Source organism: Streptomyces sp., assembly GCF_036524955.1.
Classification (GTDB): Bacteria; Actinomycetota; Actinomycetes; order Streptomycetales; family Streptomycetaceae; genus Actinacidiphila.
On the sequence record NZ_DATDBG010000084.1, the window covers coordinates 1 to 98,766 of the forward strand.

A 98,766-nucleotide genomic window follows, 5' to 3' on the forward strand; every position below is an offset into this window, starting at 1 on the left:
GGGCCCCGGGGTCAGGAGAGGCAGCCGACGTGTGCGAGGGCCTGCTTGAGCAGGACGCCCTGCCCGCCCGGCATCTCCTGCTGCACCTGCGGCGACGAGGCCTCCTGAGGGGTGAACCAGACCAGGTCGAGAGCGTCCTGCCGGGGACGGCAGTCGCCCGCCACCGGGACGACGTAGGCAAGGGACACCGCGTGCTGCCGGGGGTCGTGGTACGGCGTGATCCCCTGCGTGGGGAAGTACTCGGCGACCGTGAAGGGCTGCAGCGAGGCCGGGATTCGGGGCAGCGCCACCGGGCCGAGGTCCTTCTCCAGATGCCGCAGGAGCGCGTCACGGACGCGCTCGTGGTGCAGCACCCGCCCGGAGACGAGGGCGCGGCTGACCGTCCCGTCCGGCCCGATGCGCAGCAGGAGTCCGATGTGTGTGACTTCGCCGCTGTCGTCGATCCGCACCGGGACGGCGTCGACGTACAGGATCGGCATGCGGGCGCGCGTCAGCTCCAGCTCGTCGGGAGCGAGCCACCCGGGTGTGGTTTCGGTCATGTCAGCCATTGGCTGATCGTACGTTGAGCGCCTTCGACACGGGGATCGTGTCCAGGTTCAGGGGGTGGCCGGAGTGGAACCGGCCGAGCGGCCCGCCCGGACCAGCCCGCGAACCGCGGCCCGATCACCCGTGCGAGTCCGGGTGAGTGCGGTCGTCCCCCTGCGCTGACGTCGTGTCAGGTTCCTTTGCCCCACACCGGACCGGCGCCGGACGACCACGCGAGCGGCCGGTCGGCGGGGCCGGCGGCGGCCCGGCCGCCAGCGGTCGTGGGGCGGCGGCAAGGTACCATCAGCGCATGCCGCCCGGAACGCCGAAACCTCCCCTGATCTGGGGAAACGGCATGTCCGGCAGCTCGCGCGGCCCGCGTGCGAACCGGTGGGCGACGGGATGAGGAAGGTCCTGCTCGCCGCGCGGTCGGCGGTCGCGCTGCACCGGCTGCTGGACGTGCTGCCGGTGTTCGCCGGTGACGACCGCGTGACGCGGCTGATCACACTGGTGCCCGGTTCCGAGTTCGGCGTGGACGCCCTGGCCGCCGTCGAGGCGGCCCGGGCCAGGACCGTCCCCTGGGACGAGGCGGCGGCCGGGTCGTACGATCTCGTGCTCGCCGCCAGCCCCAAGGGCGCACTGCGGCTGCTGCGCGGCAGCCGGGTGCTGCTGCCGCACGGCGCCGGCTTCGGCAAGACGGTCCGCGCGGAGGGCTCGGCCGATTCCGCCTCCGGGCTCGATCCGGCCTACCTGCTGCCGGACGACGACACGCTGGTGTCGCTGCACGCGCTGGCCCACCCCGGCCAGGTCGCCCGGCTGGCCGCCGTCAGCCCCCGGGCGGCGGCCCACGCCACCGTCGTCGGCGATCCCACCCTGGACCGGATCCTGGCCTCCGCCGCGCTACGGGACCGCTACCGCGCGGCGCTCGGCACGGGGATGCGGAAACTGGTCGTCCTGACCTCGACCTGGGGCCCGGAGTCCCTGCTGCGGCGCCGCCCGGAGCTGCCCGCCGAACTGGCGGCCGGTCTGCCGCACGACACCCACCAGCTCGCGTTGATCGTGCACCCCAACGAGCACAGCAGGCTCGGCGCGTTCGACCTGGCCGAGCGGCTGGCGCCCGCGCTCGACGCGGGCATGGTGCCGGCGGGCCCCTACGAGGAGTGGGCCGCGGTCCTGGTCGCCGCCGACGCGCTGATCACCGATCACGGATCGACCGCGCTGTACTACGCCGCCGCCCGGGACCGCCCGGTGGTGTCCGCGTACGACGGGGGCGAGGAGCTGATCCCGGGCAGTCCGATGGCCCGGCTGCTCGTCCGCTGCCCGCGGTTGGAGCGGGCCGACGACCTGGCGGACGCCCTGGACGCGTACCGTCCCGGCACCGGCCGGGCCGTCGCGCGGTCCGCCTTCGCCCTCGCCGAGCGGGGGCGTGCGCTGGACCGGTTGCGGGAGGAGCTGTACGCGCTGCTCGGACTCGACCCGCCGGCCGCCCCCGCCCTCCCCCGGCCGCTGCCGCTCCCGGCGCCGGCTCCCCGTACGCCCGCGGCCTTCGCCGTCCGCGTCGGGATCACGGGGGAACAGGTCCGGATCGACCGGCTGCCCGCGCCGATGGGGGCGCCCTCACACCACCTCGCGGTGGAACACGGCGTCGCGAGCGAACCGCTGGCGCGCAGCGCCGGACTGCTCTACCGCCGCGCCCTCCCGCCGTCGCCCACGCCGCACGGCGCGGCCTGGACGGCGGGCGGCTGGGCGGCCCGCGCCCTGGCGGACTACCCGGCCTGCGGCACGGCCGCGGCGGTGCTCTCCCCCGAGCTGTGCGCGGTTCGACTGCGCGGCCACGGCCCGTTGCTGGCCGTCCGTATCGCCCCCGGGCAGGAGGACGGGCTGGTGGTGCACGCCGACCCGGCCGCCGTGCTCTCGGCCGTGCACGCCTGGTGCTCACGGCACCCCGGGCCGCCGCTCGCCCTGACCTGCCTGCTGGGCGACCGCGCCTTCCGGGTGACCCTCTCCCCCGCCACCGCCGCGGAAGCCGCGCACCTCCTCTAGCCAGGGCCTGTCCGGCACATCCCGCCTGCCCCGCGGCGCCGGGCAGGCACGCGCGCCGCGTTGTCGGGACCGTCGGAGCGGGCCCACCCCGTCCACTGCGAGGAGTCCCCCACGAGGACAACCCTCCGCCTTGCGATCGCACGCACCGGACACCGCGAGCCGGCCTTCTGCCGGCGGACGGCGCCACGGGTCGGACAGGCCCCGAGGCAGGCATGCACCCCCTCCGGGGCAGGCATCAAGATTCGGCCACGGGCACGGGGCTGTCAATGGTTTCGGCTCCGCCGAGACCGTTCAATCCCCACGTCAACGTCCGGCGGGCACCCGGACGCCTGGTGCCGGGGGTGGCGGGAACCGGTTCTGCCTGGATCTCTTGACATCACCGACACGCCGTGCGTAACTTGCGGGCAACATCGCACTAACGCGCGTTACTAAAGCGCGTAACCAACGGAGAGAGCGGTCCGCATGCGTGCTCGCAATGTGACGATGACTGAGGTCGCCCGCCGGGCGGGCGTGTCTCGTACGACCGTCTCCTTCGTGCTCAACAACCGGGCGGACGCCAACATCTCGGCCGAGACCCGGCAGCGGATCCTGGCGGCGATCGAGGACCTCGGGTACCGGCCGAACGCCGGGGCGCGGGCCCTCGCCGCCAAGCGGAGCGACTGGATCGGGCTGATCACCGAGATCGTCACCGCGCCCTTCGCCGTCAACGTGATCAAGGGCGCGCAGGACCGCGCCTGGCAGGACCACAAGTTCGTGCTGATCGCGTCCAGCGAGGGTGACGAGGAGATGGAGAGCGCGGCACTCGACAAGCTGCTGGAGCAGCGGGTCGAAGGGCTGCTCTACGCCACCACCTGGCACCGCCCGGTACGGTTGCCGCCCGCCGTCCGCGAGGTGCCGACGGTACTGGTCAACTGCGTGGACGCGGACGGCCAGCTCCCGTCGGTCATCCCCGACGAGGTCACCGGCGGTCACCGGGCGGCCCGGCGGCTCACCGACGCCGGGCACCACCGGATCGGCTTCATCACCCTGGACCCGGAGATCCCCGCGTCGGTCGGGCGGCGCGAGGGGTACGAGGCGGCACTGCTGGAGGCGGGCGTCAGTCCCGACCCCCGTCTGGTGGTGCCGGGGTACGCCACCGCGGACGGCGGGTACCTCGCCGCCGCGGAACTGCTGGACACCGACGACCGGCCCACCGCGCTGTTCTGCGGCAACGACCGGATGGCGATGGGCGCCTACGACGCCATCAAGGAACGCGGACTGCGGATCCCCGAGGACATCGCCGTGGTCGGCTTCGACAACCAGGAGCTGATCGCCGCCTACCTGCGGCCCAAGCTCACCACGATCGCCCTCCCCTTCGAAGCCATGGGCAGCGAAGGGGTCAACCTGCTCGACGCCCTCACAGCGGGCAGACCGGTCGGCACCGACCCGGTGACCGTCGACTGCCCGCTGATCGAACGCTCGTCGGTCTGACCGCGAATCATTCCGCCGAGAAATCCCTCACCACGTCTTCGTCTTCAATGTTGAAGAGAGGAAAGAGACACCATCATGGCACAGACCAGAAGTGTGCGACGGTCCCTCTGGGCTCCCGCAGCGCTCGCCGCTGCGAGCGCGCTGCTGCTCAGCGCGTGCAGCGGAGGTACGTCCAAAGGCGCCGGGGACACCTCGGGCAACCAGCTCCTCACCATCCCGCGTGAGGACGTGAGCACCTTCACCAAGAACTTCAACCCGTTCGCGCCGACCCCCACGCCGCTGACGCAGCAGGCGATCTACGAGTCGATGCTGGTCTACAACCCCGTCGACGGCAAGACCACGCCGTGGCTGGCGACCAAGTGGGAGGTGGCCAAGGACGGCCGCAGCATCACGTACACGCTGCGGGACAAGGTGACGTGGTCCGACGGGCAGCCGCTGACGGCGAGCGACGTGGCGTACACCTTCGAGCTCAAGAAGAAGCTGCGCGGCGGCACGGAGTACCTGGACAAGGTGGAGACCCCCGACCCGCACACCGCGGTCTTCACCTTCAACAAGCCCTTCTCTCCAGGTCTCTACGACCTGGGGCAGCAGGTCATCGTGCCCAAGCACATCTGGTCCAAGATCTCCGACCAGGCCAAGTTCACCAACCCCGACCCGGTGGGCACCGGCCCGTACACCGAGGTCGCCAAGTTCCAGACCCAGTCCTTCGAGCTGGACAAGAACCCGCGCTACTGGCAGCCCGAGAAGCAGCACATCGCCGGCATCCGGGTGCTGGCCTTCGCGGGCAACGACGCGGCGAACCTGGCCACCATCTCCGGTGACACCGACTGGGGCAGCCAGTACATACCCAATATCGAGAAGTCGTTCATCGCCAAGAACCCCAAGAACCACCACTACTTCTACCCGACCACCGGCGCCATGATCGACTGGCAGATGAACACCACCAAGGCGCCGTTCGACAAGGTCGAGGTGCGCAAGGCGCTGAGCATGGCCATCGACCGGGAGACCATCACCAAGGTCGGCATGAGCGGCTACACCAAGCCCGCCGACTGCACCGGCCTGGCCGGCGGTTACGACACCTGGCGGGACGCCTCGCTGGTGGCCTCCTGCGACTGGACCAAGTTCGACGCCGACGCGGCGGGCAAGGCCCTGGACGCGGCCGGCTACCCGAAGGGCTCGGACGGCAAGCGCAAGCTGAACTTCAGCATCTCGGTCGGCTCTGAGTCCTCCGACTGGCTGTCGGTCGCCAACGTCATCTCCCAGAACCTCAAGAAGGTCGGCGTGACCGCCACCGTCAAGTCCCCGGCCTGGTCGGCGGTGGTCGCCAGCTACGAGGACGGCAGCTTCGACACCGGCATCGTGTGGAGCAACAACGACCCGACGCCGTACCAGTTCTACCGCGGCATGATGTCCAAGGCGATGCTGAAGCCGGTCGGTACCCAGGCCACGGACAACTACCACCGGTTCTCCGACCCCAAGGCCGACCAGCTGCTGGACGAGTTCGCCGCCGCGCCGGACGAGTCCTCGCAGAAGGCCGCGTTGAACAAGCTCCAGGCGCTGTACTCCGAGCTCGCCCCGGTGGTGCCGCTCTTCCCCGGCCCGGTGTGGGGCGAGTACAACGACTCCCGGTTCAGCGGCTGGCCGACGCAGAGCAACCCGTACGCGCCGCTGACCGACCGCGGGGCGACCACCGTCCTGGTGCTCACCACCCTCCAGCCCGTCAAGAAGTGACCCCGGCGGCGGCCCGGCGTGCCTCCACGCCGCCGGGCCGCGCCGCGGCCAGGGCTTCCGGCTCGGACCTCCCCCTTCACCCCCTTCACCGCCGTCACCACCGGAACGGAGCAGGACCTTGCGGTACCTCCTGCGCAATCTGGGCTTCTACGCGATTGCCTTCTGGGCGTCTGTCACCCTCAATTTCCTGCTGCCCCGGATGATGCCGGGCGACCCGGTCTCCCGCATGCTCGCCCAGGCCCAGGGCAAGCTCCAGCCCGATCAGGTCGAGCAGTTGCGTCACTTGTTCGGCCTCGACGACCGTCCGCTGTGGCGGCAGTACCTGTCGTATCTGCATTCGGTGTTCACCGGCGATTTCGGCATCTCCATCTCCCGCTTCCCCACTCCGGTGTCCGATGTGATCGGCTCGCAGATCGGCTGGACGCTGCTGCTCGGCGGTGTCGCGCTGATCATCGCCGTGGTGGCGGGCAACCTGCTGGGCGTGCTCGCGGCCTGGCGCCGCGGTGGCCTGGTCGACTCGGTCTTCCCGCCGCTGCTGCTGTTCGTCGGCTCGTTCCCGTACTTCTGGCTGGCGATGGGCGCGCTCTACCTGTTCGGGGTGATGCTCGGCTGGTTCCCGACCCGGCACGCCTTCGAGGACGGGCTCACGCCGGCCTGGACCGGCGAGTTCATCAGCAGCGCCGGGACCCACCTGGTCCTGCCCGCCGTCACCATCGTGCTGGTCACGGTCGGCACCTGGATGCTCGGCATGCGCAACACCATGATCGCCACCGTCGCCGAGGACTACATCACCATGGCGGAGGCGAAGGGCCTGCGGCCCAGCCGGATCATGTTCCGGTACGCCGCCCGCAACGCGCTGCTGCCGTCGGTCACCAACTTCGGCATGGCGATCGGCTTCGTCGTCGGCGGCGCACTGCTCACCGAGGTGGTCTTCGCCTACCCGGGGCTCGGCTACCAGTTGCTGACCGCCGTACAGGGCCTGGACTACCCGCTGATGCAAGGGATCTTCCTGACCATCACGGCCGCGGTGCTCGCCGCGAACTTCCTGGTCGACCTCGTCTACGTCCGCCTCGACCCGCGCGTCCGGGTCCGCTGAAAGGGGGGTACCGCCATGACCGCCACCGTGGATGCCACACCGCAGATCCGGCCCCCTGTGGTGCGACAGCCGCGCCGCAGCCTGCTGCGCCGGCTGCTCGCCAGCCGCAAGGCGCTGTTCGGGCTGGCCGTGCTGGCCGTGTTCGCCCTGCTCGCGCTGCTCGCACCGGTGCTCAAGTCCGGCGATCCGTCGGGGATCACCCCGGCGGTCTCGGAGGCGCCGTCGGGCGCGCATCTGCTCGGGACCACCGCCAAGGGGCAGGACGTCGTCGCGCTCACCTTGTGGGGCGCCCGCAGTTCGCTGCTGGTCGGCTTCACCGTGGGCATCGCGGCGACCCTCATCGGCGTGGTGTTCGGAATGGTCTCGGCCTACTTCGGCAAGATCGTCGACGATGTCCTGTCGCTGATCACCAACGTCTTCCTGCTCATCCCCGGCCTGCCGCTGCTGGTGATCCTGGCCGCGTTCCTGCCGGCGGGCACGTCGACCGTGATCGTGGTGCTGATCATCACCGGCTGGGCGGGCTCGGCCCGTGTGCTGCGCGCGCAGGCCAAGTCGATCCGCGGCAAGGACTTCGTCGCCGCGGCCGTCGTCAACGGCGAGAACGCCTTCCGCATCATGTTCCGCGAGATCCTGCCCAACATGGCCTCGGTGGTGATGACCACCTTCCTGGGCTGCGTCATCTTCGGCATCGGCGCCCAGGCGGGCCTGGAGTTCCTGGGCCTGGGCGACTCCAGCACGGTCAGCTGGGGCACCAACCTGTACTGGGCGAGCAATGACGGCGCGCTGCTGACCGGCTCGTGGTGGGCGTTCGTACCGTCCGGCGTGTGCATCGCCCTGGTCGCCTTCGCGCTGGCGATGGTCAATTACGCGGTGGACGAGATCACCAACCCGCGGCTGCGGTCCCGCCGCGCCAAGCGCCGCGCGGTGAGCGCGACGAAGGAGGGCTGACCCATGGAGACCGTCAAGGCGGCAGCCGAACCCGTACTGGACGTGAAGAACCTGCGCGTCACGTACCACGGCGACAGCCGCGACGTGCAGGCCGTCCGTGACGTCAGCTTCCGGATCGGCGCCGGCGAGGTCTTCGGCCTGGCGGGCGAGTCCGGCTGCGGCAAGTCCACCGTCGCCAACGCCGTCATGCGGCTGCTGAAGCCGCCGACCGAGATCCAGGCCGAGGCACTGCGCTTCCAGGGCCGCGACCTGCTCGCCCTGAACGGCCGCGAGCTGCGGGAGTTCCGCTGGCGGGAGATCGCGATGGTCTTCCAGAGCGCGATGAACTCGCTCAACCCGGTGATGACCATCGGCGACCAGATCGTCGACATCTTCACCACGCACGAGCGGATGAAGAAGCGGGCCGCCCTGGAGCGGGCCGCGGAACTGCTGAGTCTGGTCAGCCTGCCCGCGGACCGGCTGAAGGCGTATCCGCACCAGTTGTCCGGCGGCATGCGGCAGCGCGTCGTCATCGCGATGGCGGTGGCGCTGCGGCCCGGGCTGCTGATCATGGACGAGCCGACGACCGCGCTGGACGTCGTCGTCCAGCAGGAGATCATGGCGCAGATCAAGGACCTGCAGCGGGAGTTCGGCTTCTCGGTGCTGTTCATCACCCACGACATGTCGCTGATGGTGGAGCTCTCCGACCGGATCGGCGTGATGTACGCCGGACGGCTGGTGGAGGTCGCGAACGCCAAGGAGCTGTTCGCCGGCCCGCTGCACCCGTACTCCGAGGCGCTGATGAACGCCTTCCCGCCGCTCAGCGGCCCGCGTACCGAGCTGACCGCGTTGGACGACGAGGCGCGCGCCGTGTGGGCGGCGGACATCCCCGATCTGCGCGAGGCCGCGCCAGGACGCTGGGTCGCCGCCACGGAAGGAGCGAGCCGGTGAGCGAGAGGCTGATGAAGGACAAGCCGGTGAAGGACACCGCGCTGAGCGAGGAACCGGTGGGCGGGGAACCGCTGCTGCGGGTTCGCGGCCTGACCAAGGACTTCCGGACCGGTGGCCCGTTCTCCGGCCGGCGCCTGCGGGCGCTGAACGCGGTCGACCTGGACATCCCGCGCGGCCGGATCGTGGCCCTGGTCGGCGAGTCGGGCAGCGGCAAGAGCACCCTGGCCCGCTGCCTGATCCGGCTGGAGCAGCCCACCTCCGGCAGCATCGTGCTGGACGGCGAGAACGTGCTGCGCACCGAGAAGCGGCGTGCCTCACGATCGTTCCGCGGCCGGGTCCAGATGGTCTTCCAGGACCCGTTCGGTTCGCTGAACCCCGTGCACACCGTCGAGTACGTGCTCGCCCGCGCCCTGCGGGTGCACGGCCGGGCGGTCGGCGGCGAGCAGTTGCGCGGCTCGCTCCGGGAGCTGATGGCCACCGTCGACCTGGACGAGAGCATGCTCGACTCCTACCCGCACGAGCTGTCCGGCGGACAGCGCCAGCGCATCGCCATCGCCCGCGCGCTTGCCGTCGACCCCCGGCTGATCCTCGCCGACGAACCGACGTCGATGCTGGACGTCTCGGTGCGGATCGGCATCCTCAACCTGATGCGCCGGCTGCGCGACGAGCGCGGCATCTCGCTGCTCTACATCACGCACGACCTGGCCTCGGCCCGCTACGTCGCCGACACCACCCTGGTGATGTACGCGGGCGAGCTGGTCGAGGGCGGCGACGCGCTGCAGGTGATGGCCGCGCCCGCGCACCCGTACACCAAGCTGCTGCTGTCCGCCGTGCCGGACCCGGCCCGGTCGGACGGCTACGACCCGGTGGAGCGCGCCCGGTTGCGCGCCGCCGTACTGGACCCGAGCCAGTGCCCGTACGAGGGCGACCCCGACCAGCCGTGCAGCGGCACCGAGCCGGTACGGCACCGGTTGGACGACACCGGCCACTGGGTGCGCTGTCTGCGCTACTCCCCCACCGCGCCCACCGCGGCGACCGCTCTCACCGCGGACCCCATCCTCCCCGACGACCTTCTCGACGCGACGGAAGACAAGACCGCCTGATGACTCTGGACCAGTCCCTGTCCGGTACGGACCTCGCCGCGCTCGCCGAACGCGACCCGCAGCGGCCCCGATTCCACTTCACCTCGCCCGGCGGCTGGCTCAACGACCCCAACGGGATGAGCCACTGGAACGGGCGCCACCACCTCTTCTACCAGTACAACCCGTACGCTCCGGTGCACCACCGCATCCACTGGGGGCATGCCACCAGCACCGACCTGGTCCACTGGACCGACGAGCCGGTGGCGCTGACCCCCGGCGACGAGGGGCCGGACGCGGACGGCTGCTGGTCCGGCGTCCTGGTGGACGACGGCGGGGTGCCCACTCTTGTCTACTCCGGCCGGCACGGCGAGCGCGAACTGCCCTGCGTGGCCACCGGATCGCCCGACCTGAACACCTGGGCCAAGGACCCCGCCAACCCGGTCATCGCCGCGCCCCCCGCCGGCCTGGACGTCACCGCCTTCCGCGACCACTGCGTCTGGCGCGAGGGCGACCGCTGGCGCCAGCTCATCGGCTCCGGGGTACGCGGCCAGGGCGGCGTGGCGCTGCTGTACGAGTCGGCCGACCTGCGCGAGTGGTCCTACGTGGGACCGCTGCTCAGCGGTGACGCGTCCGACGGCCGCCCCGGGGACGTCTTGTGGACCGGCACGATGTGGGAGTGCGTGGACCTCTTCCGCGTCGAGGGCACCGACGCGCTCGTGTTCTCCGCGTGGGACGACGGGGTCACGCACCACCCGCTGTACTGGACCGGGCGCTACGAGGGCGACGCCTTCACGCCCACCGCGCTGCACCGGCTCGACTACGGGCAGCGGTACTTCTACGCGCCGCAGTCCACCCGGGACGCGGCCGGCCGCCGCATCATGTTCGGCTGGCTCCAGGAGGGCCGCCCGGAGCAGGCGTGCGTGGCGGCCGGCTGGTCGGGCGTGATGTCGCTGCCGCGGCTGGTGACGCTCGGCGCCGACGGCGGCCTGCACCAGCAGCCGGTGCCGGAGGTGGCCGCGCTGCGCCGCGACCACCAGCGGCCGGACGTGACCCCCGCACCCGGCGGCACCTGGACCCCGGTACCCGGTGCCGGCGGCGACCAGTTCGACCTGGAGCTGACGGTACGGCTGGAGCCCGGCGCGAGCCTGCTGCTCTCGGTGCGCGAGACACCGGACCGCTCCGAGCGCACGGTCCTCGAACTGACCCGCGCCGAGGACCCGTCGGCGCCCGCGACGATGCTGCTGCACCGCGAGCGCAGCAGCCTCGACCCGACGGCGGACACCGAACCGCGCTACGGCGAGGTCCCGTTGCAGCCCGACGGCCGGATCGACCTGCGGGTACTGGCCGACCACTCGGCCCTGGAGACCTTCGCCAACGGCCGCCCGCTGACCAGCCGTATCTATCCGACCAGGAGCGACGCTCTCGGCATCGCCGTCGCGGCCGGCGCGGGCGCGCACATCGACGCGTTCGACGCGTGGCGGATGGCGGACATCTGGTCGGCGCCGCGCCCGCTCTGGCCCTGACCCGCAAAGGCCTCGGCCGTAGCACCGGCCCTGGCCCTCACCCACACCGGCCCTGAGCCGCTGCGGCCCCAACCCGCACCGGCCCCGAGCCTCACCAGCCCCGGCCGCACCGGCCCCAACCCGCGGCCGGCCCCAACCCGTACCGGTGCGGGGGTGCCGTCCACGACTGCGCCCCCGCACCTCACCTCACCTCACCGCGCGCGGATACCGGCCCACGGCCCGGCCCGCGCCACGGCGCCATCCCCCCACGCCCTTACACCCCCACACCCCCCACCGCACGCACATGGACAAAGGAGTCCCCATGCCTCCCAAGCCCTCATTCCCCCCCATGTCCGGTATGTCCCGTCGCGCTTTCGTCGGCGCCGCCGGCGCACTGACGCTCGCCGCCACCGTCGGCTCCGCGGTCGTCGCCACGCCCGCACTGGCCGCCGACCCCGCCTCGGGTACGATCCCCGACCCCATCGCGCTGACCGGCGCCTGGACCCGTACCGCGAGCGGCGGGCAGCGGGTCGTCACCGGCGCCGACAGCAACGCCCTCACCCTGTCCGAGCAGCTCATCGAGTCCTTCGCGCGCTACCGCGCCACCGTCACCATCGATCCCGCGTCGCCCTTCGGGGTCGGCGCGCTCGTCGTCCGCGCGGCGGCGGACGGTTCGTCCGGTTACGTGGCGGCGATCGACCCGAACCTGGACCGGGTGCGGCTGTTCGACCTCGCCACCGGTCAGGACGTGGTGACCCCGGCGGCCTTCACCAGCCAGCCCGGGACGACGTACCTGCTGGAAATCTCCCTCGACGGTCCCGCGCTGACCGTCAGCGTGAACGGCACCGCCGTGCTCTCCGCGCAGGACCGCCGCTACCAGTACGGCCACGCCGGCCTGCACGCGTACAACGGCACGGTCACGTTCGGGCTGCCCACGCTGGACGCGATCACCACCAACCTGTCCGGCTGGGGCACCGACGGCGGCACCTGGAACCCCACCATCCTCGGCTGGCACGCCACCGCGCCGGCCAACGTCAACTGCCGCGCGCTGGCTGCCACCACCGCGCACGACCTGACCCTCGGGGTCGATCTGCGGTTCCACGACCAGTACGCGGTCGCCGCCCTGCTGCTGCGCACCGACGCCACCGGCCAGTCGGGGTACGCCCTGCAGGCCGACCCCAATCTGGACCGGCTGCGGCTGTACCGCATCGACGGCAACGTCACCCTGGGCACCTACAGCACGCCGGTCAACGTCGGTTCGGTGTACCGGTTGCGCGTCGAGGCCGAGGGTGGCGAGCTGCGCGTGTACTGGCAGACCGACTACATCCAGCCGAACGGCTACGCCCCCGTGATCACCGCCCAGGACAGCACCCACGCCTCCGGCAGGCTCGGCCTCCAGATCTACAACGGCTCGGCGTCGTTCGAGAACGTCTCCGTCAGCGACGTAACGACCGACCTGCAGGGCTGGACGGACGTGTCCGGTACCTGGACGCCCGATCTTCGGGGCATCCGCGCCCAGTCGAGCGGCACGGCCACGCGGACCGCGCCCTTCCCGGGCGGCGATGTGATGCTCAGCCTCGACGTGACGTTCGGCCAGTCCCAGCCCTCCGCCGCGGGGGTGCTGCTGCGCACCGACACCGCGGGCGCAGGCGGTTACGAGGTACGGGTCGACCCGGTCGCGGACCAGGTGACGTTGCGCAGGCGCAGCGACGGAGCCGTGCTGGCCACCGCCGCGGCCCCGGTCCGGCCGATCGGCCCGGGCAGCGCGTACCGGCTGGAGGTGCAGGCGGTCGGCACCGTGCTCGACGTCTACCTCGACGGTGTCCGCGTGGTGCACGCCACCGTCGTCACGGCCGGGGCGGGACGGGTCGGGCTGACCGCGACGGGCGGGGTCGCGTACTTCCAGAACATCCGGGTCCGGTCACCGCACGACTGGTACACCGAGCCCTTCCGTCCCGGCTACCACTTCAGCCAGCTGGCCGAGTACGCCAGCGACCCCAACGGGCTGGTGTACTACGCGGGCGAGTACCACTTGTTCCACCAGGACAAGGGCCGCTGGGCGCACGCGGTCAGCACCGACCTGCTGACCTGGCGTCCGCTGCCGATCGCGCTGCCCTTCTCGCCGTGGGGCCAGGCGTGGTCGGGCTGCGCGGTCGCCGACACCTCCAATGTGACCGGGCTGTTCCCCGGCGGCTCGGGTCTGGTGGCCTTCTACACGAGCTACCACCCGGACAAGTCCGGCGGGAACCAGTGCGTGCGCGCCGCGTACAGCACCGACAAGGGCCGCTCGTGGCAGTGGTACGGGACCGCGCCGGTGGTGCAGAACCCCGGTGGTCTGAACGGCAACTGGGACTTCCGCGACCCGAAGGTGATCTGGGACCAGGACCACGGAAAGTGGCTGATGGTGGTGTCGGGCGCCGACCATGTGCGCTTCTTCACCTCCACCAACCTGCTGGACTGGACCTATGTCAGCTCGTTCGGTTACGGCGCCTGGGTCACGGCAGGCATCTGGGAGTGCCCGGACTTCTTCCCGCTGCTGGTGGACGGCAACCCGGCCAACAAGCGCTGGGTGCTGTTCATCAGCACCACGCCGAGCACCCTGACCGCCGGGTCCAGTTCGGTGTACTTCACAGGCACCTGGAACGGCACCACGTTCACCAGCGACACCCCGGCCGGCACCGACCTGCGTGCCGACAGCGGCCGGGACCACTACGCCGCCGTGACGTACTCCCAGACACCGGACGGCCGCCGGATCCTGCACGGCTGGATGAGCAACTGGAACTACGCGTTCGACGAGCCGACCGGCGCCTGGCGCGGCACGCTGGGGATACCGCGCGAGCTGGCGCTGACCGACGTACCGGGGCAGGGGATACGGCTCACCCAGACCCCGGTGGCCGAACTGGCCTCGCTGCAGGGGGCAACCACCACGGTCGGCCCGCTCACCGTCACCCCCAACGGGCCCGACCCGCTGGCCGGGCAGACCGGCCTGACGTACGAGATCGAGGCGGTGGTGTCGCTGCCGAACACCGGCGCGGCCACCGAGTTCGGGCTCCGGGTGCGGCAGAGCGGCTCGCAGCGGACGGTGATCGGCTACGACGTGGCCGGCAGCGTGCTGTTCGCCGACCGCACCCTGTCCGGCCGCACCGACTTCACCGAGACCTTCGCCTCGCGCAGCAACGCCGCGCTGGTCCCGGCCGTCGTGTCCGGCGAGCGGCGGATCACCCTGCGGGTACTGGTCGACTCCTGCTCGGTGGAGGCGTTCGGCGGCAACGGGCAGGCGCCCGGCTACCTGGCCGCGCTCACCAGCCTGGTCTTCCCCGACCTGAGTTCACGCGACATGTCGTTCTACGCGGTGGGAGGCTCGGTCGTCGTGCAGTCACTGGCGCTGCGGCAGCTCAACTCCACCACCCGGGTGTCGGACCCGGTGCTGCCGTTCACGCCACCGGCCGGCGGTGAGGCGCGCGGCAACCTGGCCCCGTACACGATCACCCCCGGCGGCAGCTGGGTGGTGAGCGGCGCGGGCCAGACCGGCAGCTTCGACAAGGACTCGCACGCGATATCCGGGCAGACCCTCGCCGACCTCGACCTCACCACGGACATCCGGACGGGCGGCCCGGACGGTACGGCGGGCGCCGCCGCCCTGGTGCTGCGGGCCTCGGCGGACGGCCGCAACGGCTACTTCGTCAACTTCGACCCCGACCTGCGGGCGGTACGCCTGTTCGCCAAGACCAACGGCGGTTTCGGCGACGCCGACGTGCTGGCCAACGTGCCCATTCTGATCCGGCACGGCGCCACGTACCCGGTGCGTGCCGTCACGACCGGCAGCCGGATCCAGGTGTTCCTGGCCGGCGACCTCATCATCGACGTGACGGACACCCGGTACGGTGCCGGTCGCGTCGGCCTCAACGTCTTCGGAGGCCGTGCGGCCTTCCAGGACGCCGCCCTCCACTGACGACTCTGCGGGAGCTTGACGGTATGACCGACTTCCTGGTGATCGGCGAGTGCGTCGCCGACATCGTCCGCACGCCCGGGCTGCCCGACGTGGTGCACCCGGGCGGCAGTCCCGCCAACGTGGCGTACGGCCTGGCCCGGCTGGGCCGCCCGGTGACGCTGCTCACCCAGCTCGGGGCGGACCCGGAGGGTGATCTGATCGCCGCCCATCTGCGATCGGCGGGCGTGGAGTTGCTGGGCGACGGGCAGCAGGGCATACCGACCCCCACCGCCGCGGTGACGGTGGACCCGCAGGGCCATCCGGCGTACGACCTCGATGTCCGCTGGACGCTGCGACCGGTCACGCCGCCGGAAGGTGTCCGGCATGTGCACCTGGGGTCGATCGGCGCGGTCGCCGAGCCGGGCGCCGCCGCGGCGCTCACCGTGACCGCCGGGCTGTGGCCGGATGTCACGGTCAGTTACGACCCGAACGTCCGGGCCGCGCTGCTCGGCGAGCGCGGCCAGGCGGTGGCCCGGGTGGAGCGCTGCGTGGCCCTTGCCGATCTGGTGAAAGCCAGCGACGAGGACCTGGCCTGGCTCTATCCGGGCGAGCCGGTCCGGGCGGTGGCCGAACGGTGGCTGACGCTCGGCCCGGCGGCGGTGCTCGTGACACTCGGCGGCGACGGTTCGCTGGCGTACACCGGCGAGCTGGAGGTCAAGGGCGCGGCGGTGCCGACCGCCGTGGCCGACACCGTGGGCGCGGGCGACGCGTTCATGTCGGCGACCCTGGACGCGCTGGACGAGCTCGGTCTGCTCGGTGCCGAGGGCCGCCCGGCGCTGGCCGGCGGCCGCCTGGGCGATGCGGTGCTGGCCGACGTGCTGCGGCACGCCGCCACCGCGGCGTCGCTGACCGTCTCACGGCCGGGCGCGAACCCGCCGGACACCGCGGAGTTGCGGGCGGCGCTCGCCTGACGGCGCGTCGGCGGACGCCCGCGGCCCCGGACGGCACATCAGCCGGGGTCGCGGGCGCTCCGTCGTCCGCGTGACCGGCGGACGCCGGGTGACGGGGGGAACCACCGCGATACGGGGGGTGGGCGCTCCGTCCTCGGCATGACCCGCGGACGCGCCGGGTGACGGGGGGAACCACCACAACACCAAGGGCAGGCGCTCCGTCGCACGCATGACCCGCGGACGCCGGGTGACGGGAGCCGCCGAGGCACCCGGGAACAAGCCATGCCCGCTGTCCCGCAACACGCCCTGAACGACGGCCTGTCGCTCGGGATCCTGCTCACTCTCCCCCAACCTTCGGCCGGGGATGCCCCCAGCGGACGGCCTCGTTCCTCGGCCGCCCACCGCGCGAGCTCGTGCGTCAGCCCTCGATCACCGCGCGCACCGGCGGCGGGGGCCGACCCGGACCGGCACAGGGAGTGCTGACGCGGCTACACACGTGCGACCTGCACATGCCCCCTTCCACCGTGACGCCCGCCTCTTCTAGCCTCCCCTTGGTGTGATCGATCACTCCACCAAGGGGGAACCGTGGACGCGTCCGCGTACCGCATGGTCGTATGGACCGAGCAGGACTACGTCACCGTCGCCGCGATAGCGGACCGGCTGGTGACGGAGTGGTTGGCCGAATCGCAGCAGTATCCCGTGGTGCACCTGCGGGACGGGCGCAACGAGATCGCGCCGTACGCGACCGTGGACCGCGACTCCGATTCCGGGCGGCACGGCGCCCACACCCGTTGGCGCTTACGGGAGAACCCGCCGCCGTCCCTGGCCACCTGGCAGTCCACCCTGATCATCCGGACCGACCTGGCCGATCCAGGACGGACCTGGGTCCAGCTCGACGTCGAGCACCGGCCGGACTCACCCGACGTGCCGCAGATCAGGGCCTCCAAACCGCGGCTGGCCGACGCCCTGCTGGACGCCCTGGAGGCGCGCAGCGGACTGGCCGAGATACGGGCCCGCGCCAGTTTCATCCACGCCGGCGACGTACCGGAGGTGATCGAGGAACTGCGGGACCGGGAGCGGCGGCTGCCGATCGTGGTGGCGAGCGTGCCGTACGGCATCGACGCCGACCAGTGGCTGGAGCGGGTGGTGGACCGGGCGTTCACCCAACTGGTCGGACGCGCGGTGCTGTACGTGCTGACCCGGGAGGCGCAGCCGGCCTTCAACAAGGCGCTGGAGCACCACCCGGTGTTCGGCGGCGGCATCAGGACGTACATGCCCCGGGTCGATCCGGCCTGGCCGGCCGACGGGCAGCGGCACCCGATCATGTCGCGGGCCGTGGTGGAGGCCGACCCGGTGAAGGCGGCCAGCGTGCTGACCGCGCTGCCGCGCAACCAGGCCGCCCGCACCCCGCTGCCGCAGCCGCTGGCCCGCCTGCACGCGCAGCGCCCGCTGCCGCGCACCCTCACCCCGGACGGCGACGAGATCGCCCGGCTCAAGGCCGACCACGGCAGCCTCCTGCAACTGCTGGACGAGGCCGCGGAGGCGGAGGCGGCCCGCTACAAGCAGGTCCGCGAGTTGCAGCACGACCTGGCCGACGCGAACTGGCTCGCCGAGGAGTTCTACGCCGAGCGCCGCGCCGCCCAGGCCCAGGTGCGGGCGCTGCAACTGCGGCTCCAGCGGCTGGGCGGGTACGAGGAGGCGTATGCGCCGGTCGAGGAGGACGAGGACCTGCCGGGCAGCTTCACCGAGGTGCACGCGCGGCTCGGCCAGTTCCCGACGCTGGTCTTCACCGGCGACCCCAAGGTCATGACGGGCCTGGACGACCGCTCCAAACCCAACTGGGTCAACGTGTGCTGGGAGGCGCTGCACGCCCTGGAGGACTTCGCCGCGGCCTCGGTCGTCGGCCGCGCCAAGGGCGACTTCCGGGCCTGGTGCCAGGATCTGCCACCGGGCTGCCACCCGTTCCCCGCGGGCAAGGTCACCATGAAGGAGTCCGACACGGTGTGGCGGAACCTGGCCTGGCGCAAGGAGCGCATGCTGCCCGTCCCCGTCGAGGTCGATCCATCCGGCACCGTCTTCATGCAGGCCCACCTGCGCATCGGCGGCGGCAGCACGATCTCGCCGCGCCTGCACTTCTACGACGACACAGCCGGGACGGGACGGGTGTACATCGGCCACATCGGTCCGCACCTGACGAACACCCGCACGTCGTAGGGCGTGCGGCCGTGCCCGGCGGCTACTGGAGCGCGGCCGGGTCCATGAGGAAGATCTCCCAGTGGTGGCCGTCCAGGTCGTAGAAGCTGCGGGTGTACATCGGGCTGCCCTCGGTCTCCTTCGCGGGCCGCGCCCCGGCGGCGTACGCGGCGTCCGCGAGCCGGTCGACATCGGCCCTGCTGTCCTGCGACAGCGCGATGATCGCCTCGGTCGAACGGGTGGTGTCCGCGATGGACTTCCCGGTGAAGGACCTGAAGAAGGGCTCGGTGAGCAGCATCACGAGGATGTCGTCGGCGATGACGAGGCAGCCCGCCTTGTCGTCGGTGAACTTCTCGTCGAAGCGGTACCCCATGGCGGTGAAGAACTCGATGGACTTCGCGAGGTCCTTCACGGGGAGGTTGACGAAGATCTTGGTGGACATGTGCGCCTGCCTCTGCTCGGCTCGATGATGTGCGGTTCGCCGGGTTGGACCGGTGCGCGCCGCGAAACTCATCGGTACCCGGTGCGGCTTTCCCGGTCCCACCCGTCACCCGGCCGCCGAGCGGAGCCCGACCCGGTCGAGCAGCGCGGCCGGGTCGGGCTCCGCCTGGAGCGCGGCGAGCAGCAGCAACCAGAGCCCGCGCAGCCGCTCTTCGATCCGCTCGCGCCCGTCCAGGGCGTCGGAGACGGTGTGCAGGCCGAAGAAGGCGTAGACGATGCCGTCGGCGGCCGCCTCGGGGACCACTCCGGCGGCGAGCGAGCCGTCCTCGCGTGCTTCCTCCAGCAGCCCGGTGACCGTCTCGATCCAGCCGACGAAGGGTGTGGGCAGGGGCGCGTCGATCGCCTTGCGCTCCATCCACAGGCGGGAGCCGGCCCGGACGACGACGTCGTCGCGGAAGGCCCTGGCGACGGTGAGGCTCAGCGCGACCAGCCGTTCGAGAGCCGGTACGCCGGCGGCCCGGTGGCGGCCGACCAGCTCCGGCCAGGTCGCGAAATGCTCCTCGACGACGGCCAGGGCCAGCTTTTCCTTGCTGGTGTAGTGGAAATAGATGGCCCCGCTGGTACGGCCGGACAGAGCGCTGATGTCACTGATGCTGGTACCGGCGTAACCCCGCTCATCGAACAATTGTGCCGCGGCCTCCAGAAGAAACCGCCGCGTCGTCTTCGCCCGTCCCTGCACATTCACCCCGGATGCCCGCACCACCACCGACGATGCGCCGAGATAATACGGCTTCCCGGCGCGCGCGTCGAATGACGTGCGCTTGCCCGCGGTGCGAGTTCTTCTTATTACATGAGTTATTACCCGAGCACATCCGCCGGCGATGTCCCCGCGCGGAACACCCCGCTGAGCTGGTCCCGCACGGTCGCCCGGGAAATGGTGCACCGCACCTCCGCGGCGGAAGTGCTCCTCACCGACGTACGGTCGCTCGGCGGCGGGGGATTCGAGGCGGCGGCGTGCTGGCCCAGATCCCACCCGACCTTCCCGTGCGACGGCGGGAGCCGGCACAACCCGCTGGTCCTCGTCGAGACCCTGCGCCAGCTCGGCATCTACCTCCCGCTGCGGTACTTCCGGGTCCCCCGTTCGGCGCACCTGATCCTCACGGATCTGTTCTTCGAGATCTCCCCCGACCACGAGCCGGAGGCGGGCTACGGCGCCACCGACATCACCTGCCGGATCGACGTGCCCGGTGTCCGCAGCGGCGCGGACGGCGCCGCCACCGGACTGCGGCTGAACGTGGTCTTCCTGACGGGCGGCACGGTCTTCGCCCAGGGCGGGGGTGGTGTGCGATTCCTGAGCGAACAGCGGTACGCGGCGCTGCGCGGACCCGGGCACGCGCGTCGGCCGCCGGCGCCGGTGCCGGGACTCGCCCGTCCGGCGGCCTCGGCCCTGGCGGTGGCCGGCGCCCGCGACGTGCTGATAGGGCGTCAGGGAGGCGCCACCGTCGTGGGACCGGCCGATCCCCGGCATCCCTTCTTCTTCGACCATGTCACCGATCACGTGCCCGGCATGGTGCTCCTCGAAGCCGTCCGGCAGGCCGCCGTGGTGGCCAGCCGCGGCGCGCTGCTGCGGCCCAGGGCCGCCCGGCTGATCGCCACCCACTTCACCGAATTCGCTCCACCCGCCCGCCTGGTGTGCGTGCCCCACCACCGGACCTGCGTCTTCGGCGTCCTGCAAGGCGGAACGCGGACCACTTTCGGCGTCCTGAAATACCGGTGACGCCCGGCACTCCGGGATACCGCCGGCCTTCCCCGGATACCGGTGACGCTGCGCCAACCGAATGCATTTGCTTGACCGCTCTGTGCGACAACGCATAACGTATCGATCGTTACGTTTTCGGCGGTCGCCCCGAGAGCTGCGTGATTGAGCTGCGCCCCGCCGGAGAACCTTCGCGCCCGCCCGGCACTGAAATAGCCGTCGGTCCATGCCCCGAGTTATGGCGGTGACCGGTGCTGACGCACTCAGGAATTCCCGAAGGGAATAATGCGAATGTCATCTCATCGCATCCTCGCCTGGACTCCCGCGGCCATCATCTTCGACTGCGACGGCACCCTGCTGGACACCGAACGCCATTGGCAGACCGCCCGCGACCGCACGATGGACGACTTCGGGCTCCGGCCCGCTACCGGATTCGCCGAACGCAGCAAGGGCCTGCACTACACCGAGTGCGGCGCACTGATGGCCGGCGAGGCCGGGCGTCCGGAACTCGGCGAGCAGTTGACCGAACGGCTGCTCCACCACTTCCGTGCCCTGGCCGCCGAGACCCCGCGCACCATGCCCGGCGCCCGGGAACTGGTCGCCGGCGCCGCGAAGTTCGCGCCGCTGGCCGTCGCCAGCAACTGCCCGCGGGAGGTGGTCGAGGAGTGTCTGGGCACCGCTGAACTGCGCGCCTTCTTCGACCACATCGTGGTGCCCGACGACGGCATCCGCCCCAAGCCGCACCCGGACGTCTACCTCGCCGCGGCTCGCTACTGCGGTGCCGCGGCGGCCGACTGCCTGGCCGTCGAGGACTCGCACTGCGGCGTGCGGGCCGCGACCGGGGCGGGCCTGCGCGTCCTGGGCGTAGGCCCCTGGCCGGGAGAGGAGACCGCGGCCATGGTCGATCTGTGGGTCCCCTCGCTCGACGAGCCGCGGGTCTTCGAGTGGGCACGCGAACGCGTGTCCCGGCGGATGTCCTCGTGACCTCGCCGCCGGCCGCACCGGAGGCCCGCCCGGTGTGCGCCGCTCACCACGCGGCGGGGGCGTAGTCCTTGAGGAAGCAGCCGTACAGGTCCTCGCCGTGCTCGCCGCGCACGATCGGATCGTAGACGCGGGCCGCGCCGTCCACGAGGTCGAGAGGGGCGTGGAACCCCTCCGCGGCGAGGCGCACCTTGTCCGGATGGGGGCGCTCGTCGGTGATCCAGCCGGTGTCGACCGCGGTCATCAGGATGCCGTCGGTCTCCAGCATCTCCTTCGCGCTGGTGCGCGTCAGCATGTTGAGGGCGGCCTTGGCCATATTGGTGTGCGGGTGGCCGGGCCCCTTGTAGCCGCGGCTGAACTGCCCCTCCATGGCGGAGACGTTCACGACGTACTTGCGGCGGGCCGGGGACGCGGCCATGGCCGGGCGCAGACGGCTGACCAGGACGAAGGGCGCGGTGACGTTGCAGAGTTGGACTTCGAGGAGTTCGACGGGGTCTACCTCGCCGACGGTCTGGACCCAGGTGTTGCTGGGGTCGAGGTCGGGTACCAGCCCGCCCGCGTCGATCGCGGTGCCCGCTTCGATGCGGGCGAGCGAGGCCGAGCCGCTGACCAGGGCGAGGTCGGTGACGTCCTGCGCGGTCAGCGCCTCCCTGCGGGGGGACGGCAGAGCGGCGGGGACCTGCGCGCCCGAGCCGAAGGCACCGAAGACCTCGGAGGCGGGCAGTTCGCCCGCGGGCAGGGGCGCGGACTCGGCGGCGACCAGTTCGCTGTAGGCGCGCGGGGAGCGGCGTACCGTCTGGGCCGCGTTGTTGATCAGGATGTCCAGCGTGCCCTGCGCGGCCACCGAGTCGGCAAGGGCGACGACCTGCGCGGGATCCCGCAGGTCTATGCCGACGATCTTGAGCCGGTGGATCCAGTCGGCGCTGTCCGGCATCGCCTTGAAGCGGCGGATCGCGTCGTTGGGGAAGCGTGTGGTGACCGTGGTGTGCGCGCCGTCCCGGAGCAGCCGCAGCGCGATGTACATGCCGATCTTGGCGCGCCCGCCGGTGAGCAGGGCGCGGCGGCCGGTGAGGTCGGTACGGGCGTCGCGCCGGGCCCGGTTCTCGCTGGCGCACCGCGGGCAGAGCTGGTGGTAGAAGGCGTCGACCTCGACGTAACGGGTCTTGCAGACGTAGCAGGACCGCGGGCGCTGGAGGATGCCGGCGATCTCCGTGCTGACGGAGGGCTTGAGATGGATGCCGAGGGTCTCGTCGTCGATCCGGTCGGCGGCGCCGGTGGCGGTGGCCTCGGTGACGGCCTTGTCGTTGGCGGTCTTGGCGGCTCGGCGCTCGTGCCTGCGGCGCTGCTTCACGGTGCGGTAGATGCCGGCGGTGGCCCGCCGTACCGCGATCGCGTCGGGGTGGTCGACCGGCAGCGAGTCGAGCTCGGCGAGTACGGCGAGGCAGATCTCCATCCGGGCCGGTTCGATCCCGGGCCCCTCGGCGCCGGCCGGGGCATCGGCCGTCGGAACACCACCGGTCAGGGCCTCATCCGCGGGACCGCCACCGGTCAGGGCCTCATCCGCCGGACCACCACCGGTCAGAGCCCCGACCAACGGACCACCACCGGCCGGAGCCCCGACCACCGGACCACCACCGGTCAGAGCCCCGACCACCGGACCACCACCGGCCGGAGCCGCGCCCACCGGACCACCACCGGTCAGAGCCGCGCCCACCGGACCACCACCGGCCGGAGTCGCGTCCAACGGACCACCACCGGCCGCGAGAACGTCACCGGTCGGGTCCTCGCTGTCGGGCACGCCTCCGGAGCGACCGGCACCGAGGGTGGAGCCGGGCCGGCCGTCGCCGGGCGGGTCGCCGCGGTGGTGCTCCGGCCCGAGGTCGTCGAGGTCCCGCACTGTCGCCGTCATCCGCTCTTCCTGTTTCCCCTGGTCCCCCAGGGTTCGCCCGGGCCGTGAGCCGAACTTTACGTTTCTCCGCGACGCAGCTCCAAACCCGGGCGCCGGGCGCCCCCGGCGATACCCTCGGGGCGTTTCCGTGATCCCTGGAGGTCCCGTTGAGCGCCGTGAGCCCGCTCGCCGTCCCGCCGGACGCCCTGTTCGGGGTGGGCAACCTGCCGTACGGGGTGTTCAGTACCGCCGCCGACCCCCGTCGGCGACTGGGTGTCGCGTACGGGGACCACGTACTGGACGCGGGGGCCGCCGCCCGGGCGACCGGCGCCCCCGGCGGCCTGGCCGGGCTGCTCGGCGCACCCTCGCTGAACCCCCTGCTGGCAGCCGGGCGGCCCACCTGGCGGCGGGCGCGGGCCGCGCTCACCGAGTGGCTGACCGCCGAGCAGCACCGCGCGGCCGTCGAGCCCTGCCTGGTCCCGCTCGCCGACACGACCTCGCACCTGCCCTTCGAGGTCGCCGACTACGTCGACTTCTACGCCTCCGAGCACCATGCCGCCAACCTCGGCCGGATCTTCCGGCCCGGTGCCGAGCCGCTGACCCCGAACTGGAAGCATCTGCCGATCGGCTACCACGGCCGCGCGGGCACGATCGTGGTCTCCGGCACCCCGGTGGTCCGCCCCTGCGGGCAGCGCAAGGCCCCGGGGGACCCGGCCCCGGTCCACGGCCCGTCCGGCCGGCTCGACATCGAGGCCGAGGTCGGCTTCGTGGTCGGCACCCCCTCCCCGCTGGGCAGCCGGGTCGCGCTGACCGACGCGGACGACCACGTCTTCGGGGTGTGCCTGGTCAACGACTGGTCGGCGCGGGACCTGCAGGCGTGGGAGTACGTACCGCTCGGCCCGTTCCTCGGCAAGTCCTTCGCCACCTCGGTCTCGCCGTGGGTGGTCCCGCTGGACGCGCTGGCGTACGCCCGTACCCAACCGCCGGCCCGGGACACCGCGCCGCTGCCGTATCTCGACGACCGCGCGGCGCGGCCGCCGTACGGGCTGGACATCACCCTGGAGGTGCGGCTCGACGGTCACCTGATCGCCCGCCCGCCGTTCGCCGCGATGTACTGGACGTACGCCCAGATGCTCGCGCACCTGACGGTGAACGGCGCCAGTCTGCGGACCGGCGACCTCTACGCCTCCGGCACGGTCAGCGGCCCCGCCCCGGACAGCCGGGGCGCCCTCATCGAGCTCACCTGGAACGGCGAGCAGCCGCTCGCCCTCCCCGACGGCACCCGGCGGACCTTCCTGGAGGACGGCGACGAGGTGGTGATCAGCGCGACCGCCCCCGGCCCGGACGGCACCCGGATCGGCCTCGGCGCGGTCGCGGGCCGCATCGAACCCGCGCGCTGATCCGTACCGCCGGTCCGCCTTCCGCGGCCCGGACGGGCGGACCGGGCTGGTGCTCATGCCGCGGCGCTGCGCCCCGGGAAGCGAGCTGGCGGCGGCCAGGTCCCGCAGGAGGGCCGGCGTCCCGTCGGTGATCAGGTGCTTGGAGTAGTCGATGTGCAGGTCGCCGACGTGCACCGTGTAGCGCCCGGCACGGCCGGGGTCGGCTGGGAACAGGTCGCGCAGGTGCACGCGGTGCATCGGCCCGGCGCGGTGATCGCGCAGCTCCGCCCACTCGGGTCGCCGCGTGGGAGCCGCCCGGAAGAGGGACGTATCGGCGGTGACGCCCACGACGCGCTGCTGGTCGACGAGTTCGGCCGGGTCGCCCTGCCTGATCCGCCGGCGCGACCGGTCGTCCAGCCGGATCACCACGCCCTCGCCCGAAAGGCGCCTTGGTGCCTCTGTCATGGCAATTGCGTCTCCCACGTGCACTTATGACGGATGAGCAGCATACTCAGCGATCAACGGCCCCAGGAGATTCCCGAGCCGCGCGGGCCGGGCCACGTCGGCTCGGCCGACGCGGGCCGCGGGCGGCGTCGTCCACCGCGCTCGTGACGGCCACCTTCACGCCGTGGGCGAAAGGCACCCGTCACGGGCGTGGTGCGGGACTCATGCCAGGCTTCGAGCGAGCGCGCGGCCGGCCGCGCGGCCGGAGAAGACGCAGCCGCCGAGGAATGTACCCTCCAGCGCCCGGTAGCCGTGCATCCCTCCGCCGCCGAACCCGGCGACCTCACCGGCCGCGTACAGCCCGTCGAACGCCTGTCCGTCCGGGCGGACCACCTGCGAGTCCAGCGTGGTCTCCAGCCCGCCGAGCGTCTTGCGGGTGAGCAGGCGCAGCCGCACCGCGATCAGCGGGCCGTGGGCCGGATCGAGCAGCCGGTGCGGCTTCGCCACCCGGGTGACCCTGTCGGGCCAGTAGGCGCGGGCGTTCCTGACCGCCATCAACTGGAGATCCTTGCCGTAGCCGTTGGCCAGCTCCCGGTCACGCGCCTCGACCTCCCGCGCCACCTCCCCGTACTCCAGCGCCGGACCCGGCGCCACGGCGTTCATCCCCGCCACCAGCTCCCGCAGTGTCGGACGCACCACGAAGTCCGCGCCGTGGTCGAGGAACGCCCGCACCGGTCCCGGGGCGCCCTTGCGCGCCCGGGAGAGCACCAGCTTGAGGTCCTTGCCCGTCAGGTCGGGGTTCTGCTCGGACCCCGACAGCGCGAACTCCTTCGCCACGATCGAGCCGGTCAGCACGAACCAGGTGTGGTCGTATCCGGTGCCCACGATGTGCCGCAGCGTGCCGAGCGTGTCATGGCCCGGGAAGAGTGGCGCGGGCAGCCGGCGGCCCGTGGCGTCCAGCCAGAGCGAGGACGGCCCCGGGATGATCCGTATGCCGTGACCGGGCCAGACCGGGTCCCAGTTCGCGATGCCCTCGGTGTAGTGCCACATCCGGTCGCGGTTGACGACCGAGCCGCCGGCCTGCTCGGTGATCCCCAGCATCCGACCGTCCACGTAGGCCGGGACCCCGGTGAGCATCGAGGCGGGCGTGGGCCCGAGACGGTCGGCCGGCCAGTTCCTCCGGACCAGTTCGTGGTTGCCGCCGATACCGCCGGAGGTGACGATCACGGCCTGGGCCCGCAGTTCGAACTCGCCCGCCGCCTCCCGGCTGGAGGCCGCTCCGCGCGGCTCGCCGGCGGGGACCAGGACGGTGCCGCGCACGCCCACCGCCGCGCCGCCCTCGACGATCACCTCGTCCACCTGATGCCGGTACCGGAAGGTGACCAGCCCGCGCGCGGCGGCGGCCAGTACCGGCTCGCGGAAGACCCGCACCACCTCCGGCCCGGTGCCCCAGGTGACATGGAACCGCGGTACCGAATTCCCGTGCCCCGTCGCGGTACCCGAGCCCCGCTCGGCCCAGCCGACCAGGGGCGTGACGCGCAGGCCCAGCCCGTGCAGATAGGCCCGCTTCTCCCCCGCCGCGAAGTCCACGTAGGCCCGCGCCCACTGCCGGGGCCAGGTGTCCTCGCGCTCCCGGTCGAAGCCCGCCGAGCCGAGCCAGTCGGCCAGCGCCAGATCGCCGGAGTCCTTGATCCCCATCCGTCGCTGCTCCGGACTGTTCACCAGGAACAGGCCGCCCAGCGACCAGTACGCCTGGCCGCCCAGGTTGGCCTCGTTCTCCTGGTCCAGCACCATCACCCGCCGGCCCGCCCGGACCAACTCGTACGTGGCGACCAGCCCCGCCAGCCCGCCCCCCACCACGATCACGTCGGCCTGCTCACGCACCGCGCCGCCTCCTGCCTCCTCCGCCTGCCCGAGCGCCGACCTCAGCTCGCCGTCTTCCGGAGCGGTTTCGATGCGCGAACGTATCCGATACGTCCGAGAAGCGACAAGGCCCCGGCCGGGACCCGATCAGCGGGTGCGCCCCGGGGTGCGACGCCCGGAGCGGACGCGTCGCCCCTGCGGATCCCGGGGCTGGGCCGTCGTGCCGCCGAGGCGGTCGCGTCGGCGTGTGCCGAGGCGGGTGGCCGGTCCGGCTCGGCGCCGGGGGGAACGGCCCTGCGAACGGGCTGGTGAAGAGAGGCGGTGGAACGAGTGGCGCGCGGGGCGGGGACCCGGGGGAGTGGGTCCCCGCCCCGCCCCGTGCGGTGGGTGTCAGGCCGCGGCGGGTGTGTAGTGCGGGGCCTCGTCGCCTTCGATGACGTAGCTGCCGGTGCCGTCGACGCCGACCGGGGTGTCGCCGGCGACGGTGACGCGGTGCAGCAGGCGCGGGAGGTCGCCGTAGTCGTCGGGGGCGTAGTGCTGGGTGCTGCGGTTGTCGAACAGGACGAGGTCGCCGGGGGTCCAGGCGACACGGACGATGTTCTCCGGGCGGGTGACGTAGGACTGGAGGATGCGCAGCAGGTCACGGGAGTCGGCGGGGTTGAGGCCGACGATGCTCTGGGCGAAGCCGCCGATGAACAGGCCGCGCTCACCGGTCTCGGGGTGGACGCGCACCACCGGGTGCGCCGTGCGGTACGCGCGCGAGACGAACTGCTTGCGGTGCTCGGCCGCTTTCTCGTTGCGGGGTGCGGCGTAGTCGTAGTCGTTGGTGTGCACCGCCCACAGCTTGTCGGCCAGCTCGCGCAGCGGCTCGGGAAGATCCCGGTACGCGGCCGCCGAGTTGGCGATGAGGGTGTTGCCGCCGTAGGGCGGGATCACGATGCCGCGCAGCGTGGACGCCTTCGGGGGCGTACGGACGAAGGTGACGTCGGTGTGCCAGTGGTTGGCGCGGATGCCCTCCTCGCCGTCCACGGGGAGGATATTGGGCTGGCCGTCGACCGAGGGGACGGTCGGGTGGGCCGTGGTGAGTTCTCCGAACAGGGAGGCGAAGCGGATCTGGCCCGCTTCGTCGAGCTGCTGGCCGCGGAAGACGAGCGCCTTGTGCTCCAGGAGGGCGGAGTTGATCTCGGTGACGATCGCGGGGTCGAGTGGCGCGGACAGGTCGACGCCGAGTATCTCGGCGCCGATGCGGCCGCCGATCCTGCGGATGTCGAAGCCGGTGCTGGTGGTCATGTGCGGGTGTCCTTTCGGGTGCGTTCACGAGATGGTGCGTCGGTGCGGGGGGATGTCGGGGGTGATGAGGTGGAAAGCGGTCAGACCTGTGGTGGTGGCGCGGTCGGGCGGTGGGGCGGCCGGTCGTGGGGCCGGGCCGTCAGGCCGTCTGCCGATGGGCGGCCTCGGTCGCCAGCCGGTTGGCGGGCCGCGGCAGGCCGTAGTGGTCGCGCAGAGTGCTGCCGGTGTACTCGGTGCGGAACAGGCCGCGTTCCTGGAGGATCGGGACCACCTGGTCGACGAAGTCCTCCAGGCCGCCGGGCAGGTGGGGCGGCATGATGTTGAAGCCGTCGGCCGCTCCGTGCGTGAACCACTCCTGGAGCTGGTCGGCGATCTGCTCCGGGGTGCCCGCGAAGACCCGGTGTCCCCGGCCGCCGCCGAGGCGGGCGATCAGCTCGCGCAGGGTGAGTCCGTCGCGGCGGGCGAGTTCGGCCACCAGCGTGAACCGGCTCTTGTTGCCGTTGATGTCCCGTTCCTCGGGCAGTTCGGGCAGTGGCCCGTCCAGCGGCAGCCCGGTCAGGTCGGTGCCGAGCATGCCGGAGAGCTGGGCGAGCCCGTACTCGGGGACCTGGAGATCCGTCAGCTCCGCTTCGAGCGCGCGGGCCTCGGCCTCGGTCCCGCCGATCACCGGGCAGATGCCGGGCAGGATCTTCAGGTCCTCCCCGGTACGGCCGTAGCCGGACAGGCGGGCCTTGAGGTCCTTGTAGAAGGCCTGGCCGTCGGCGAGGGTCTGCTGGGCGGTGAAGACGGCCTCGGCGTACTGGGCGGCGAACTCCTTGCCGTCCTCGGAGGAGCCGGCCTGCACCAGCAGCGGGTAGCCCTGCGGTGAGCGGGGGACGTTCAGCGGGCCCTGGACGCCGAAGTACGCGCCCCGGTGGTCGATCCGCCGCACCTTGTCGGTGTCCGCGTAGACGCCGCCCGCCCGGTCCAGCAGCACGGCGTCGTCCTCCCAGCTGTCCCAGAGCCTGGTGGCGACCTCCAGGAACTCCCGGGCCCGCTGATAGCGCAGGCTGTGCTCCAGGTGCTCGTCCTGCCCGAAGTTGCGGGCCTCCTCCACGGAGCCCGAGGTGACGATGTTCCAGCCGGCCCTGCCGCCGCTGATGTGGTCGAGGGAGGCGAACTTGCGGGCGGTGTGGAAAGGCTCGTTGAAGGTGGTGGAGACGGTCGCGATCAGGCCCACGTGCTCGGTGACCGCGGCCAGCGCGGACAGCAGGGTGAGCGGCTCGAAGCCGCCGAGGGCGTTGTACCGGACCTTGCCCCACAGCGCGAGGCCGTCCGCGAGGAAGACCGAGTCGAGCCTGCCGCGCTCCGCGGTCCGCGCGAGGTGCTGGAAGTAGCGCAGGTCGGTGACGCGCTCGGGCTGGGTACGCGGGTGGCGCCAGGCGGCGTCGTGGTGGCCCGCGTTCATCAGGAAGGCGTTCAGATGCAGATGACGGGGGCGGGAGCCGGGGCTGGGGCTGGGGCTGGGGCTGGCTGCGGGCATGGGGACTCCACGGGAAGGGGTGACGGGGGCCGGGCGGCCGGCGGGACGCCCGGTTTGGGCAGGACGGGGCAGGACAGAACAAGCCGGGCCGGAGGGGGCGGGGTCAGCCGGCGGCGGGGACGCGCCAGGAGCTGAGCCGGCGCTCCACGGCCACCAGAAGCTGGTTGAAGGCCACGCCGATGGCCGAGATCGTGATGATGCCCGCGTACATCTGCGGGATCGCGAAGTTGTACTGCGAGGCGTTGATCAGATAGCCGAGCCCCGCCTTGGCGCCGATCATCTCGGCGGCGACCAGTACGAGGATGGAGGCCGCTCCGGCCATGCGGATGCCGGTGAAGACGGCCGGCACCGAGGAGGGCAGGACGACCTTCTGGAACAGCCGCGGGGCGGACAGGTCCATCGACTTGGCCAGCCTCAGCAGCGTGGGATCGACCGTACGGACCGCGCTGATGGTATTGAGCAGCACCGGCCAGAAGCAGGCGTACACCACGATGGAGATCTTGGAGGTCTCCCCGATCCCCAGCAGCAGCACGAACACCGGCAGCAGGGCGAGGGCGGCGGTGTTGCGGAACACCTCGAGCAGCGGGCCGAGCACGTCCGCGACCGGCCGGTACCAGCCGATCAGCAGGCCCAGCGGCACCGCCAGGACCAACGCCAGACCGAATCCGCTGAACGAACGCACCAGGCTCGCCTCGGTGTTCTCGGCGAGCCGGCCGTCGCCGACCAGCCCCCACCAGGCACCGGCGACCTCGCTGAACGGCGGCAGGAAGGTCCGGTCGACCAGCCCGAGCCGTGGCACGGTCTCCCACACGACCAGCAGGGCCACGACCGCCACCGACCTGACGGCGCCGCCGAGCAGCAGCCGGGGCAGCGGGCGCAGTGCCGACCGGAACCGGCGCCCTGTGGACCGGGCAGCGCTCCCCCGCGCACCGGTGTCCGTGGCACCGGGGACGTCGGGAACGGTGACGGTCGTCGCCGCGTCCGCAGAAGCAGTGCCCGCAGAAGCGGTACCCGTGGAAGCGGTACCCGTGGAAGCAGTGTCCGTGGAAGCAGTGTCCGTGGAAGCGACCGGAGCGGGTGACGCCACCGCGGCAGCCGGGACGCTGCCCGCGGGTGCGGGCATGGTGAGTGCGCGCTCGGTGCGCGAAGCGCTGACGGAACTCATGCGGAGACCGCCTCCTTCTCCAGTTGCTGGGCCCGGACCACCTCGTCGTGCAGCAGGGTCCAGATCTCGTGCCGGTACCGGGCGAACTGCGGGCCGGACCGCGGATCGTCGGTCGCCGTGCGGGACCCGAGGTCGATCGGGACGACCTGCTTGACGCGCCCGGGGCGCGAGGTCAGCACCGCGACCCGCTGCCCGAGGTAGACGGCCTCGTCGATGCCGTGGGTGATGAACAGGATCGTCTTGCCCGTGCGCTGCCAGATCCGCAGCAGTTCGTCCTGCAGCGACTCCCTGGTCTGGGCGTCCAGCGCGGCGAACGGCTCGTCCATCAGCAGCACATCGGGGTCGTAGGCGAGGCTGCGGGCGATGGCGACCCGCTGCCGCATGCCACCGGACAGCTCGTGCGGATGACGGTCCTCGAAGCCGGTCAGCCCGACCAGGTCCAGGTACTCCCGGGCCCGCTCGGCGCGCTCGCGCCGCGACACGGCGGTGGCCTCCAGGCCGAACTCGACGTTGCCCTGCGCCGAACGCCACGGCAGCAGCGCGTACTGCTGGAAGACGATGCCGCGGTCCAGACCGGGTCCCGTGACGGGTTTCCCGTCCAGCAGGATCCGCCCGCCGGTGGGACGGGTCAGGCCGCCGAGCAGGTCGAGCAGCGTGGACTTGCCGCAGCCGCTGGGCCCGACCACGACCACGAACTCCCCCGCCGCGATGTCCAGGTCGATGCCGTCCAGCGCGGTGACCGAGGCGGTCTGCCGCGCTCCCCCGCCGCCGGTCGTACGGCCCTTCGCCCTACGGTCCCGGCCCGTACGGCCCCTCCCCGTGGCATCCTTCCCCGTACGGTCCCGGACGGGGAAATCCTTCCTCACCTGCTCGAACACGATCTTGGGTATGGCGGGCCCGGACATGGCCGTCACCTTCCGCTCGTCGTCACGGAGGGGGACGCGGCGGCGGACGAGGCACCACCGGTTCCGTAGCCGTTGAACTCGTTGGTGTAGAGGCCGGAGGCCGTGACGTGGTCCTTCTTGATGTCGCCGCGGGCGGCCAGCCAGTCGATCCAGAGCTGGAACTCCTGATCGGTGATCCGGCCGGCCGTCTCGGCGATCCCGTACGACTTCCAGTACCGGAGGGCCGCGGCGTCCTCGCTGCGATTGCGCCTGCCCACGATGTCGGTCATCCGGGCGACGACCTCCTCGCGCGGTGCGCTGCGGGACCACTCGATGGCGCGGGCCACGCCGGTGACGAAGGTCCGGGCGGTGCCGGGGTTCTGCTTCAGGAACCGCTCGGTCATCACATAGGTCCCCGCGCTGAACGCCCCGAGCAGTTGGTAGTCGGTGAACAGCGGCCGGATGCCGCCCGTCGCCAGGGCCTTGTCGCGCAGGATGCCGCCCAGCACGCCGACGTCGATCTGCCTCTGCCGCAGCGACTGCTCGGTGTTGACCGGCGGCACCACCAGCGGCTCGGCCTTGGCGATCTCCGCCGGGGTCAGCCCGTGGCGCTGGAGGTAGATGTCGAGCATGGCCTCGGAGTGGGCACCGAGGGTGTTCATCCCGATCTTCTTGCCGATGAGGTCGCGGGCGGAGCGGATGGGGCTGTCGTTCAGGACGTAGAAGCCGTTGTAGGCGGACGTGTCGGAACCGTAGTAGCTGATCACCGCCTTGATCGGGGCGTCGGCGGCGGCGAGCTTGACGACCGCGCCGTTGAACGCGCCGCCGAAGTCGGTCTGGCCGGTGGCGGCCGACTGGATGTCCTGCGGGCCGCTGATGGTGTTGCCGACCCACTTGAGTCTCACGTCCTCCAGATGGCCTAGGTCCGCGGCGAGTTCGGCCAGGGTGACCGCGCCCGCCGATCCCTGGTACCGCAGCGTGTTGGTCCGGTTGCCGCCGGACCCCCCGCCGGCGGCGGCGGTTCCGCAGCTCACAGCGGCGGCCGAGATACCGAGCAGGGTCAGGAACTGGCGTCTTGAGGTCGCCGTGAGTGCAGGCATGGGGAGTGTCCTTCTGAAGCGGGGTCGGGGGGAAGCGGCGGGGCCGGGTGGCCGGTGGCTACGGGACGGCGCCGCGGAACCGCGTTACGGGGCGATCGGCGGTCGCAGGGGCGCGGTTACGGGACGGGACGGGACGAGTGGCTGACGGGGAGCTACGGAACGGGCTGCTGAGGGACGTCGGTTACGGCGCCGCGATGGTCGCCGCGCTGACGGGCAGTGCCTCGACGAAGTCGTCCACCGCCTGGAACAGCCGCAGTTCCGCCTCGGGCTGGAGCCACGCCGAGCGGTCCGGCCGGCGCTCGATCGCCTGGTCGAGCAGGAAGCAGCCCGCGACGACGTGCCGGGCGCCGAGTGCGGCCAGCACCGGGCGCAGCGCGTAGTCGATGGTCAGGACGTGGGCGGTGCTGCCGCCGGTGGCCAGCGGCAGCACCGTCTTTCCGGCCAGCCCCGACTGCGGCAGCAGATCGAGGAACGTCTTGAGCAGGCCCGAGTACGCGGCCTTGTACACCGGTGTGGCGATGACGACGCCCTCGGCCGAGGCCACCGCGTCCAGCGCCCGGCGCATTTCCACGCCGCCGGTCCTGGCGGCCAGCAGGTCCGGTGCCGGCAGGTCGCGTACGTTCAGATGTCCCACGTCGAAGCCGGTCAGCGACAGGCGCCGCACGATCTCACGCGTCACCAGGGCGGTCCTGGAGTCGGCGGACGGACTTCCGGATATGGCGAGAAGCGACGTCAAGAAAGGCTCCTTGATAGCGGAAAACCCCGCCGGAAACGGCCGTTCAGGGATTTCCCGGGAAACGCGCATGGCAAAGCACCATTCGGCGCGCAAAGGGAATGACCGGGCCGTCGGGCGGCGCCGTTCCCCGGCCGCGCGCGGCGGGCGAGGAGGGAGGCAGGACAGGACGGCTCGCACCGGAAGGCGGCTTCCCCTGAGTCCGGGCAGGAGGCTCGGATGCCTGGAGGCAGGGAGAAACGCAGGCTCGGAGCGGGTACGTCCGTGGCCGACGACCTGATCCCGCGCGGGGCGTCAGCGCCGCGGGGCGGTCACGTGCGGAAACGGAAAAGAGTCAGGAGAAAGCCGACCGGACGGTTCAGCGACCGGCAGCACAGATAGCGCTGGCTTGACGTCGCAGATCGACGTGCCGACGCGCGGCGAAATTCTCTGACTGGCTCACGCAGATGAGAGTGGCAGCAGAAACCGTTCACGTCAACGAATCCGCGTGAACGTCTCACATACCGAATTGCGCCACCGGCTGACGGCGGGTCGGGGGGCGGGGGCACGGCAACGCGAAGGGCCCCTTGCCGGGGCCCGTGTCGGACGAAAGGGCCGGGTCCTGTCAGTGCGGGACCCGGTCAGGGCGCGGGTGGGGGCCCAGTCAGGGCGGGGGCGGGTCCGCGGCGGCGGGAGCCTGCACGGTGTCGTGGCGGGGTGTCGTCACCCGCCGTCCGGCTGCGTTCCGCAGCCGAGCGGTGATCCCCGCTCCGACGGAGACCCGGCGCACCTGCTCGGTACCCGCGACGGTCCCCGTCGTGAACACAGGCGGATCAGCGCGCACGTCCCCGCGGTTTCAGCGGCACCGGCGGCAGTTCGGGAGCGGCCAGCCGCTCCCCGTCGTAGCCATGGACCTCACCGAAGAGGGTGCCGTTCGTCCACTCCTCCCGCGCCCGGGCGATATCGTCGGCGGAACGACCGACGAAGTTCCACCACATGACGAGCCGTTCCTCGAAAGGCTCGCCGCCCAGCAGCATCACGGAGCTGCTGACGTCGGCGCTGATCGGCAGAGCGCGGCGACCGCAGCCGAGGTAGAGCATGGAGCCGGGCGCGAGGCGGACGCCGTCGACCTCGGCCTCGCCGGACATGGCCAGGACGGCGTACTCGAAGTCGGGCTGGACCGGGAGCCGTGCCGCGGTGCCCGGGGCGAGGGTGAGGTCGGCGCCGACGATCGGGGTGTAGGTGGTGCCGGGTGAGGCGGCGCCGTCGAGCTCGCCGAGGACGACGGTGGCGTGCAGGCCCCCGCCGCCGGTGATCTCCGGCAGGCGGGGGTGGTGCTCGAAGGCCGGCGCCGTGTGCCGGTGCGCGTCGGGCAGCGCGACCCACAACTGGGCCCCGTGCAGGTAGCGGGCATGGTCGCGCGGGGATTCCTCGGAGTGCGCGATGGCTCGCCCCGAGGTCATCAGGCCCAGCTCGCGCGGCCGGACGGTCTGCTCGCTGCCGAGACTGTCGCGGTGCAGCACCTCGCCCTCGTGCAGCCAGCTCACCGTCTGCAGGCCGATGTGCGGATGCGGCGGCACCTGCATGCCCGGCTCGGTGGCGATGTCGTCCGGCCCGTAATGGTCGACGAAGCACCACGCGCCGACCATGCGGCGGCCGAGGTTGGGCAGCAGCCGCCGTACGACGGTGCTCTCGCCGAGCGGGACGGTCCGGGGGGCGAGCAGGTCACGGACCGGGGCGCCGGATACGCCGTCGCGCCCCCCGCACTCGGTGGCCGCCGGCTTCACATCGAGGTTGCTCATGTACCGATCATGCCTCGGACGGCGGGGAAGCGGTGGTCAGCCGGCCTGCCCGCGCGGCACGTCCGCCGGCTTCTCCGGGATGTCCGCCCAGGCATCCCCGCAGCCGCCCCCCAGCACCCCGGCCTGCGGGTCGGCCCGGGGCGGCCCGGGGGAGGCGGTGTCCCCGTCGCCGAGCAGTCCGTGCAGGACGAGGTCGACCGCCCGCAGGCCGGCGAACTCGTAGCGGATCGGCTTCCCCCACCGGGCCGAGGAGTGGCGGGTCGGTCCCCCGGTTCTGCCGCCACGGCGCCGGACGGTGGTTGAATCACCGCATGAGCCGACCGCACGAACCCCTGCCGGGCGACCCGCACGACGGCCCGCCGGATGCCCGGTCCCCGCTGGACGCCGACGAGATGATCGACATCGTGGACGAGGACGACAACGTCGTCGGCACCGCGCCGCGCGGCCACGCGTACGCGCACGGGATGCGCCATCGCTGCTCGTTCATCCTGGTCCGGGACGCGGCGGACCGGATCTTCGTCCACCGCCGCACCGCGCGGAAGCTGGTCTTCCCGTCCCTGTACGACATGTTCGTCGGCGGAGTGCTCGGCGCCGGGGAGACCTACGACGAGGCGGCCCTGCGCGAGGCGGAGGAGGAGCTGGGCGTGAGCGGACTGCCGCGGCCCGAGCCGCTGTTCCGGTTCCTCTACGAGGACGGACCCCGCACCTGGTGGTCGGCGGTCTACCAGGTCCGCTGCGAGCTCCCGGTGCACCCGCAGCCGGAAGAGGTCGCCTGGCACGCCTTCCTCACCGAGGACGAACTCACCCGCAGTATCCGCGACTGGGAGTGGGTACCGGACGGCCTGGAGGCGTACCGCCGCCTGCTGGAGTGGCGCGCGGCGCGCTGACCGGAACCGGCGGGCGCGTTCCCAGCCCGTCGGCCGGGGGCCGCTCGCCGGCGGCGGGCGGTCCGCCGTACGAGGAGGTGGCCGGTCCGCCGTACGAGGGGGGGTGGCCGCCGGGTGGCCTCGGCGGGGCCTGGTTAAAGTGGTCGGGTGAGCGGAATCGGCCGAGTGCGCGCGGCCCGCGAGTCGGTGGGGCTGTGGTTCGCCCCGGCCCGGGTGCAGGAAGAGGGCACCACACCGGACTACCGCTTCTCGCTCGCCAACGAGCGCACCTTCCTCGCCTGGATCCGCACCGCCCTCGCCCTGATCGGCGGCGGTTTCGCGGTCGACCAGTTCCTCACCGACCACCTCACCCGCTGGGTACGCGTCCTGCTGGCCCTCGCCCTGCTGGCCGGCGGTGTCGCCTGCACCCTGCGCGCGATCAACCACTGGATCCGCTGCGAACGCGCGATGCGCCGCGGCGCGAACCTCCCGGTCTCCCGCTTCCCGGCGGTCATGGCGGCCCTGATCGCCGTCATCGCGGTGGTGATGGTGGCGGTCGCCCTCTTCGGCTGGGCCTGATGAACAGGGGTCACGGCGAGCCCGCCGGTGAGGCGGTTCGCGGCGGGTCCCCGGTGGAGGACGTGCGGCGGGCCGTGGAGACGGATCGCGATCCAGGGTTGCAGCCGGAGCGCACCCGGCTGGCGTGGCGTCGGACCACGCTGTCGTGCGCGGTGACCGCGGTGCTGGCGATGCGGCAGGCGGCGCAGCGGGGCGGCGGCACGGTGACCGTGCTGGCCGCGTCGCTGGCCGCCCTGGTGTTCCTGGCGTTTCTGCGGCTGGCGCACCTGCGGATACAGCGGCTGGGCACGGGGCAGCCGCCCGTACTGTCCGTGCGGGCGGCCGTGGCGGCGGCGGGCTGCATGGTCGCGCTGGCGGTGTTCGGCGCGGCCGTGGTGTGGTGAGCGGCGGCAGGGGACCAGCCCGCGCTCAGGGCGCGAGGATGTCCAGTTCCCGCAGCGCCCCCACGCAGATCTCCCGCATCAGCTCCTCCGCGACCCGCGCGTCCCTGGCCCGTACCGCCTCGGCGACCCGGACGTGCAAGGTGACCGCCTCGGGATCGGGCGCAGTGAACATCACGTGATGCTCGGTGCGGCCGGTCAGCACCTCGGCGACCACATCGCCGAGCCGTGCGAACATCTCGTTGCCCGACGCGTCCAGGATGACGCGGTGGAAGGCGATGTCGTGCCCGAGGTACGCGGTCAGGTCCGCGGCGCGACCGGCCGCGGCCATCTCGGCGGACAGCACGGTGAGTTCGCGGCACTGCGCGGGAGTGGCGGTGGCCGCGGCGAGACCCGCGGCGACGGGTTCCACGGCGGTGCGCAGCATGGTGAGCGACCGCAGTTGCCGTGAGCGGTCGGCTCCGGCCAGCCGCCAGCGGATGACGGCGGGGTCGAAGACGTTCCACTCCTCGGAACGACGGACCGTCACGCCCACCCGGCGGCGCATCTCGACCAGATGCATGGCCTCCAGCACCCGGACCGCCTCGCGGATGACCGTACGGGACACCCCGTAACGGGACTCCAGCTCGTCGATGCGCAACACCGTGCCGGGCGGGTGCTCGCCCGAGGCGATGGCCGGGCCGAGTTCGGCCAGCACCCGGGAGTGCAGGCCGCCGGCCTCTTCCCGTTCCCGCCGGTCCTGCGGTGATCCCTGCTGAGGCATGGCCCAAGCCTAGAGTGCGCCCAGGCCCACCATAATCATGTGACTTTTACGTCACGAGCTCTTGAATAAGTAGTACTTACGGGTGTTCAGTGGTCGCCACACACCGGGAGGCGCACGGCGGCCCTCCGGCCGCTTGGACAAGGAGGTGCGAGCGCATGACGGCCGTACCGGAGGACGTTCCCGTGATCGTCGTCATGGGGGTCTCGGGCTCGGGGAAGTCAACGGTCGGCGGGCTGCTGGCAGAACGGCTGGGCGTGCCCTACGCCGAAGCCGACGACTTCCACCCCCCGGCCAACATCGCCAAGATGTCGGCCGGTCACCCGCTGAACGACACGGACCGGGCACCCTGGCTGGACGCGATCGCCGGCTGGATCTCCGAACGCGGCCACCAGGGCGGCGTGGTGAGCTGTTCGGCGCTGCGGCGCCGGTACCGCGACCGGCTGCGCCAGGCCGACTCCGATCTGTTCTTCGTGCACCTGGACGGCCCGCCGGAGCTGATCGCCTCCCGACTGGCCGCGCGGATGGAGCACTTCATGCCGTCAGGGCTGCTGAGTTCCCAGTTCGAGGCACTGGAACCGCTCCAGCCCGACGAGTCGGGCGCGGTGGTCTCCATCGACGGCGGCTCGCAGGAGATCACCGAGCGCGCGCTGACCGGGCTTCCGCGCTCGGCCCGCCCCGCGCGGCACTAGCCGGCGCCACCACCGCAGCGGCGGTCGGCGACCGGCCGGCTACCCGCCACATCTGCCACTCCCCAGGGGCCCGGACCCTTCCGTACCCCTGTCCCCCTCCACCCCCGTCCCATGGGAGCACTCCGTGTCCGCACTCAGCGTCGAGATGCTGGCCGCCGCCACGCCGCCGCCGATCACCGATGCCGGTCATACCCGACTCGCGCTCGCCGCGCTGGCCGGCATCGCGGTCATCATCCTGCTGATCACACGCTGGAAGATGCACGCCTTCCTGGCGCTGACCATCGGCTCCGGCGTCCTCGGCGTCGTCGCGGGCGCGCCGCTCGCCGACACCATTACCAGCTTCACCACCGGGCTCGGCAACACCGTGGCCGGCGTCGGCGTGCTGATCGCACTCGGCGCGATCCTCGGCAAGCTGCTCGCCGACTCCGGTGGCGCGGACCAGATCGTGGACACGATACTGGCACGCACCAACGAGAAGCGGCTGCCGTGGGCGATGGCGCTGATCGCCGGTCTGATCGGGCTGCCGCTCTTCTTCGAGGTCGGCATCGTGCTGCTGATCCCGGTGGTACTGCTGGTGTCCCGGCGCGGCAACCAGTCGCTGATCCGGATCGGCATACCGGCGCTGGCCGGCCTGTCGGTGATGCACGGTCTGGTGCCGCCGCACCCGGGCCCGTTGGCCGCGATCGACTCGATCCACGCCGATCTCGGTATGACGCTCGCCCTCGGTGTGCTGGTGGCGCTGCCCACCCTGGCCATCGCGGGCCCGCTGTTCGGCCGGTTCGCCGCCCGCTGGGTGGACGTGGCCCCGCCGGAGCGGATGACGCCGGCCCGCGCATCGGACGGCCTGGACCGGCGGCCGAGCTTCGCCGCCACGGTCGCCACGATGCTGCTGCCGGTGGTGCTGATGCTGGCCAAGGCGCTGGCCGACGTCCTGGTGGACGACGAGAGCAGCCTGACGTACCGCGTCTTCGACGTCATCGGCGCTCCGCTGATCGCCCTGCTGGCCGCGGTGGTGCTGGCGATGTTCACCCTCGGGCGGGCCGCCGGCTTCACCAAGGAGCGGATGTCCGCCACGGTCGACACATCGCTGGCGCCGATCGCGGGCATCCTGCTGATCGTCGGCGCGGGCGGCGGCTTCAAGCAGACCCTGATCGACTGCGGCGTCGGCAGGATGATCCTGGACTGGTCGGACGGCTGGAACATCTCCGCGCTGCTGCTCGGCTGGCTGATCGCGGTACTGATCCGGGTCTCCACCGGTTCCGCGACGGTCGCCACCATCTCGGCGGCCGGCCTGGTGGCCCCGCTGGCCGAGACCATGTCGAGCACGCACGCCGCGCTTCTGGTGCTCGCCGTCGGCGCCGGCTCGCTCTTCTTCTCGCACGTCAACGACGCCGGGTTCTGGCTGGTCAAGGAGTACTTCGGGATGGACGTCCCGCAGACCCTGAAGACCTGGTCGGCGATGGAGACGGTGATCTCGGTGGTGGCGCTCGGTTTCGTGATGCTGCTGTCGCTGGTGTTGTGACGCGCGGTACGTGAGCGGCCAGCGGTGGACCGTACCCCTACGGTCCACCGCCCGCCGTTCGTTGTGCGGGCGCGGCGCTCGCCGGTCGGCGGTTGCCCGGAGGCCCGCGTGGGAGGTGGACGGCATACCGACCAGTCGGTACGATTCGCGTACGCGGGCACGCACGCGGGCACGCACGCGGGCACGCACGCGGGCGCCCCACCCGACGGCCACGAGGAGAGACGACCGCATGAGCGAGACCGACGACCCCCCGGGCCTGGATCTCGGCCGGCTGCGCGACCGGCTCGACCGGGAGCTCCCCGGGCTGGTGGCGGGCGAGTTGCGGGCACGGCTCGTCGAGGGCGGCCGGTCCAACCTCACCTACCGCGTCACCGACGGCAGCAGCACCTGGGTGGTCCGCCGCCCCCCGCTCGGCCATGTGCTCGCCACCGCGCACGACATGGCCCGCGAGCACCGGGTGATCACCGCGCTCGCCCCGACCGCGGTGCCGGTCCCGGGCACGGTCCTGCTGTGCGAGGACCCCGAGGTCGTCGGCGCACCCTTCTACGTCATGGAGTTCGTGCGCGGCACCCCGTACCGCAGCGAGAGCCAACTGCGCGAGATCGGCCGGGACCGGACCCGGGCCGCCGTCCTCACCCTGGTCGACACGCTGGTGGACCTGCACGCGGTGGACCCCGCCGCGGTCGGCCTCGCCGGCTTCGGCCGGCCCGACGGCTTCCTCGACCGGCAGCTCCGCCGCTGGGGCAAGCAGCTCGACGCCTCCCGCAGCCGCGAACTGCCCGGCATCGACGAGCTGCACGCCACCCTCGGCCGCGAACTCCCCCACTCCCCCGCCCCCGCGATCGTGCACGGCGACTACCGCCTGGACAACGTCCTCATCGAGGACGGCGAACTGACCGCCGTCCTCGACTGGGAGATGTCCACCCTCGGCGACCCCCTCACCGACCTCGGCCTGCTCGTGATGTACGGCGAGCAGCGCGCGGTCGACGGCCTGCCCGGTCCCACGACCGGCGGCGCCCCCGGCCACCCGACTCCCGCCGAACTGATCGAGCGGTACGCCCGCCGCTCCGGCCGCGACGTGACGGCCGTCGCCTGGTACACCGCCTTCGCCTACTTCAAGCTCACCGTGATCCTCGAAGGCATCCACTACCGCTGGACGCTCGGCCGGACGCTCGGTGCCGGCTTCGAGCGGATCGGCGAGGTCGTCCCCGTCTTCATCGAGCGCGGCCTTCTCACGCTCCGGGGCGAGAGCTGACACCGGCGCGTCCCGTTCCCACGCGTGCACGGGCGAGCGCCCACCGCACCCCCGCACATACGCATTGCGCGTAACCGCCCCCGCACCCGCACCCGGAGGACCGACCAGCCATGGAATTCGCCTTCGACACCCGGACCGAGGAGCTGCGGGCCCGCCTCCTCGCCTTCCTGGACGAGCACGTGTACCCCGCGGAGGCGGTGTTCGAGAAGCAGCGCGAGCAGGCCACCGGCGACGCGCGCTGGACGGCGCCGCCGGTCGTGGAGCAGCTCAAGGCCGAGGCCGGGCGGCAGGGCCTGTGGAATCTCTTCCTTCCCGGTGAGTACGGCGCCGGCCTCACCAATCTCCAGTACGCGCCGCTCGCCGAGCTCACCGGCCGCAGCCCGCACCTCGCCCCGCCCGCCCTGAACTGCGCCGCGCCCGACACCGGCAACATGGAGGTCCTCGCCGAGTTCGGCACCCCCGCCCAGCGCAAGGAGTGGCTGGAGCCCCTGCTCGCGGGCGAGATCCGGTCCGCCTTCGCGATGACCGAGCCCGACGTCGCCTCCTCCGACGCCACCAACATCGAGACGCGCATCGAACGCGACGGCGACTCGTACGTCATCAACGGCCGCAAGTGGTACATCTCCGGCGCGATGAACCCCAAGTGCGCGATCTTCATCGTCATGGGCAAGACCGACCCGGCCGCGGACCGGCACCGCCAGCAGAGCCAGATCCTCGTCCCCCGCGGCACCCCGGGCCTCGAAGTGCGGCGCGGCATGCGGGTGTTCGGCTTCGACGACGGCGACCACGGCGGCCACGCGGACATCGTCTTCCATGACGTCCGGGTCCCCGTGGACCATCTCATCGGCGAGGAGGGCGGTGGTTTCGCCATCGCCCAGGCCCGCCTCGGCCCCGGCCGCATCCACCACTGCATGCGCCTGATCGGTATGGCGGAACGCGCCCTCGAGCTCATGTGCCGCCGTGCCACCTCCCGTATCGCCTTCGGCAAACCCCTCGCCGCGCAGGGCGTCATCCAGGAGTGGATCGCCGAGTCCCGGGTCGAGATCGAACAGCTCCGCCTGCTCGTCCTGAAAACCGCCTGGCTCATGGACACCGTCGGCAACCAGGGCGCGCACACCGAGATCCAGGCCATCAAGATCGCCACCCCGGCCGCCGTCCAGCGCATCATCGACCGCGCCATCCAGTCCCACGGCGCGGCCGGCGTCGGCCAGGACCTCCCACTGGCCCACCTGTGGGCAGCCGCCCGCACGCTGCGTCTCGCCGACGGGCCCGACGAGGTGCACAAACGTTCACTGGCCCGCCGCGAGCTGCGGAAGTACGCGTAGCGGAATCGGTGTTCCCGCGGCGACGAGTTCGGCCGGGCCCGCGCACCGGCACGGCCCCCACGGCAGCGTCACCGGGCCCCTTTCCGATTTCCGACACGAAATGCCGGCGGCCCGTCCCCCCGTCGCCGCCGTTTCCTCTGCCCTGGCACGGGGCCGGGGTCGCGGCACGCCCTGACCCCGGCAGGACGGTCACCGCTCATCCGACCGCGGCGAGCCGCTGATCCAGGGTCGGGCAACCTCCTGCGCCGGCAACCGGCACGGGAGTCGGTGGCTACGGCATCACGACCAGCCGGCCCGTCGTCGTGCCGTCGGCGACCCGCTGCACCGCGTCGGCCGCGCCGGCGAACGGCACCCGTTCGGTGACGAGTGGCCGCACCGTGCCGTCCGCGGCCATGCGGGTCAGTTCCTGGTGCGCGTGGTGGACGGCGACCGGATCGTGCGCCAGGTAGAGGCCCCAGTGCAGGCCGAGGATGGAGTAGTTCTTGACGAGGGCGTGGCTGAGGGCGGGCGCGGGCACCGTACCGCCGGCGAAGCCGACCACGACGACGCGGCCCTCGAAGGCGATGCACTTGGTGGAGAGGGTGTACGCCTCGCCGCCGACCGGGTCGTAGACGACGTTCGCGCCGCGGCCGGCGGTGGCCTCCTTGACGACGGAGACGACGTTCTCGTGGTGGCGGTCGATCACGATGTCCGCGCCGAGGTCGCGGGCGGCCTTCGCCTTGTCGGGGCCCCCGACCACGCCGATGACGGTGGCGCCGGCGGCCTTGCCGAGCTGGACGGCGGCGCTGCCGACACCGCCCGCCGCGGCGTGCACCAGCAGGGTCTCGCCCGGCTGCAGGGCGGCCCTGCGGTGGAGGCCGAACCAGCCGGTCTGGTAACCGATGTGGAGGGCGGCGGCCTGGGCGTCGTCCAGGGCCGGGGGCGCGGGCAGCACTCCTGCGGCGGGTACGACGGCGTATTCGGCGAAGGCTCCGCCGGGGAGGGCGGCGGGGGTGACGACGCGGGCGCCGACATCGAGGCCGGTGGCGCCGTCGCCCAGGGCGACGACCTCGCCGCACAGTTCCACGCCCGGTGTGAAGGGCAGTGGCGGGCGGATCTGGTACTCGCCGCGGCAGAGCATCGCGTCGGGGAAGTTGACGTTGGCGGCGAGGACTCGCAGCAGCGCCTCCCCGGGGCCGGGCTCGGGGGTGGGGACGGAGTCGAGGCGCATCGCCTCGCGCGGCTCTCCGTTCTCGTGCACGCGCCATGCCTTCACGTCAGGGCTCCCGGAGGGATCAGGGCCGCCGCACCGAGTGCAGCAGCAGGTCGGAGAATTCGGTGGCGACCTGCCGCGCGGACAGCGGGCCGTCCGCGCGGTACCAGGTACCGAGGTGGTGCACCGAGCCGAAGAAGAAGTCGACGACGAGGTCGGGGCGCAGCTCGGCGCGGAAGTGGCCGTCGCGCTGGCCCTCCTCGATCAGCGAGCGGAAGGTCTCGTGGTAGCGGCGGCGCTCGGCCCGTACCGCCCTCTGCTTCTCCGGGCTGAGCTGGTGCATGGAGCGGAAGAAGATCTTGGTGTCGTCCAGGTTCTCGATGCTGGTGACGACCACGTCCGCGGCGGCTTCCGCGAGGCGGTCGCGTACGTCGGTGGCGCGGGCGGCGATGGCGTCGAGGCGTGCGGTCTGCAGGCGCAGCACGCGGCCGTAGATCTCGTGCAGCAGGTCGTCCTTGGAGCCGAAGTAGTGGTAGAGGGCGCCCTTGGTGACGCCCGCCGCCGCGACAATCTCCTGGACGGATGTGCGGTCGTAGCCGTGTTCGGCGAAGAGCCGGGTGGCCTCGGCGAGCAGCCGCTCCGGTACGGCGGCCCCGGACCCCGGGCCCGTGCCGTCTCCTGTACCGCCGCCGCTGCCTGTCGCGTTGCGTGCCATGGCCTGCCCTGCTCTCTCCTCGTGCCCTCCGGTCCGCCGGCCAGGACCACGCCGTGCTGAACCGGGGCCTTGCGACCGGCGTTCCGACCGGTATGGACCCTATCCGGCCAGGGCCTTCGGTTCCGGCCGGAGGATCTGGCCGGTCGCCGTCCTGGACAGCTCGCCGCGGACCTCGACCTCACGCGGGTGCGTGGGCGCGGCCGACGGCTCCTTGCGGTGGGCGACGGTCTCGGCCGCGGTACCGGACCGCAGGCCGACGTACCCCTCGACGCTCTCGCCGGGGGCGCGTTCGGCGGACGGGAAGGCGTGCGGCACGGACGGCGGGTACCCGGCCCCTTCCGGCCGCTCCGCGGTCCGGTGCTCGACGAGCCGCAACCGACCGGCGCATCGCGTCATGCCGGGTCACCCTCCTTCGCCCGCAACTCCTCGTATGCGCGCTGGATCCGGTTCATGCCGCCGAGCCAGCGCTCGGGCCGGCCGGCCCGGGCCGCATAGAACTCGGCGACCTCCGGATGCGGCAGGATCAGGAAGCGCTCCGCGGCGATCCCGTCGAGTACGGCCCGTGCGACGTCCTCCGGCTCGATGGCGGTGGGGGCGAGCACCAGGTCACCGGCGACCCCGGTGGAGCGCAGCATCGCGGTGCGTACGCCCTGCGGGCAGACGGCGTGCACATGGATGCCGCGGTGCCGGTAGGTGAGCGACAGCCATTCGGCGAAGGCGAGCGCGCCGTGCTTGGTGACGGAGTACGGGGCCGCGCCGATCATCGTCAGCAGACCGGCGGCGGAGACGGTGGACACGAAGCGTCCCTCGCCGCGGTCCAGCCATGCGGGGAGCAGGGCACGGGCGGCACGGACGTGGCTCATCACGTTGACGTCCCAGGCGAGTTCCCAGTCCGCGTCGTCCGCCTCGGGGCCGCCGCCGGTGCCGACACCGGCGTTGGCGCAGAAGACGTCGATGCCGCCGCCGAGCGCGGCGCGGGCGGCGGGCACGACACCGGAGGCGTCGCCGGGCACGGCCGTGCCGCCGATCTCGTCGGCCACCTTCGCGGCGGCGTCCGGATCGAGGTCGTTGACCACCACCCGGGCGCCCTCGGCGGCGCAGGCGCGGGCGAGCGCGGCTCCGATGCCGCCGCCCGCGCCGGTGACGACCACCCGGGCGTCCCGCAGTGCTTCCACGACCACGGCGTGTCTCCTTCGACTCGGCGGTTGGCGGTCCGACCGGGCTGCCGGCACGGCGGTACGGTCCCAGGTCCGGCAGTGGGGCGCGGGGCCTGCAGGGTGCGGCTGCGCCCGCGCGTGGTACGACCGCGCGGTCACATACTAAGCGGTCGGTCATTCACCGGGAAGGCCCGGGCCAGGGCGTAGCCGGAGCGTATTCCGCCGTTCGGGGGATGGACGATCCTGCCGCACCTCGGGATGATGCACCGCAGAGCGGACAAACACGGCGTTGTCCGAGGGGTTGTCCGAGAGGTCGTCAGAGGGGCACTTCGCGAGGGGGAGCCATGGCCGTGACCGTGACGAGCGTACGACCGTACTGGGATCTGACGTTCGACGCGGACGGCGATCCCGACCCCCGGCTGCGCGACGCACTGCTCCGGGCCGTCCACGACCGCACCGACCTGGTGGTCTTCTCGCACGGCTGGAACAACGACCTCTCCACCGCGAACGGGCTCTACGACCGCTTCTTCGCGCACTTCCCCGGCCTGCTGGCCGCCGCCCCCGCCGACCGGTTCGGCTACGTGGGGGTGCACTGGCCGTCGATGCGGTTCAGCGACGAGCCGATCCCGGACTTCCCGCCCGCCCGCCTCCTCGCACCGGACGCGGCGCCCGCCGGCCCACCGGACGACGCGACCGCCGACCCGCCCGCCGGCACACCGGCGAGGCGACGCACCGCCCTCGACCCGGCGTCACGGGCCGCCCTGGCCCGGGTCTTCCCCGGCCGGGAGGCGGAGATCGACCGGATCACCGTACTCCTCGCAGAGCGGCCCGAGGCGCCCGAGCGGCTGGCGGAGTTCGCCGGGCTGGTCCGCACGCTGACCGGCCTCGTGCGAGGGTCCGCCACCGCCTTCGCCGAGGACGTGGGCGCGGCGGCCGGCGCGGAGCCCGTACTGCTCACCGGGGACACGGCGGCGGTGTGCGCGTCGCTCGCCGACGCCCTGGAGGAGGCGGGTGTCGAGGTGGCCCCGGCCGGCGCGGGTCCGGCGCTCTTCGGCGGGCTCGGCAAGCGGGTGTGGGACGGCGCGCACGAACTGCTGCGGCAGGCGACGTATTACGCGATGAAGCGGCGGGCGGGCGGCGTCGGACAGTTGGGGCTCGGCCCGGTGCTGGGCGAGGTGGCGCGGAGGGCGCCGGGGATGCGGATCCATGTGATCGGGCACAGCTTCGGGGCGCGGCTGGTGTCGTTCGCGCTGCGCGGGCTGCCGGCGGGGGTGCGGGTCACATCGGTGACCCTCCTCCAGGGCGCGTTGTCGCACTACGCGTTCAGCGGTCCGCTGCCGTTCGACGCCAAGGGCGGGGCGCTGCACGGGATGCAGCGGCGGGTCACCGGCCCGGTGGTGGCCTGCCACTCCCGCCATGACCAGGCACTGGGCGTGCTCTATCCGGTGGCGTCCCGGCTGGCGGGCGACGACCGGTCGCTGCTGGGCTTCGGCGACCGGTGGGGCGCCCTGGGCCACGACGGTTTCCAGTCGCTGGACGGCACGCCCGCGCTGTCCCTGGCCGACGCACTCACCCACCTCCCGGCCGGCGGCTGCGTCAGCGTGGACGTGTCGGCCGTGGTCCGCCGGGGCGGACCGCCCTCCGGAGCGCACAGCGACATCTGCCACGAGGAGCTGGCCCGCCTGGTCCTGCGAGCGGCGGGCCGTATCCCCGGCTGAGGCCCCGCGGGGTCCGCGACGGCGAACCCCGGCCCGTGGTGAACGCGTCAGGTTCTCAGGAGCGTGCCGCCTCGCGCAGCACGAACACCCCCCACCCCACGTAGCGCCGGGTGTAGGCGAGGTGGGTGCGGCGGCCGTGCGCCAGGAACTCCCGCATGTCGGCTGCGTCCGGATGGTTCTCGGGCGCGGCCCGGAGCCAGTCGGAGACGGTGAGCCACTGCTCCGCCGCGTACCGGTCCCAGCTGTCACCGTCGGCGAGCACCATCTCGACCAGTTCCATGCCCGCCGCCTCGAACCGGTCGAGGGTGCCCACCAGCGAGGTGAACTCCTCCGGTTCGGCCCCGATCGCCTCGTACGCCTCCTCGGGCGCCGGCTCGGTCCAGTACGGTTCGCCGACCAGCATCAGACCGCCGGGCCGCATCGCCGGCCGCAGCAACCCGATCGTCCCCGCGAGCCCCTGGCCGATCCAGGTGGCGCCGATGCAGGAGACGATGTCGTACGCCCCTGGCTCGGCCCGGTACGCGCCGGCGTCCCCCCGCTCGAAGCTCACCCGTTCGGCGACCCCCAGCTCCGCGGCCCGCTCCCGTGCGGCGGTCAGGAACACTTCGCTCAGATCCACCCCGACCCCGCCGATCCCGTGCCGTTGCGCCCACCGGCACAGCATCTCCCCCTTCCCGCAGGCGAGATCGAGCTGCCGCTGCCCCTCCCGCAGCCCGCAGACGTCCCCGAGCAGCAGCAGCTTCTCCTCGGTGAACGGATTGAGGATGCGGTGCCGGGCCTCGGCGATCTCGTGATGACGCAGGCTCATACGGCTCCTCGGCGGTGGGGTGGCGGCCCTGCGGGGGCGGGGCGGCGGCGGGCGGACGGTTCGCGGGGGATGCTGCCGTATCGGCACGCCGGGGCGCCACCCGGAATCACCGCGGCGGGCCCCTCACCGGGGGCTGGTGCGCGCCCGGGCGGCCGCCGTCACCGAGGGTGGGTGATCATTGACAGGCAGGGCCTCCCGAACCATGCTGAGCAAGCGCTTGGACATCCGTGATACAGGAGGCTCTCCCCATGTCGCTGCAGCCCCGCGTCTTCGCCTCGCTCGACGAACTGCGCGCCGCCGTCGGTGAGCAGCTCGGCTGGACCGACTGGCTGGAGATCGACCAGAAGCGGATCGACCAGTTCGCGGATGCCACCGGCGACCACCAGTGGATCCACGTCGATCCCGAGCGCGCGGCGAAGGGCCCCTTCGGTACGACGATCGCCCACGGCTACCTCACGCTGTCCCTGATCCCGGCGCTGACCCCGCAGCTCTTCCGGGTCGAGGGCGTGACGATGGGCGTCAACTACGGCGTGAACAAAGTGCGTTTCCCCGCGCCCGTGCCGGTGGGCTCGCGGTTGCGCGGGACCGCCGTACTGGCCGAGGTGACCGAGGCCGGGGGCGGCGTACAGCTCGTCACCCGAATGACGATCGAGCGTGAGGGCGGGGACAAGCCGGTGTGCGTGGCGGAGACGGTGGCGCGGTTCTATCGGTGACCGCCGGTCCGGCGGTCAGCCCGGGGCGCGGACCATCCGCAGCACGAGGTCGGCGTGGAGCGCGCCGACCTCGTCGGGCGTCCTTCGGCCGTTCGGGTTGAACCAGCGGGCCACGTCGATGCAGAGCGACAGTACGGCGAGCGTGGTGCCGGACACCTCGGGCACGTCGAACTCGCCGGCGGTCACCCCGTCCGCGATGATCGAGCGGATCACGTCCTCGCTCTGCCGCCGCAGGTCCACGATCTCGGTGTAGTGGTCTGCGGCGAGCGCGCCCAGCTCGTACTGCACCACGCGACCGGTGGTGTGATGCTCGGCGTGCCAGCGGACGAAGCACCGTACCGCGGTGGCGAGGCGGTCGGCCGCGGTACCTTCGGCGTCCCGGGCCTCGGAGAGCATGGCCAGCGAGCGCTGGTGGCCGACCCTGCTGATCTGGTAGAGCAGCTCTTCCTTGGTCTTGTAGTGGATGTAGAGCGCGGCGGGGCTCATGCCCGCCCGGCCGGCGATGTCCCGGGTGGTGGTCGCGTGGTAGCCGCGCTCGGCGAACGCCTGGACCGCGGCGATCACCAGCCGCCTGGCGGCGTCGGGGGTGACGTCGCCCCAGGCTTCGCCCGTTGCCGCCTCGGCACTCATCGCACGCCCCTTTCCCCAGGTGGGTTGACAGGGTCATACCTTACCCGGCGGGTGAGCAAGCGCTTACCCACCGAGCGGTTGCCCAGGACGGCCCCCGCGGGGAACAGGGCACGCGACCACGGCGCGCGCCCGCGGCCGGGAACGCTCCCGGACCGTCGCGGTCGTCGCCGGTCCGCGGGGGCGGGGGCGGGGGCGGGGGCGGACCAGGGTGGGGACACAGACCTGGACGGCTGACAGGATGTGGTCATGTCGATACCGGGTTCAGCGGCGGGCACGGACGGGGTGGCAGGGACGGACGGGCTCGTCCAGGTCACGTACCGCAAGTACGACGGCACACTGCACTGGAATCTACGGATGCGGCGGCTCGGCGAGGACGAGCACGGCGTATGGCTGGGGCTGCCCGCGAACAGCGTGATGCGCAAGGGCCACAACCCCGAGGTCCCGATTCCCGAGGCCCACGTCCTCCTCTTCCCCACCGGCGCCTGGTGGACCGCCACCTTCAACGCGGCCCCCCGCAGCACCGAGATCTACTGCGACATCACCACCCCACCTCGCTGGCCCACCTCCGGCGAGGTCACCATGGTCGACCTCGACCTCGACGTCCTCCGCAAACGCGGCGCGAACGGCCCGATCCTGGTGGACGAGGACGAGTTCGCCGAGCACCAGATGCGGTACGGCTACCCCGCCGACGTCATCTCCGCCGCCACCACCGCGGCAGACTGGCTGATGAGAGCCGTCGCCGACGGCACCGGCCCGTTCGGAGGCGCCCACCAGCGGTGGATGGCGATGGTGGACCGACCGTAGGGCCCGTCAGAACACCACCAGCGACCGCCCGCCCCGGCCGGAGGTCATCGCTTCGAAGGCGGCGGGGATGTCGTCGAGCCCTATGCGGTCGGTGACCATCGCGGAGAGGTCGAGGCGGCCCGCCCGGACGTGCTCGGCGACCAGGGGAAGGTCGTGGGACGGGTCGCAGTTGCCGTAGACGCAACCGGACAGGGTGCGGCCGAAGTAGAAGAGTTCGAGCGCGGAGAAGGTGACCTGCTGGTCCTGGCCGCCGATGCCGACGACCGTCGTACGGCCGCCGCGGCGGGTGGAGGACCACGCGGCGCGGATCGTGTCGGCGCGGCCGACGCATTCGACGGCCACGTCGGCGCCGTGCCCGCCGGTGAGCCGGCGGATGTGCTTGGCCGTGTCGTCGCCGGAGACGACGAAGTCGGTCGCGCCCGCGGCCCGGGCCAGTTCCTCCTTGGCCGGGGCGACGTCCACCGCGATGATCTGTCCGGCGCCCGCGATCCGGGCGGACTGCAGGACCGCCAGGCCGACGCCGCCGACCCCGTACACGGCGACGGACTCACCACCGCGGACCCCCGCCGAGTGGTGCACCGCGCCGTAACCGGTGAGGACGGCGCAGCCGAGCAGGGCCGCGTCGGTGAGCGGGACACCGTCGGGGAGCGGGAGGACCGCGCTCGCGGCGACGACCGTCTCCTCTGCGAAGGCGGCGGTGCCGAGCCCGGGGTGGACCGCACTGCCGTCGCCGAGGAGCGTCGCGTACGGACGGGCCGCCGCGGCGCCGGCCTCGGCGCACAGCCAGGGCTCGCCCAGCGCGCAGAAGTGGCAGGAGCCGCACGCGGGCGCCCAGTTGAGCACCACCGGGTCGCCCGGCGCGACATGGCCGACGCCCTCACCCACGGCCACGACCGTACCCGCGCCCTCGTGCCCGAGGACCGCGGGGGCCGGCTGCCGGAGTGTGCCGTTGGACAGGGACAGGTCGGAGTGGCAGACGCCCGCGGCGGCGATCCTTACCCGTACCTGGCCAGGACCGGGCTCGGGCAGCTCGATGTCCGCCACGACGAGCGGGGCGTTCACGGCGGGCAGTACGGCGGCGCGGACCACGGACCCTCCTGGGCGATATCGATACAAGGCGAAGCCGGTACATACCTTCGCACGTTTGTCGGTTTACGGATTCGCTGCGGCAGCAGGCCGCGGGGTCCGCGGGGGTGAGCCGGAGGTGAGCCGATTCCGCGGGGGTCTCAGCCGCCGCTCCTCAGAACTGGAGCGACTTGGTCTGGAGGTACTCCGCCAGACCGTGCGCGCCCAGTTCGCGGCCGACACCGGACTGCTTGTAACCGCCGAAGGGCGCGAGCGGGTTGAACCGGCCGCCGTTGATGTCCACCTGCCCGGTGTCCATCCGACGGGCGAAGGCGACCGCCGTTTCCTCGTCCGGGCCCCAGACCGCGCCGGCGAGCCCGTACACCGTGCCGTTGGCGATCCGCAGCGCGTCCTCCTCGTCCTCGTACCGGATGAGGACGACGACCGGGCCGAAGATCTCCTCCTGGGCGATGGTCATCTCGGGCCGGACGTCGGCGAAGACGGTCGGGCGCACGTAGTACCCGGTGGCCAGTCCCTCGGGCGCTTCGGGGCCGCCGGCCACGATCCGGGCGCCTTCCTCCACGCCGCGCCGTATGTAACCGCGCACCCGGTGCCGCTGCTCGGCGTTGACCAGCGGGCCGACCCGTTCGCCGGGAACGTACTTCGCGGTGGCCGCGACCGCCAGGTCGACTGCCTCGTCGTAGCGCTCGGAGTCCACGAGGATACGGGTCCATGCGCTGCACGTCTGGCCGGAGTTGGCGAAGACGTTGGCGAGGCCCACGTTGACGGCCCGGCCGAGGTCGGCACCGGGGAGAATGACGTTCGCGGACTTGCCGCCGAGTTCGAGGGCCACCCGCTTGACGGCGGCGCCGGCGGTCGCGCCGATCTGCCGTCCCACGGCGGTGGACCCGGTGAAGGAGACCAGGTCGACGCCGGGGTGCTCGACGAGGGCCTGGCCGGCGACCGGGCCGAGCCCCGTGACCAGGTTGAACACACCCGCGGGCACGCCCGCCTCGTGCAGGATCTCGGTGAGGAGCTGGGCGACCAGCGGGGTGTCCTCGGCGGGCTTGAGGACGACCGGGCAGCCGGCCGCGAGCGCCGGGGCGACCTTGGCGACGATCTGGTGGAGCGGGTAGTTCCAGGGGGTGATGGCACCGACCACGCCCACCGGCTCGTGGAACACCGTGGAGTTGCCGATTTTCTCCTCGAAGGGGTACTCGGCGGCGAGCGCGGCGAACGAGCCCATGACGGCGATGGGCAGGCCGGTGTGGACGGCGGCGGCGAAGGCGGGCGGCGCGCCCAGCTCCAGCGCGATGGTCGCGGTGATCTCCTGGCGGCGGGCGGCCATCAGCTCGCGGACCTTGCCGAGCAGGGCGGCTCGCCCGGCGGGCGGGGTGGCCGCCCAGCCGGGCAGCGCGGCGCGGGCGGCACGTACGGCGTCGTCCACGTCCAGCGCGGAGCCGGCCGGTACCTGGGCGACGACCTGCTCGGTCGTGGGCGCGATGACGTCGATCCGCCGGTCGCCGTTGGCCGGCCGCCACCGACCGCCGATGTACACGCCGTCGCGGGCCTGGTACGTACGCGCCGCGCCGTCCGCCGACGTGCGGGTCCTGCTGTCCACCGTGCCGTCCACTGTGCTGCCCTCCGTGGTCACCGCGCTGCGTCCGACCCTCGAACCAGCGCCGTCAGTTCCAACAGGCCGGCGGGCGACGTGTGTGCCGTCGGTCACGGCGTCACGTCACCGCGCGGGCCGAGTCCCCGCGGGTGCGGTCCCCACGAGTTCCGTGGGCTCCTCCCCGGGGAGTCCGTCCCTTCAGGTTCCGACTATGCGGGTCCGGTCCCCACCTCCGCGGCCTCCACCTGTATCGGGAAGCCGTTGAGCACCGCGGTCCCGGACAGCGGTTCCAGCCGCGTACCGTCCAGCAACTGGTTGACGTTCACCCCCGGCTCCCGGGCGGCGGCCGTCAGCCGGGTGCCGTCGCGGTCGTGGCCCCAGCCGTGCGGCAGGCAGACCACCCCGCGGCGCAGCGCGTCCGTGATCTCGACCACGGCCGTGATCTCGCCGCCGTCGCCCTTGATCCGGGCGAGCGCTCCCTCGGCCAGGCCGAGCCGGGCGGCGTCCTCGGGATGGAGCTGCGCGGTGCAGCGGTTGCTGCCGCCGGTGAGAACCGGCAGGTTGTGCATCCAGCTGTTGTTGGACCGCAGATGGCGGCGGCCGACGAGGACGAGGGCTGAGCCGTCCGGTCCGGAGGCCACGGCGGCCCGCAACCGGGCCACGTCGGCGACGAGCGGCGCGGCGGCCAGCTCCACGGTGCCCGACGGGGTGCGCAGCACCTCGCGTATCCGCGGGCGCAGCGGTCCCAGGTCGATGCCGTGCGGATGCTCCAGCACCCTGGCCAGGGTGAGACCGCCGGGGTCCGCGCCGAAGCCGTCACCGTACGGACCCAGGCGCAGGTGCAGGTCGAGGCGGCGCTCGTACCCGGTGCGCCCGGTGAGCGCGGCGGCCAGTTCGGCGACGTCGCGGCCGTGGACGGGCGAGCAGGGGTCGGCGGTCTCCCGGCCGAGCCTGTGCTGAATCGCCTGGCCGTCCACGAGGGCGGGGTCGGCGTCGGGGCCGCCCTGGCCGAGGACGGCGAGGATCAGCCGGGCGAGGATCTCGGGTTCGTCCAGGCGGCCGTCCTCCAGCGGCACGGCGGGCGGGCTGTAGCGGACGGTGTTGCGTACCGCGAGGGTGTTGAAGGCGAAGTCGTAGTGCGCGCTCTGCGCGGGCGGAGGCGGCGGCAGTACGACATGGGCGTGGCGCGAGGTCTCGTTGAGATACGGGTCCACGCTGACCATGAAGTCCAGGCCGGCCAGAGCGCGGTCCAGACGCAGTCCGTCGGGGGCGGAGAGCACGGGGTTGCCCGCGACGACGATCAGGGCGCGCAGCCGGCCCTCCCCCGGAGTGTCGATCTCCTCGGCGAGCGCGGCGGTGGGCAGTTCGCCCTTGACCTCGGGGTGGCCGGAGACCCGGCTGTGCCAGCGGCCGGTGGTGAAGCCCTTGCCGGGACTCGGCGGCCGGGGCGCCCGGGCGGTGGCGGAGAGCGGGAAGAGCGCGCCACCGGGCCGGTCCAGGTTGCCGGTGAGCGCGTTGAGCACGTCCACCAGCCAGCTCGCCAGGGTGCCGAACTCCACTGCCGTGCTGCCGAGCCGCCCGTACACCACCGCCCGTTCCGCGGCGGCGAGTTCGCGGGCCAGCGTACGGATGACGTCGGCGGACACGTCGCAGTACGCGGCGACCGCCTCGGGCGCGAAGTCGGCGGCCAGGGCCCGTACGTCCTCGACCCCGCTGAGGTACGCGCCCGGTTCGCCCGGGTCTGCCAGGTCCTCCGCGAACAGCACGTGCACCATGGCCAGCAGCAGGGCCGCGTCGGTGCCGGGCCGGGGCGCCACGTGCAGGTCGGCGGCGCGCGCGGTCCTTGTACGGGTCGGGTCGATGACCACCAGACGGCCGCCGCGGCGGCGCAGCGCCCTGAGCCTGCCGGGGAAGTCCGCGACGGTGGCCAGACTGCCGTTGGACACCAGGGGGTTGGCGCCGATCAGCAGGAGGTGGTCGGTGCGGTCCAGGTCGGGCACCGGGATCGCGTTCGGGTCGCCGAACAGGTAGCCGCAGGAGACGTGCTTGGGCATCTGGTCCAGGGTGCTGGCGGTGAACAGGCCGCGGGTGCGCAGCGCGCCGACCAACTGCGCCGGGTAGAGCCCGCCGGCCACCGTGTGTACGTTGGGGTTGCCCAGCATGACGCCGACCGCCTCGCCGCCGTACGCACCCGTCACCGCGCCCAGACCCTCGGCGACCGCGGCGAACGCCTCCTCCCACGTGGCCTCGGTCAGCCGGCCCTCACGCCGTGTCAACGGCCGCCGCAGCCGGTCGGGATCGGCGTCCAGCGCCCCGAACGAGGCGCCCTTGGGGCAGATGAACCCCCCGCTGAACACGTCGTCGCGGTCGCCGCGGGCGTGCGTGACGCGTCCCTCGTCGATGGTGAGGGTGAGACCGCAGGTGGCCTCGCACAGCGGGCAGATGCGCAGGGCGGTGCGCGGTGCGGTGCCGGGTGCGGTGCGCGGCGGCGTGCTCGGTGCGGTGCTCGGTGGGGTGCGGGTCATCGGTGACTCCCTGGACGGCGGCAGCGGTGGCGCGCGTTCGTCCCCGAACATTACCGAGCGCCACCGACAACGGCATGACCCGCGAGTACCGACGACGGCTCCCCTGCGTGTGTTCGGCTCATTCGCGACGGGGGGAGGCTCGTTCGGGGCGGGCGGCCGGATCCGCCGACGCCCGGCTCACGGGGCCGGGCTCCCGGCGCCGTTCGGACCCGGCACCCGCTTCGGCCGGCACCTCCCGGCACCTCCCGGCACAGGCGCGGATGGGCTGCCGGCTCGGCGATGACCAGCGGGTCGCCCGACCGCGGGTCGGGGGTCGGCGGTCGGGCTCGCGGCCTTCCAGGACGTCCGGCCGGCCTCCGCCCAGCTCACCACCGTGGTGGTGGTGAGCTGGGCGCACACGTCGGCGCGGGGATCGTGCGCTGATCGCCGCGGGAGGCCGCGGGCGCCGGCGGCGGCGATTCCCGCAGGTGAGACCCCGTGCGCGGGTCCCACACAGACGTGTCCGCCACGGGCGGGCGTCTCGCGGACGAGTTTTCCACAGGCGGGAGCCAAGGGAGTTGCCGCACTGATTCCTATGGTTCAGCATAGGAATCAGGGACGACGACATCACCGGGAGCACGCCATGAACCTCACCGAAAGGGCCGACCCCAGCGGAAGCGGCGGCGGCAAGGACAGCCAGAACAGCCTGGACAGCAAAGACATCGCCTACTCGCCGGGCTTCGGCAACGAGCACAGCAGCGAGGCCGTGACCGGCGCGCTCCCGGTGGGGCGCAACTCACCACAGCGCGCGCCCTACGGGTTGTACGCGGAACAGCTGAGCGGCACCGCCTTCACCGAACCGCGGGCCCGCAACCGGCGCAGTTGGCTCTACCGCATCCGGCCGTCCGCCGCCCATCCGCCCTTCCACCGCATTCCGAACGGCACCCTGAGCAGCGCCCCCTTCCGCGAGGTCGAGCCGGACCCCAATCGGCTGCGCTGGGGTCCGCTCCCGGTGCCCGACGGGGCGACGGACTTCGTGCAGGGCCTGGTCACCGTCGGGGGCAACGGGGACGTGCTGCGCCGCGAGGGCATCGGCGTCCACTGGTACGCGGCCAACCGCTCGATGGACACCCGCGTGTTCTCCTCCTCCGACGGCGAGTTCCTGATCGTCCCGCAGGAGGGCGCCCTGCTGCTGCGGACCGAACTGGGGCTGCTGCGCGCCGAACCCGGGCATGTCGCGCTCGTCCCGCGCGGCATCCGCTTCCGGGTGGAGCTGCTGGAGACCACCGCCCGCGGCTACGTGTGCGAGAACTACGGGCAGCCCTTCCAGCTCCCCGACCTCGGCCCGATCGGCGCCAACGGCCTCGCCAACGCACGGGACTTCCTCGCCCCGGTCGCCTCGTTCGAGGACCGCGACGAGGACACCGAGGTGGTCAACAAGTTCGGCGGCAACCTCTGGGCGGCGGTCTACGACCACTCGCCGCTCGACGTGGTCGCCTGGCACGGCAACCACGTCCCGTACGTCTACGACCTGCGCCGCTTCAACGTGCTGGGGTCGACCAGCTACGACCATCCGGACCCGTCGATCTTCACGGTGCTGACCTCGCCGTCCGACACCCCCGGGCTCGCGGGCGCCGACTTCGTGGTCTTCGCACCGCGCTGGCTGGTCGGCGAGGACACCTTCCGGCCGCCGTACTTCCACCGCAATGTGATGTCCGAGTTCATGGGCCTCATCGAAGGCGCCTACGACGCGAAGGCCGAGGGCTTCGTCCCCGGCGGTGCGTCGTTGCACAACATGATGTCCGCGCACGGCCCGGACCGGGCGACATTCGACAGGGCGAGCGGTGCCGAACTGATACCGCAGAAGGTGGCGGACGGGCTGGCCTTCATGTTCGAGACCCGCTGGCCGGTCGTGCTGACCGAGTCGGCGCTGCGCGCGGGTCACCGGCAGGAGGCCTACGACCGGGTCTGGGAGGGGCTTGAGAGAAACTTCCGACCGTGACCTCCTTCGCCCCGGACTCCCTGGTCCTCAACAGCAAGCTGCCGCTGTGGTACCAGGTCTCGCAGTCGCTGCGCGCCTCGATACTGAGCCGGCACCCGGACGCGCCGCTGCGGCTGCCCACCGAGGACGGCCTGGCTGCCCACTACGGGGTGAGCGTGCTGACCATGCGGCAGGCGCTCAAGGAACTGGAGGACGAGGGGCTGATCACCCGGCACCGCAGGCGGGGCACGTTCATCGAGCCGACGGCGCTGCGCGGCACGCCGGTCAAGCTGCTCGGTTCGGTGGACGCGATCGTGGCCCAGCAGTCCGGCGGCCGTACCGCGGTGTTCCAGCACGGGCCCGCGCCCCTGCCGCCGGAGGCTGCCGAGCACTTCCCCGACCTCACCGAGGCGGTCGCCTACCGGCGGCTGCGCTGCGACGAGGCAGGCGAGCCGACCAACTGGGCGGAGAACTTCGTCCGGCCCGAACTGGCAGCCCGGATCGACCTCGCCGACCTGGAGCGGTGGCCGATGACCAAGGTGCTGCGGGACGTGCTGGGGGTCCGGATCAGCCGGATCACCGACACCGTGGAGGCACGGCTGGCCGCACCCGAGACGGCCCGGCTGCTCCAGGTGCCGTTGCTCAGCCCGATCCTGCACTACACCGGGGTGACCTACGACGACACGGGGCGGGCGGTGGACGTGGTGCGCATCCACTACCGGGGGGACCGGTTCTCCTTCTCGGTGACGATGGAGGCGCCCTGACCGGCCTCAGTAGCATGCGTGCGGTGAGCGATGAGGCGCCTCTGCTGGACGATCTGATGCCCTGGTCCGTGCGCCCGCTGCGGATCGGCCGCGGGTGGCCGATGGCCCCGGACCCGGCCTGCCTGCGGGCGCGCTGGGCGCTGCTCACCGGGGCGCCCGACGCCACGGCCCGGGCCGCGCTGCTGCACCCGACGCGTGCCCGCGGCCCGTACACGCCGGTCGCCCAGTTGCCGGGCCACCGCACCCCGACCACCGCGCTGGCCCGGGAGGACGGCCCCTGCCCGGAGCCTGTGCGGGTGCGGCACGGGGAGTTCGACCAGCAGTGGCTGATCCCCGACCACCGGCTGATCGACACGGCCCGGCCCGAGCTGTGGCGGGTCGCCGACGACCGGCAGGTGTTCACGGTGGAGCCGGCGTACCCATCGGAGGTGCCGGGTCCGGCGGTGGTGTTCTCGGCGCTGCTGCCGGACGGACGGACGGCGGCAGGGAAGCCGTCCCGGATCCGGCCGCTGTTCCGGCAGCCCGGCGGCCTGGAACCGAACCTGGCGCCGGGCCTGACACGGTGGCTGTCCGTGCGGCTGGGGGTCCGGGTCGAGGCGGAGGACGTCCTGGCGTGGGTGGCCGCCGCGGCGCGGCAGTCGCCCGCGGGCTGCCTCGTGCCGCTGACCGGCGATGTCGAGGTGTGGCGGGACGGGCTTGCGCTGGGACGCAGGGCGCTGTGGCTGCACACCCGGGGTGCCAGGTTCGCCGATCCGCAGGCCGGCCGGGACCCGGACCGGCTGCGGCTGCCCGGCGGGAGCCGCCCGTATGTGCGGGCGCCGCTGCCGGCCGCGCCACTGCCCGGGGAGTCGGCGTACGACCCCGAGGAGCGGGTGCTGCGGATCGGCGCGGGCCATGTCTCGCCGGTGTCCCCGGGCGCGTGGGACCTCACCGCGGGCGGGGTGCGGGTGCTGGAGGCGTGGTACGAGCGGCGTACGGCGCCGGGCGAGCGGGGAACGCTGGAGGCGCTGTGCCCCGCCGGGTGGACCCGGACCACGACCTCGGAGCTGCTGGAGCTGATCAGCGTGCTGACACTGCTGGCCGAGCTGGGCGAGGAGCAGGGCGACTTCGCCGAACGGCTGGCGGGGAGGGCTGCGAACGGGGGCGGCGGGGCCCTCGGGGCCGGGGAGCTGCGGGCGGCCGGGATTCTGCCCGTGCCGGCGGCCAGGCGCCGGCCTGCCTCCGTACTGGGGCATCACGAGGAGGGCCCGGACGGGCAGTTCGCGCTGCTGTGACCCGCGCGGGGGTGGGAAACGGGCCGCCGGGGAGAGGGAAGGCGGCCACGGCGGCGCACACCGAGACGCCGCACGAGGGCAGCGCTGAGCCGGGACGGTGTGGCCGCCGTACGGTCCGGGTGCCGAGCCGGGCCCGGGAGGCGTGGTGGGACGGTGCCGGGGCTGTTGCGGGAGGCGGCTGAGCGGGAGGTGGTGGGTCAGCCGTGGTTCCCGAACAGGGATCTGCGCAGCCGTCGCAGCGGGGCGAAGAGCGAGACGCGGGCACCCCGGTTGGTCTTGGTGTGCACGGTGTTGCGCGAGGTGATCTCCCGCATCAGCACGGTCGCTTCCTCGGTGTCGCGCTGCGGCACCGCTGGCCCGGCCAGGATCGCCAGGTGCCGGTCCAGGCGCGCACTGGACGCACTTGTACCGGAGTTGATGGCAGGCACTCTGGGCCTGCTGGGCATCGCTATCTGTTCCATGAACTCTCCCCACCCTGACGAGGGCACCCGGCTCGGGCAGATTAACCCTATCGCCCCGCCACGTCACGTGCGCGTCCCCGGCCCGATCCTGACGCCGGATTCACCTTCCCCTCAGGGCTGTTGACGTTTCCGTGGGTTTTCCCCGGCTGTTCGAACCGTGCCCGGGGTCAGGTGGCGGCGCTGAACGGCGGGAGGTAGCCGCCCGACTGGCCCGATGCGGTGGGGTGGTAGGACTCGCCGACCGGAAGGGTCAGGCTGTGCAGCCATGGCAAGCCCGAGCACAGTTCGTGTCCGGTGAAGCCGCCGCGTACGTCGGCGAAGGTGAAGCCGTGGTCGGCGGCGCCCTTGGCGATGACGCCGTCCAGGTCGTCGGCGGCGGCGTTGACGGCCCGGCGCGAGGCGTCGGTCAGGCCGATCAGGCAGTCACCGGGCACCTGGTAGAAGTGCGGGTAACCCAGGACGACGACATGGGCCCGGGGGCCCTTGGCGCGGATCGCGTCGTAGGTGGCGTCGAGCAGCCCCAACAGGTTGTCGTCGACGAAGGCGCGCGCCTCGGCGACCCGGCTCAGACAGGTGCTCTCGGAGTGGAGCACGCAGGTCGTCATGACGTCGGCGAACCCGGCATCGTTGCCGCCGATGCTGATGCTGATCAGGCCGGTGGACGCATTGACAGGCCCCAGTTGGCCGTTGACGACGTCCGACGTCCTGGCGCCGGAACAGGCGGTGAAGGCGAACGAGGAGGGAGCGTGGGCCGCGGCCCACAGGGCGGGGTACGCCCTGGTGCTGCGTTTGCAGTCGCCGCTGGCGCTGTCGTAGCTGCCGGCCCCGAGGCCGGAGGAGTAGGAGTCGCCGAGCGCCACATAGCCGGGGCCGGCGGAGTGGGCGGGGCCGATGCCCGTCACGGCCGGCACGGACGTGAGGATCAGCGCGGACAGCACTGACACAACGCGGGACATTCTCATGAAACCTCCCCGAGCAGGGTCGCCGCCACGTCCGTCGTGCCGGTCGGTGACGACCGGGGGAAGTGTCATGCGCATGGATTGATGGACTGTCAGCAGGCAGCTGGGACGGACTGCTGGGTCCCGGGAAAGTCATTTCCATGCCGACTCACGGCAAATCAACCCTTTCAGGTGGAATCGCCGGGCGTCATCAGGGGAAGGGGGCAACTCGCCGCCTCCCGCGCGGAAAAGCACTGGGCGAATCGGCCCCGGTGCCGGATCATGGGCCGCATGTCCGCGACCCCCCGCGCACCGAGGAGGCAAGTGCCGCCCACCGGACCCGGTAAGCCCGGCACGGCCGACACGTCCGGCAAGGCCGTCCCGCCCTCCGGGGCCGCCGCCGAGGCCGAGGCGGCCGAGGCCGACCGGCCCGGCAAGGCCGCTGCCGGCCGAGCGGGCAGGAAGGGAAAGACGAGCAAGGCAGGCAAGGCTCCCTCGTCCGCCGGCGCCGGCAAGAAAGCCGCCAAGAAGCCCGCGGTCAGGGCCGCCGACGGGCAGGCCGTCGCACCGGCCGCCGCTCCCCACCACGCCCTGCCCATCCACCTGCGCCTGGACGACAGCGACTCGCCGTCCGACGTCGTGGACGCACTGTTCCTGGGCCGGTTCACCTCGGGCGCGCAGCCGTACTCCCGCGGCACCTCGCTGGACAGCGTCAAGTCCGGCCTCACGCTGCTGCCGCCCGGCGCCGCCGTGCTGCGCCAGGCCCGGGACAAGGACCGCAGCGCCACCCTCGCCGAGGGCGACGGCTGGACCATCCTCGTCTCCCGCTGGAACCGCGGCGCCGACGTCACCGTGGCCGCGGTCAGCGACGAACTCGCCGAACGGGTGCTGAAGTCGTCGGTGGAGGACGCCGAGGACGAGCCGGAGCCGCAACCCGACAACGTCACCATGGGCTTCTGGTACGTCTCACCGCACCGCGGACCGCACCGCACCACCCGGCAGATCTCCGCCGCCACCTGGGAGGAGCTGCGCGGCAACTACACCGCGCCGGTCGCCGACGCCATGGACGGCCTGATGAAGCTCACCGCGGACGACATCACCGGGCGCCTGCTGCTCCTGCACGGCCCGCCCGGCACCGGCAAGACCTCGGCGCTGCGCACCCTGGCCCGCACCTGGCGGGACTGGTGCCAGGTCGACTGCGTGCTCGACCCCGAACGGCTCTTCAGCGACGTGGGCTATCTGATGTCCATCGCCATCGGCGAGGACGACGGCTCTTCGGGCGGGCGCTGGCGGCTGCTGCTCCTGGAGGACTGCGACGAGCTGATCCGCGGTCAGGCCAAGCACCAGACCGGGCAGGCGCTCTCCCGGCTGCTCAACCTCACCGACGGCCTGCTCGGCCAGGGCCGCAACGTGCTGGTCGGCATCACCACCAACGAGGACCTGGAACGCCTCCACCCGGCGGTCGTCCGCCCCGGCCGCTGCCTGGCCCGTATCGAGGTCGGCCCGCTCACCCGGGAGGAGTCGGTCAACTGGCTCGGCACCACCCGGGGCATCGGCCGCGAGGGCGCCACCCTCGCGGAGCTGTACGCGCTGCGCCGCGGCACCGCGGCGCCGCGGCCCGTCCCGGCACAGGCCGCGGACGGCCTCTACCTCTGACGCCGCCGGTCCGCCTCGGCAGAAGGACTGCAAGCCGGCGGAAGCAGGCCTACCGGGCCGGGGTGCCGGGGTCGCCGCCAGGCCGGGGGGAGGGCGGAGGCGCCGCGTCGCCAGGCGTCCAGGACGACCGCGCCGGGCCGGTCCTCCAGGAAGACCGTGGCGTCGGCGCCGAGGGCGATGCCAGCGATCGTGACGTCACGGGGCTCCCGCCCGCCGCTCGCACGGGTACGCGACCTGCGGACGGTTGCCGCACGTCCGGCCGTACCACCAGGGCTCCGGCCCGGAGGACAGGCCCGAACGCCGGACGGGTCCTAGCCGTGACCTAACCCCGTACTTCGCACGTCGCCGAAAAGGTTCGCCGCAGCAGCCTCCCGGCGTCCGATCTCGACCAGGCCGGATCGGGACGGTTATCACCGTTACGGTTCCGATCGGCGAGCGATCAGCAACGACCACCTGATCTTCACGATCGGGTGACCTGCGAAGTACGGGCCTAGCCGGGCAGGCCATGGTCGCCGTAGGCGACGCGCAGTGCCTCCTCCACCGCGGCGCGTGCCGCGTCCCGGTCCAGGCCGAGACGGCGGGTGCGCTGCACGTAGGCAGCCGCGGCGGCGGCCACTTCGCGGGAGCGGGCGTCCCCGGCCGCGACGTACGTGCCGTGCCGGCCCCGGGTCTCGATCACACCGTCCGCCTCCAGGGCGCGGTACGCCTTGGCGACGGTGTTCACCGCGAGCCCCAGCTGCTCGGCGAGGCCGCGCACGGTGGGCAGCTTGTAGCCGACCGGAAGCCGGCCCGCACGGACCTCCTCCGCGATCTGCCCGCGCACCTGCTCGTACGGTGCGGTGGCCGCGTCCGCGTCGATGGCGATCATCAGGCTCATATGCGCGATCCTGGCACAGCGGAGGGTGACAGCGGCACAGCGCGGTGCGGACCGGCCGGATCGTAGGCGATGCCGTCCCCCTTCTCGTGCAGGTGGAGCAGGAAAGGCAGGCCGGCGCGGTAGGCGTCCAGGCCCGCGCGGCAGTAGGCGACCATATCGTCGGGCAGCGCGTCCAGCGGGTACCAGCCCAGTTCGGAGCATTTGCCGGGCTCGCGGTTGACCGGTTCGCGAGCGCTGTCGTGGCGAGCCGCGAAGAACCAGCCGATCCGGGCTCGTCCGTCCGGCGCCCGGTGCTGCATCACCAGGGCGGCTTCCAGCTCGTCCGGTGCCAGCTCGACGCCGATCTCCTCGTGCGCCTCGCGGATCATGCCGCTCCTGACGTCCTCGCCGTCCTCCAGATGCCCGGAAGGCGCGTGGAGCAGCCCGTCCGCGTAACCGGTGCCGGCCCGGCGGGCGAGCAGCACCTCGTCGTCGCGCAGCAGGATCAGGTGGACGTCCACGATCTCCGCGTGCCGCTGTGGCGCGGGGGCGGCGGGCCGGACCACCGCCACGTACCGCTCGTCCTCGACCTGGCGGCCCCACAACGCCGCTTCGTGGCCGAGCTGTTCGATGTGGACGGCCCCGCCGAGCGGCACGGCCAGTTCGACGAGGGTGTGCGCGCCGACACCGACCGGACCGACCGTGCCCCACCGCCCCTCGATGAGGACGAGCCTGCCGCCCGGCCTCAGCAATCGTGCCCACCGAAGCAGTGCCGCCCCCGGATCGGGCAAGGTCCACAGCACGTGGCGGACGAGCACGGCGTCGAATGCGCCTGCCGCGGCCGGTGGCCGCGCAGCGTCGCCGACGACCACCCGCGCACCGGTGCCGACCAGCTTCTCCCGGGCCAGCTCGACCATCCGCGCCGACCGGTCGACCGCGGTGACCCGATGCCCGTCCCGCGCCGCGAGCAGCGCCAGACTCCCGGTGCCGCAGCCGAGGTCCAGCACGTCGGACGGCTCCGCGGGCAGCCAGGACCGCAACCGTACGGCCCACGCCTCGCGGACCCGCGGGTCACGCAGGCCGTGGTCGGGCTCGTCGTCGAACCGCTCGGCCGCCGCGTCCCAGAACTCCCGGTCGCCGGACTGCGCGTCGGCCCGCTCCCGGTCGTGGGACGCCCGGTCGCCGGACTGCCGGTCGCCGGACTGTCCGCCGTGGAACCGCTGGCCGTCCGGCTGCCGGTCGTCACTCTCAGTGTTCATGGCAGTAGCCTGCCACCCGCCACTGACAATCGGGCCTCCCCGCCGGTCAGACCTCGCCCAGCCTGCGATAACGCGCTCGGCGAGCGGCAGTTCGCTGGTCCGGGTCGAGGGTGCGCAGGCCCGCGAGTTCGGCGCCGATCACGGAGGCGAGCCGGGCGAGGAAGGGCTCCGGGTCGTCGGCGGCGTCCGGGTGTTCGGGGACGATCGCGTCCACGATGCCGTGGGAGAGCAGCGCGGCGGAGCCGACGCCCTGCTGTTCGGCGAGTTCGGCGGCGCGCTCGGTGGTGCGGTAGAGGATGGCGGAGGCGCCTTCCGGCGGCAGCGGGGAGAGCCAGGCGTGCCGCGCCGCGAGCACCCGGTCGGCGGGGAGCAGGGCAAGCGCGCCGCCGCCCGCGCCCTGACCGAGGATCAGGCAGAGCGTGGGCGCGGGCAGGGTGACCAGGTCGGCCAGGCTGCGGGCGATCTCCGCGGCCAGCCCGCCCTCTTCCGCCGCCCGGGACAGCGCGGCGCCCGCGGTGTCGATGACCGTGAGCAGCGGCAGGCCGAGTTCGGCGGCGATCCGCATGCCCCGCCTGGCCTCCCGCAGTCCGGCGGGTCCCAGCGGCGCGGGACCGGCTTCCGCCGGACGCCGGTCGTGCCCGAGCACGACGCACGGCGAGGGCCCGAACCGGGCCAGGGCGAGCAGCAGTCCGGGATCGCGCTCGCCCGCGCCCGTACCGCTGAGCGGGGTGACGGCGGTCGCGTGCCGCAGCAGGTCGTGCAGCCCCGGCCGTTCGGTACGGCGGCTGCGGCGGATCGAGTCGGCGGTGGTGGCGGCCGCGGAGTCCGCTCCGGTACCAGCACGAGCCGCGGAGTCCGCTCCGGTACCGGCAGAAGCGGTGGGAGCCGCGGAGTCGGCGGCCGCCTCGACGGCCGCCCCCCCGTACCGCGGCTCGCCCGAACCCCCTGCACCCTGCTCACCGCACAGGACGTCGAGCGCCGCGGCGGTGACCTCGGCCAGCCCGGCGGCGGGCAGGACCGTGTCGATCAAGCCGTGGGAGTGCAGGTTTTCCGCCGTCTGCACGCCGGACGGGAATTCCTCGCCGTAGAGCGCCTGGTGGATCCGGGGACCGAGGAAGCCGATGAGCGCACCGGGTTCGGCCGAGGTGACATGACCCAGGGAACCCCAGGAGGCGAGGACGCCGCCGGTCGTGGGGTGCCGCAGGTGGACGAAGTAGGGCAGGCCCGCGGCCTTGTGGTCGGCGATGGCCGCGGTGACCTTGACCATCTGCAGGAAGGCGATGGTGCCTTCCTGCATCCGGGTTCCGCCGGAGGCGGGGGTGGCGAGCAGCGGCAGCCGTTCCCGGGTGGCGCGCTCGACCGCGGTGACCAGCCGGGTACCCGCCGCGACGCCGATGGACCCGCCGAGGAACCCGAACTCCCCCGCCACCAGCGCCACCCGGCGGCCCCTGATCCGCCCCTCTCCGGTGATCACCGACTCGTCGAGGCCGGTACGTTCCCTGGCCGCGAGCAGGTCGGCGCGGTAGTCGGGCGGTTCGGGGAGCGCGGTCAGCGGCTCGTCCCAGCCGTGCCAGCTGCCGGGGTCCACGACGGCCTCGATGATCTGGCGGGCGGTGGGCCGGCGGCCGGTCTCAGTCATGCCGTCACCTTCGCACGGAGCGTTGCCCTGGGGTGACGCGGGGCCCGGCGGCCGGGCGGGCGTGTCCACGAGAAGCCGCTCGGCCAGGACGGCAGCGCCGCCCGGCCGAGCGGCTTCTCCCCGCCTCCGGCCCACCGCGGAGCCGGGGAGAAGCCCGCCTCGATGCGCTCCAGTGCCGCGTCAGCCAGGGTGCGCCCCGTCGCGACGCCCGGCACAGCACCTCGCGGCGTTTCCGCACCGGCTGATCAGGCCCACGACGAGGCCGATCCGGCGCCTTGCGACGCACCGCACCGGACGCCGCTCCCTGACGGGCACACCCTGACCGACGCGCTCTAGCTGAACGCCGACAGGCAGGTGGTCGCCGTGGCGTGCGCCGGGTCGAGCGCGTTGGCCGCTTCGTGGAACGCGATGCGGTCGATCGTGCCGATGGCGACGTGCGCGGAGACGTCGACCGGGCACAGGTTCTGGAGCAGCACGTTGCGGACGTCCGGGCCGGACAGGGCCTGGGACGTATACGGCGTGACGACCTCGTCGTAGACGGTCGAGATCACCGTGTAGTGCACGCCGGGCACGGTGTCGCCGCCCGCGTTGAGCTTCTGGATGAAGTCCGATCCGGCCACCTGGTCGGTCAGCCCGGGGGTGTGGTCGTTGAGGTAGGCCTCGGCGCCCGGGAAGTACGGGAGCAGCTTGGTGAGTCCGAGGAGGGTGGTGCCGTGGCTGTCGGGGGCCAGCCCGACGAGGGTGTTCACCTTGGCCGCACCGCCGAGGAACTTCAGGTAGTAGCGCGGCATCATGCCGCCCTGGGAGTGGCCGACCATGTCCACCTTGGTGGCGTGGGTGGCGGCGAGCACCTGGTTGGTGAAGTCGGAGAGCTGCTGGGCGGAGTCGGCGATCGGACCGAGGCCGCCGAACAGCGTCTCGCCCGGCAGCATGCCGTAGTCGAGGGAGAAGACGCAGTACCCGCGCTCCACCAAGTAGGGGGCGAGGACGAGCCAGTTGTCGATGCGGTTGCCGAAGGTGCCGTGCACGAGGACGACAGGACGCGGGTGCTGGGCCGAGGGACGGCAGGAGAAGTCGTTCCAGCCGCTGGTCGGCGCGGTGTCGGCGGTCGCGGCGGCGGTCGCGGTGGGGAGCACGGCCATCGCGGTGGCCAGGGAGAACGCGGCCAGGAGCCGTCGCCAGCGCAGCTTCATGTGATCTCCTCGCAAGTCGGGAAGTGGACGCACGTACCCGCCCTGTGATCCGGATCACCGATGCTGGGCTCATGACAAGTTACGCACGAGTAGGAACACCTGACTAGTTACGGACGGGTAAAAAATACGCGACCCCCCGTGCACGGCCTGTGCACTGCGCCGCGTCCGGCCGTTCCGGGCGGCGCCCGATGTACTACGCCACGTCCGACAGGGTGGCGGGCCGAATCGCGTGGGGTCCGAACGTGGCGCGGGCCCGGTCGGCGACCGCCTCGATCCGGCGGGCCCGGTCGTCGGCGGGGTCGAAGGCGAGCTGCCGGAAGGCGAGTTCGGCGGGGATCAGCCCCTCTGCCCGCAGCACGACCGCGCGGACCCGGGCCCGTTGCAGGCCGAGCGAGGCGTGCAGCCGGTAGGCGAGCGCGGTCAGCGCCGGGCTGTGAGCGGTGGGTTCGGCCAGGGCACGGGTCCGCGCCGTCGTGGAGCGGTCGGCGTAGTGGACGGTCAGGGTGAGGGCGCCGGCCGCCTGGTGGCCGGTACGCAGCCGGGCGCCGATCTCCTCGGTGAGGGCGAGCAGGGCGCGGCGGTGCCGTACGGGGTCCAGTTCGTCGCGGCCGAAGCTGTGTTCCGCGGCCAGGGTACGGGCCGGGGCGTTCGGCGTGACGCGGACCGGGTCCACTCCCCTGGCCTGCTGGTACAGCCGGTGTCCCGCACTCGCGCCGACGATCCGCTGCAAGGTGCCGAGCGGGGTGGCGGCGATCCGGCCGATGGTGACCAGGCCGTAGGTGGCCAGGGTCTTCGCGGTGGCCGGCCCGACGCCGGACAGCGCGGCGGACGGCAGCGGGCCGAGGAAGGCGGCGACGGCCGAGGGGTCGCCGGGGACGACCCGGACCGCGCCGAGCGGCGCCTCCCGCGAGGCCAGCCGGGCGAGCAGCGGGTTGGCGGCGATCCCGATCGCGCAGTCCGCGCCGCACTGGGCGAGGGCGCGGACCCGTAGCAACAGGGCCAGCCCGGCGGCGTCCCGGCCGAAGTACCGCAGGCTGCCCCGTACGTCGGCGAGCGCGGCATCGGGTGGCAGCGCCTCCACGACCGGGGTGAACCCGGAGAGCAGCCCGAGCAGTCGCTCATAGGCGTCCGCCCCGAGCGTGGCGCCGGAGGACAGGCGGAAACGCACATGAAGCACATGCGGCACGGGCGGCGCCTCCGGTACGGGCAGCCCGTCCGATGCCTGCGGCGAGCGACCGGTCATCCCGCGCTCCCGGGGCTGGAATGCCACAGCTTGCGGCCGGTGGCGGCGGCGTCCCCCGCGGGCCGCAGGTCGGCCCAGGGGTGGAGCTCATAGCCGGTGGGGAGGTGGATACGGCGGTCGTCCGCGGGGTGGCCGGAACCGTCCGCGAGGTCCCCGCGGGCCTCCCCGGGGTGCTCGGCGCCCTCCCCGGATTCCGGCGGACCGCTTCCCGCCCGCTCCGCGAGCCGTTCCGCGACCGCCTCGAGCCCACCGGTCCGCCGCAGTTCGGCGAGCTCGGCGAGGTTCCACGCGGCGGCGCCGACCACGCTGAGGCTCTGCGGTCCGCGCCGCTGCACCACACCCCGGACCAGCAGCAGGAACGAGTGGAAGACCGTATACGCGCAACGCTCGAGGCCGGAGGTGCCTCCCGGGCCGCCGGCCCCGGGGGGAGCGTCGAAGAACGCGCAGTCCACCAGGCCCGTGCCGTCGTCCAGGGTGGTGAAGATGGCCCGGCGGCCGGAGCGGATCGGCGGGGTCTGGGTGGCGCCCTTGGCCCCGGCGACCAGCACGGTCTGGCCGTGCCGCACCCCGCGCAGGGCCTTCGCGGAGACCACGCCCAGCTCGGCCAGGAAGGAGTGGTGATCCCGCATCAGGTGACGGGAGGCGTCCATGCCGAGGACGCCCAGCTCGGCGCCGAGTCGTTCGCCGGCGTCCATGTCGGGCAGGCCGGCGGGCGCGGCGCGGCCGTCCTGCCCGCCCAGCGGAAGCTGGCCCTCGTGCGCGCCCCTGGCTCGGCCCTGCCGGTGGAGTTCGGCGATCTGGAGCAGCAGGTCGCGGCGGTTGGCGCCGAAGGAGTCCAGTGCGCCCACCTGGGCGAGCCGTTCGGCGACCGGGCGGCCGGGCCGGGCCCGCTGCCACAGGTCCTGCAGCGAGGAGTAGGGCCGCCCGGCCACCAGTCGGCCGCCCTCGGCCTCACTGATGCCGTGCACGTCCGCCAGCCCGAGCCGCAACCCCCAAACGCCGGACACCAGTTCGATTCGATAATCCGTATCCGACCGGTTCACGTCCAGTGGCAGCACCGGCACCCCGCGCCGCCTGGCGTCCGCGAGCAGCAGCCGCTTAGGGTACATCCCCGGGTCGTGGGTGAGCACGCCGGCGTAGAAGGCCGCCGAGCGGTGCGCCTTGAGCCAGGCCGACTGGTAGGTGGGTACGGCGAAGGCGACGGCGTGCGCCTTGCAGAAGCCGTAACTGCCGAAGGCGCTGAGGATCTCCCAGGTGCGCCGGATCACCTCGGGCGGGTAGCCGCGGGCGCGCGCGCCGGCGCCGAACCAGGCCATCACCTGCCCCTGGCGGTCCGGGTCGGACAGCGCCCGGCGCTGCTCGTCCGCCTCCGCCAGGCCGCATCCGGTCATGACGTCCAGGATTCTGATCACCTGTTCGTGGAAGACCACCACCCCGTAGGTCTCGCGCAGCACGTCGTCCAGGTCCGGGTGCGGGGACTTCATCGGGGCGCGCCCGTGGCGGGCCTCGATGAAGGGGCGGACCATGTCGGCGGCGACCGGTCCCGGCCGGAACAGCGAGATGTCCACCACCAGGTCGTGGAAGGTGGCGGGCTGCAGCCGTCCCACCAGGTCGCGCTGGCCGGGGGACTCGATCTGGAAGCAGCCGAGGGTCTCGGCGGAGCGGATCAGTTCGTACGTCGCCGGGTCGCCGGGCGGCAGGTGGGCGGGGTCGTCGAGGTCCAGGCGCTCACCGGTGGCGCGTTCGATCTCGGTGACCGCGTGGGCCATCGCGGACTGCATCCGTACGCCCAGGACGTCGAGTTTGAGCAGTCCCAGGTCCTCCACGTCCTCCTTGTCGAACTGCGACATGGGGAAGCCCTCGCCGCTGGTCGGCATGACGGGGGTGCGGTCCAGCAGGGTCGCGTCGGAGAGCAGTACGCCGCACGGGTGCATGGCGACGCCGCGCGGCAGGCCGTCCAGCGCCTCGACCAGTTCCCACAGCCGGCCGTGGTCCTCGCCGGACACCGCGCGCAGTTCGGGGAGTTCGGCGAGGGCGGCGCGGGCGTCCCTGGCCCGGATGTGCGGGAAGGACTTGGCCAGCCGGTCCACCTCCACCGGGTCCATGCCGAGGGCGGCGCCCACGTCCCGGACGGCGTGCCGGACCCGGTAGGTCTCGGGCATGGCCACGGTGGCGACCCGCTCGGCGCCGAACCGGTCGAAGATCGCCCGGTAGATGTCGATCCGGCGGGCGGACTCCACGTCGATGTCGATGTCGGGCAGTTCCTTGCGGTGGACGGAGAGGAACCGCTCCATGAGCAGGCCGTGTTCGAGGGGGTCGGCGGTCGCGATGCCCAGCAGGTGGTTGACGAGCGAGCCGGTCCCGGAGCCGCGGGCGGCCACCCGTACACCCATCGCCTTCACGTCGTCCACGACCTGGCCGACGGTGAGGAAGTACGGCGCGAAGCGAAGCCGGCGGATGACGTCCAGTTCCGCTTCGAGGCGCCGCCAGTAGCGGGGCTTGCGGTGGTAGCCCTCGCGGACCAGTCCGGCGGCGCAGCGGGAGTACAGGACGCGGTCGGCGGTACGGGCGGCGCCGCCGACGAGTTCCGGTTCCGGGAAGTGCGGGCGACCGATGCCCAGGTCGTCCCCGGGGTCCACCGCGCAGGCCGCGGCGGTCTCCTCGGTCGCGCGCAGCAGCCGGTGCGCGCCGGCCCGCCCCTGCCCGGCGGCCTCGGCGATCCGCTCGGCGATCCTGGCCATCTCGGCGGCGCCCTTGAGCCAGCGCTCGCCGCTGTCCAGCAGTTCGGGCTCGCGGGCGTCGAGGGGGACCAGGCGGCGGGCGGCGTCCAGGATGTCGGCGACCTCGCTCCGGTCGGGGTCGGGGTAGCGCACGGCGTTGCTGAGCACCGCGGTGACGCCCTGCTCGGCGGCGAAACCGACGGTACGGGCGGCCAGCCGCAGCGCACCGGGCCCGGTGCCGTTGCGGTGGTGGCAGACGGCCTCCAGCCGCAGCGCGTCGCCGTAGACCTCCCGCCAGGGCGCGATGAGCCGGGCGGCCCGGTCGGGACGTCCCGCCGACAGCGCGCGGCCGACCTCGGAGTCCGGTCCGAGCAGTACGTACAGGCCGCCGGTCGCCAGGTCGTCCCAGCCCAGTCGGGGCCGGGGGCCGTCCGGCGCGGGGCGCGCGCCCTCCGTCGCGCGGTGGGCGGCGGAGATCATCCGGCACAGGGTGGCCCAGCCGGTCCGGTTCCGGGCGAGGAAGACGGCGCGGGGCGCGCTCTCGTCGATGAAGGCGCCGCCGCGTACGGGGGTACGCCGCCGGGCCGCGCGTTCCCCGGAGCCCGGCGGCGTACCCCCGGGCACTGCGAGGTCCGCGCCGAAGACCGGCCGCACGCCCGCCCGCTCGCACGCCTTGGCGAAGCGCACCACGCCGGCCACGGTGTCCCGGTCGGTCAGCGCCAGTGCGTCCAGGCCGCGCTCCGCCGCCCGTGCCGCCAGGTGTTCCGCGTGCCCGGCCCCGTACCGCAGGGAGAATCCGGATACGGCATGGAGGTGTGTGAAGCCGCCACCGCCCATCCGTGCCTCCCGCTGTCCGGTCACCCGGTCCGACCGTGTCCCCCTCTCCCCTCCCTCCACCATAGACCAGCTTCGAACATTCGTACGACCTTGATTGGATCTCTTCCACGTCCGGGACCTGCGCGAATACCGGCGTGCCGGACTCGCGGGGCGTGGCGGGAGGGGCGCGGACAGTAGTAACCGGTGGCGGCGGGGGCGGCCCGGCGGGGACCAGACGGGACATGACCGATGGGGAGGCGGCGCGCTGGGCGCCGGACGAGACAGTCCTGCTGATCGCGGTGCCGGAGGCGGAGCCGCTGATGGGCGGGACACGGGAGCGGTACGGCCCGGAGGCGGAGGACGGCATACCCGCGCATGTGACCGTGCTCTACCCCTTCCTGCCGGCCGGGCGGATCGACGCGGGGGTGCTGGCGGACCTGCGGGACCTGTTCGCCGGGCATGAGCCGTTCGGGCTGACCTTCACCGGCTTCGGCCGGTTCCCGGAGGTGCTGTGGCCGGCGCCGGAGCCGGACGGGCCGGTGCGGGCGCTCACCGCGGCGGTCACGGCCCGGTGGCCGGAAGCCCCGCCGTACGGGGGTGCGTACGACGATCCGGTGCCGCATCTGACCGTCGCGCACAAGCAGCCGGAGGCGACGTACGCGGCGGTGGAACGCGAGTTCGCCCCGGGCCTACCGCTGCGGGCCGGTGTCACCGAGGTGCGGCTCATGGTCCGCGAGGGCGTCCGCTGGCACCACCGGGCGAGCTTTCCGCTCCGCGGGGGCGGCGGCCGCAACGGGGTCGGTCCGGCGCGACCCTGATGGCGATCGCGCCGGCGGAGCCTGACGCCTTACCCGTTCGGGTGATCGTGCGGAGGGTACGGAACATCGGCCGCGCGACCCGCGTTCGATCAAATGAGCGGGCCCGCAGCCGACCCGTGGAGCAGCAGCCGTACCACAGGACCGCACCCGTATCAGCACCGCAGCCGCACCCGCACCGCCGATCCCACCGGAGTGATCATGAGCCAGCCGCCCGCCGCCGGCCCCCTGCTCGACCTGCTGAAGGGACGTGGAAACGGGGTGCTCGTCACCTTGAAGAAGGACGGCCGGCCGCAGCTCTCCAACGTGTCGTTCACCTATGACGAGCCGACCAGGACCATCCGCATATCGGCGACCGACGACCGCGCCAAGACCCGCAATCTGCGCAGGGACCCGCGGGCGAGCTTCTACGTCACCACACCCGACCTCGGCGCGTACCTGGTCGCCGAGGGTGACGCGGAGCTCTCCCCGGTGGCCGCCGAGCCGCACGACGCGACGGTCGAGGAGCTGATCGAGGTCTACCGGGCGATCCTGGGCGAGCACCCGGACTGGGACGAGTACCGGGCGGCGATGGTCGCCGACCGCCGGCTGGTCATCCGGCTGCGCGCGGACCGGGCGTACGGCTGGGGCCGCACCCAGGGCGGCACGAGCGGCCCGCTGGGCTGACGGCGGCCACCGCACCGACGGCCGCCGCACAGCCACCCGCCGCACCGACGGCCGTCATCCGTAGGCCCGCCTGCCCGGGTGCCGCGGTCGGACCTGGGCGATCCCACGCGGGGCTCCCCACCGCCGGGTGAGCCGGCGGCCAGTCCGTCGGGGGGCGCGGACAGGTTCTGACCGCATGGGCTCCTACCGTGGTCGCCACGACGACTCCGCGCGAAGGCGCCGTGCTCGACCGGCGCACCCTCAACCGCTCCCTGCTCCGGCGCCAGTTCCTGCTGCGCCGCGCCGAGGTCACCGCGGCCGAGGCGATCGAGCACCTCGTCGGCCTCCAGGCGCAGGTGCCGCAGGACCCCTACACCGGGCTCTGGTCGCGGGTGGCGGGCTTCGCACCCGGCGAGCTGTCCGGGCTGCTGGCCCGGCGCGAGGCGGTCCGGATCGGCTTGATGCGGTGGACGATCCACCTGGTCACCACCCGGGACTGCCTGGCGCTGCGTCCGGTGATGCAGCAGGCGATCGAGCAGCGGCTGCGCGGCAACTTCCGCCAGGCGCTGGCCGGTCTCGACCTGGACGATGTGGCTCGCGCCGCCCGCCCGCTGCTGGACGAGGAGCCGATGACCACCAGCCGGCTCGGCGAACGCCTCCGCGAGCGCTGGCCCGACCGCGACCGGCTCGCCCTGGGCGTCGCGGCGGCCGCCCGCCTCCCGCTGGTCCAGCCGCCGCCGCGCGGCCTGTGGCGTACCCCGGGCGCGGCCCGCCACGTCCCGGCCGCCAGCTGGCTCGCCGACCACCCCGAGGCGGCCCGGCTCGGCGACCGCCCCGCGCCCGCCGCCGCCGACGACGCCACAGACGCAGCAGACGCAGCAGACGCAGCGGCAGAAAAGGCGGCCGCCGCCCAGGGCGCCGCCGTACACCGCTACCTCACCGCCTTCGGCCCCGCCTCCGCCGCCGACATCGCCGTGTGGTCCGGGCTCACCGGAGTCCGTACGATCATCGGCCGGCTCCGTGGACGCCTCGTCTCCTACCGCGACGAGCGCGGCACCGAGCTGTACGACGTCCCGGGCGCGCCCTTCCCCGACCCGGACGTACCGGCGCCCCCGCGCTTCCTGCCGCAGTACGACAACGCGCTGCTCTCGCACGACGACCGCGCGCGGGTGTTCCGTACCGACGAGGACCGCGCCCGGGTGCTGTACAGCGGGCGCGAGCGGCGCGGTACATACCTGGTGGACGGTTTCCTGCACGGCACGTGGCGGTTCGACGAACGGCGCGACCGCGCGACGCTGACGGTGGAACCGTACGAGCCCTTCCGGCGCGCGAGGGGTCACGACGAGGCCGGGGAGGTCGAGGAGGAGGCCGCGCGACTGCTGCGGTTCCTGGCCGAGGCCCCGGCGGGGGAGCCGGCACGGACCGGCGCCCCCACCGTGCTGGGTACGGTGGGGGCGCCGGAGCCGATGGTGCTGGCCGTCATGCGGACCGGCCGGTGACGACCGTCAGTACACGCTGACGCCGTACACGCTGAGCGCCTCGGTCACCGGCTGGAAGAACGTGGTGCCGCCGGAGGAGCAGTTGCCGCTGCCGCCCGAGGTCAGGCCGATGGCCTTGGTGCCGTCGAAGAGGGAACCACCGCTGTCGCCCGGCTCGGCGCAGACGTTGGTCTGGATGAGGCCGTACACGATGTCGCCGCCGCCGTAGTTGACGGTCGCGTTGAGGGCCTGAACCGTTCCGCTGTGCAGGCCGGTGGTCGAACCGCTGCGCTTGACGGACTCACCGACGAACGCGTTGGCCGCCGAGGTGATGTCCTGCGAGGTGCCGTTGTAGAGGTTGACCGTACCGGCGTGCGCCACCGTCGAGTCGTAGCGGACGATGCCGTAGTCGTTGGTCGGGAAGCTGAACCCGGTCGTCGGGCCGATGTAGGCGCCGCTGGCGGTGGAGTAGGCCGGGTAGCCCTCGGTGCAGTGACCGGCGGTCAGGAGGTAGTACGTGGTGCCGCTGCGGACGTTGAAGCCGAGGGAGCAGCGCCAGCTGCTCGTGTAGATGGCGTCGCCGCCGGCGATCAGCTTGTTGAAGGTGCCCGAGACGCGGCTGATGCTCACCGCGTCGCCGTAACTCACGGTGGCCTTCTTCAGCTCGGCGAGCTGCGCGCCGGTGACCCGGCTGTCGACCTTGATCTCCAGGGCGTTGCTGCGCGGGTTGACCGCCCAGGCGGTGCCGGCGATGTCGGCGGCCTTGGCGACGTCGCCGGCCTTGGCGAGCTTGGCGGCGCTGTACTTGACGATGTGCGGGGTGGCTCCGGCGGCGCGGACGGCGTCGGCCGCGGCCTGGGTGGTGACGTTGACGACCGTGGTCTTGCTCGCGGCGTCGTAGTAACTGCCCGCCGTGCTGGCGTCGCCAAGGTGTGCGGCGACCGAAGCTGCGGCCTCAGGGGTTGCCTTGGCCGTGGGTGCGGCGGAAGCGGTGGCGGACGGGAGTGCGAACGCCGTCGCGGCCAGCAAACCGGTCGTGGCCGCGAGCAGTTGGATGCGTCGGGTGGACTTCACTCGTTCCTCCCTGTGGGGTGGAGGGGGAATTTGTCGGTGTACTGTCAGAACTCGATTAACGAATACCTCGTGAGCATGACAAGTACACAAAGGAGTATTCAGATCCCACAGGCAACACACAAGAGGGCTTTCGGACGGCAGGGCGCGCTCCGGCGCACCTGGGACCGGCGGAGCGCGCCCGTATGACACCGTCTCAGTCGCTGAGCTCCGCGCGCTCCCCCAGCGGTACGGGCCCCTGGCCGGATGCCCCGGGACCCCAGGGTGGTCCCGGGCGTCGTGCCGCGGTACGCCGCGCGCAGCGGTCCGCGCTGCCGGAGCAGCGGGACGACCCGGTCCGCGAACGCGTCGATGTCCCGGCCCGCGAGGGCCGGTTCCGGCAGCGGGACATAGCCGTCCACCTCGCCGGGCCCGCACCCCCGCGGCGCGCGTGAGGCGCACGTAACCGTCGAAGTCCAGCCGCGGCAATGGGGGTTCGGAGCCGCCGGGAGGCCGTACGGCCAGGTCGCGCCTCGTGTACGGCGCGGGCGGCGGCCCGCTTCCGGCCGCCGCTCACGACGCCGCTTCGCCGGCCGACGCGAGGCGGTCAGCCGCGAGGTGATCATCCGCGAGGCGGTCCGAGGCGAGGCGGTCCGCCGGGGTCCGCGGGACCGGGCGGTGCAGGCCGAGGTGTTCGCGCAGGGTCGCCCCCGGGTGGAAGGACCGGAACAGGCCGCGGTGCTGGAGCAGCGCCACCGTGCCGTTGACGAAGCGCTCCAGGTCACGGCGGGGTTCGACCGGCCGGACGTGGAAGCCGTCGACCGCGCCCGACTGCTGCCAGTCCACGACGAATTCGGCCAGGTCGACCGGGCCGCCACTGAACAGCACGCCGCCCGTGCCGTCCGGGACCGGGGTGACGCACACGCCCGGTTCGGGGCCGAGTTCGCCGCCGCCGAGGTCGATGGCGAGTTCGGCGAGGACCAGCAGGCGGTCCGGGTCGCGGCCCGCTTCGGCTGCGAGCCGCCGCAGCTCGGTCCTTACCCGCCCGGCGAGTTCCGGCCGGGTCGCACGGACGAAGGCCAGGTCGGCGTGGCGGGCCGCGATGACCCGCGCGGCCGGCTCGGTGGCGTCCACCGCCGTGACCGGCCGCCCCTGTGGAGGCCGCGGCGCGGTCTCCCCGGCGTCCCATATCCGGGTCACCGCCTCGGCGGTCTCCGCCGCGGCCCGCCACCGCGTCTCGGCCCGCCCGGTCGCCCGCCGCCGGGCGACGCCCCTGCGCCCGCCGGGTCCAACGGGCCCGCCGCCCGGCTCGTCCTGCGGTGCCGTTACCGTCCAGCCCGCCCGGCCCTGGCTCACCCGGTCCAGCGTGGCGACGGCGAGCGCAAGGTCGACCGGTTCGGCGCCGACGGCCGTCACGGCCGGCACCAAACCGATCCGGTCGGTGGCCGGGGCGACCCGGGCGAGCACAGCGAACGGATCGGTACAGCAGCCGTCGCCGCCCACGGTCACGAAGTCCAGCGCGCCGTCCTCGGCGAGGCGGGCCATCTGCGCGTAGTACGCGGCCTCGGACGGCTCGCGGCCGTCGATCGCGGCGGCCAGGTGCACCGTACGGGTGGGGTGAAACGGAGCAGAAGCGGAAGAAGCAGGGGAAAGGGAAGAGGCAGGCATGCGAAGGCTCCGTGGGCACGCGGAAGAGGCGGACGATGCCTTCACACAGCCGCCGCGTCCCTCAACGCGGCTGGGCCTCCTGGGCCTTGGCGCGAGGCTATGCCGATGCCGTCACCGGCTGTCAAGCATGTCCGACTGGTGGACACGGTGTCTCGGCGCAGTTGACGGATCACCCGCCGTGCTGCTGCACTGTCCGTATGCGTAGCTGTCGGCTGGTCACCCGCGGCCACATCGACTTCGGTCGGGTGTGGTCGTCCTCGTGTTGTCGCCGCTGACCTTCTCCCACACCGTTCCCCGCCCGCCGTCGCGGACGTGCACGACGCTCAGGACATCCGCAGCGTCCGAGTTCCGAGACAGCCGACGGTACATCGTCCCGCCTTCACACACGCGTGCTCAGCCGATCTCCCCGCCCTTCCCTCGGGCTCCCCGCACCGCACCGCCGTCGGCCGCGCCCAACGGCCGCCCTCGGACTCAGCAGTCGCAGCACTCACCGCACTCGCAGCACTGGCAGCAGCAGTCGGACCCGTCGCAGCAGTCACCGCACTTGTCGCACCACGGCCCGCGCCGCTGCCCGCTCCACGCGTCATCGTGTTCGCGACAGCAGAGCTGGCACGTGCAGAACAGGCCGGCGTAGACCAGGCAGCCGGCCAGCAGCCCGCGACGGCGCGGCGGTTCGGGCGGCGGCGGGAACCCGCCGGGAGCGCCGGGGCCGCCGGGCGCGTACGGGCTCTGACCGGGGTCGCCGGGCGCGTGGGGGTTGCCGGTGTACGGGTTCGCGCCGTACGGACCCGCGCTGCCGGCCTGTGCGCCGCTCGGTGCCGAGGGATGAGCCGACCGGTGCGTACACTCTCCGCCGCCGAACGCCCTGTCCACCGACCGTCCCAACTCGTGGACAAGCAGCAGGTGCGCGAGCTTCCCCGAAGCCGAATTCGCGAACTCGACATCCTGCAGGGCGAGATGGACGCCGCGCACCGCGTCGTCGCACAGCCGCCGCGCCTCGGCGAGGTCGGTACCGGTCGCGGCGAGTGGGTTCCACGCGCCCGAGCGGGTGTCGTCCGCCAGGTCCTCCACCGCGTCGAGGAGATGGGCGAGCCGGCCGAAGAGCCGGCCGGCTTCCTCCAGCGGCGCCCGGTTGGCGGGCCGCCCGGTGAGCACCGCGGTGTGCCCGAAGGCCGCAGCGGTCGCCGTCTCGGTGGGTTCGGTGACGGTGAGCAGCGGGGTGCCGGGCCCGGCCGTCGCCTCGATCCCGCCCTGCCGCCCGACCGCGTCGAGCAGCACCGCCGTGTCGAAGCCGAGGACGCCTCCGGTCCTGGCACCCGCCCGGTCCCAGCGGCGCGCCACCGTACGGGCCGCGGCGGCGACCGGCCGCCGCCCGAACGCCCCGTCTTTGTCCTCGACATGGTCCCGTATCTTGGCCGAGGCGAGCACCAGCGAGACGGCGGCGGCCAGCCGGGCGCCCTCGCCCCGGGCGACCGGCGCGGTGCGCATGCCGCGCAGCGGACAGGGACCGGCGGTGCGCCGCCGGTCGTCGGCGGGCGCGGACTGAGCCTCGACCAGCACCGAGATGATCAGGCCGTCGTAGTTGGTGGCGGTCCGGGCGAACTGCCCGTGGCCGTCGCGCAGCGCGAGGCACAACCCGCACAGATGGGCGACCCAGGAGGCCGCCATCCCCTCCGACATGCGGTGGCGGCACGGTCTGATGATTCCGAACATGGTGATGTCCCCCCGTTGACCCCGTTGCCTCGTTGACGCCGCGGCCCGCGCCGACGCCCGTGAGCCCGCCGGCCCCCGCGGGCGCGCGGGCCGGTGGCCGCGGCGACCGCGCCGGATGTGCCGCCGCGATCGACGGTCATGCTAGCGGGCCGCCGCCCGGGGACTTCGGGGCGCCCTACTGGGCCCCCACCCGCGTCCGTCCTCCGATGTGCTTGTGCACGACCTGGTCCATCAGCGCGGCCAGCACGTCACGGACCGACAGGGCGCGGCGGGCGGCGTCGGTGGCGGCGCGCTGGGTGGGCAGTCCGGGCCGGAACTCGGTGACGCCGCCGACGGAGCCGGTGGTGAGGCCGCGTTCCTTCTGCGGTCCGTGGATGAGGCCCTGCAACGTCACCGCGAGCCGGGCGTTCGAGGCGGTACGGGAGGCGTTGCGGTAGTTGCCGCGTTGCTGTGCCGCGGCGAAGCCGAGGAGTGTCATGACCAGGGCGAGGGAGACCACGAGGATTCGGGTGAGCTTGGCGCGGACGGTCCGCGGTGCCGTCATCGTGGTGCCGAGCGCGCAGTGCGCGGCGGTCACGGGTCACCGTCGTTTGTGCGTCCACGGGGGTGCCTTATGCGCTGGGGGGTACGCGGGGCCCGTGTGGCACCGCGTCCGCACGGTTCTGCGTGGGACCAATGACGTGTACGGTGCGCGTTCACCAGATCATCGGGTTGTTTTACATTCCAGAAACGTCCGGAACGACCCCCCGGAGAGGTGAACTCCCTGAACGCGGGCACGATACAGACCGATTGGATACGGCCGGACGGGCGCGGGTTTCACTCAAACGTGGAGCGCGTTCCCATTGGAGCGTCAGCTCGCTTATCCCTGTGATGGGCTGACGGTACGCCACTATCGTGTGTGCCAGTACCGTCACAAGTCGCCTGGGTGGCGGCTATCAGCATGGCGCACCCCCCACCTCATGGATGACGATAGGACAAGCGGACGGTACCGACCGCGTGCAAGAGAGGAGGCGTCCATGGGATCGGTTCGACGGGCGAGCGCCTGGCTGGGCCTCGTTGACGAAAACGGCGGCGAGGGTTACTACGACGAGCAGTACGCCGACTACGGCGAGGGCTCCGAGCGTCCCGACACATGGGTGACCGACCCGCGGGTGCGGGTGGCCACCGAGACGGCCGAGGAGCAGGGCCGCCGGATCGCCACGGTGACCCCGGACGGCTTCCGTGACGCACGCGGTATCGGCGAGCTGTTCCGCGCCGGGGTGCCGGTCATCGTCAACCTCACCGCCATGGACCCGGCCGACGCCAAGCGCGTGGTCGACTTCGCGGCGGGCCTCACGTTCGGACTGCGCGGCTCCATCGAGCGCGTCGCCACCCGGGTCTTCCTGCTGACCCCGGCGGACTACTCCGTCATGAACGCCGACGCCCGCCGCGGCGGCGACGGCTTCTTCAACCAGAACTGATCCGGGCCTCGCGACCCGGTCGACCCGCATCCGCACGACCCCCCGCCGGGGTCCGGGGGCTGTCCCCCCGAAGATCGCAGCAATCGGAAACCGGCAGACCAGGCAGGGCCTCACCGGACCGCGCCTCGCGGCGTTCGCCTCACCCGCGGAACGCGTCGAGTCCGGTGAGCGCCTTGCCCAGCACCAGTTGGTGCATCTCGACCGTGCCCTCGTAGGTGAGCACGGACTCCAGGTTGGTGGCGTGCCGCATCACCGGGTACTCCAGTGAGATCCCGTTGGCGCCCAGGACGGTGCGCGCGGTGCGGCAGATCTCGATCGCCTCGCGCACGTTGTTGAGCTTGCCGAAGCTCACCTGCTCCGGGCGCAGCGCTCCCGCGTCCATCCGCCGCCCGAGGTGGTGGGCGAGCAGAATGCCCTTGTGGAGTTCGACGGCCATGTCGGCGAGCTTGGCCTGGGTGAGCTGGAAGCCGCCGATCGGCCGGCCGAACTGCTCCCGGCTCGTCGCGTACTCCAGGGCGGCCTCGAAACTGGCGCGGGCGGCGCCCATCGCACCCCACACGATGCCGTAGCGGGCGTGGCTGAGGCAGCTCAGCGGGCCGCGCAGCCCGGCGGCCCCGGGAAGGACCGCGTCGGCCGGCAGCCGTACGCCGTCCAGCACGAGTTCGCTGGTGACGGAGGCGCGCAGGCTCCACTTGTGGTGGATCTCGGGGGCGGCGAAGCCGGGCACGGTGGTGGGGACGACGAAGCCCCTGATGCCGTCCTCGGTCTGGGCCCAGACGACGGCGACGTCGGCGACCGAACCGTTGGTGATCCACATCTTGCGGCCGTCGAGGACCCAGTCGGAGCCGTCGCGCTTGGCGCGGGTGCGCAGGGCGGCCGGGTCGGAGCCGTGGTCGGGCTCGGTGAGAGCGAAGCAGCCGATGGCGTCACCGGCCGCCATCTCGGGCAGCCACCGCTGCTTGTGCTCCTCGGAGCCGAAGCGGTGGATGGCGTACATCGCGAGGGAGCCCTGTACGGAGACCAGGGAGCGGATGCCGGAGTCGGCGGCCTCCAGTTCCAGGCAGACCAGGCCGTACTGGACGGCGCTCGCGCCCGCGCAGCCGTAGCCGGTCAGGGGCATGCCGAGCGCGCCGAGGGAGCCGAGTTCGCGGGTGAGTTCGCGGATCACGGGCAGTTCGCCGCGCTCGTACCAGCCGGCCACATGCGGCAGCACCCGGTCGGCGGCCCAGTTCCGTACGGTGTCGCGGACCGCCCGGTCCTCGGGGGTGAGCAGATCGTCGAGGCCCAGCGGATCGTACGGGTCGAACGACGGCTTGGATGCGGGCATGGCAGGACCTCCGGGCCGGAAACCGGCGGCGGCCCGCGGTTTCGGCGCCGACGTTACGGCTCAGTCCGCCGCGCGTCCAGACCGCAGCGCCGTCGCGGCTTCGTGGCGCGCCGGAGTGGCCAGCTCACGCGCCGTCGCGGCGGGCCGAGCCGCGGCGTCGGCGCGCAGGCCGCACTCCATGACCCGGGGCAGCCGCAGTGCGGCGAGCGCGCCGACCAGCAGCAGGACGGCGCTGACCAGCAGCGTCAGATGCATCCCGAAGACGAAGGAGTGCCGCGCTGCGTGCCGCAGGGCCACACCGGAGCCGCCACCGAGCCGGTCGGCGATGCCGTACGCCTCGCCGAGCGACTGCCCGGCCGCCGCACTGTCGGCGGCGCTGACCCCGACGGCACGGGGCGCGTACGCGGCGTTCATCACACTGCCGAGCAGTGCTATGCCCATGCCGGCGCCGAGTTGGTACGAGGTCTCGCCGATCGCCGCCGCGCCGCCCGCCTGGTCCGCCGGGGCCTCACTGAGCATCGACTCGTACGCACCGAACAGGGTGGTCTCCAGGCCGAAGCCCAGCAGGACGAAGGCGGTGGTGAGCAGCCACGGGCGGTCCCCGCCGCCCATCGCGGTCAGCGAGAGCACGGCGAGCGCGGTGAGCACGAAGCCGGCGGCGACCATCCGGCGCGGCCCGAAGCGGTGCAGCATGCGGGACCCGGCCAGGCCCGCGGCCATCGCGGCGAAGGTCAGCGGCAGCAGCCGCAGCCCGGTCTCCAGCGGGCTGAGTCCCAGCACGAGCTGGAGGTACTGCACGGCGATGAGTTCGAGGCCGACCAGGGCGAGCATGGCCAGCACGATGCAGCCGACCGAGGTGGAGAAGGCCACCCGCTGGAACATCCGTACGTCGACCAGTGGGTGTTCGCGGCGGCGCTGGCGCCGTACGAAATACGCCAGCAGGGCCGCGCCGGCCAGCAGTGGCAGGCACACCGAGGCGTCCATCAGGCCGGCGCCGCCGCCGAGCCGCTTGATGCCGAACACCATGCCGAGGACGCCACCGGCGGCGGTGACCGCGCCGAGCACGTCCCAGGGACCGTCGGAGCCGCCGCGCGACTCGGGCAGCAGCCAGCGGCCGAGCGGGAGCATCACGGCCATCAGGGGGAGGTTGATCAGGAAGACCGAGCCCCACCAGAAGTGCTCGACCAGGAAGCCGCCGAGCACCGGGCCGACCGCGGCACCGACCGCGGCGACCGCGCTCCACACGCCGATCGCCATGGCGCGCTCGCGCCGGTCGGGGAACACTTGGCGGAGGATCGACAAGGTGGCGGGCATGATCATGGCGCCGCCCGCGCCGAGCAGCGCCCGCGCGGCGATCAGCACGTGCGGGGTGGGCGCGAACGCGGCGGCGGCGGAGGCCAGACCGAAGAGCGCGTAGCCGATGAGCAGCACGCGGCGGCGCCCGACGCGGTCGCCGAGGGTGCCGAAGAGGATCAGCAGCGAGGCGGCGACCAGCGGATAGGCGTCCACGATCCACAGCAGGTCCTGGGCGCCGGGGCGCAGGTCCTCGGTGAGCGCGGGGACGGCCACGTGCAGCACGGTCGCGTCGAGCGCGACGATCAGCAGGCTGACGCAGAGCACGACCAGGATGGTCCACCGGCTGGCCGGCCGCGTCATAGGCATACCTCCACGAACGAGTGAGAAGACAGCGTACGCGAGTTCGCGGCGCGTTCCTGTGGCCCGGCTCACCACTGCCTGGTCCCGGGCCGGACATGGCGTCCCGGCCACCGGACGGGAAACACGAGAGAAAGGAGATGGAAATAAGCGCTAAATAAGAAGACGCCGATGTGAGTATGAGCACCTGAACACAAACTCCAGCGGTTTCCGCATTTGCCCCGATCGGGCTCCCGAAGGGCGGGTGAGACGCACTCCACATCACATCGTCATTACAAAGCAGTCCGTTCAGCCGAACTGTGCTGTCACACGCTGTAACGTCGATCGAGTGCGTATCGATGAGAGCCTCCACCACACGGCGGAGCGCCCGACCACCCCGGATCAGCCGCGGATGAGCCGAACACGCGAGTGGCTGTTCGGCTTGACCCTCGCGGTCTACGTGGCGATCGTCGCGGGCGTCCTCACCACCTCCAAGCTGGTGACGCTCGACTGGCAGGTCATGCTGTGGCGCCCCTACAAGCAATGGCCGCAAATCCATGCGTATCTTGACTATTTCGTGGTGCTCGGCCAGCGCGGTCCGACCGCGGTGATGGTGCTCGCCTGGCTCGGCTGGCGCGCCTGGCGGCACCGCACCCTGCACCCGCTGCTGGTGCTCGGCACCGCGCTGCTGTTGCTCAACGTCACCGTGGGAGCCGTGAAATACGGCCTCGGCCGGCTCGGTCCGCATTACGCGACGACGGTCGGCTCGTCCGAAATGTTCGCCGGTGGGGATATATTTCCTTCCGGACATACCGCCAACGCGGTGGTGACCTGGGGCGTTCTGGCGTATCTCGCGACCACCCCGCAGGCCCGGCGACTGGGTTCGGTGGCCAGCGCACTGCTTTCGCTGGGGGTGGGCGCGACCACGGTCTACCTCGGTACGCACTGGGTCAGCGACGTGCTGCTCGGCTGGGCCGCAGGACTGCTGATCCTGCTGGCGCTGCCGTGGTTCGAACCGGTGATGGCCCGCATCGAGGAGTTCCTCACCACCGCCTGGACCCGCCGGAGCGAGCGGTTCGGCCGGGTGGCACCGGTCTCCGCGCCGGCCCGTCCGGCGCTGATCGCGCAGCGCGGCGCGGAGGAGGGCGAGCCCGGCCGGGAGATCATCTGCGCGAGCGTCCGCACCGGCGCCACCACCGCCGCCGACTCCCTGACCACCTCGGCCGACGCCCTGGGCAACCCGGCCGGCAGCCGCCGGCCGGCGCCGCTCAGCCCATCCAGGAGCGCTGGACCCGGCCCTCGTCCACGGTGAAGTTGAGCCGCCCGGCCAGGTACTCCATCGTCACCACCGCCCCGGGCGGCAGGCTACGCACGGTGGTCCAGCCGCGCTCGCGGGCCCGCCGTTCGGCCTCGGCCTGTTCAAGACCGAGATACGCGTCCAGGTCGTCGTGCGGATTGCTGCCGGGGAAGTTCGGTTGCGGCGCCATACCCGCCACCGTATTCGGCCGCGGACCGTTTGGTCACTGAAATGTCCGTACGCACAGGTGCCGCGCATCATCTCCGCGCGCCCCGGGTCACCCCATTCCCCGAGGCACGCAAAGCCGCGGCGGCGGGCCTTTCACGCCGCCACTCCCGGCAGACCGGCCGCCGGGAGGAAAACGCGGAGGGCGCGTCCGGTCCCGGCCCGCGGGGCGGCGCGTGCGCGGGGTCGGCGGGAGCCTGGCCGTCGACCCCGGCAGCACCCGCGCGGCCCGCCGGGCGTCCGCCGGCCGGGGCGGGCCGGTTCGTCGGCGGCCGTCCGCCTTCCCGGGCGGGTCGGCCTGCCGCGTGGATCCGCCGTCCGGGGCGGGCCGCCCGTCAGGAGATGGTCAGGACGGTGCCGATGGCCAGACGGTCGGGGTCGGCGCCGACCGCCGCCTTGTTCCCCTTGTACAAGGCCGACCAGCCGCCGTCGACGCCGTAGTCCTGGGCGATGGCCGACAGCGACTCGCCGACCCTGACGATGTGCGTGAGGTGCACCTGGCCGCCGGTCAGGCCGAGCCTGCGGGAGCAGACCGGCCAGGCGTTCCAGCCCTGGACGAGCAGCACCTTCTCGGCGACCGCGATCTGCTCCTCCGGCGTGGCCAGGTCGGCGCGGCTGGCGTAGGCGAGGCCGCCGAACTGCACCCAGGTCGGCTGCCAGAACTGGAGGCCGCCGTAGTAGCCGTTGCCGGTGTTGATGTGCCAGTCACCGCTGCTCTCGCACAGGGCGATCTGGTCCCACACGTCCCGGGCCACCGACTGCGAGGCCACCGCCCGCGGGGTGCCCCCGACCGTCCGGACGCCGTGTCCGGTGGCCGGCAGGGCACGTTCCGGCGGGGCGGCGGTATGCCGTGCAGGCGGTTGCGCGGCGTACCCCGGTGTCGTGGTGAGCGGCAGCAGAGCGACTGCGCCGAGCACGGCGAGTACGGCGACGGCGGTACGGGGGCGGCGATTGTTCGATAGTTCGATCATCGGGCCACGCTAAGCACAGCCCCACCCCGTACCCCGGGCAACGCGGCGTACCGCCCGGCGTGCCCCACCCGGTTGGACCACCCCGGGTGGGGCCGGCGGGGTGTCAGCTCGCCCCGCGACTCCGGAAGAGCGCCGGGCCGCCGTCGCGGGGGCCGGCCGCTACCAGTGGGGCCACCACCGCGGTATCGCGGCGGGCGCCTGGACGGCCGGGCCGCGGACCGCCGCCGCCAGGGCCGTACGGGACGCTGCGCGGTCGGCCCGTACGGTCTCCCGCACCCGGTGCGCCGCCATCGTCCGGTGCACCACGACGGGCCGGCGCTTCGCGGGCTTCACGGTCGTCTTCTTCTTCGCGGCCGGGGCGCCGGTCGTCTTCGCCGCACCCGGCGCCGCGGGCGCGGAACCGTACGCCCCGGCACGGCGGGCGCAGGCCGGCCACGCGCCCCAGCCGCTTGCGCGCTGCACCCTGGTCGCCACCGCGATCTGCTGCTCGCGGGTGGCCCGGTCGGCGGTCGGGGCGTACCGCCCGCCGCCGTAGGACCGCCACGTGCCGGCCGAGAACTGGAGGCCGCCGTAGTAGCCGTTGCCGGTGTTGATGTGCCAGTTCCCGCCGCTCTCGCACTGCGCGATACGGTCCCACACTCCGCGGTCGGCGGCCGATGCCTGGCCGGCCGTGGCGAGTACGCCCAGGGGTGCCAGGGCGGCGACGCCGGTGAGGAGCGCGGTATGCCGGTACTTGCAGCTCAAGGCCATGGATTCCCTCTCCACGGACCCGGGTTGTCCCCCTTGACACACCAAGAACGGGCGCCGTTCCCCCACGGAACGACGCCCGTCCGAACCCGGGCGGTGCACTCTGCACACAGCGGGCGAATCTAGGCAGTGGGGCGGTCCGCGGGCAATCAATTCCTTTTCGCCGCAGGCCAGTTCGATGTTACCGCTGGTAGTTCGCACCGAAAGGCCCCACTCCGGCGCTCCCGTATCGGTCCATACACGGATGATCCGGGCGCCAACCGTGAGTCACCTCACAGCGGCAACTCGCTTTGCCCACACGTCAGTTCGACACAGCGTGAGCATCGGTCAGGAAATCTTACGGACGGCGACCGGTAGCGGAATCCGGTCCCCCACAAACCGTGACTCCCACCACAGACCGTCCGTTGTCACTATGCGCCGGGACAGGCCCGGCATTCGGCCCCGCCGACCGCGACCGTGACCGCCCCACCGCACTTCCAAGGAGACTCCCGTGGCGCCCATGCTCGACGTGAGTAACGAGGTACGAGCCGAGATCGGCGAGGAGGAGACCAGGCGACTCCTCACCGGTGAGAACGCGCCGGGGACGTACGACTGCACGTCCTGCCGCACCCCCGGCGACACCGGGCAGGAGTGGACCAGCACCGTGCTCTTCGTGGGCGACGAGACCGCGGTGCTCGCCTTCGCGCACGCGTCGTGCATTCCCTCCCAGGTGGTTCCGGTGGCGGAGGAGCAGGTACGGGGCGCGGTGCGCAGCCTCGGCGCCGGCGGGTACGAGGCCGGGAGCCCCGCGCCGGCGGCGCACGACGGCGGGGCGCCGGTCCCGGCGGGCGCGCCCGTTCCCGCGCCCCGCCAGGCCGTGCTGGGCATCACCTGCGGGCTGATCATCGTGGAGGAACAGCTCCGCCCGGCCCTGGTGGTCGAGCCGACCGGACCGGTCGCCCGGGTCGGCGCCACCGGCGGAGGCGACGACTTCCTGCCCCTGCTGATCGAGCAGGGCTTCGTACCGCAGCTCGATCTGGACGCGCGGCCGTCGCCGCTGCCCGGCTGGTCGGTGCTGCTGGCGATGGGCAAGCTGCACGCCGTGCTCCAGCCCGGCGCCGGCGGCGCCCCCGCCACCGCCTGGTGGCAGGCACACCAGCCGCTCCAGGTCAGCGACGGCTGGCGGGCCGCGGTCGGGCGCGGCAACGAGGTGTACGTGTACGCGGCCCCGTCCGGCTCCATCGGCCGCCAGCCGCGCGAGGACCTGATGCGGGACGCGCTGGCGCGCGCCTGCTCACGCGGCCGGCTGGTGGCCGCCACCATGCCGCTCGCGGGGACCTGACCGGCGGGAAGAGGCCCACAGCCCGCTCAGGGGCGCGTACGCGGGGCGTACGCGCCCCTCGCTGTGTCCGCTCCGCGCTTCCCCACCCGGGTGGACCCGGGACGGGGAAGCGCGATTCAACCATGTGGCCCACATCCCGGGAAGACATCGCCTCGTTGGCAGTTACGTGCACACCTATGAAGCCTCCGCCGGGGCCCCGTACCAGCGCTACATCCCTTCCATGCGCACCGCGCAGGACTCGGCGGGAGGCGGCGGCTCGGGCACGCCGATCTACGACGCGCTCTGCTCCGAGTACCGCAGGCTCTTCCGCGCGCTGCCCGGCGACCGCAGCGGCGAGGAGTCGCTGCAGTTCAACGGGTTCACCGCCTGGCACAGCCCGTATCCGTCGTCCGACCAGGGCGGCCGGTACCGCGACAACGGCCCGGCGGCCCTGCCCCCGGGTCGCTCCGACAACCGCCGGCGGTAGCCCGGAGCGACCCGCACCGCGCTACTTCTTACGGCCGCGCTTCTCCCGCACCCGCACCGACACCTGGATCGGCGTCCCGGCGAAGCCGAACTCCTCGCGCAGCCGCCGCTCGATGAACCGCCGGTAGCCGGCCTCCAGGAACCCGGAGGCGAACAGCACGAACCGCGGCGGCTTGGTGCCCGCCTGAGTCCCGAACAGGATGCGCGGCTGCTTCCCGCCGCGGATCGGGTGCGGGTGGGCGGCCACCAGCTCGCCGAGGAACGCGTTGAGCCGCCCGGTGGGCACCCGCGTCTCCCAGCCCGCCAGCGCGGTCTCGATCGCCGGAACCAGCCTTTCCATGTGCCGCCCGGTGCGCGCCGAGACGTTCACCCGCGGCGCCCACTGCACCTGTACGAGGTCGCGCTCGATCTCGCGCTCCAGGTAGTAGCGGCGCTCCTCGTCCAGCAGGTCCCACTTGTTGTAGGCGACGACGACCGCGCGGCCCGCCTCGACGGCCATCGAGATGATCCGGGTGTCCTGCTCGGCCAGGGTCTCGCTGGCGTCGATCAGGATGACCGCGACCTCGGCCTTCTCCAGGGCCGCCGCGGTCCGCAGCGAGGCGTAGTAGTCGGCGCCCTCGGTCAGGTGGACCCGGCGGCGGATACCCGCGGTGTCGATGAATTTCCAGGTGACACCACCGAGTTCGATCAGCTCGTCCACCGGGTCACGGGTGGTGCCGGCCATCTCGTTGACGACCACCCGGTCCTCGTTCGCCACCTTGTTCAGCAGTGACGACTTGCCGACATTCGGGCGGCCGATCAGGGCGATCCGGCGCGGGCCGCCGACGGTGTCGCCGAAGGTCATCGCGGGCGCCTCGGGCAGCGCCTCCATGATGGCGTCCAGCAGGTCGCCGGTGCCGCGGCCGTGCAGCGAGGAGACCGGGAAGGGCTCGCCGAGACCGAGGTTCCACAGCACCGCGGCGTCCGCCTCGCCGGACGGGCCGTCCACCTTGTTGGCGGCCAGCACCACCGGCTTCCCGGCGCGGCGCAGCAGCTTGACGACCGCCTCGTCCGTGTCGGTGGCGCCGACCGTGGCGTCCACCACGAAGACCACCGCGTCGGCGGCCTCGATGGCGAACTCGGCCTGCGCGGCCACCGAGGCGTCGATGCCGAGCACGTCCTGCTCCCAGCCGCCGGTGTCCACGATCTTGAAACGGCGGCCGTTCCAGTTCGCCTCGTACGTCACCCGGTCGCGGGTGACGCCCGGCTTGTCCTCGACCACCGCCTCACGGCGGCCGATGATGCGGTTGACCAGAGTCGACTTGCCGACGTTCGGCCGTCCCACGACGGCGAGCACCGGCAGCGGGCCGTGGCCGGCCGCCGCGAGGTCGTCGGCCACCTCGTCGAGGTCGAAGCCCTCCTCCGCGGCCAACTCCATGAACTCGGCGTACTCGGCGTCGCCGAGGGCGTCGCTGTCGCCGTGTTCGTATCCCTGGTCCATGAGGTCTCTCCGTCGATCAACAGTGGTGGCTGCCGGCACCCAGTGTGGTGGCAACCGTGAGGTTCGTTTCCGGCACCGGCCGGTCAGCGGCCGGTGGCCCGCCTGGCCTCGGCCAGGTGCGCGGTCAGCCGCTCCCGTATCCGTACGGTCGCGGCGTCCAGTGCGCCGCGAGTGCGGCGCCCGCCCGGGTCGCCGGCCTCGAAGGGCTCGCCGAAGACGATGTCGATCCGGGAGCGCAGCGGCGGCAGCGCGGACACCAGCCGGCCCCGGCGGGCGCTGCCGAGGACGGCGACCGGGACGACCGGGGCACCCGAGCGCACCGCGAAGTACGCCAGACCGGACCGCAGCCGTGCGAAGTCGCCCTCGCCCCGGGTGCCCTCCGGGAAGATGCCCAGCACCCCGCCGCGCTCCAGGACGCCGAGCGCGGCGGTTATCGCCGTACGATCCGTGCTCTCGCGGTCCACCCGGAGCTGGCCGATGGAGTGCAGGAACGGATCGAGCGGACCGATGAACGCCTCCTTCTTCACCAGGAAGTGCACCGGGCGGGGAGACGTGCCCAGAAGCATCGGACCGTCGATGTTGTTGCTGTGGTTGCCGGCCAGGATGACCGCGCCCTGCGCGGGCACATGCCAGGCGCCGAGCACCCGGGGCCGCCACAGGCCGTGCATCAACCCGACGCCGATCCGGCGGCCGACGGCCGCGCCGCGCTCGCTCGCGACCGTCGCGGACCGCTTTCCGGACGCGGACCAGGACCGGGCGCCCGGCACCGGGCCGAGCTGGGAGGTCACCGGGTGTCTCGCTTCTCCTCGACCAGTGTCACGACGCGCTCGACGACCTGCTCGAGGGACAGCTGCGTGGTGTCGACCTCGACCGCGTCGGTGGCCTTGGCCAGTGGAGAGGTCGTGCGGCCCGAGTCGGCCGCGTCCCGCTTGATCAGCGCGGCCCGGGTGTCCGCGACGCTCTGCGCGCCGTTCAGCTCGCCGCTGCGGCGGGCGGCGCGGGCCTCCGGGGAGGCGGTGAGGAAGATCTTGACGGTGGCCTCGGGGAAGACGGTGGTGCCGATGTCACGCCCCTCCACGACGATCCCGTCGGACGACGTCGCGGCGGCGCGCTGCACCTCGACCATCCTGGCCCGCACCTCGGGCACCGCGCTCACCGCGCTCACCGCGGCGGTGACCTCCTGGGTGCGGATCGGCCCGGAGGCGTCCTCGCCGTCCACCGTGATGGCCGGTGCGGCGGGGTCGGTGCCGGAGACGATCACCGGCTTGCCCGCCGCGTCGGCGACGGCGACCGCGTCGTCGACGTCCACGCCGTTGTTCAGCATCCACCAGGTCATGGCCCGGTACTGGGCGCCGGTGTCCAGGTAGCTCAGCCCGAGCTTGGCGGCGACCGCCTTGGAAGTGCTCGACTTGCCCGTGCCGGAGGGGCCGTCGATGGCGACGATCACCGGATTTACCACAGCGGAGAGCCTTCCTCGTGCGAGCCGCGAACGCGGTAGCGGGGGACGGGCGGGCCGGCGGACGCCGGATGCCATCCCCCAAGGTTACCGGCCAGGCGGGTGACGTCACGCCACCCCATCTTTGACGCCGGGCTGCGCCGGTCCCCGTCCGGCGGAGTGGCCTCCGACTGTTCAGCCCCCTCACGGTGAGCAGGTTGGACCAGCCGAGGGCTGACGCACGAACTCGCGCAGTGGCCGGCCGAGGAACGAGGCCGTCCGCGGAGCAAGTGAGCAGGAAGCCCGAGTGACTACTGCCGCAGCGCCCAGCCCCGCTCCCGCAGGGCCGCTGTGAGGACCGTGGCCGAGCGGGGTTCGACCATGAGCTGGACGACGCCCGCCTGCTGGCCGGTGGAGTGCTCGATCCGGACGTCCTCGATGTTGACGCCGGCCGCACCCGCCTCGGCGAAGAGGCGGGCCAGTTCGCCCGGCTGGTCGCCGATGAGGACGGCGACGGTCTCGTACGGTTTCGGGGCGGCACCGTGCTTGCCGGGGACCTTGGCGCGGCCCGCCCTGCCGCGGCGCAGGACGTCCTCGACGCCGGCCGCGCCGCCGCGGCGCTTGTCGTCGTCGGCGCTCTGCAGGGCGCGCAGCGCGGCGACCGTCTCGGCGAGGTCCGCGGCGAGGTCCGCGAGGACGTCGGCGACCGGGCCGGGGTTGGCTGCGAGGATGTCCATCCACATGCCGGGCTCGGACCCGGCGATCCGGGTGACGTCGAGGATGCCCTGCCCGCAGAGCCGGACCGCGGCGTCGTCGGCGTGCTCGAGGCGGGCGGCGACCATGCTGGAGACCAGTTGCGGGGTGTGCGAGACGAGGGCCACCGCGCGGTCGTGCGCGTCGGCGTCCATCACGACGGGGACGGCCCGGCACAGGGCGACCAGTTCCAGGGCGAGGTTGAGCACCTCGGTGTCGGTGCCCGGGGTCGGGGTGAGCACCCAGGGGCGGCCCTCGAAGAGGTCGGCGGTGCCGGCCAGCGGGCCGGAGCGCTCGCGGCCGGCCATCGGGTGGGTGCCGATGTAGCGGGTCAGGTCACAGCCGAGCGCTTCCAGTTCGCGGCGCGGGCCGCCCTTGACGCTGGCCACGTCGAGGTAGCCGCGGCCGAGGCCGCGCCGCAGCGCGTCGGCGAGGGTGGCCGCCACGTGGGCGGGCGGCACGGCGACGATCACCAGGTCGACCGGCTCCCCGGGAACCCCGGCGGTGCCCGCGCCGAGCGCTTCGGCGGTACGGGCGGTGGAGTCGTCGTGGTCGGTGAGGTGGACGTCCACGCCGCGCGAGGTGAGGGCGAGCGCGGCGGACGTGCCCATCAGGCCGGCTCCGATAACGAGGGCGGTCCTCACCGGGCGCTCACCCCGGTCGCCGTTGCCGCGGACCGCGCGGACCCGCCCCTGGGAGCGGGACGAGCCCTGCGGGCCTTACGGGGTCGGTCCACGTCACTCGCTCCTCGTGCTGCGCGGTCCTGCGGTGGTCCTGCGGTCGGTCTGTGCCGACCAGGGTAGTGACCGCCGGGGCGGGCGCGGGCCGGGCGCCCGCAGGACGAGACGCACCCCGTGGCCCGCGGGGGTACCGGGGGCACCGCGCAGGCCGTCACTCCAGGAATCCCGGCGATCACCGTCCGAAGCGCAAAAACTCCGGCGGCCGTAGCACTTCATGACGATAATCGCCCCCATGCGCGACTCGCTGGGGCACGGCCTCGTCAGGGATCACACGGTCTATGCCTGCGTCATGGGTTCGCGCGCCTTCGGTCTGGCCACGGACGCCAGTGACACCGACCGGCGCGGGGTCTACGTGGCGCCCACGCCGATGTTCTGGCGGTTCGAGAAGCCGCCGACGCATGTGACGGGGCCGCGGGACGAGCAGTTCTCCTGGGAGCTGGAGCGGTTCTGCGCGCTGGCGCTGCGGGCCAATCCGAACCTGCTGGAGTGCCTGCACTCGCCGCTGGTCGAGCACGTGGACCCGGTCGGGCGTGAACTGCTGGACCTGCGGGACGCCTTCTTGTCCCGTCAGGCCGAGTCGACCTTCCGCGGATACGCGGCGCAGCAGTTGAGCCGGCTGGAGGCCGACCTGCGCAGCCAGGGCCGGCCGCGCTGGAAGCACGCGATGCATCTGCTGCGATTACTGATCAGTTGCCGCGATCTGCTGCGCACCGGCCGCCTGACCATCGACGTCGGCGATCACCGCGACCGGCTGCTCGCCGTGAAGCGCGGCGAACTGTCCTGGGAGGAGGTGCGGAGCTGGATGCGTACCCTGCACGAGGAGACGGACGCGGCGGTCGGCCGCACCCCACTGCCAGCGGAGCCGGACCGCGGCCGGGTCCAGGACTTCCTGATCCGGGTGCGCCAGGTCTCGGCCTCCACCGCGATCGGCACGGGCACGGGCAGCGGGCCCGGAACCGCGGCAGTCCCCGTACCGGGTGCGGACACCGGGTCAATCGCCGCCGTCGCCGCACCAGGGACAAGCAGCGGGACGGGCGCGAACGCCGCCGCACCAGTGGCGGGCAGCGGGACGAACGCCGCCGGGACCGTACCAGCGGCGGGCGGCGGGGCGGGCGCCGCCGCCGGCCCCGTACCGGAGCCGGCCCAACGCCCGTGACCCGGTACCGGAGTTCGGCGCCGGCCTACAGGTCCACCTCGCGCATCAGCATGCCGACCTCCGTGTTGGTGAGGCGGCGCAGCCAGCCCGACTTCTGGTCGCCCAGCGGGATCGGGCCGAAGCTGGTGCGGACCAGCCGGTCCACCGGGAAGCCGGCCTCCGCGAGCATGCGGCGCACGATGTGCTTGCGGCCCTCGTGCAGGGTGACCTCGACCAGGTAGTTCTTGCCGGTGTTCTGCACGATGCGGAAGTGGTCGGCGCGTGCCCAGCCGTCCTCCAGCTCGATCCCGTCACGCAGGCGCTTGCCGAGGTCGCGCGGCAACGGCCCCTGGATCGCGGCGAGATACGTCTTCTGCACGCCGTAGCGCGGGTGCGTGAGGCGGTGCGCGAGCTCGCCGTGGTTGGTGAGCAGGATCAGGCCCTCGGTCTCGGTGTCGAGCCGTCCGACGTGGAAGAGCCGGGTCTCCCGGTTGGTCACGTAGTCCCCGAGGCACTGCCGCCCGTCCGGGTCCTCCATCGTGGAGACGACGCCCGCGGGCTTGTTGAGGGCGAAGAAGAGGTACGACTGGGTGGCCACGGTCAGCCCGTCCACCTTCACCTCGTCCTTCGCCGGGTCGACCCGCAGGCCCTGCTCGGTGACCACCTTCCCGTTGACTTCGACGCGCCGCTGTTCGATCAGCTCCTCACACGCCCGCCGCGAACCCATACCGGCCCTGGCCAGCACCTTCTGCAGCCGCTCACCCTCCTGCTCGGCACCCGGAAAGGTCCTGGGCAGCTTGGGCTGCGGCTTGCTGTGCCGCTCGCGGTTGCGCTCCTCGATCTGCGCGTCCAGCTCGCGGGGCCTGCCGGGTACGGTCCCCCGGCCGCGGTTGCCGGTCGGCTTGCCGGTGGTGCCCTTGGTGCGGGGCATGCCGCCGGGCTTGTTCGCGCCGGACTGGCCCGTGGTGCCGACGTCGTACCGGCGCTCCTCGGGGCGCGGCTTGCGGGGGCGCTCCGGCCCCTCGCCCCCGCGCCGGTCCTGGGCGCCGGAGCCACGCCGGTCCTGGGCACCCGTGCCACGCCGGTCGCCGCCGGCGCCACGCCGGTCCGCACCACCGCCCCCGCGCCGGTCGGCTCCGCCGCCGCTGCCCCGGGGGTTCCGGTTGCCGCCGCTGTTCCTGTCACTGCTTCGCATCAAGTGTCCGTGTTCGCTGTGGTGGGCGTCTCGTCCGGCGCGTCCGGGTCGAACGACGGAAGCCCTTCCTGGGACTCCGCCTCGACCGCGTCCGCCTCCGGCAGGAACGGGGCGAGCTCCGGCAGCTCGTCGAGGCTGCGCAGGCCCATACGTTCCAGGAAGTAGTTCGTCGTCCTGTACAGGATCGCACCTGTCTCGGGTTCCGTCCCACCCTCCTCGACCAGACCCCGCTGGAGCAGCGTACGCATCACGCCGTCGCAGTTGACCCCGCGGACCGCCGAGACGCGGGAACGGCTGACCGGCTGCCGGTACGCGACCACGGCCAGCGTCTCCAGCGCGGCCTGGGTGAGCCGGGCGTGCTGGCCGTCGAGGACGAACTTCTCCACGGCGGGCGCGAAGGCCGGCCGGGTGTAGAACCGCCAGCCGCCGGCCACCAGCCGCAGGTCGAAGCCGCGGCCCTCGCGGGTGTAGTCGTCGGACAGCTCGCGCAGTGCCCTGCCGATCGCGCGGCGCGGCCGGTCCAGCACCTTGGCCAGCTGCTCCTCGGTGGCGGGCTCGTCCACCACCATGAGCACCGCCTCCAGCGCCGGTTTGAGCTGCAGCCCGGCGGTCGCGGCGTCGAGCAGGCCGGCCGGCGCGGGGTCGCCGCGGCCGGCGGCTCCGGGGTCCAGTGCGGCTGCCGTCCCGGCGAGGTCGGCCACGTCGGTCATCGCTGCTCTCCCTTCGTGCCCGGGCCGGTGGCCCGGTCGGTACCCGGGGTCGCGGCCCGGTTCGTACTGCGGTCGGGGTCCGGGTCCGCCGGGCCGGGACCGGACGCGGCCTTCGCGGCCTGCTTGGTCCCTCCGGCCTGCTTGGTTCCCGCGGTCTGCTCGGTCTGCGCGGCTTCCTGGTCGAACTCGTCGGTCACCAGCGGTACGGCGGAGCCCGCGGCGGCGCCGGTCCACCGGACCCGGAGCACGCCCAGCGCCTCCTCCTGGTCCAGCGCGACCGCCTTCTCCCGGTACAGCTCCAGCAGGGCGAGGAAGCGGGCCACGACGGTGAGCGTGTCGGCGGCGTCGGCGGTCAGTTGCCGGAAACTCGCCTCGCCCAGCTCGCTCAGCAGCGCGATCACGTGCTCGGCCTGCTCCCGGACGCTGACCAGCGGCGCGTGAATGTGGTCGACGTACACCTGTGGTTTCGGTTTGGGCTGCATGGCCTTGACCGCAAGCCGGGCGAACCGCTCCGGTCCGACGCTGAGCACCACTTCGGGGAGCAGCTCGGCGTGGTGCGGTTCCAGGCCCACCGTACGCGGGTGGCGCAGCGTTTCGTTCTCCAGCCGCTCGGCGAAGATCGCGGCGATCCGCTTGTACGCGCGGTATTGCAGCAAGCGCGCGAACAGCAGGTCCCTGGCCTCCAGCAGCGCCAGGTCCGCCTCGTCCTCCACCTCGGCGGCGGGCAGCAGCCGCGCGGCCTTCAGATCCAGCAGCGTGGCCGCCACCACCAGGAACTCGGTCGTCTGGTCCAGGTCCCAGTCCGGGCCCATCGCCTGGATGTACGCCATGAACTCATTGGTCACCTTGGACAGCGCGACCTCGGTGACGTCCAGCTTGTGCTTCGAGATCAACTGCAGCAGCAGGTCGAACGGCCCCTCGAAGTTCGCCAGCCGCACGGTGAAGCGATTGCCCTCGGCGGAGTCGGGGGATTCCGGGGACCGGGGGGACTCCGGCGACCCGGAGGATTGGGGCGATTCGGCGGCCTCACCGGGCCCGCGCGGTTCGGCGGACTCGGGAGATTCACCGGGCTCGGCCGGTCCGACCGCCTCCCGGGCTTCGCCCCCGACCGGCGGCGCCGGTCCGGTCGCCGCCGCCGACGGCTCCCCCTCGGCTGCGGACCGCGGTGCCCTCACCACCGCGGTGGCCGCCGCGTCCGGCGCGCGGGTCTCCGGCCGCATCCATGGGCTCGGCTCCGGCACCCCGGGGCCGCCGCCCACCGACCCGGCCGAGGGCGGTTCGCCCGCGCCTCCCGCGTCTGCCGGCACCTCGGTCACCGCCACGGGCGGGCCCGGCTCGGCCCCGGTCCCAGTACCGGAGGGCGCCGCGCTCACGCCCCCCGCACCGGCGGGCACCTCGGGTTCCGGAGCGACCCGCGAGGGCTCGGCGGCCGCGGGGCCGGAGCCCAGGTGGCGGCGGGGGCGGCGGGGATCGGGTGTGGTGGGCATCGCGGTCCAGGGTGCGGGGGTGAGGACGGCAGGCTACCTTGCCCCGGTCCGGGGGCCTGGTGACCGCGCCCGGGGTCCCTCGATGCGGTCCGCGAAACGCCGGACTCAGCGACCCCGCAGGCGCCGTACCAGGATGCTGGCGTCACCGCGGGATTCGAGGTCGGCGAGGACGACGGCGACGGCTTCGCGGACGATGCGTCCACGGTCGATGGCCAGGCCGTGCTCGCCGCGCAGTACCAGGCGCGCGTGCTCCAGGTCCATCAGTTCCTCGGCGGAGACGTAGACGGTG

83 protein-coding genes and 3 pseudogenes are annotated in these 98,766 nt (G+C 72.9%); 37 read left to right on the forward strand and 49 right to left on the reverse strand.

Annotation, left to right across the window (positions count from 1 at the left end; genetic code table 11):
* Positions 1 to 11: 11 nt before the first annotated feature.
* Positions 12 to 548 carry an NUDIX hydrolase family protein gene (locus VIW71_RS07385; protein WP_331621198.1) on the reverse strand — a complete coding sequence of 179 codons (537 nt, stop codon included), beginning with the start codon at positions 546 to 548 and terminating at the stop codon, positions 12 to 14.
* Between the two features lie 379 nt (positions 549 to 927).
* On the opposite strand from VIW71_RS07385, the gene VIW71_RS07390 reads away from it, so the two are divergent.
* From VIW71_RS07390 to VIW71_RS07440, 11 genes are all read left to right on the forward strand, one after another.
* Entirely contained in the window at positions 928 to 2,568 is a 1,641-nt protein-coding gene (locus tag VIW71_RS07390) for a translation initiation factor 2 (RefSeq protein WP_331621199.1), read from the forward strand.
* 462 nt (positions 2,569 to 3,030) lie between these two features.
* A complete protein-coding gene (locus VIW71_RS07395) occupies positions 3,031 to 4,038 on the forward strand; it encodes a LacI family DNA-binding transcriptional regulator (RefSeq protein ID WP_331621200.1) in 1,008 nt (335 codons plus the stop codon).
* 75 nt (positions 4,039 to 4,113) lie between these two features.
* The gene (locus tag VIW71_RS07400; protein WP_331621201.1) at positions 4,114 to 5,769 is read left to right on the forward strand and encodes an ABC transporter substrate-binding protein; all 1,656 of its coding nucleotides are present in this window, start codon (positions 4,114 to 4,116) and stop codon (positions 5,767 to 5,769) included.
* A 118-nt stretch (positions 5,770 to 5,887) separates the two neighbouring features.
* Complete coding sequence (locus VIW71_RS07405; protein ID WP_331621202.1) at positions 5,888 to 6,865, forward strand: ABC transporter permease; 978 nt, start codon at positions 5,888 to 5,890, stop codon at positions 6,863 to 6,865.
* Positions 6,866 to 6,880: 15 nt separating this feature from the next.
* Positions 6,881 to 7,813: an ABC transporter permease gene (locus VIW71_RS07410; protein WP_331621203.1), complete on the forward strand. Its 933-nt coding sequence runs from the start codon at positions 6,881 to 6,883 to the stop codon at positions 7,811 to 7,813.
* 3 nt (positions 7,814 to 7,816) lie between these two features.
* Positions 7,817 to 8,743, forward strand: a complete 927-nt coding sequence (locus tag VIW71_RS07415; RefSeq protein ID WP_331621204.1) for an ABC transporter ATP-binding protein — start codon at positions 7,817 to 7,819, stop codon at positions 8,741 to 8,743.
* A gap of 11 nt (positions 8,744 to 8,754) precedes the next feature.
* Complete coding sequence (locus tag VIW71_RS07420; protein WP_414720688.1) at positions 8,755 to 9,846, forward strand: ABC transporter ATP-binding protein; 1,092 nt, start codon at positions 8,755 to 8,757, stop codon at positions 9,844 to 9,846.
* A complete protein-coding gene (locus VIW71_RS07425) occupies positions 9,846 to 11,348 on the forward strand; it encodes a glycoside hydrolase family 32 protein (RefSeq protein ID WP_331621206.1) in 1,503 nt (500 codons plus the stop codon). Before VIW71_RS07420 ends, VIW71_RS07425 begins: the two co-directional genes overlap by 1 nt.
* 337 nt (positions 11,349 to 11,685) lie before the next feature.
* Positions 11,686 to 15,279: a GH32 C-terminal domain-containing protein gene (locus VIW71_RS07430; RefSeq protein ID WP_331621208.1), complete on the forward strand. Its 3,594-nt coding sequence runs from the start codon at positions 11,686 to 11,688 to the stop codon at positions 15,277 to 15,279.
* A 23-nt stretch (positions 15,280 to 15,302) separates the two neighbouring features.
* Complete coding sequence (locus tag VIW71_RS07435) at positions 15,303 to 16,229, forward strand: carbohydrate kinase family protein (protein WP_331621209.1); 927 nt, start codon at positions 15,303 to 15,305, stop codon at positions 16,227 to 16,229.
* 564 nt (positions 16,230 to 16,793) lie between these two features.
* Positions 16,794 to 18,422: a hypothetical protein gene (locus VIW71_RS07440; protein ID WP_331621210.1), complete on the forward strand. Its 1,629-nt coding sequence runs from the start codon at positions 16,794 to 16,796 to the stop codon at positions 18,420 to 18,422.
* 22 nt (positions 18,423 to 18,444) lie between these two features.
* On the opposite strand, the gene VIW71_RS07445 is transcribed toward VIW71_RS07440, so the two are convergent.
* Together VIW71_RS07445 and VIW71_RS07450 are read right to left on the reverse strand one after the other, a co-directional pair.
* Positions 18,445 to 18,843, reverse strand: a complete 399-nt coding sequence (locus VIW71_RS07445; protein WP_331621211.1) for a VOC family protein — start codon at positions 18,841 to 18,843, stop codon at positions 18,445 to 18,447.
* A gap of 105 nt (positions 18,844 to 18,948) precedes the next feature.
* A complete protein-coding gene (locus VIW71_RS07450; RefSeq protein ID WP_331621274.1) occupies positions 18,949 to 19,581 on the reverse strand; it encodes a ScbR family autoregulator-binding transcription factor in 633 nt (210 codons plus the stop codon).
* Between the two features lie 111 nt (positions 19,582 to 19,692).
* Between VIW71_RS07450 and VIW71_RS07455 the strand changes: the two genes are divergently transcribed.
* Both VIW71_RS07455 and VIW71_RS07460 read left to right on the forward strand, forming a co-directional pair.
* Positions 19,693 to 20,619, forward strand: a complete 927-nt coding sequence (locus VIW71_RS07455) for a ScbA/BarX family gamma-butyrolactone biosynthesis protein (protein WP_331621212.1) — start codon at positions 19,693 to 19,695, stop codon at positions 20,617 to 20,619.
* 270 nt (positions 20,620 to 20,889) lie between these two features.
* On the forward strand, positions 20,890 to 21,582 hold the full coding sequence (locus VIW71_RS07460) for an HAD family hydrolase (protein ID WP_331621213.1): 693 nt from the start codon (positions 20,890 to 20,892) through the stop codon (positions 21,580 to 21,582).
* 43 nt (positions 21,583 to 21,625) lie between these two features.
* Here VIW71_RS07460 and VIW71_RS07465 read toward each other — a convergent pair whose 3' ends face one another.
* Positions 21,626 to 23,032, reverse strand: a complete 1,407-nt coding sequence (locus VIW71_RS07465) for an SDR family NAD(P)-dependent oxidoreductase (RefSeq protein ID WP_331621275.1) — start codon at positions 23,030 to 23,032, stop codon at positions 21,626 to 21,628.
* Between the two features lie 602 nt (positions 23,033 to 23,634).
* Between VIW71_RS07465 and fahA the strand changes: the two genes are divergently transcribed.
* Positions 23,635 to 24,867: a fumarylacetoacetase gene (gene fahA / locus VIW71_RS07470; RefSeq protein ID WP_331621214.1), complete on the forward strand. Its 1,233-nt coding sequence runs from the start codon at positions 23,635 to 23,637 to the stop codon at positions 24,865 to 24,867.
* Positions 24,868 to 24,939: 72 nt separating this feature from the next.
* Here the strand turns inward: fahA and VIW71_RS07475 are convergent.
* The 10 genes and pseudogenes from VIW71_RS07475 to VIW71_RS07515 all read right to left on the reverse strand — a co-directional run.
* Positions 24,940 to 25,194 (reverse strand): annotated as a pseudogene (locus VIW71_RS07475) (hypothetical protein); the annotation flags it as partial.
* A 318-nt stretch (positions 25,195 to 25,512) separates the two neighbouring features.
* Positions 25,513 to 27,174 (reverse strand): FAD-binding dehydrogenase, encoded by a 1,662-nt coding sequence (locus VIW71_RS07480; RefSeq protein ID WP_331621215.1) that lies wholly within the window; start codon positions 27,172 to 27,174, stop codon positions 25,513 to 25,515.
* A 369-nt stretch (positions 27,175 to 27,543) separates the two neighbouring features.
* Positions 27,544 to 28,443, reverse strand: a complete 900-nt coding sequence (locus VIW71_RS07485; protein WP_331621216.1) for a TauD/TfdA dioxygenase family protein — start codon at positions 28,441 to 28,443, stop codon at positions 27,544 to 27,546.
* Positions 28,444 to 28,582: 139 nt separating this feature from the next.
* Positions 28,583 to 29,965, reverse strand: a complete 1,383-nt coding sequence (locus VIW71_RS07490; RefSeq protein ID WP_331621217.1) for an LLM class flavin-dependent oxidoreductase — start codon at positions 29,963 to 29,965, stop codon at positions 28,583 to 28,585.
* A 103-nt stretch (positions 29,966 to 30,068) separates the two neighbouring features.
* Entirely contained in the window at positions 30,069 to 31,130 is a 1,062-nt protein-coding gene (locus VIW71_RS07495) for an ABC transporter permease (protein ID WP_331621218.1), read from the reverse strand.
* Positions 31,127 to 32,035 (reverse strand): ABC transporter ATP-binding protein, encoded by a 909-nt coding sequence (locus VIW71_RS07500; RefSeq protein ID WP_331621219.1) that lies wholly within the window; start codon positions 32,033 to 32,035, stop codon positions 31,127 to 31,129. The genes VIW71_RS07495 and VIW71_RS07500 overlap by 4 nt, the downstream gene beginning before the upstream one ends.
* Positions 32,036 to 32,040: 5 nt before the next feature.
* The gene (locus tag VIW71_RS07505; protein ID WP_331621220.1) at positions 32,041 to 33,114 is read right to left on the reverse strand and encodes an ABC transporter substrate-binding protein; all 1,074 of its coding nucleotides are present in this window, start codon (positions 33,112 to 33,114) and stop codon (positions 32,041 to 32,043) included.
* Between the two features lie 181 nt (positions 33,115 to 33,295).
* Positions 33,296 to 33,850 (reverse strand): NADPH-dependent FMN reductase, encoded by a 555-nt coding sequence (gene ssuE / locus VIW71_RS07510; protein ID WP_331621221.1) that lies wholly within the window; start codon positions 33,848 to 33,850, stop codon positions 33,296 to 33,298.
* 355 nt (positions 33,851 to 34,205) lie between these two features.
* Positions 34,206 to 34,289 carry a putative leader peptide gene (locus tag VIW71_RS26525; protein ID WP_414720689.1) on the reverse strand — a complete coding sequence of 28 codons (84 nt, stop codon included), beginning with the start codon at positions 34,287 to 34,289 and terminating at the stop codon, positions 34,206 to 34,208.
* Between the two features lie 370 nt (positions 34,290 to 34,659).
* Complete coding sequence (locus VIW71_RS07515; protein ID WP_331621222.1) at positions 34,660 to 35,628, reverse strand: pirin family protein; 969 nt, start codon at positions 35,626 to 35,628, stop codon at positions 34,660 to 34,662.
* 392 nt (positions 35,629 to 36,020) lie between these two features.
* On the opposite strand from VIW71_RS07515, the gene VIW71_RS07520 reads away from it, so the two are divergent.
* The 3 genes from VIW71_RS07520 (at position 36,021) to VIW71_RS07530 (ending at position 37,456) form a co-directional block, all read left to right on the forward strand.
* Positions 36,021 to 36,515, forward strand: a complete 495-nt coding sequence (locus VIW71_RS07520) for an NUDIX hydrolase (RefSeq protein WP_331621276.1) — start codon at positions 36,021 to 36,023, stop codon at positions 36,513 to 36,515.
* A gap of 147 nt (positions 36,516 to 36,662) precedes the next feature.
* Positions 36,663 to 37,073, forward strand: coding sequence for a YidH family protein (locus VIW71_RS07525; RefSeq protein WP_331621223.1), 411 nt, complete (start codon positions 36,663 to 36,665; stop codon positions 37,071 to 37,073).
* Positions 37,073 to 37,456 (forward strand): DUF202 domain-containing protein, encoded by a 384-nt coding sequence (locus tag VIW71_RS07530; RefSeq protein ID WP_331621225.1) that lies wholly within the window; start codon positions 37,073 to 37,075, stop codon positions 37,454 to 37,456. Before VIW71_RS07525 ends, VIW71_RS07530 begins: the two co-directional genes overlap by 1 nt.
* Positions 37,457 to 37,481: 25 nt before the next feature.
* Here the strand turns inward: VIW71_RS07530 and VIW71_RS07535 are convergent, their stop codons facing one another.
* The gene (locus VIW71_RS07535) at positions 37,482 to 38,216 is read right to left on the reverse strand and encodes a FadR/GntR family transcriptional regulator (RefSeq protein ID WP_331621226.1); all 735 of its coding nucleotides are present in this window, start codon (positions 38,214 to 38,216) and stop codon (positions 37,482 to 37,484) included.
* A 155-nt stretch (positions 38,217 to 38,371) separates the two neighbouring features.
* On the opposite strand from VIW71_RS07535, the gene VIW71_RS07540 reads away from it, so the two are divergent.
* The 4 genes from VIW71_RS07540 to VIW71_RS07555 all read left to right on the forward strand — a co-directional run bounded on the left by VIW71_RS07540 (position 38,372) and on the right by VIW71_RS07555 (position 43,007).
* Entirely contained in the window at positions 38,372 to 38,905 is a 534-nt protein-coding gene (locus VIW71_RS07540; RefSeq protein WP_331621227.1) for a gluconokinase, read from the forward strand.
* Positions 38,906 to 39,029: 124 nt separating this feature from the next.
* On the forward strand, positions 39,030 to 40,427 hold the full coding sequence (locus VIW71_RS07545; RefSeq protein WP_331621228.1) for a GntP family permease: 1,398 nt from the start codon (positions 39,030 to 39,032) through the stop codon (positions 40,425 to 40,427).
* Positions 40,428 to 40,656: 229 nt separating this feature from the next.
* Positions 40,657 to 41,682, forward strand: coding sequence for a phosphotransferase family protein (locus tag VIW71_RS07550; protein ID WP_331621229.1), 1,026 nt, complete (start codon positions 40,657 to 40,659; stop codon positions 41,680 to 41,682).
* A 110-nt stretch (positions 41,683 to 41,792) separates the two neighbouring features.
* Positions 41,793 to 43,007 (forward strand): acyl-CoA dehydrogenase family protein, encoded by a 1,215-nt coding sequence (locus VIW71_RS07555; protein WP_331621230.1) that lies wholly within the window; start codon positions 41,793 to 41,795, stop codon positions 43,005 to 43,007.
* A 271-nt stretch (positions 43,008 to 43,278) separates the two neighbouring features.
* Here the strand turns inward: VIW71_RS07555 and VIW71_RS07560 are convergent, their stop codons facing one another.
* The 4 genes from VIW71_RS07560 to VIW71_RS07575 form a co-directional block, all read right to left on the reverse strand.
* On the reverse strand, positions 43,279 to 44,262 hold the full coding sequence (locus VIW71_RS07560; RefSeq protein ID WP_331621232.1) for an NADPH:quinone oxidoreductase family protein: 984 nt from the start codon (positions 44,260 to 44,262) through the stop codon (positions 43,279 to 43,281).
* A 19-nt stretch (positions 44,263 to 44,281) separates the two neighbouring features.
* Entirely contained in the window at positions 44,282 to 44,914 is a 633-nt protein-coding gene (locus tag VIW71_RS07565) for a TetR/AcrR family transcriptional regulator (protein ID WP_331621233.1), read from the reverse strand.
* 99 nt (positions 44,915 to 45,013) lie between these two features.
* On the reverse strand, positions 45,014 to 45,310 hold the full coding sequence (locus VIW71_RS07570; RefSeq protein ID WP_331621234.1) for a hypothetical protein: 297 nt from the start codon (positions 45,308 to 45,310) through the stop codon (positions 45,014 to 45,016).
* Positions 45,307 to 46,089: an SDR family oxidoreductase gene (locus VIW71_RS07575; RefSeq protein WP_331621277.1), complete on the reverse strand. Its 783-nt coding sequence runs from the start codon at positions 46,087 to 46,089 to the stop codon at positions 45,307 to 45,309. Before VIW71_RS07575 ends, VIW71_RS07570 begins: the two co-directional genes overlap by 4 nt.
* A 326-nt stretch (positions 46,090 to 46,415) precedes the next feature.
* Here VIW71_RS07575 and VIW71_RS07580 point away from each other — a divergent pair, with 326 nt between their 5' ends.
* Positions 46,416 to 47,789, forward strand: a complete 1,374-nt coding sequence (locus tag VIW71_RS07580) for a serine-threonine protein kinase (protein ID WP_331621235.1) — start codon at positions 46,416 to 46,418, stop codon at positions 47,787 to 47,789.
* Positions 47,790 to 47,844: 55 nt separating this feature from the next.
* On the opposite strand, the gene VIW71_RS07585 is transcribed toward VIW71_RS07580, so the two are convergent.
* Positions 47,845 to 48,597 (reverse strand): SAM-dependent methyltransferase, encoded by a 753-nt coding sequence (locus VIW71_RS07585; protein WP_331621236.1) that lies wholly within the window; start codon positions 48,595 to 48,597, stop codon positions 47,845 to 47,847.
* Positions 48,598 to 48,845: 248 nt separating this feature from the next.
* Here VIW71_RS07585 and VIW71_RS07590 point away from each other — a divergent pair, with 248 nt between their 5' ends.
* Positions 48,846 to 49,310 (forward strand): MaoC family dehydratase, encoded by a 465-nt coding sequence (locus VIW71_RS07590; protein ID WP_331621237.1) that lies wholly within the window; start codon positions 48,846 to 48,848, stop codon positions 49,308 to 49,310.
* Positions 49,311 to 49,325: 15 nt separating this feature from the next.
* Here the strand turns inward: VIW71_RS07590 and VIW71_RS07595 are convergent, their stop codons facing one another.
* Entirely contained in the window at positions 49,326 to 49,940 is a 615-nt protein-coding gene (locus VIW71_RS07595; protein WP_331621238.1) for a TetR/AcrR family transcriptional regulator, read from the reverse strand.
* A 246-nt stretch (positions 49,941 to 50,186) separates the two neighbouring features.
* Between VIW71_RS07595 and VIW71_RS07600 the strand changes: the two genes are divergently transcribed.
* Positions 50,187 to 50,744, forward strand: coding sequence for a DUF402 domain-containing protein (locus tag VIW71_RS07600; RefSeq protein WP_331621239.1), 558 nt, complete (start codon positions 50,187 to 50,189; stop codon positions 50,742 to 50,744).
* 6 nt (positions 50,745 to 50,750) lie between these two features.
* On the opposite strand, the gene VIW71_RS07605 is transcribed toward VIW71_RS07600, so the two are convergent.
* The 3 genes from VIW71_RS07605 to VIW71_RS07615 form a co-directional block, all read right to left on the reverse strand.
* Positions 50,751 to 51,833, reverse strand: coding sequence for a Zn-dependent alcohol dehydrogenase (locus VIW71_RS07605; RefSeq protein ID WP_331621240.1), 1,083 nt, complete (start codon positions 51,831 to 51,833; stop codon positions 50,751 to 50,753).
* 151 nt (positions 51,834 to 51,984) lie between these two features.
* Positions 51,985 to 53,367, reverse strand: a complete 1,383-nt coding sequence (locus tag VIW71_RS07610; protein WP_331621278.1) for an aldehyde dehydrogenase family protein — start codon at positions 53,365 to 53,367, stop codon at positions 51,985 to 51,987.
* Positions 53,368 to 53,633: 266 nt separating this feature from the next.
* Positions 53,634 to 55,949, reverse strand: coding sequence for a molybdopterin-dependent oxidoreductase (locus tag VIW71_RS07615; protein WP_331621241.1), 2,316 nt, complete (start codon positions 55,947 to 55,949; stop codon positions 53,634 to 53,636).
* 574 nt (positions 55,950 to 56,523) lie between these two features.
* Here VIW71_RS07615 and hmgA point away from each other — a divergent pair.
* Genes hmgA through VIW71_RS07630 form a run of 3 tightly spaced genes read left to right on the forward strand, consistent with a single transcriptional unit; the run spans position 56,524 to position 59,947 of the window.
* A complete protein-coding gene (hmgA, locus tag VIW71_RS07620) occupies positions 56,524 to 57,930 on the forward strand; it encodes a homogentisate 1,2-dioxygenase (protein ID WP_414720687.1) in 1,407 nt (468 codons plus the stop codon).
* Entirely contained in the window at positions 57,927 to 58,673 is a 747-nt protein-coding gene (locus tag VIW71_RS07625; protein ID WP_331621243.1) for a GntR family transcriptional regulator, read from the forward strand. Before hmgA ends, VIW71_RS07625 begins: the two co-directional genes overlap by 4 nt.
* Before the next feature lie 14 nt (positions 58,674 to 58,687).
* Positions 58,688 to 59,947 carry a type ISP restriction/modification enzyme gene (locus VIW71_RS07630; protein WP_331621244.1) on the forward strand — a complete coding sequence of 420 codons (1,260 nt, stop codon included), beginning with the start codon at positions 58,688 to 58,690 and terminating at the stop codon, positions 59,945 to 59,947.
* Between the two features lie 197 nt (positions 59,948 to 60,144).
* Here the strand turns inward: VIW71_RS07630 and VIW71_RS07635 are convergent, their stop codons facing one another.
* Complete coding sequence (locus VIW71_RS07635) at positions 60,145 to 60,408, reverse strand: hypothetical protein (protein ID WP_331621245.1); 264 nt, start codon at positions 60,406 to 60,408, stop codon at positions 60,145 to 60,147.
* 167 nt (positions 60,409 to 60,575) lie between these two features.
* A complete protein-coding gene (locus tag VIW71_RS07640) occupies positions 60,576 to 61,370 on the reverse strand; it encodes an SGNH/GDSL hydrolase family protein (protein WP_331621246.1) in 795 nt (264 codons plus the stop codon).
* A 567-nt stretch (positions 61,371 to 61,937) separates the two neighbouring features.
* On the opposite strand from VIW71_RS07640, the gene VIW71_RS07645 reads away from it, so the two are divergent.
* Positions 61,938 to 63,002: a DUF5925 domain-containing protein gene (locus tag VIW71_RS07645; protein ID WP_414720690.1), complete on the forward strand. Its 1,065-nt coding sequence runs from the start codon at positions 61,938 to 61,940 to the stop codon at positions 63,000 to 63,002.
* Positions 63,003 to 63,492: 490 nt separating this feature from the next.
* Here VIW71_RS07645 and VIW71_RS07650 read toward each other — a convergent pair whose 3' ends face one another.
* The 6 genes from VIW71_RS07650 to VIW71_RS07675 all read right to left on the reverse strand — a co-directional run bounded on the left by VIW71_RS07650 (position 63,493) and on the right by VIW71_RS07675 (position 72,749).
* On the reverse strand, positions 63,493 to 63,879 hold the full coding sequence (locus VIW71_RS07650; protein WP_331621248.1) for a GntR family transcriptional regulator: 387 nt from the start codon (positions 63,877 to 63,879) through the stop codon (positions 63,493 to 63,495).
* Positions 63,876 to 65,117 carry a methyltransferase domain-containing protein gene (locus VIW71_RS07655; RefSeq protein WP_331621249.1) on the reverse strand — a complete coding sequence of 414 codons (1,242 nt, stop codon included), beginning with the start codon at positions 65,115 to 65,117 and terminating at the stop codon, positions 63,876 to 63,878. The genes VIW71_RS07650 and VIW71_RS07655 overlap by 4 nt, the downstream gene beginning before the upstream one ends.
* 46 nt (positions 65,118 to 65,163) lie before the next feature.
* A complete protein-coding gene (locus VIW71_RS07660) occupies positions 65,164 to 66,756 on the reverse strand; it encodes a carboxyl transferase domain-containing protein (RefSeq protein WP_331621250.1) in 1,593 nt (530 codons plus the stop codon).
* A 332-nt stretch (positions 66,757 to 67,088) separates the two neighbouring features.
* Complete coding sequence (locus VIW71_RS07665) at positions 67,089 to 67,949, reverse strand: esterase/lipase family protein (protein ID WP_331621251.1); 861 nt, start codon at positions 67,947 to 67,949, stop codon at positions 67,089 to 67,091.
* 193 nt (positions 67,950 to 68,142) lie between these two features.
* Positions 68,143 to 69,192 carry a DNA polymerase Y family protein gene (locus VIW71_RS07670; protein ID WP_331621252.1) on the reverse strand — a complete coding sequence of 350 codons (1,050 nt, stop codon included), beginning with the start codon at positions 69,190 to 69,192 and terminating at the stop codon, positions 68,143 to 68,145.
* On the reverse strand, positions 69,189 to 72,749 hold the full coding sequence (locus VIW71_RS07675) for a DNA polymerase III subunit alpha (RefSeq protein WP_331621279.1): 3,561 nt from the start codon (positions 72,747 to 72,749) through the stop codon (positions 69,189 to 69,191). The genes VIW71_RS07670 and VIW71_RS07675 overlap by 4 nt, the downstream gene beginning before the upstream one ends.
* Positions 72,750 to 72,970: 221 nt before the next feature.
* Between VIW71_RS07675 and VIW71_RS07680 the strand changes: the two genes are divergently transcribed.
* The 3 genes from VIW71_RS07680 to VIW71_RS07690 all read left to right on the forward strand — a co-directional run bounded on the left by VIW71_RS07680 (position 72,971) and on the right by VIW71_RS07690 (position 75,687).
* Positions 72,971 to 73,546: a 2'-5' RNA ligase family protein gene (locus VIW71_RS07680; protein WP_331621253.1), complete on the forward strand. Its 576-nt coding sequence runs from the start codon at positions 72,971 to 72,973 to the stop codon at positions 73,544 to 73,546.
* A 198-nt stretch (positions 73,547 to 73,744) separates the two neighbouring features.
* Positions 73,745 to 74,209, forward strand: coding sequence for a PPOX class F420-dependent oxidoreductase (locus VIW71_RS07685; protein ID WP_331621280.1), 465 nt, complete (start codon positions 73,745 to 73,747; stop codon positions 74,207 to 74,209).
* A gap of 188 nt (positions 74,210 to 74,397) precedes the next feature.
* The gene (locus tag VIW71_RS07690) at positions 74,398 to 75,687 is read left to right on the forward strand and encodes a winged helix DNA-binding domain-containing protein (RefSeq protein WP_331621254.1); all 1,290 of its coding nucleotides are present in this window, start codon (positions 74,398 to 74,400) and stop codon (positions 75,685 to 75,687) included.
* 6 nt (positions 75,688 to 75,693) lie between these two features.
* On the opposite strand, the gene VIW71_RS07695 is transcribed toward VIW71_RS07690, so the two are convergent.
* Positions 75,694 to 76,740, reverse strand: a complete 1,047-nt coding sequence (locus VIW71_RS07695) for a S1 family peptidase (protein ID WP_331621255.1) — start codon at positions 76,738 to 76,740, stop codon at positions 75,694 to 75,696.
* Positions 76,741 to 76,922: 182 nt separating this feature from the next.
* Between VIW71_RS07695 and VIW71_RS07700 the strand changes: the two genes are divergently transcribed.
* Positions 76,923 to 77,171, forward strand: coding sequence for a hypothetical protein (locus VIW71_RS07700; protein WP_331621256.1), 249 nt, complete (start codon positions 76,923 to 76,925; stop codon positions 77,169 to 77,171).
* 118 nt (positions 77,172 to 77,289) lie between these two features.
* On the opposite strand, the gene VIW71_RS07705 is transcribed toward VIW71_RS07700, so the two are convergent.
* The 3 genes from VIW71_RS07705 to VIW71_RS07715 form a co-directional block, all read right to left on the reverse strand.
* Positions 77,290 to 78,384 (reverse strand): LLM class flavin-dependent oxidoreductase, encoded by a 1,095-nt coding sequence (locus tag VIW71_RS07705; protein WP_331621257.1) that lies wholly within the window; start codon positions 78,382 to 78,384, stop codon positions 77,290 to 77,292.
* Between the two features lie 471 nt (positions 78,385 to 78,855).
* Complete coding sequence (locus VIW71_RS07710) at positions 78,856 to 80,097, reverse strand: DUF5685 family protein (protein WP_331621258.1); 1,242 nt, start codon at positions 80,095 to 80,097, stop codon at positions 78,856 to 78,858.
* A gap of 175 nt (positions 80,098 to 80,272) precedes the next feature.
* Positions 80,273 to 80,674, reverse strand: a complete 402-nt coding sequence (locus VIW71_RS07715; RefSeq protein WP_331621259.1) for a nitrate- and nitrite sensing domain-containing protein — start codon at positions 80,672 to 80,674, stop codon at positions 80,273 to 80,275.
* A 439-nt stretch (positions 80,675 to 81,113) separates the two neighbouring features.
* Here VIW71_RS07715 and VIW71_RS07720 point away from each other — a divergent pair, with 439 nt between their 5' ends.
* Complete coding sequence (locus VIW71_RS07720) at positions 81,114 to 81,557, forward strand: cell division protein SepF (RefSeq protein ID WP_331621260.1); 444 nt, start codon at positions 81,114 to 81,116, stop codon at positions 81,555 to 81,557.
* A gap of 139 nt (positions 81,558 to 81,696) precedes the next feature.
* Here VIW71_RS07720 and VIW71_RS07725 read toward each other — a convergent pair whose 3' ends face one another.
* Entirely contained in the window at positions 81,697 to 82,884 is a 1,188-nt protein-coding gene (locus VIW71_RS07725) for an acyl-CoA dehydrogenase family protein (protein WP_331621261.1), read from the reverse strand.
* A gap of 60 nt (positions 82,885 to 82,944) precedes the next feature.
* Positions 82,945 to 84,540: an MFS transporter gene (locus VIW71_RS07730; protein WP_331621262.1), complete on the reverse strand. Its 1,596-nt coding sequence runs from the start codon at positions 84,538 to 84,540 to the stop codon at positions 82,945 to 82,947.
* 388 nt (positions 84,541 to 84,928) lie between these two features.
* Here VIW71_RS07730 and VIW71_RS07735 point away from each other — a divergent pair, with 388 nt between their 5' ends.
* A complete protein-coding gene (locus VIW71_RS07735) occupies positions 84,929 to 85,828 on the forward strand; it encodes a phosphatase PAP2 family protein (RefSeq protein WP_331621263.1) in 900 nt (299 codons plus the stop codon).
* On the opposite strand, the gene VIW71_RS07740 is transcribed toward VIW71_RS07735, so the two are convergent.
* The 3 genes from VIW71_RS07740 to VIW71_RS07750 form a co-directional block, all read right to left on the reverse strand.
* Positions 85,785 to 86,003 (reverse strand): I78 family peptidase inhibitor, encoded by a 219-nt coding sequence (locus tag VIW71_RS07740; RefSeq protein ID WP_331621264.1) that lies wholly within the window; start codon positions 86,001 to 86,003, stop codon positions 85,785 to 85,787. The two genes, VIW71_RS07735 and VIW71_RS07740, sit on opposite strands and share 44 nt — an antisense overlap.
* Before the next feature lie 370 nt (positions 86,004 to 86,373).
* Positions 86,374 to 87,009 (reverse strand): transglycosylase family protein, encoded by a 636-nt coding sequence (locus VIW71_RS07745; protein WP_331621265.1) that lies wholly within the window; start codon positions 87,007 to 87,009, stop codon positions 86,374 to 86,376.
* Positions 87,010 to 87,168: 159 nt separating this feature from the next.
* On the reverse strand, positions 87,169 to 87,759 hold the full coding sequence (locus VIW71_RS07750; protein WP_331621266.1) for a transglycosylase family protein: 591 nt from the start codon (positions 87,757 to 87,759) through the stop codon (positions 87,169 to 87,171).
* A 496-nt stretch (positions 87,760 to 88,255) separates the two neighbouring features.
* Here VIW71_RS07750 and VIW71_RS07755 point away from each other — a divergent pair, with 496 nt between their 5' ends.
* Positions 88,256 to 89,077 (forward strand): hypothetical protein, encoded by an 822-nt coding sequence (locus VIW71_RS07755; RefSeq protein ID WP_331621282.1) that lies wholly within the window; start codon positions 88,256 to 88,258, stop codon positions 89,075 to 89,077.
* A gap of 220 nt (positions 89,078 to 89,297) precedes the next feature.
* Entirely contained in the window at positions 89,298 to 89,543 is a 246-nt protein-coding gene (locus VIW71_RS07760; protein ID WP_331621267.1) for a hypothetical protein, read from the forward strand.
* 21 nt (positions 89,544 to 89,564) lie between these two features.
* Here the strand turns inward: VIW71_RS07760 and der are convergent, their stop codons facing one another.
* The 4 genes from der to VIW71_RS07780 all read right to left on the reverse strand — a co-directional run bounded on the left by der (position 89,565) and on the right by VIW71_RS07780 (position 93,854).
* Positions 89,565 to 91,022, reverse strand: coding sequence for a ribosome biogenesis GTPase Der (gene der, locus VIW71_RS07765; protein ID WP_331621268.1), 1,458 nt, complete (start codon positions 91,020 to 91,022; stop codon positions 89,565 to 89,567).
* Between the two features lie 83 nt (positions 91,023 to 91,105).
* Positions 91,106 to 91,690, reverse strand: a complete 585-nt coding sequence (locus tag VIW71_RS07770) for a lysophospholipid acyltransferase family protein (protein WP_331621283.1) — start codon at positions 91,688 to 91,690, stop codon at positions 91,106 to 91,108.
* A 116-nt stretch (positions 91,691 to 91,806) separates the two neighbouring features.
* On the reverse strand, positions 91,807 to 92,469 hold the full coding sequence (gene cmk / locus VIW71_RS07775) for a (d)CMP kinase (protein ID WP_414720691.1): 663 nt from the start codon (positions 92,467 to 92,469) through the stop codon (positions 91,807 to 91,809).
* A gap of 299 nt (positions 92,470 to 92,768) precedes the next feature.
* The gene (locus tag VIW71_RS07780) at positions 92,769 to 93,854 is read right to left on the reverse strand and encodes a prephenate dehydrogenase (RefSeq protein WP_331621270.1); all 1,086 of its coding nucleotides are present in this window, start codon (positions 93,852 to 93,854) and stop codon (positions 92,769 to 92,771) included.
* A 328-nt stretch (positions 93,855 to 94,182) separates the two neighbouring features.
* On the opposite strand from VIW71_RS07780, the pseudogene VIW71_RS07785 reads away from it, so the two are divergent.
* Positions 94,183 to 94,866: pseudogene (locus tag VIW71_RS07785) on the forward strand (nucleotidyltransferase domain-containing protein); the annotation flags it as partial.
* A 265-nt stretch (positions 94,867 to 95,131) separates the two neighbouring features.
* On the opposite strand, the gene VIW71_RS07790 reads toward VIW71_RS07785, so the two are convergent.
* From VIW71_RS07790 to VIW71_RS07805, 4 genes and pseudogenes are all read right to left on the reverse strand, one after another.
* Positions 95,132 to 96,280 carry a pseudouridine synthase gene (locus VIW71_RS07790; protein ID WP_331621271.1) on the reverse strand — a complete coding sequence of 383 codons (1,149 nt, stop codon included), beginning with the start codon at positions 96,278 to 96,280 and terminating at the stop codon, positions 95,132 to 95,134.
* Positions 96,280 to 96,990, reverse strand: coding sequence for an SMC-Scp complex subunit ScpB (scpB, locus tag VIW71_RS07795; protein ID WP_331621272.1), 711 nt, complete (start codon positions 96,988 to 96,990; stop codon positions 96,280 to 96,282). The genes VIW71_RS07790 and scpB overlap by 1 nt, the downstream gene beginning before the upstream one ends.
* Positions 96,987 to 98,477 (reverse strand): segregation and condensation protein A, encoded by a 1,491-nt coding sequence (locus tag VIW71_RS07800; RefSeq protein WP_331621273.1) that lies wholly within the window; start codon positions 98,475 to 98,477, stop codon positions 96,987 to 96,989. The genes scpB and VIW71_RS07800 overlap by 4 nt, the downstream gene beginning before the upstream one ends.
* 105 nt (positions 98,478 to 98,582) lie before the next feature.
* Positions 98,583 to 98,766: pseudogene (locus tag VIW71_RS07805) on the reverse strand (hypothetical protein); the annotation flags it as partial.

What these genes read in the sequence shown, in the direction of transcription:
- scpB (WP_331621272.1), bottom strand. Translation starts at nt 96,990, where the DNA reads ATGACCGACGTGGCCGACCTCGCCGGGACGGCAGCCGCACTGGACCCC.
- VIW71_RS07685 (WP_331621280.1), top strand. Translation starts at nt 73,745, where the DNA reads ATGAGCCAGCCGCCCGCCGCCGGCCCCCTGCTCGACCTGCTGAAGGGA.
- VIW71_RS07515 (WP_331621222.1), bottom strand. Translation starts at nt 35,628, where the DNA reads ATGAGCAACCTCGATGTGAAGCCGGCGGCCACCGAGTGCGGGGGGCGC.
- VIW71_RS07530 (WP_331621225.1), top strand. Translation starts at nt 37,073, where the DNA reads ATGAACAGGGGTCACGGCGAGCCCGCCGGTGAGGCGGTTCGCGGCGGG.
- VIW71_RS07425 (WP_331621206.1), top strand. Translation starts at nt 9,846, where the DNA reads ATGACTCTGGACCAGTCCCTGTCCGGTACGGACCTCGCCGCGCTCGCC.
- VIW71_RS07435 (WP_331621209.1), top strand. Translation starts at nt 15,303, where the DNA reads ATGACCGACTTCCTGGTGATCGGCGAGTGCGTCGCCGACATCGTCCGC.
- VIW71_RS07705 (WP_331621257.1), bottom strand. Translation starts at nt 78,384, where the DNA reads ATGCCTGCCTCTTCCCTTTCCCCTGCTTCTTCCGCTTCTGCTCCGTTT.
- VIW71_RS07580 (WP_331621235.1), top strand. Translation starts at nt 46,416, where the DNA reads ATGGCCGTGACCGTGACGAGCGTACGACCGTACTGGGATCTGACGTTC.
- VIW71_RS07630 (WP_331621244.1), top strand. Translation starts at nt 58,688, where the DNA reads ATGCGTGCGGTGAGCGATGAGGCGCCTCTGCTGGACGATCTGATGCCC.
- VIW71_RS07540 (WP_331621227.1), top strand. Translation starts at nt 38,372, where the DNA reads ATGACGGCCGTACCGGAGGACGTTCCCGTGATCGTCGTCATGGGGGTC.
- VIW71_RS07430 (WP_331621208.1), top strand. Translation starts at nt 11,686, where the DNA reads ATGTCCCGTCGCGCTTTCGTCGGCGCCGCCGGCGCACTGACGCTCGCC.
- VIW71_RS07495 (WP_331621218.1), bottom strand. Translation starts at nt 31,130, where the DNA reads ATGAGTTCCGTCAGCGCTTCGCGCACCGAGCGCGCACTCACCATGCCC.
- VIW71_RS07745 (WP_331621265.1), bottom strand. Translation starts at nt 87,009, where the DNA reads ATGATCGAACTATCGAACAATCGCCGCCCCCGTACCGCCGTCGCCGTA.
- hmgA (WP_414720687.1), top strand. Translation starts at nt 56,524, where the DNA reads ATGGTTCAGCATAGGAATCAGGGACGACGACATCACCGGGAGCACGCC.
- VIW71_RS07550 (WP_331621229.1), top strand. Translation starts at nt 40,657, where the DNA reads ATGAGCGAGACCGACGACCCCCCGGGCCTGGATCTCGGCCGGCTGCGC.
- VIW71_RS07710 (WP_331621258.1), bottom strand. Translation starts at nt 80,097, where the DNA reads ATGTTCGGAATCATCAGACCGTGCCGCCACCGCATGTCGGAGGGGATG.
- VIW71_RS07535 (WP_331621226.1), bottom strand. Translation starts at nt 38,216, where the DNA reads ATGCCTCAGCAGGGATCACCGCAGGACCGGCGGGAACGGGAAGAGGCC.
- VIW71_RS07800 (WP_331621273.1), bottom strand. Translation starts at nt 98,477, where the DNA reads ATGCCCACCACACCCGATCCCCGCCGCCCCCGCCGCCACCTGGGCTCC.
- VIW71_RS07395 (WP_331621200.1), top strand. Translation starts at nt 3,031, where the DNA reads ATGCGTGCTCGCAATGTGACGATGACTGAGGTCGCCCGCCGGGCGGGC.
- VIW71_RS07730 (WP_331621262.1), bottom strand. Translation starts at nt 84,540, where the DNA reads ATGACGCGGCCGGCCAGCCGGTGGACCATCCTGGTCGTGCTCTGCGTC.
- VIW71_RS07635 (WP_331621245.1), bottom strand. Translation starts at nt 60,408, where the DNA reads ATGGAACAGATAGCGATGCCCAGCAGGCCCAGAGTGCCTGCCATCAAC.
- VIW71_RS07400 (WP_331621201.1), top strand. Translation starts at nt 4,114, where the DNA reads ATGGCACAGACCAGAAGTGTGCGACGGTCCCTCTGGGCTCCCGCAGCG.
- VIW71_RS07555 (WP_331621230.1), top strand. Translation starts at nt 41,793, where the DNA reads ATGGAATTCGCCTTCGACACCCGGACCGAGGAGCTGCGGGCCCGCCTC.
- VIW71_RS07570 (WP_331621234.1), bottom strand. Translation starts at nt 45,310, where the DNA reads ATGACGCGATGCGCCGGTCGGTTGCGGCTCGTCGAGCACCGGACCGCG.
- VIW71_RS07445 (WP_331621211.1), bottom strand. Translation starts at nt 18,843, where the DNA reads ATGTCCACCAAGATCTTCGTCAACCTCCCCGTGAAGGACCTCGCGAAG.
- VIW71_RS07760 (WP_331621267.1), top strand. Translation starts at nt 89,298, where the DNA reads ATGCGCACCGCGCAGGACTCGGCGGGAGGCGGCGGCTCGGGCACGCCG.
- VIW71_RS07565 (WP_331621233.1), bottom strand. Translation starts at nt 44,914, where the DNA reads ATGGCACGCAACGCGACAGGCAGCGGCGGCGGTACAGGAGACGGCACG.
- VIW71_RS07680 (WP_331621253.1), top strand. Translation starts at nt 72,971, where the DNA reads ATGACCGATGGGGAGGCGGCGCGCTGGGCGCCGGACGAGACAGTCCTG.
- VIW71_RS07415 (WP_331621204.1), top strand. Translation starts at nt 7,817, where the DNA reads ATGGAGACCGTCAAGGCGGCAGCCGAACCCGTACTGGACGTGAAGAAC.
- VIW71_RS07790 (WP_331621271.1), bottom strand. Translation starts at nt 96,280, where the DNA reads ATGCGAAGCAGTGACAGGAACAGCGGCGGCAACCGGAACCCCCGGGGC.
- VIW71_RS07585 (WP_331621236.1), bottom strand. Translation starts at nt 48,597, where the DNA reads ATGAGCCTGCGTCATCACGAGATCGCCGAGGCCCGGCACCGCATCCTC.
- VIW71_RS07670 (WP_331621252.1), bottom strand. Translation starts at nt 69,192, where the DNA reads ATGACCGGTCGCTCGCCGCAGGCATCGGACGGGCTGCCCGTACCGGAG.
- VIW71_RS07665 (WP_331621251.1), bottom strand. Translation starts at nt 67,949, where the DNA reads ATGAAGCTGCGCTGGCGACGGCTCCTGGCCGCGTTCTCCCTGGCCACC.
- VIW71_RS07465 (WP_331621275.1), bottom strand. Translation starts at nt 23,032, where the DNA reads ATGGAGATCTGCCTCGCCGTACTCGCCGAGCTCGACTCGCTGCCGGTC.
- VIW71_RS07720 (WP_331621260.1), top strand. Translation starts at nt 81,114, where the DNA reads ATGGGATCGGTTCGACGGGCGAGCGCCTGGCTGGGCCTCGTTGACGAA.
- VIW71_RS07390 (WP_331621199.1), top strand. Translation starts at nt 928, where the DNA reads ATGAGGAAGGTCCTGCTCGCCGCGCGGTCGGCGGTCGCGCTGCACCGG.
- der (WP_331621268.1), bottom strand. Translation starts at nt 91,022, where the DNA reads ATGGACCAGGGATACGAACACGGCGACAGCGACGCCCTCGGCGACGCC.
- VIW71_RS07600 (WP_331621239.1), top strand. Translation starts at nt 50,187, where the DNA reads ATGTCGATACCGGGTTCAGCGGCGGGCACGGACGGGGTGGCAGGGACG.
- VIW71_RS07460 (WP_331621213.1), top strand. Translation starts at nt 20,890, where the DNA reads ATGTCATCTCATCGCATCCTCGCCTGGACTCCCGCGGCCATCATCTTC.
- VIW71_RS07520 (WP_331621276.1), top strand. Translation starts at nt 36,021, where the DNA reads ATGATCGACATCGTGGACGAGGACGACAACGTCGTCGGCACCGCGCCG.
- VIW71_RS07455 (WP_331621212.1), top strand. Translation starts at nt 19,693, where the DNA reads ATGAGTTATTACCCGAGCACATCCGCCGGCGATGTCCCCGCGCGGAAC.
- VIW71_RS07420 (WP_414720688.1), top strand. Translation starts at nt 8,755, where the DNA reads ATGAAGGACAAGCCGGTGAAGGACACCGCGCTGAGCGAGGAACCGGTG.
- VIW71_RS07650 (WP_331621248.1), bottom strand. Translation starts at nt 63,879, where the DNA reads ATGAGCCTGATGATCGCCATCGACGCGGACGCGGCCACCGCACCGTAC.
- VIW71_RS07385 (WP_331621198.1), bottom strand. Translation starts at nt 548, where the DNA reads ATGGCTGACATGACCGAAACCACACCCGGGTGGCTCGCTCCCGACGAG.
- VIW71_RS07505 (WP_331621220.1), bottom strand. Translation starts at nt 33,114, where the DNA reads ATGCCTGCACTCACGGCGACCTCAAGACGCCAGTTCCTGACCCTGCTC.
- VIW71_RS07750 (WP_331621266.1), bottom strand. Translation starts at nt 87,759, where the DNA reads ATGGCCTTGAGCTGCAAGTACCGGCATACCGCGCTCCTCACCGGCGTC.
- VIW71_RS07640 (WP_331621246.1), bottom strand. Translation starts at nt 61,370, where the DNA reads ATGAGAATGTCCCGCGTTGTGTCAGTGCTGTCCGCGCTGATCCTCACG.
- VIW71_RS07700 (WP_331621256.1), top strand. Translation starts at nt 76,923, where the DNA reads ATGACACCGTCTCAGTCGCTGAGCTCCGCGCGCTCCCCCAGCGGTACG.
- VIW71_RS07500 (WP_331621219.1), bottom strand. Translation starts at nt 32,035, where the DNA reads ATGTCCGGGCCCGCCATACCCAAGATCGTGTTCGAGCAGGTGAGGAAG.
- VIW71_RS07615 (WP_331621241.1), bottom strand. Translation starts at nt 55,949, where the DNA reads ATGACCCGCACCCCACCGAGCACCGCACCGAGCACGCCGCCGCGCACC.
- VIW71_RS07770 (WP_331621283.1), bottom strand. Translation starts at nt 91,690, where the DNA reads ATGCACGGCCTGTGGCGGCCCCGGGTGCTCGGCGCCTGGCATGTGCCC.
- VIW71_RS07485 (WP_331621216.1), bottom strand. Translation starts at nt 28,443, where the DNA reads ATGACCACCAGCACCGGCTTCGACATCCGCAGGATCGGCGGCCGCATC.
- VIW71_RS07655 (WP_331621249.1), bottom strand. Translation starts at nt 65,117, where the DNA reads ATGAACACTGAGAGTGACGACCGGCAGCCGGACGGCCAGCGGTTCCAC.
- VIW71_RS07490 (WP_331621217.1), bottom strand. Translation starts at nt 29,965, where the DNA reads ATGCCCGCAGCCAGCCCCAGCCCCAGCCCCAGCCCCGGCTCCCGCCCC.
- VIW71_RS07595 (WP_331621238.1), bottom strand. Translation starts at nt 49,940, where the DNA reads ATGAGTGCCGAGGCGGCAACGGGCGAAGCCTGGGGCGACGTCACCCCC.
- VIW71_RS07735 (WP_331621263.1), top strand. Translation starts at nt 84,929, where the DNA reads ATGAGCCGAACACGCGAGTGGCTGTTCGGCTTGACCCTCGCGGTCTAC.
- VIW71_RS07675 (WP_331621279.1), bottom strand. Translation starts at nt 72,749, where the DNA reads ATGGGCGGTGGCGGCTTCACACACCTCCATGCCGTATCCGGATTCTCC.
- VIW71_RS07740 (WP_331621264.1), bottom strand. Translation starts at nt 86,003, where the DNA reads ATGGCGCCGCAACCGAACTTCCCCGGCAGCAATCCGCACGACGACCTG.
- VIW71_RS07590 (WP_331621237.1), top strand. Translation starts at nt 48,846, where the DNA reads ATGTCGCTGCAGCCCCGCGTCTTCGCCTCGCTCGACGAACTGCGCGCC.
- VIW71_RS07725 (WP_331621261.1), bottom strand. Translation starts at nt 82,884, where the DNA reads ATGCCCGCATCCAAGCCGTCGTTCGACCCGTACGATCCGCTGGGCCTC.
- VIW71_RS07755 (WP_331621282.1), top strand. Translation starts at nt 88,256, where the DNA reads ATGCTCGACGTGAGTAACGAGGTACGAGCCGAGATCGGCGAGGAGGAG.
- VIW71_RS07410 (WP_331621203.1), top strand. Translation starts at nt 6,881, where the DNA reads ATGACCGCCACCGTGGATGCCACACCGCAGATCCGGCCCCCTGTGGTG.
- VIW71_RS07660 (WP_331621250.1), bottom strand. Translation starts at nt 66,756, where the DNA reads ATGACTGAGACCGGCCGCCGGCCCACCGCCCGCCAGATCATCGAGGCC.